The organism is Terriglobus roseus (assembly GCF_900102185.1).
In the GTDB taxonomy this organism is placed as follows: Bacteria; Acidobacteriota; Terriglobia; order Terriglobales; family Acidobacteriaceae; genus Terriglobus; species Terriglobus roseus_A.
In genome coordinates, this window is record NZ_LT629690.1 from 3,740,240 (window position 1) to 3,855,582 (window position 115,343).

Below are 115,343 nucleotides of genomic sequence, written 5' to 3' on the forward strand. Positions count from 1 at the left end.
CTGTAGATACGATTAGAAATGCCACCCGGCGGCCCTCGCTCGGAATTTCCGGTCCACCGCTTCCCTGAGTTGGCCCCGTTCGTTCGACATGAGAGTTCGGAAACGCTTGATTCTCTGTTCAGTGCCTGGCAACATCTGGCGATTGGCCTAAAGTAGCGGTGATAGGACCACTCTCGCCGCTAAAACTGCGCATATACCCTGTAAAAATCCCTGATCAAACGTTCCAAACCAGAGAGAGGTTTGGCTGGGACTCCCCACCACCACTCAGTCTTGGTTTGTTTATCTTTCCGGAGAAAGTCGTGGATCTGGCCCGAAATGATGCTGAAGTTTTGACAAGTTTGGTTAACATCAAGCTGCCGATGAGACGGCTTCCGGTTCGATTCTCTACCCAGTAATTTCTCTCTTGTCCCTGCTTACAGCTTTCAAAGTTTGCGATAGATACCCCATCCCGACATACGCCAACGCAAGCAGGACTGGAAGGCCCGAGATTTTTTCTCCATCAGATTAGGTGAATCTGTAATACCAAAATGGAAAACCAGCCCGCAGACTGATGCTTTCGAAAAGCATTCCAGTGCCTAGGCAAAAGCTTGTGAAGACCAGCATTCCGCACAAACGATAGATGCGTGCTCCATGCTCCAGTGCGAAAAGTGCAGGAGGAATCACATGAAAGACAACGATCATGAGGCTGGGAACTCATCCTGCAACAGCTGAAGGATCCTGCCTATCAGGTACACCAGAAGCAACGTCTATAGAGAGAATCGGTTCTGATAGCTCCGCATAACGGCTCAGAGGTTCAGGTGGATTCTACGTAACCTTAGAGCGTTCCTCACTACGATTAGAGGCCGTTTGTTGCGCAGCGGACTAGTACTCTCATAAGCCGGCTTTTCGTCACCTCTCAGTATCTTCACCTGCGCTGCAACTCTCCACTAGGCGAGTGGTATATCGCGAACAGCGGAACAGTCCCTGAAGCATTTGATTGAGCAGCTGCCTGTGGATGGCCAGATCAATCAGAATTTCCCTCGACTGGCTAGATAGTGACGAACGAATGCAATCGTCGTGCTTCCTTAACCGGCTGGTGATGTCGAGTACTTCCAAGTCAGGGGTACGAACGGGAGTTTCAATCGAATTCGCTAGCCAGGGCACCGAACCTCGTCCCGTAATTTCCACTTGACATTCAAGTGAATAAGACGCTTTACTTGAATTCCAAGTGAAGAAGACGCCCATTCCGATATTGCAAGGCACACTAGATCTGATGATTCTCCGCACTTTGGCTACGATGGGGCCTCAGCACGCGTACGGAATCGCCAGCCGGATTGAACAAGTTTCAGGGGACCAGTTAAACCTGAACCAAGGCACCATTTATCCGGCCCTTATCCGATTGGAACAGCACGGATGGACACAAGCTTCCTGGGGAACGACGGAGAACAACCGCGAAGCAAAGTACTACGCCATCACGAAAGCAGGATTGAAAGGGCTTAAAGAAGAGACGAATCGCTGGCGTCAGATGTCGAGTGTGGTCGAAAAGCTGTTGGCCGAGGAGCAATAATCGTGTCGCGTTTAAGACGAAACTTTGCGAAGTTAAACAGTCTCTTCCGCAACAACCGCGTAGAAGAAGAGCTTGCACGTGAAGTGACGTCCCATCTCACACTGCTCTCAGACGATTTCGAACGCCGCGGTATGTCGCCTGAAGAAGCTCAATTGGCCGCGAAGCGAGCCTACGGCGGTGTCGAGCAGGCAAAGCAGGCGCATCGCGACGAACGATCCCTGCTTTGGATCGAGCACGCGATACAGGATCTGCGTTATGCGCTGCGTATGCTGGGAAGATCGCCGGGCTTTGCGGCTGTAGCGATTCTTACACTGGCGCTTGGCATCGGTGCCAACTCCGCGATCTTCAGTGTCATTAATGCGGTGTTGCTACGGGCTTTGCCGGGTGAAGACTCGCAGCGCCTGGTGGTGCTTAGTTGGAATTCACATCAAGAGCCGAAGCTGAATGGACACAGCAAATATGGGGATTGCGACGACGATAACCACACTAGGGATTGCGCATTTTCCGTGCCGTTTTATAAGGCCCTCCGTAGCCACACGACAACATTCTCCGGCTTGGCTGCGTTTGCGGGTCCTTTTGAGGTCGGCTTCAGTGGCAATGGGGCTGCAAATATTGCGCGCGGCGAATATGTCTCTGGCGATTACTTCTCGACCGTCGGCGTGAAGACAGTTGAAGGGCGGCCATTGAGTCCTGCAGATGATGCTCCTTCCGCCTCGCCGGCAATTGTGCTGGACTACGGCTACTGGCAGCGCGCGTTTGGCGCCGATCCTTCTGCCGTGGGCCGCACTATCCGTCTCAACAACGTGGATGTCGCCATCGTGGGCGTTGCCGAGCGGAGCTTCACCAGCCTGACGCCAGGCAAGAGCCAGGACTTCTTTATGCCCTTATCACTCGCAATGCGCGTACAAGGCGAGCAGTGGCGGACACAGGATCGACTATCTGATCCTGCAAGTTGGTGGGTGGTTCTGGTTGGCCGGCTGAAGCCGGGTGTTTCTCTCGAACAGGCACAGGCTGAGACAACCACGCTCTTTCACATCGAGGTACTGCACTCGGCCAAGCCGATCTTCAGTGCGGGTGATACGCCCTCTCTTCGACTCTTGCCAGCGCGTGAGGCTTTGAACGGAGCGAGCAGCGAAATTGCCCCCATGCTCGAACTCATCATGGCTGCGGTGGGCTTTATCCTACTCATCGCCTGCGCCAACGTGGCCGGCTTAATTCTGGCTCGCTCTGCCAACCGCCAAAAGGAATTGGCTATGCGACAGGCACTGGGCGCCGGGCGCGCGCGGATTGTGCGTCAGCTTCTTACCGAGGGCCTGGTGTTGGCAATCACTGGCGGCGGGCTCGGCATCCTGGTTGCTGTCTGGGGCGTACATGCACTCACCAGCTTGATCTCGAGCGGCCTCAATAGTCCCTTTCCGTTTGTCATCGCTCTCGACTGGCGTGTGCTTGCGTTCACCAGCTGCGCTGCCCTCGCCACAGGCGTCGTGTGTGGTCTTGTCCCCAGCTTCCTCAGCGTACGCGCTGACCTTACTCCATCGATCAGGGAGACTGCACCGTCCACCTCCGGTGGCGCATCTCAAGGCGGCTGGCGTTTCCGGTCAGGCGACGCATTGGTTGTCGCGCAGGTGGCACTCTCGGTAGTGGTCTTGGTCGGCGCGGGATTGCTGGTGCGTACCCTACATAAGCTGCAAACGCTCGACCCCGGTTTCGATACGCAAAACGTTCTGCTCTTTGGTATCAACCCGAGCCTGGCAGGATACAAAGACCGCCAAACGGTCGATCTCTACCGACAGTTGCAGGAGAGGTTCGAAGCAGTGCCCGGAGTGATGTCGGCCAGTTATTCCGAGGACGCACTCTTGAGTGGAAGCTGGTCGGCCAGCGACGTGCATCTCGATGGTGCGCCTCCCAAGACGAATGCCAACACCGCCACACTACGAGTCGGGCCGGATTTCTTCCGGACGATGCAGATCCCCATAATTGCCGGCCGCTTATTTACGCCAGCTGACTTTGCGTCGGCAGAGGCGACGAACGGAGTGATTAAGGCGGCGAAACAGGTTGTCGCATCTGATAGTCCCAAGGCCGCGAACCCAACCGGCGAACCGCAGACGGCTCCCGAGCCTATTCTCATCAACCAAGCGTTTGCCAGGAAGTATTTCCCCAATCAGAATTCTATAGGCCTGCATGTAGGCAATAGACAAGGTGATGAGCCGTCAACTGGTCCGCAGCCGGGCTATCTCATCGTCGGCATAGTCGGAAACACTAAATACTCTCGTTTGCGGAGAGAGATCATGCCCACCATGTTTCTGCCTTTGGTGGGCAACAGTGCTCACTTCGAGTTGCGTACCTCCGGCGACCCCGTGGCATTGGTAAAACAGGTGCGCGCCATCGTCGCACAGGCCGATAACAACCTGCCCCTCTTCGATGTGCGCACCCAGTCACAACAGATCGAGCAAGCTCTCTATCAGGAGCGCCTCATGTCGCGCCTGTCGAGCTTTTTTGCATTCCTGGCTTTGATATTGGCGTGCATTGGTCTGTATGGATTGCTCTCTTACGAAGTAGCGCGACGCACCCGCGAGATGGGAATACGCATGGCTCTTGGCGCGCAAAGAGGCGCATTGATGCGGCTGGTGGTGCGGCGCGGACTTCTTCTGGCGATGGCCGGCGCAGTCATTGGCACGGGCGCGGCTCTGGCAGTGACACGCCTCATGTCCGCGATCCTTTATGACGTGCGCCCTTATGACCCCGCGACCCTTGCGGGGGTGTGCATTCTGCTTGTGATGGTGGCGCTAGTTGCGTGCTTGGTTCCTGCTCGGCGCGCCATGTCCATCGACCCCATGGTCGCGCTGCGCAATGAGTGATAGTTCAGGAGACATTGAAGGGTTTGCAGATTCTGTAGGATGCACACCGCAACTCAAATGGTTCAGGAAACAGACACCAAAATCACGATGTCAGCGTGGAAACACGGCATGCAGATATCGACTGCCCACGTGGCGAACGCCGGGGCGGCAAGGTGCAGCGGGAGTCTCTCCCATCCTTAGAGCAGCAAAGCGGAACGGATAGGACGAAGCGCAGTGGAGGTCTGCACAAGCGCAAGCGCGGAAGACTGGGGATACCCCTTGCGAAGCGCTAGGGCTGAGCCCACAGCAAAGTTGGCTTCCGCATCGGTGCGCAAACTCGCACATGAACTTCAGGAAGGGCGATCCTCAAGACGATTGCATCTCGACGACCGTTCGGGCGCTTCCACCTGCGCCTAGGATTCTTCGAAAAGGCATCGAAGAATCGCATGTAATGCGCGAATCCATCCGACTTGTACGGACAATCCACAAAGTCGATTCCAAGGAAACCAACGGAGTAAACACATCCCCTGTGGCTAAAATGATTTGATGGCGGGGTCGAAGACGCGACATTACGGTTCCGGAACCTTCGATAAAGGACTGGATGTCCTTGAAAGCTTGGAACGCGCTCCGGAGCCGCTGCGGATTCATGACATCGCGCAGCTAACTAGCCTTGACCGGGCTGCTGTTTTCCGCCTCTTGTGTACGCTCGAGGACCGCGGATATATCGAGCGTCTGGCGGACAAACGTTACCGAGCAAAGAATCGCAAGCGGATGCCACGCGTTAGTTACATCGCGCCGCTCACAGGAAATCCCTTTCGTGAAGAAGTCACCAGGAGCCTGCAGCGTGCGGCCGCCAACAGTGGCTTGCAGTTGGAACTTGTCGATACTGGTGACATCGAACTTCCACGCGATCAGATCGACGCCGTACTGCGCTCCGGTGCAGAAGCGGTAATCCTTTTCCAACGTCGTGGCTCACTCGCGCACTTACTCGCCGATCGTTTTCTTCAAGAGCAAATCCCGCTCATCAGTGTAGAAACACCTATAGCGGGTGCTCTCTATTTTGGAGGCAATAACTATCGCGCAGGTCTGCTCGCCGGTGAAGCTTTGGGCACATTTGCACGCAGACAATGGCAGGGGAACTTCGACAAGCTGGTCCTCCTCGAGTCTTCACTTTCTGCAGCGGCGACAATGGCACGTCTTACCGGAACAGTCGAGGGACTAAACACCACGCTCAACATTGATGCGTCTACGCGCGTGATTCATGTGGATGGTCTTGCCTCCGTTGAGACCAGCAGAGCTGCATGCCTGCGCGTATTAAAGTCGCTGCCGCGCAGGAGCAAGGTACTCATCTCGTGTTTCAACGACCTTAGCGCCATGGGAGCGGTGCAAGCGGCGCGAGCGTTAGGAATTGCAGATCAGGTTGCCATCGTCGGTCAGAACGGTACAGCCGAAGCACGAGCTGAACTGGCACTTACCTCGAGCCCGCTCATCGCAACCGTGGCTTATTTCCCCGAACGCTACGGTGAAGAACTTCTCAAATTAGCAGCTACAGTTATTGCCCACCAGAAAACTCCGCTGGCAGTCTACGTCGACCACATCCTTTTGAATCGCACCAATCTCAGGCGTTACTATCCTCGTGCTTCTGCTTCCTCATTGAAGTAGTTGGCCGTCTTTGCAGGCCGACACAATATTCAATATGTGAACAATGATGCACAAAATGCAGCCACAGTGACGACTTGTTCTTGACAGTGGATTAATGCAACAAGCATTAATGGGTTCCGCCAACATATACACACATATGTTCACTATGTGAATAGGCGAGGTGACCATGAATCCCAGGCATTTCCGCTCCTCCCAAGTCCTGCTTGCACTGCCACTCGTAGCGCCTTTCATATTGCCTTGCTCGTTACTCGGACAGGGCTCTCAGGGCCAGGTCAATGGCCGGGTTGCTGATCCCACGGGCGCATCCGTTGCTGGGGCAACTGTACAGCTGATGAACGTTGCTACGGCTCAAGTGAAAGAGACAACCACCAACGCCGAGGGTTACTACAGCTTTCCCGCTCTGCTACCGAGTGAATACAGGCTCAGTGTCAGTATGGCCGGCTTCAAGACCATCGAATCACGAATCACTTTGGACGTGAATCAGACACTCAAGGATGATGTGTCGCTCCAGATCGGCGAGACGACCAGCAAGGTCGAAGTGCAGGCAACAGCTCCTCTGGTTCAAAGTGAGACGTCATCGACTGGCCAAATCATCACAGGGCAGCAGGTGTTGCAGATGCCCTTGAATGGTCGCAATGTATTCGCTCTGAGCCTGTTAGTACCCGGCGCATCAGAGAATCCAGGGGCGCAAAGCACCTTCAGCATCAACGGTGCACGCGGCAATCAGACCTCTGTATTGCTCGACGGTGTGGACGCCCGCCTCTTTCAAAACGGCCGTCCTGCCATTACTCCGTCGGTTGATGCAGTGCAGGAATTCAAGATTCAACAGAATGCCAACTCTGCCGCATACGGCGATGGTCTTGCCATCATCAACACGGCAATCCGATCAGGCAGCAATAGCATTCATGGTGATGTGTGGGAGTTTCTTCGCAACAATATCCTTGATGCCAAGCCGTATTTCAGCAAGACGACACCCGTACTGAAACGCAATCAGTTTGGCTTTACTCTCGGCGGCCCTCTCTGGAAAGATCACACGTTCGCATTTGGAAGCTATGAGGGACTCCGTGTTCGTCAAGCACAAACGCTCTATGCGCTCATTCCCACACCTGCTCAGCTGGCCGGGAACTTCTCAGGAAGCGCACAGATCTACGACCCGTTTATTCTCACCGCTGGTGCTCGCACCCCCTACGCGAACAATCAAATTCCAGCGAACGAAATCTCAAAGATAGGCAAAGCGGCGGCTTCACTCTATCCCGCGCCCAATCTGACCGGCGTTGCTGGCTATAACTACGTGGCATCCAGTTCCCTACCTGATGATGCCAACCAGTTCAACATCCGCGTCGATCATCAGATCAGCAAATCTGACAACATCTTCGGACGCTTCAGCAACACATCAGAAAATGCACAGAGCTACAACTTTCCTCTGCCCTACAGCGGCACCGTCAACAGTTACAAGGGCAAACAGGCCATTCTGCATGAAACGCATATCTTCAACCCGAATCTACTCAACGAAGCAGCATTCGGCTGGACTTATGGCCTCTTCTCATTGCAACTCATTCTTGCGGACCATGACGTTGCCACCCAGGATTTTGGCTTAACCAATCTCAAGATCCCCACATTTGAACAAGGCGCACCAATCCTGAGTGTGCAGGGCTATTCCTCCATGGGATCGCCTATCAACGTGCCCACTGGTGGTTACGAGAATAACTATCAGTTCAATGACGATCTGACTTGGATACGTGGTGCGCACACGATGCGTTTCGGTTTTGAGGCGCGTCAGTATCGACCTGCGCAGTACGACCCTGCAACGCCGAACGGCAATCTCTCCTTCGACGGGCGCTTCACAGGTAGTGATGCAACGCATACGGGGAATCCAGTTGCCGACCTCATCCTTGGTATTCCCTATACCGCGACGGTGACACAACTTGTCACCTCAAACGGCCTGGTGGTGCTTCGATGGAATCAGTATCAAACATATGTTCAGGACGACTGGAAGATAGCCCGAAACCTTACCCTGAACCTCGGTCTTCGCTATGAGTACAACCAGCCGTTCCGGGAAGTACACAACCAGGCAAATGTCTGGGACCGTGGCTGCAACTGTTTCCTCACTCCCGGTAATGGCATTGATGGGCTGATCAAGCCAGATCGCAACAACTTCGCACCACGTCTGGGTTTTGCCTATAGCATCACGCCGCGTACTGTCATCCGTGGTGGCTCAGGCATCTACTACGGATTCATTCGCGGATCGGAGCTCTCATCGGGTTATGGATTGAATCCGCCTTTCCTCGCGAGCACAACGGTCAACTCTGCTTCCTCAACTCCGACCCTCACGGGAGGCATCTTCGGACCGGCATCACCCGCGGTCACCCCAACTTCCAACATCTTCTCGGTCGACCACAATCTTCCTGACAACTACACGTATCAGTACAACCTCACGGTCCAACGCCAGTTAACTGACACGTTCGCGGTTCAAGCCGCTTATGTCGGCTCGTCCGCACACAAGCTCACTGGACGTGACCTAATCAATCAGGCTCGCGTCGACGCGAATCCTGCGAACCCAACGTCCATCGCTTCACGCAGACCATTCGCCGGCGCGGCAGACATCAGCATCACACGCGCAATCGATCAAGCGAACTACAATGCGCTACAGGTCACAGCAGAGAAACGAATGTCTCACGGCATCTCCGCACTGGCAGCGTACACCTATTCGAAAGCGATGGGCATTGCAGAGGCGGGCGACCAGTCCGCCATCGGCAATGAGTATGTGCCACGCCACCGCTACTACGGTCCGACGGTTTACAGCCAGCCGCACCGACTGACCATCAGTCCCACAGTCGAACTTCCCATTGGCCGCAATCGCGCCTTCCTGAATAGCGCTCCAGTCATCGTGGACAAGCTGATCAGTGGTTGGAGTGGTAACGGCATCCTCACCTTTTTCAAGGGTGAATTCATTTCACCCACCTCGAACATCAGCGCAAACGTCGGCCGAGTTGATCGTAACTTCCCCAACTGCATCGGGAATCCAAATCTCTCTGGAAGCCAACGCACCATCACTCGCTGGTTCGATACATCCAAGATTGTCTCGCAGCCGTTCGGAACATTCGGTAACTGCGCCACCGGAGTCATTCAAGTGCCAGGCGAAAACAATGTCGATCTTTCTGCTGTGAAGAACACCGTCTTCCATGATCGCTATCGGGTGGAGTTTCGTGCAGAGTTTTTCAACGCCTTCAATCACCCCAGCTTCGGAAATCCAAATACGACTGTCGGATCACCATCGTTTGGTGTAATCACCAGCACACGAACAAACAACCGTCAGATTCAGTTCGGTCTGAAGGCATACTGGTAGGCCCATGAAAAATCCAACTCGACGTGACATCTTCCGCTACGTCGCTGCTTCGACCGTGGTCAGTGCAGCAGGTCGCTCCATCGAGGCTCAGCACGGAGCCGACTTGGCGTCTCTACGCGACGTACCGTGGCCGCAAGAGCCGAATCTTGAGAACACAGCGTTTGATCGCGTGACGCTCGAGATGAGTCTCAAACCATTTCGACAGACCGATCAGGCATATGTCGAAGCGGTCTGCCAGGATCTTTTCCATCAGTGGCTGCCATTGATACGGCGAGTGAATGCGGTCGCAGTCATGCTGTGGTCTGCCGATGGCAGCGAGATCCTCGACTACCGCGGGCGCAGTACAGACGAGTTTGAGTGGGCCAAGTGGATTGGCATCGGCAACCGTCCCGAGGCTGCACCGGGAGATGATCCTGACCGCAAGGGTTTGCACTCGGTGCCGCATCTCTACATCGATAATCCACCCGTCATGACATATGGCGTACTCGGACGCATCGTTGCCACGCTCAAACGTATCGGAACCGCTGTCACTGGCAAACCAGTCACGGTGGGAGCCACCTTTGATCCAGGACCCGAGTTCGCGAAGTCATCCTTCAAATACACGCGCCATCCTGAAATCGCGAATGACAACACAATGGGGCACAGCACATTCGTGACCTGCGTAACACATCTTCACGCTGATAAGGTTTCGTACGCTGCCTTTCCAAATGGCATCACGGAAGGCATGAGCCTAGGCACCTTTCTTGGCGGCCAGGCTCAGCATTTCCTCTCAGATCTTGGCTTCGACTATCTCTGGCTTTCCAACGGCTTCGGTTTTTCAGTAAGCCCTTGGGCGGTAAAGGGACCGCTCTTTGATGGCACGAAGTTCGATGTGCATGCAGCACCCGCGCTGCGGGATGCCATCCTCGGCTTCTGGAAAGACTTCCGTAAGCAATGCCCAAAGTTCCCTCTGGAAACGCGAGGCACGAATCTCCTGCTCGGCAGCGACCTCGCCACGAATGCTTGCCCGCTACAGCAGATTTACGATGGCGGCTTCAACATGGTCGCACCTCCCAATTCACCATGGGCCGCCATCGACGGCGATTTCGGACTTGAACTCGTGGGTTATCTCTCTCGCATTGCAGAGCTACCGCCGGATGGCCGCTTCCCTTTCCGCTTCTATGTCCACGATCCCTGGTGGCTCAATAGTCCTTGGTTTGATCGCTACGGACGGGAGCCACACGATATCAATCTTCCACTTGCAGTGGCACGCATCAATGGCAATGCAGACATCACACGTCCAGCATTCTTCGAGATGCTTACCGTAGACAACAGCTACGGGCGCATGCCGGAACAAGCTGCGAATGAAGTGACGCCTCATGTGCTTGGTGCAGTCGATGACTTCTCCGACGCTCCGGGATTACTCACATGGATCTGTCCCTTCCGTGAATATCACGACATGGTTTTCGGCGAGGCGCCCAATCCTCAACTCCCGTTCTTTGCCGATTGGTATCTTCGCGGTGCCGTGAATACAGGGCTTCCTCTCAACTCTGTCGTCTCCACGACAAATTACCTGTCGACGCTTCGCCAAAACCACGCGTTCTTCGATGAAACCGTCTTGCTGACTCTTGTTCCAACTGCAGGCTCACTCTTGGAGGAAGCCTTACTGGATCGCGCACGCCGTGGTCTTCCGGTGCTCTTCTACGGCCCTGTAACACATGCCAGTAAGACGATGCTCGATTACCTCGGGCTCGCCCTGTCCGATGGAATTGATGGCGAGTTGGCGCTGCAGAGCAGCCTCCATCTGGATGATGTGCAACATGGCGCGCAGGCCATGCGTTTCCAACATCGCAGCCTTACGAATGCTGGCAACATCAATACGGTCGCTCAGTCAGGCACAACGGTGCTTGCAACCGTCAGCGCAAACGGGAAGGAACGGGCCTACGCTGTACAACATGGCAACAGTGCCTGGATTCGCGGCACCTTCTGTTCGCGCATTCCTGAGAACGCCTCGGCCCGCATTCCTATACCGGATGATCCTGCCACATCATTCCAAGCGGAGGCGCTTGCCCGCGCAGTGCTTGCGAAGCTTGGTGTCTCTATTGTGGTGAGCAAGACTTCTCCAGAAACGCGGTTGCCCGTCATCTTTGGCGCACGCTGCCGCAACGGCTACTTCTTCTCTGGCTATGCGCCTTCCACAACATCAAGCGTACGTCTCCGTCTCTCTATGGGCGCTCCACTGTTTGTCGGTCGCGAAGCATGGCTTGAAGACGGACATGCTGTCTACACATTGCCACGTGCTTGGCATCATGAGGCGCGTGTCTTCGTTCAAACACAGCAGGCGGGGGAAGTTTCATGCGTCGAGTACTACGCAGGCATGACTGGTTTCCGACGCAGGACTCTAATCAAAGGGCTCAAAGATGCGACCGTAACCTTCCTTCCTGAAGATGATGGCCGTGTCATCTTTCAGGCCAACGACATGCGACTCCATGTGGAACAAAACTCCGTCCCCGTAACCCGCAGCGAGAACGGGCGCAGGCTTACAGTCCATGGGATCACCGGCTCCCTCTTCATTTCCTGGTAACCCGCTAAGACGCATAACAACAAAGGAGCTTGAACATGAATCCCCAGTTTGCAGAGACTAAGAGCCCCGAAACAGCAGCGGCTGCCAAGGTACGTAAGAAGCACACACGCGCGCGCATTGGTGTTTTCAATGTTGGTTTTCATCGCTACTGGCCACAATTTCCCGGGTTGCGCGAAGAGCTTGCTGGCTATCGTGACGAGTTCGAAGAGCGACTCCGCAAGATGGATGTTGAAGTGATCTCAGGCGGCCTTGTAGACACGGTAGAAAGCGGCCGTGTTGCGGGAGACCTTTTTGCATCCCAGAATGTGGACCTGATCGTATGCTTCGTGACCACCTATGTACAGAGCGCGTTCGTGGTTCCCGTCGCACAACGCGGCAAGGCACACATGCTCTTGGTGGGGCTTCAGCCTACGGCCGGCATGGACGTGAAAAAGGTAACTACGCATGTGCAGCTGGCGCACGATAACTGCACATCGCTGCCAGAGATCATGTATGCGTTGCGACGTTGCGGGCTGCGCGCGGATAGTGTCTTCGGCACCTTGCACGATGACCCTCGCTCCGAACGCATGATTGAAGACTGGGTCTACGCGGCAAAAGCTGTGCACACCTTGAAGAATGCACGTATTGGTCTATTAGGTCACCCGTTTGAAGGCATGCTTGATATGAACGTCGATCCAACCTCTTTCACGGTTGCGTTCGGCATGCACGTCGACATGATTGAAATGGGCGATCTTGCGAAGCGTGTGGACGAAGCCACCGAAGCCGAAATCGAAGGCATGACGGAACGTATCCGGGCATTCTTCACTTTCCCAGAACCCGGTTCTGATTCAGCAATCGCTGGCAGAGTGACACCAGAAGCCATGCGTGACTCCGCGCGTGTCGCGGTTGGTCTTGAGAAGCTCGTGGCCGACTACAAACTCGACGGCCTCTCTCACTACTATCGCGGCCTGCCTAATAATCAGGACGAGTTCCTCATCGCGAACATCATTGTTGGCGCCTCACTACTAACCGCCCAAGGTATTCCGGTAGCGGGTGAAGGTGATCTGAAGAACTGCACAGCGATGCTCATCATGGATCGCCTGGAGGCAGGCGGATCGTTCTGTGAATTGCATCCCGCAGATTTTCGTGAGGACTTCGTCTTCATCGGCCATGATGGCCCTGGCCACATCGGCATCAGCGACGAACAGCCAGCACTGCGTGGTCTCAGCCTGTACCACGGTAAATTCGGCCACGGCGTCTCAGTGGAGTTCAAGGTGAAGAATGGGCCCATCACAATTACCGGTCTTACCGTACGAGAAGATGGTCGCTTTGCATTCATCGTCGCGGAAGGAGCATCGCTCCCTGGGGGCATCCCAGAAACCGGCAATACCAATACGCGTGGAAAGTTCGCTCCGGACATGCCAACTTTCGTGGAGAATTGGACGGACGCTGGTGTAACCCATCACTTCGCACTTGGCATCGGAAATCAGATCGACAGACTTAAAAAGATTGCACGCATCCTCGACTTGGAGATTCAGATCGTCGCGCAATGATGAAACGGAAACGATTCCCGTGGTTCACCGTCGGCATGCTATTCATGGCGACAGCGCTCAGCTTTCTGGATCGACAGGTGCTGTCGATACTTGCGCCTAGTATCCTTGCGAACTTCGGGATAACCAACACTACGTATTCGCATATCGTGTTTGCGTTTCAATTGAGCTACACGGTCATGGCAGCGTTCGGCGGCTACATGATAGACCGTCTGGGAGTGAAGCTTGGTCTCACGCTTTCTCTCGGTATTTGGTCGGCAGCCTCGGCAGCGCATGCATTCGTTCGAAACGGCGCTCAACTTGCAATTGCACGCTTTGCACTTGGTTTCGGTGAGGGGGCATGCTTTCCTGCAGCGACGCGCGGAGCCGTGGAATACTCCGCTCCGGAAGACCGATCCTTTGCAACTGGGATCGCCATCGGTGGATCAGCACTTGGAGCGGTTCTTACACCACCACTGACTGTGCTGCTGGCCGTCCGTTACGGCTGGCGTGGAGCCTTCCTTATTTCCGGCCTGCTCGGTATTTTGTGGTGTGCAGTCTGGATCATCTTCGTTAAACCCGCTCCACGGAGTACACACAGCAGCACAGCATCGAGTTACAGCGAACTGTTAAAGCAACCCGGTCTTCTGTGGTTCCTGCTCGCACGCTTTGTCTTCGATCCGGTCTTCTACTTCTACATGTTTTGGATCCCTCAGTTCCTTTCCAAGGAACGTGGGTTGCCATTGCAAACCATAGGCAACCTCTTCTGGATTCCATTCCTCATGTTGAGCGTTAGTCAGATTTTCAGTGGAAGATTGACAGACGTTCTTTCCAAAACAATGGGTTCTGTAACAGCAAAGCGCCGGATGTTGTTGATTGCGGCAGCAATGACACCCGTGTCGTGGTGTGCCGGATTGGTAGGCAGCATCCCTGCAGCCATCGGGTGCATGAGCCTCCTGTTGTTTGCACATGGCATCTGGATCACCAACTACCTTTCGCTTGTGACAGACTTACTTCCCGCTGAAAACAATGCATCCATTGTTGGTCTGACCGGTATGGTGGGTGGCATATCGGGCATGATCTCGACCCTCATTATCGGCCCTACTGTAGACCGCTTTTCGTTTGCGCCTGTCTTCGCGGTCTCGGGTGTCGTATACCCGTGCGCGTACGTCTGCGTAACGCTCGCCATCCGCTCGGCCGACCGCGCGAAATCGCTTTCCTTAACAGGAGTACCGATACATGCCGATCAATCGTCGTAGCTTCGAGATATGGGCAGCTTTCAGCTTCCTCCTCTTATTGTTCAATACAGCATTCGCGCAAGAACCCACCTTCCCATCAGAGGAAGGCATGCGCGCGGCTTTTCAGTTGCGCGCACGCTACGCCATGACGCCTAACATCACGTACCTGCTAGCAAGTGGTGTGGACCTGAAGCTTGATCTCTATCAGCGCATCGATACAGATAAACCCATGCCAACCCTCATTTTCATCCATGGCGGTGGATGGATTGGACTCAACAAGGAGTACTCTATCGGCGCCTTCATGCCTTGGGTGATGATGGGCTGGAACGTTGTGAATGTCGAATATCGCATGGCGCATGTTGCACTCGCGCCCGCCGCCGTCGAAGACTGCCTTTGTGCACTTCGCTGGGTTGCACAACATGCGAAGGACAAACACTTCGATCTATCGAGACTGGTCATTGCTGGAGAATCGGCAGGCGGTCACCTCGCACTTACCACGGGCCTTATCCAGGAATCAGCAGGGCTTGATCGCGAGTGCCCAGGCATGCCGCTCCCACGTGTAGCTGCCGTCGTTAGCTGGTTTGGCGTAGGCGACATGGAAAAGTTGCTACATCAAGATAACTTGCCGCCGGGCCGCGATGACGCGATTACATGGTTCGGCAGTATGCCCAACCGCGAAGCGATGGCGCGCCTCGTCTCGCCCATTCACTATGTTCGAAAAGACGGTCCGGCTGTCTTCCTTATCGCTGGGAACGAAGATCCCATCCTCGACTTTCACCAGAGTGTTGACATGGATGCTGCATTGAAAAGAGTCGGTGAACCATCTGAGCTGATGATCATCAATCACGGCCTTCATGGCCACTTCACACCGGAGCAACAGATCACTATCTACTCGAAACTTCGCGCATTTCTGAAATCGAATCACGTTGAGCCTTAACCGCACGCTTTCCATCCCATTTCACTATCCGCAAGGGATATGGGCCAGCTGACTCCAGGATCAGCCGCTGTGCGATCTAATCAGGCGCAAAGACAGAACCGTGTATCGATGTACCAGTTACGGGGCGAGTTCCATCCCCGTTGCGGCGCTTAGCGCATGAACGGACATCCAGCTCTGCGAGTATGCATTCAGCGCATCGCTGGTGGAAGAGCGAGCATCGCGCAGTGCATCCAGATAATCGATCAGTGCTAAACCTCCGTGTTCAAATGCATAACGGGCGACAGATAGGACGTCGGCAGACTCATCGAGGTAGTGGTCACTGAAGCGATTCGAAATATTCAGTGCGTGAAGATAGCCAATCCAGGCCTGGTTCACATCAGAGGCGATCTGGTTGCGCGTCGCCTGTTCCGTCAAGCGAGCCGCCTGGGCCTGATAGCGGGCGGTGTCTTTGTTTCCCTGATTGCGATCGAAGATCCGCAATGGGATATTGACATTGAAGCCGGCAGAGTTGTCTGTACCGTTGCGATCGTATTCGGCTTCGACCGTGGGATCGGTAGTTCCGTTTGCTACAGCCAGCTTCACGGACGCATCAGCAGCCTGCACCCCTGCTTCCGCGGCTCGGAGATCCGGACGCTGCTGGAGTGCTGTTGCGGTCAGAGTTTCACGCGACTGAGAAATGGGAATCGGGACAATCGGACCGGTCACATCGAAATCCGGTGAAGACGTACCGATGCCCATCAAATTCTGCAAATGGTCCGAGGCTTGTTCCAACGTAATCTCGGTAGTCTGTTCATCTAGTTCAAAGGAACCCAACTGCATATCGAGACGTTCGTAGTCGAGCTTTCCGAGATCACCTGCTAAAAAACGATCGTGTCCGAGCTGCACTTCGTGACGGAAATCCGCAAGCTGTGCACGCGATATTTCCAGTGCAGCTTTCGCAATCAGCATTGTGGTGAACGCCTGGCGAACAGCGAGCTCTGTCTGTCGTACCGTGTCCTGAAGCTGCGCTTCTGTTTGCGCAGTAGTTGCACGAGCATTCTCAACTCGGTATTCACGTTTGTTTCCGCGCTCGAATAACCGTGACACCTGCACCGCATAAAAATACGGGTTGTTCCCCGTGGATGGGACGGTGACATTCGACGCCGAAACTCCAAGGTATGGATTGGCCCTTACGGCTGCTTGGATCTCCTGTGCACGCACGCCTCGAAGGTTCTGTTCCGCAGCTGCCAATGTGGGATTGTGCAGTCGCGCGGCATCCAATACCTGTCGCAGGGTCATCGCTCCCGGCTTTGCCGCAGGCAGCTTCCGCGGATCGGCCCCCGATGGTGCTGCTGCGGCATAGCTTGCCGGCGTTTGGGCCACTTCCAGTGGTGACTGTGAGGGATGTGAGGCATCGGTACCGACGCTTTGACCCAATACGGTTCCAGCGTTAGTTCCCCCCGTTGCACCTCCCGTGGTGTTGCCTGCTCCGGAAGCACCGCCAACCTGTGCGGTGCAGAAAGGAGTCAGGAGTAATGTACCTGCCAATGCGATTTCTTGGATTGCATAACGATTTCTCAATGTGCGAACTCCTCATCAGTCGTCGGCAGCCGGTCTTCCTTTCGGGCGAGCCACACATACAACGTGGGCAATAGGAAGACGTTGATGATCAGCGCGCCGACGAGCCCGCCGACAATTACGATTGCGAACGGGCGTTGCGAATCTGAACCGATGCCATGCGACAGCGCTGCTGGCAATAAACCCAGCGTAGCCACCAGCATCGTCATGAGAATGGGACGAAGCCGCAGTACAGCTCCCTCGATCGCCGCTTTCTCTGGCGAACTACCGTTCGAGCGTAGCTGGTTCATGTACTCGAGCATGATGATGCCGGTCTGCACCGAAACACCGAACAACGCAAGGAAACCGACACCCGAGGAAACTGAGAAGTGCGTACCAGTGATAAGCAGAGCCAACAGACCACCAATGGGGGCCATTGAAAGGTTGACGAGAATCAAAGAAGCCCACTTAGCAGAATTGAACATCGTGTAAAGGATGATGAAGATGAGCAGGAGCGTGATCGGCAGCACGATAAGCAGGCGGCGCGACGAGCGTTTCTGGCTTTCGTATTCGCCCGCCCAGTCGAGCTTGTAGCCAGGTGGCATCGTGACCTGAGCGTTCACTTTACGAATCGCCTCTTCCACTGTCGATCCGAGGTCGCGATCGCGAACAGAGTACTTAATCGCTACATAGCGAAGCCCATTCTCGCGATAGATCTCTTCTGCACCATCGGTCGTCTGCAGCTTCGTGACCTGCGCCAAAGAGACGCGTTCTCCGGAAGGTGAAACGAGACGAATATCGTTGATCGCTTCTGGTGTCGAACGATAGGGACCCGCATATCGTGTCGTCACGTCGTAACGAGCTTCTCCATCCAGCACCGTTGTGACTGCGCTGCCACCTACGGCAGTTTCGATAGCATCCTGGATATCCGAGACATTGAGTCCGAAACGCGCAGCAGCATCACGATCAACCACAAAATTCAGATTGGGTTGGCCTATGACACGGAATAGTCCTAGATCGTGAATGCCGCGTACCGTTCCCATCACGCGCAGGATCTCGTTTGCTTTGGCCTCGAGATCCTTCAGATCGGTACCGTAGAGTTTGACCGCAAGCTCTCCCTTCACGCCGCTTACAGCTTCTTCCACGTTGTCTGAAATAGGCTGCGAAAAGTTCCAAATCACGCCCGGCAACTCATCAAGCTGCCGATTCATGGCCGTGATGAGTTCATCCTTATCCTGGTGAAAGACAGGCCGCCACTGCTCCTTGGGCTTCAGATCAACGTAATACTCCGTGTTAAAGAAACCGGTTGTATCGGTACCATCATCCGGACGTCCGATCTGGCTCACGACCTGCAAGACTTCAGGAAACGATGCCAGCTTGATTCGAGTGCGATTCGCAACGGCAAGACTCTCCGATGGGCCTGTCGACGGCGCCAGTGTGCCACGAACCCATATAGCACCTTCATCAAGGTGCGGAAGAAACTCCGATCCAATGACCCCGCTCGCCACGAGGCCGAGCGATGTGAGCAACGCAGCAGCAGCGACGCTGAATGTGATCGCACGATGTTCGATCGCCCACTGTACAGCCCAACGATATCGCCCCGTCAGCCAGACAAGAACGGGATTCTCCCACTCGGAAGTACCTTTACGGAAGAAGAAGCTGGCGAGCATGGGAGCCACCAGCATGGAGAAAATCAAAGCGCCGAGCAGAGCAAATGCGACCGTCCAACTCATCGGTTTGAACAGACGTCCTTCTACCGACTGCAGAGTAAAGATCGGGAGATAGGTCGTGATGATAATGCCGATGGCATAAAACACCGGCCTCTGCACTTCATGTGCTGCCAGACGGATCTGCTCACGCACCGTGAGATCTTCGCGACGCGCGTGGCTGAGATGTCGGACGATGTTCTCGATCATTACCACAGCGCCATCAACAACCATGCCGAAGTCGAGCGCACCAAGCGATAGAAGATTTGCGGGGATTTGGCGTAGATCAAGACAAATCGACGCAAACAGTAGCGAGAATGGGATCGTGAGGGCAACGATCAACGCGCCACGCAGATTCCCGAGGAATAGAAACAGGATGATGACGACGAGGACGATGCCTTCCGTGAGGTTGTGCAGAACTGTGTGCGTTGTAAGATGCAACAGATTCGATCGATCGAGGAACGGAACAAGTTGTACCCCCTTGGGAAGTACACGCGAATTCAGCTCGTCTACCTTTGCGTGGATGCCCTCCAACGTGACGTCGGAGTTCGCGCCCTTTTGCAGTAAGGCAAGACCTTCCACGGCGTCGGGATTATCGGCTAGTTTCCCGTCTCCTCGTCGTATCGTCTGACCGATCTGACCAAGGCGAATCTTCGGGCCTTGCGAAACCGTTGCAATGTCACGGATACGGAGGGCGGTTCCGTTCTGCGCCTTGATGGAAGTGTTCCCGATGTCGTCGACGGTGCGATAGAGCCCAACCTCCCGTACGTTAATTTGTTGCGATCCCTGTTCGATGAAGCTGCCGCCGGCATTCGTGTTGTTCGCAGCAAGTGCCTGTTTCACCTGAGCGATGTTCAACCCGTACGATACGAGTTTCTCTGGGTCCACAACCACGTGGTACTCACGCGTTGGGCCGCCGAAGCTCGATACATCCACGACTCCTGGAACGGTGCGAAGATTTTTCTCGAGCGTCCAATCCTCGAGGCTTTTCAACGCCATGGTGTCATAGCTGGGGTTGGTACTCTGCAATGTGTACCAGTAGATCTGGCCTACAGGACTCCAGTCTGTTCCTATCTGTGGCTGCAGGTTGTTTGGGAGCGTCACCTGCGTCAACCGTTCAACGACCTTCTCTCGATTCCAGTCGTTGACACTGTCGTCATCGAAGATCATGGTGACACTGGAGAGTCCAGCAAGTGATGTGGACCGCAAATGTGTCATATGCGGAATGCCGGCAAACCCTATCTCCAGAGGAACTGTTACCTGTTGCTCCACCTCTTCGGCTGCACGACCAGGCCATTGCGTGATGACCGTGACATAGTTGTTTGCGACATCGGGATACGCTTCAACCGGCAGGTTGTGGAATGAAATGATGCCCCAACCAAATAAGAGAATGGCAACGGTCGCAACGATGAAGGGGTTATCCAGCGCGAAATCGACGAGTTTCCGAATCATTACTGCGCCGCCGTGTTCTGCAACTCAAGAGCATTCGAAACGACGTGCGCTCCGGCTCCGAGGCCGGAAGCCACCTCCACCGACCCATTCGAAAGTGTCTGCGATACACGCACCGAAGTACGGTGATAGGTATTGTTCGCATTGGTCGGCACGAAGACGTAGTCCCGATCGTGCAGGTGGAGGATGGCGGCTCCGGGGATGATGACTGCAGGATGCGCTTTCTGCCCGTGAAAGGTCGCCGTCGCGAACATACCAATGCGCAACAGGTTGTTCGGATTGTTCACCTGGATGCGGACCTTCGCTGTGCGGATGGAAGGATCGAGAATGGCCCCAATGTCCGAAACCGTGCCTGCGTGCGACTTCTCCGGAAAAGCATTCAGGCGAATGTCGGCTAGTTCGCCTAGATGCACAGTCGAAAGGTCATTCTCGTAAACGTCGCAAATGACCCATACATAAGATAGATCGGCGATCGTGAGTGAGCCTGCAATACCCGCGAGGTTGATACCAGCGGCACCGGCGGTGGTGGTGTTTTGTGCCACGACGATGCCCGCGATAGGAGCGTAAACCTTGACGGTGTCGCCCGGATGGTCCTTGTCCACGCCAAGTATGCGGAGCTGCTGTTCTGCCGCACGCTGTGCAGCGCGAGCATCATCATCCGCGTTCTGAGCAACGTCAAGTTGGCTCTTGGCAATCGCTCCCTTATCGAAGAGCAGCTTGTCACGAGTCAGCGTTGTGTTTGTCAGATCCGCATTCGACAACGCGGTTTGATAGCTCTGGAAAGCTTGCGTCACATCGGGTGACTGTACTTCCATCACAAGCTGGCCCTTACGGACGGTATCGCCCAGACCTACGTGCAACGCGACGACCCTGCCGTTTGCGATGGAGAGCACCGGTACCTCACGCGAGACGTCAGGCTGAACGGTGCCAGTAACGTTAAGGGTGTCGTACACCGACTGCTGCTGGGCTGCGACTAGCGGAAAACGCGCTGCATCCGCGACCTGCACAGTATCGTCAGTACCGGCACTGACCACTTGAGGTGTGTTCGGCGGATCTTCCGCCGCCTCAGAAGTATTGGCTTTGTGGCAGCCATTCAGGGCGCAGAAGAGGCCTGCAATCGCGAGAGCAGTGCTGAGGCGCCGAGCCTGCTCTGTGAGCGTGAAGTTCATCTTCGTAGACGTGTTTCCTTGGTTGGACACAGCTTCAGGATGCCAGCTAAAGCGTGGTGATCGAAGCGAATACGGACGTATCTTCCGATATGAGGAGCTATCTTTTGATCACTTGCAGATGCACCGCTCCTGAGACTGAGCGATGATCTATAGCTGTGCAAACATGGCTCACTCTCCGGTCCCATCCATGGGCAACCACCGCCGTTGCGGTTGGGTTGATCTGCGTCATTGGACCTTTGGATTTCGTACTGCCGCACGGCATTCCCTTGCTCCTTGCCTATCTCCTACCGATTGCGTTGATAGGTACAGTGAGCTCGCGAGTCGGCATTCTGTTGGCGGCGTCCGTTTGCACAGCAGTATCGGAAGCTACCGATGCATACGTCTGGAACGTGCGCGAGGGCATCGCGCGTGATTTGGTCACTCTCATCGCATTCGCGGCGGTTGGGCTTTATGTAAGAGAATTTGTAACCAAACAGGAAACAGAGCGGCTGCACGTTCAAGCACTCAGCGATGAGAATGCTGCACGTATCGAGGCTGAAGAGCAGCTAACTCTTCTTATCGGTAACTCAGCCCTTTCTATCCTCACGATGAGCGACGATGGCTCCGTTTTGCAGGCAAACATTGCAGCCCAACGTATGTTCTCGGGCAAGGATGAAGATACGCAAATTGTAGGGCTCAAGATTGACACACTTCTCCCATCCTTAGGTCGCGTGATGGCACGTTCCGCGGAAGGACGAAACATGAGGACGATGATGCAGGCGCAGGGAGTTCGATTTGATGGCGAACCCTTCCTGAGCGAAGTATGGTTCTCAAATTACTCCACAAGCCTCGGCAGACGAACAGCAGCCATGGTCGTGGATATCTCTGAAGAATTTCGCAACCGAGAGGAGTCTGTCACCGAACAGCTACTCAACAACTCACGCCTCGCAGTTGGCGCGATGGCGCATGAAATGCGCAACGTAGTGGGTGCGATCCAGTTGGTGATGCAATCGCTCGCGTCGGACTCGCCCGTGTTTGTCCAGAGTACGAATATGGTTGCGATGAGAGAGCTTGTCTCAACCCTTGAAACTATGGCTTCAAGTCAACTTTCCTACGTCAAACGAAATGCCGCACAAATCTCGCTAAATCAATTCCTATCCGAACTGTATGTTGTCGCACGCGCCATCCTTTCGGAATACGACATCGAGTTGCTTTGGGACGTTCCTCAAAATCATCCTTCTGTGTGGGCTGATACCGAAGGTCTTATGCAAGTCTTCTTGAACTTGCTACGCAATTCTCGCTCAGCGCTCTTACATACGACGAATGCGCGCGTTCGTATTCAAAGCCGCGTTGTAGAAGATCGTGTAGAGATCACTTGTTCGGACAATGGTCCTGGTGTAGCAGATCCCGCAAAACTCTTTCGCCCATTCCAATCGTCACGACCCGTGACAGGTCTCGGGCTATATCTGTCACGGGCCATTCTAAACAGCTTCCGCGGAGAACTACGCTTCGTTCCGAAAGAAGAAGGGGCCGAATTCGTTGTGGAACTTGAGGTGGTGCAGGCATGAACCCCATTTCGCGAGTCGTCAGAATCGTGCTCATCGATGATCATGTCCTTTTTCGTGAAGGCCTGCGTAGCGTTCTGGAAGGCAACGATGCTTTCAGCATAGTCGGAACTGCGTCTACGCTGCCCGATGCATTGGAGCTTTGCGCGAAAGGACCTAGCTTCGATCTGGCACTTATCGATTATCAGTTGCACACAGATGACAACACCGCGAACGGTCTTGAGGTTCTTCGAACACTTCGCGCTAGCCGCCCCGAAGCCAACGCCATAGTGCTGACTGGCGGGCTACCGACAGATACTTTGCTCGAGATTCTGAAGCAACATCGAGCAGGTGTCTTCCTCAAGACAGAGCCCGTCTCGGAACTCCTGATAGCAATCGAGAAGACCTTACGTGGTGAAGTTGCTATCTCCGCGAAAGCAGCAGAAGCGTTGTTGCAAGCAACAGAACTGGGCAACACCGCCGCTGCACCCGCGTCCTTCAGTGAGCGCGATCTCCTTGTTTTGCGGCTAATCACGGAGGGTCTCGCGAACAAAGAGATCGCCATACATCTGAACACCTCTGAGAGCAACGTTAAGGCGATCCTCCAACGTCTTTTTGAGAAGACGGGTGTTCGATCCCGCTCCCAGCTCGTTCGCTATGTCTTCGAATTCAATTTGGAGCTTTCTTGAGACCGAAAAGGTCAGTAAGGGAGCACATACGGCGCTGCCGGCGTCGCCAACGCATTCGATCGAATCTCCTGCTGGCGATCTTCTTTGGAATTCCCTTGTTTCTGTTGGTCGTAACGATACTCTTTCGCTTCCTTGAGAGACCTCGATAGTATGTTGAGCCAGCCACAGCTGTAGCTACATGGAGCTGCCTGCATCCCAGGGTTGAACGGAATTGGAGACTCCCCGCCTGCAACAAGGCGATATGTCTTTGCCGGGCACGTTCGCGTTAGGCACAAAAAGATGCAAGCGAATTTGAAATCAGAACTTAGTCCTGCAAGGCACACCAACAGAGCCGAAGGGAGATTAAGGAGTTAATGCAGCCGATATGGACGGCTTCTTTTAGATCTTCTCGGGTCAATTCTGCGGGACCTCGCCATCGACGGTGGCTGGCAAAACCTCCATATGCGCAAACGGTAGGCGTAACGTCGCCCTACTACTTCTGATCTCCACCGATCGCGATCACCATATACTTCGCGGGCGTGTCCCCCACGTTGCGAACCGTATGCATCGTCCCATAGGCCACGTAGATCACGCTGCCAGGCTCGGCCTTCTCCGAAACGCCATCATGTTCAAAGAGCAGCGTTCCTTCGCGCACCAGGATGAATTCTGAGTGCTGAATGGTATGCGGTGGATTCGGCTTGGCTCCGACCGGCTGCGTGGACTCATGGATCGAGACCGGCTCTCCGGTGGCCAATGCTGCATGCAGAATGTCACGGCTCTGCCCACCGTTCGCCATCGTGCGCACGCTGCCCTGTTCCGGCGTAAACACCCGCGCCTTCGCCAGCTCTCCCGTACCCATCGTAGGCGCTGCAGAACTTTGCCCAAGACCCATACCGCACCCCATCAGCAAACAAGCCACTGCAAGATATTTCATGGCGCCCATCGTACGCCGTTCGCTGAACGTTAAAGAAGAAGAACGTTAACCTTTATCGCCAGCACTGAACCAAACTATGTGGCCGAACCATAGCCGGTCATTGAGGAGTCACCCGTCCCGGTCAAACCGAGACCAGACGGGAGCGGTTCAGGTGCGACGCGTTTGCCTTCGATCATTGCGATAGCCGAAAGGCGTATACCGTGTCGCCCGTTACCGTCAGGATGTACTGCCGGCCATCCAGCAGATAGGTCTCTGGAGCGTTGGACACGTTGCCGATGCGGGCGTGCCACAGCGGTTTTGGCGTGCTGGTGTCATAGGCCACCAGATTGCCGGAGCCGTCACCGGAAAACAGCAGATGTCCTGCCGTGGTGAGCAGTCCCGTGGGAGAGCCGTCCTCCGGGAAGACATAGTTGTACACGGTCTTGCCGGTGCGATAGTCAATGCCGACAATCGAGCTAGGGTAAGAGCCCACGGGGACTTCTTCCTTGCCTCCCAACCCCATGATCTGCTTCGGATCGGTCTGTGTGAGGTAGTACATCGCGTATCCCTGATGCAGACCGACGTAGAACAGACCTGTCTGCGGGGAAAAGCTGGGCGGCTGCCAGTTGACCGAGCCACCGTTGGTGGGTGAGACCAGCGAACCGGCCACCGTCGAGTCCTGATCTGGATCTCGAATCGGATTGCCGTTCGCGTTCACCCCGGTCGCCCAATTCGCCGCCGGTGAATACTTCGTGGTCAGCAGATGCTGCCCGGTCACGCGGTCCAGGACGAAGAAGTAACCGTTGCGGGTCGCTTCCATTACCAGCTTGCGAGGCTTGCCTTCGAACGTACCATCGACAAAAACCGGGGCCTGCACGGAATCCCAATCGTGGGTGTCGTCGGGCGAGGTCTGGTAGTACCAGGCCATTTTGCCTGTTTCGACATCGAGCGCGACGATCGAGCAGGTGAACAGATTGGTGTCTTTCGCGTCCTTACCGCGCGGAGCAACCGAATAGGCAGGGATCGGATTCCCGGTGCCGAAGATGTAAAGCTTGGTTGCCGGATCGTAGGAGCCGGAGAGCCAGGGCATAGCACCGCCGTGCTGGGCCGCGTCCATGCTGCCCCAGGTATCCCATCCCGGATCACCTTTTTTCATTGGCACCAGGAAGGTCTTCCATTGCAGTTCACCCGTTTCGGCGTTGAACGACTGGAGGAAGCCCGGCTGATCGAGGTTACTGCTGGTGCCAACGAGGACGTGATTGCCCACCACCACTGGCGCAGTGGTTGAGAAGTACTGCTGAGTATAGGGTGCAATCTCCTTGTGCCACCGCTCCTTACCCGTCTTCGCGTCCAGCGCCACAAGGTAGTCCTCAGGCACCTCGAAGTACAGCGTATCGCCGTACATGGCCATGCCGCGATTGCCAATGTGATCGCCGCCGCGCGTTGTCCAACAGTAATGCCACAGGACCGTGCCATCGCGAGCATCCATGGCCCAGGCATTGTCAGGCGACGAGATGTAGAGCACGCCATTCACCTGGAGGATGGAACCGGTGATGCGAGGAGAGCCACTGCTGGAACCCGGGACCGGGACCGGTGTCTCAGTGACGCCACCCACAATGGTCGGCGCGACAAATCCCGGCGGCCCGAAGCCTCGCCGTGCCCCTGCTCCACCGCCCGGTCCGGCGGTAAGAGCTACGCTCTTCCAAGCCAGCGTCAGATCCTTGACGTTGGTGCGGTTTACCTGGTCAAGAACGCTATAGCGCCGCTGTGAGTAATCGCCCGCATAGGTCGGCCATGAAGTGGTTGCCGGCTGCGCCAACTGCTGTGTCAAAGTGGCCGGGTCCAGCCCCACGCCAGCCGCTGCTGTTGTTTGGCCCTGCAGCGCCATCGGCAACAGGAAAGACAACCCGGCCATGAGCCGCATCATTGTGTTCGTCACAGCGGAGCTCCTATTTCAATGTTGTCAGGTACGCCGTCAGGTTGCGGAGATCACTGTTTTTCCAGGTCCGCAGCATGTCTACGTGCGTCTGCAGAGGATCGTGAACCACCACCTGCGGTGCGCCGTTGATGATCTCGAAGCTCATGTGTGTGCCGTCCTTCTGAGTTAGCGAGACGTTGAATGCATCCAGGTGATCCAGGCGGCCCTCAACTGTCCGTCCACCAGAGGTCACGGTCACAGTCTTCCCACCTCTACCGCGACCCGCGCGACCGGAGACGATTGCGTTCTGCAAATCTTTCGGCGAGTACTTGCCGCCGATGCCAGCAAAATCTCCGGTGACGGAGTGGCATGTGCTGCATTTGCCGGCACCGTCGAAGTAGGCCTTACCCATCTGAGTATTGCCCACCACGATGTCCAGCGTTGAAGGCGCACCCCTGTTGCCTAGCGGCTGGCTGTGCAACCACCCAGCGATGGCGACAATGTCATCATTAGCCAGGTTGAACTTGGGCATGCCCTCAGCCTGCCGGCTACCGTGTACGACGGGTTCGATGAGCTCGCCATTCTGATCGTCCAGCACCACCTTGTTGCGGATCAGGTTTGGGCCCACCGATCCCCCACGCGCATCGTCGCCGTGGCAGAAGCTGCAGTTGGCGCTGAACACTTCTTTGCCGTGCGCTATTACAGCGGGAGCTACCGGTGGCCGAGGGGCGTTGTAGGGCTCGGTTTGCAGGCGGCCTTGCGGGCCCGCCGGGCTGGCACCGGCATGGCCCTCTGCTGCCGGCTGCTGAGCTTTCAGGATGGATGGCAAGGATGCCAGTACTATCACCATCCACCACCACTGCGATTTTTGCTTCATTAAAGGCTACCCTCGACTACTACGATCCGACGCGGCTGTTCCCGAAGTGCTCGCGCGCTGCGAGCCTGTTTCTGGCTATGCTAATGCGGCCTTCGCATACGCAAGGCACTTCACAATTTCTTTCTCGCTGTTTGATCCTTCGGGCGGCTGGTACTCCAGCTCGATCGTGGCCGGAAACTTATACTTATCCTTCTTCATCAGTGCCAGCACTTCCTTGATGGGAGTGTCGCCCTGTCCCCATGGCATGTTCGCGCCGCCATTTTCTTTGAACTTGCGATCCTTGAGGTGCACGCTGGTGATGCGCTCATGATTCTTCTGCACGAAGGCAACAGCATCGTGATTGCCAGCGGCGGTATAGTGGCCGATGTCGAGATTGATGCAGTTGTAAGGTGACTGCGACATTGCCTCATCCCAGGTCGTTGGTGTCGCTTGCAGATGGGCATGATACCCAACCCTCGTTTTGTGCTTGAGCGCAAACTTGCCTATGCGCGCGGTCAGGGCAGAATCGCCATCCGGCATCTCCATCGTCAACTGATTCGCGCCAAGAACCTTCACTACCTCGAACGTCCAGTCATATAGCTCATCCGGCATCGCGTTGGTCAGGCTCATTTTGAAACCGTAGATCCAAATGCCTGCGTCGTTGTACAACTTGCGAACTTCTTCGAACTTGGCAGGCGGCGTTGCAAGACGCCACTTGTTGAGTGCTTCCTGATAGGCGAGTTGTTCCGGGCTTGGAGCACGAGGAGCCCGCGGCTCACCGGCAGGGGGGACGGAGGCAGGACGTCCGGCACCCGCAGCAGGGGCAGCGACGGGCCGCGGCCGGGCAGGCGCCTTCGGAGCACCCAGGAACTCTGCCAACGGCTCGTCATGGCTCTCGGTCGCACTGATGCCGTCCCTGACCATGTAACTCACCAGGGATCGGGCGTCGTCCGGCATGTTGTGGTAGCTGTACGCCGTGATGATTCCGACCTGGACGCCGCTGAATACGGAATTAGGTTTGCCCTGGGCAAAGAGCGACCTCGGGTATGACGCTGCAGCCGCGGCGAATGGGAGAGTGGTTGCTGCCAGCTTGCCGAACTGCCGTCGCGTATACGTCATGGTATGGCTCCGATTCTTTTTCAGTTCTGCGAACACTCGTTGGGTGAGGTCGAAGACGTAAATGACATGTCAGACTGCGATCCACGTTAGATCCCCACTGTCACGAAGCGCAATCACTATCATCAGCTCGCGCGAACAGCCGCAAAAAGCCTGAGTGTGGCCAGCCGGGAATTGTCCTTGTGAATCGCTGCGAATTTTAGTATGAGGGCCCAACTCTTAGCAAAGGCGGCTCTGTTCACTGGTGCAATGCCCAGACACGCAGCGCTCTTCCCCACATGACATCACTCAGGCCCTCCGCGCTCATGCCGGGCGGGGTGACTCCTTAGAAGTAGTGAACAAGTCTAACGTCTTCACCTGAGTGAGATGAGCAAGTCTGATTCGTACAGTAATAGTGGTTAGCAATAACACTTGCCATCGATGCGATCCAATCACGAGCCCTGGGCTCATCGCCATCCGCGCTTCTCGCATTCATGGCAGCCGAATCATCCCCCGTGAAACCATAATTCGCCCACGATTTGGGTTGGGTGTGGGCTATCGTCTGTTCTGACGACGCCTGACAAAACAAGCTCAGTGCCCCCCCGTACTAAGAAGTGAAATCTCCTTGACATCGCGTCTGCATTCGCTAGTCTTGGTGATCTCAGCGAGAGCGTATTACTTTGCGTTGCCAAAACTCATAGGACCGTTTCTGCAGGAGATCTCCCATGCTGAACTCCACAGCCCTTGAAGTAGCGATTGGGTTGGCGCTGGTCTTCCTTCTCCTCAGTCTGTTCTGCACCACGATCAATGAGTCCATTGCGGCTGTTCTCGGTTGGAGAGCCAAGACCCTGGAGAAGGGTATCCAAAGTCTGTTCAGTGGCGGCCAGATCACCGTGCTGGATGCGAACAACGTTGCAACGCTGCGCAGCCTGTCCGATGTTGTGTACAACCACGGCCTTGTGCAAGGCCTGTACAAGGGAAGCCCTTCCCAGACGTTTACCCCAGCTTCGCTGATTCATCCGCGCTCACTCCCCTCATACATCCCGTCGCGGGTTTTTGCGAGTACGCTTTACGACATCCTGTTCAACGGACCTGCTCAAGCGTTACGAGATACTTCGCCAGCGGCAAGCCTCAGGAACATGCTCGACTCTCTCAACCAATTGCCTGACAGCAAGGCTAAGGAGGCGCTATTACTGTTGGTGCGAGAGGCTGGAGGCGATGTTGATGCCACACGAAAGGCGATTGAGGGCTGGTTCAACGATGGCATGGATCGTGTTTCCGGCTGGTATAAACGCCGCACACAACTGGTGCTCTTCTCGCTTGGTATTTCCATCGCGATACTGCTGAATATCAACACCATCGCAGTGGCCAAGACGTTCTGGGCGAGTCCGGCCGCGCGCGCCTATGCCATCAAAGCTGCCGAAAGCTACACACCGCCTCCGCAAGAAGCTACCTCGCCAGGATCCACAACGAGCACCGCGGCCTCAAGCGTGAAGAAACTACCAGTAACAGCCTCGGAACAGATCGCTGCGCTTGGCGACCTTGCATTACCGCTCGGTTGGAACAACGGTTGGTATCCATGGCCAAAGAATTCCAACGGTACCGAGTTCACGGGAAGCCAGTTAATTCTGAACTTCGCCATGACAATCCTGGGGTGGACTCTTACTGGATTTGCTGTGACACTTGGCGCTCCCTTCTGGTTCGATCTGTTGAACCAGTTCATGGTTGTTCGTTCTACTGTTAAGCCATCTGAAAAGAGCGGCAACGAAGGATCGAAGGATCCGCAGCCCTCTTAAACACTCAACCTCCACCTCACCGCGCTTCACGCCGGACAAGACATGAAGACCTACCCCTACTCCTTTCACATTGCGCTGGATGGTAACGGCATCAACGGTCTTGAAGGCATGGCGGGGATGTGCCTTTTCCACTTCGATCCAGCAGACAACAGCTACGCCTACAAGGTGAAGTATTACGACGGCGCATCCGCCGGCCACGCTTGCATGGTCAGCCCGGATGGCAAGCATGGTTATCTGGGCAATGCCGGCCAGCACTTGCTGTTCTATGACGCGGCAACGATCGAGGAGCAACAGCGCATCTCTACGCTGCGGTATGAAGCGAACGATTCCACGATTCGAGGCAGCACGCACGTTGTATGGCTGAACGACAAAGAAGTGTTGACCGCAGTAGGCAATTACTTCTATCGCTTTTCCGTGGACAGCCTGGACAAGGGCGAGCGGTTGATGCCACACAACGTGAAGCTGCCACATGGGATGAAGGTAAGTGCGTCCGGCCGATACTTAGCCTACGGCTCCATGGATAACCCAGCCTTTGGGGCCAAGGGCGAAGCGCGGGAAATTGGCATACTCGACTTAGTCACGGGTGAGGTCACGCATCTGCCCATGCCGACGACGTGTTGGCATATCGTCGCGCATCCCAAGAAGGATCTCTTCTACGCAGTATCGTTTCGTGTGCTGCCGCAGGACAACGTGAACTATCACGAGTGGGCAATGGCGTTTTTGAAGGAGTATGCCTACGAGATTGATCCAGCCGAAAAGCGGATTTCACGTCATTGGTCGACAAGTCGGGAGACACCAGCACACATTAATTCCGACATCACGATCTCCGATACAGAACTCATGTTTTGCAATGGCGGCAGTCAGACGATCGTCTGTGTAGACCTGGAGACATTCTCAAAGTATCGCGTGATTGATGAGCGTCCCAGCTTTCTTACGCAGATGAAAAACCCTCGTCAGGTCGGCACGCAGATTTACGACGTGCTCGCACGTGGCGGGCTCTTCAGCAGTTCGAAACACCTGCTGGATGCCATGCGGGTGAGCCGGTTTACTTTTTTGGATTCGATCTATGCGTGTCAGTTGTCGAAGGATCAATCACTGCTTTTCACGGCGAATCGTGGATTGAATCACATCACCGTCTACAACTATCCCGAAGCCACCATTCGACTGAGAGTGCAGATGCCCGATCTGCATGAGTTTATGCCATCGCTTACGACGATTGCCGATCCGCGGCTGGGCTTTCATCACAGCTATCTGATCAGCCCGCAGATGTGACCTGCGGCGTTGCGTTCGCGAGCGTCTCCGCGGCCATGGCGAGCTTGCGAAAGTTACCGGGAATGAGGGACGTCACAAAGCTCTCGGCAGCGGCGGCGACGGTCGATTCAAGAATAGAAGGCACACCCGGAAGTCCCTTTGCATTTAAGCTGAACTCGCCCGCGAAAGTAATACGCGTACCACGCCCGCCAAGGGCCGGTTCAAACGTTGTCAGGCCTGTGCAGCGCGTGCGATCTGGCGCGAAGTGCAGCTCGATTTGCCATGCACATTCATGATTCTTTTCGTGCCACATTGCGCGGTCTGTCCAGGCCAACATATCGGACTTGATGACTGTAGAAAGCACAGCGGGAAACTTAGCCTTTGCCTGCCACAGGTTGACGAGAAAGATGTCGCCATCAGGCTGCGTCGTTCGTTCCTGAACAGCGACGCTCTCAATTTCATCAAGATGAGGCACGAGTTCGCCGAGCCGGTCACGAATGGCTAACCATGCGTCTTCCACTGGGATCTTCACAATTTGAATGGACTTGAATGTTTTCACGGTGCTTCCTTCATGAGTGCTGCGCGTGCGTCGTAGACTTCGCGGCCGAGCGAGAGCGTTTGCCGCAGCGGAATGGAAACATGTTTGCCAGCTACCAGTGAGGCGATGGCAGTGGCAAGTGCAGCACGCGCGGGTCCTGGCGCATAGCCCAGTTCATCTGCCGCCTTCGCATGGCTGTACCAGTAGAACTGCCCAACCATTTTCGCTTGTTCGCGTGTTGTGGTTGGGCGCGTGCCAGAAAACTGCGCCCACATCTCATGCGCGGTCGCGGCCAGAAAGCTGATGGTGTGGTTTGCGTAGAACTGAGGACCGGAGACACCGCAGAGTTCACCGACGGTGCGATGAATCAGCGACCACTCCATGTTTTCGGAACCAAGCAGGTAGCACTCACCACGTCTTCCCTTCTCAGCAGCGAGAATATGCCCCCGAGCGACGTCGGTCGCGGATACGATGTTGCACCCACCGGGAAAGGTAGTGCGAAAAGGATCGGAGAGATAGGCGATGATGATGCCGTTGCTTGGACTAAGTTTTGTGTCGTGCGGACCTACCGTCATGCATGGGTTGACGACCACAAGATCAAGGTCAAGGTCTGCAGCGAGTTTTAGTGCCGTACGTTCCTGGTGCAGCTTACTGAGGCAATATGCTGGCGACGATGTTTCATCGGGCGCATCCGTCTCTGACCGTACTGCGGTGTAACTGGAAGAGCCGAACACCACCGACGAAGACGTAAGTACTACGCGCTTCACGCTCGCGGTGCGTGCTGCAATCAATACGTTAGATACGCCATCAACGGCAGTCTTCTCCAGGTCATCATCGGTGATGCCCCAGTACGAAAACACGGAAGCCACATGGAAAACGACATCGCAACCGGCGACAGCAGGAAGCAGTGTCTCCGGTTGCAGTACATCGCCGTAAACGATGGCGAGAGATAGATCCTTGATCGCACTCAGGTCGCTGCTGGTGCGCACGAAGGCGCGCACCTCATATCCATCCTTGAGCAAAGCACGACAAAGGTTTGCGCCGATGAGACCATTTGCGCCTGTGACAAGAGCGATCATTCAACTCTCCGGATTCTGTGTGCGATTCGGTGCGACGTCTCGCTGAATAGCCCTGGCTAAATCTCTCAAGAAATCGACTGCGCCATCCGTAACAGATTGCAGTTGAGCTTTGTCGATCAATGAAGATACCGGGCTGGCTGCAGCATCTGGCGTATTGGACGACGGCGCGAAGTGTGAGAAACCGTCCGCATCCACATAGATGGGTGGAGGAGGCGTCGTACGCAGCGAGAGCTTCGATGTAAGACGGTCGACCGCAACGCGTGCACTATCGGTAAGCTCGCTGAGTGAGTTGGAGAGCTTCGCGGAAGCAGGCTTAGGCTGTGTGTCGGCAGCAGTCCAGGGCTGGCCAACGCGGTATTCTCGTTGCTCAAATTGCGCGGTGAAGTTTGCGATTGTCTTCGTGAAGAAGTTCTTATACGCATCCGCCACGAGGTAGTTCTTGAGCGCGGGATTCAGGTCAAGTTGCATCATCTGCCAGAACACCGGAAGAGAAAACTCCTGCCGCCCAACGATGGTGATTTCCACTTCATTCGCAGGTGTCCGCTTGAAGATAACGATGCCATCATCGAACCTTGCGGAGTTATTTTCACTCTTGATGGTGCGCCACCAGATTTTCTGCTCGTTCTCCGTGTATCGCGCAAACTCAAGTTTGGAAACATCGATCGGTTGGCCTCCGCTCGGCGCCGTGTAATTGGGCTGCGGCAGATAGATGTTGCGCTCCGCCTGATGCGTCACACGACCAGCCTTATCGCGAAAAACGGGAACACACGAGCCACCGATGTAATCGTTCATCATGCGAATGGAACGGGTAATATCCACCTTTGCCACAAAGTCATCGAATGGGATTGGGATTTCACGCGAGACATGGAACAGGATGGAATGATCGAGGGTGTGAAGCCGCATTCCATTGGCATCCGGCGGGAACTGCAGCACCAGTTGTTCCAGCGGTTCCATGTAGTCCTGCGACGCTTCATAGTCTGCCGCCGTTAAATCCTGCAAAGAGATGTTGAGCGGACGCTCCATCCACTTCAACTTGTCCTTCGCAAACATCACCTTCGATGCATCATTGAGTTGGTTTGCGCTTCCCAGTGTGTAATTCAGACTTAGAAAGGCGGCGAACGAGAGTGGGTCTGCATCCAGGCTGCCGAACTGCGCGGCAAGTGTGCTGTTGATCCTGTCCGTCATCGCGTCCTTAAATGGAAAGAGCAGCCGATCCACACTCTGCAGCCAGGCAATGGCAGTGCGCTGCACTTCGAGCGATCCATTTCGTTTGGCCACAGCATCGGCCACCATGGGATGAACATTCTTTACTGCGGGAAACGGCGTCAGATCTCCAATGACCGAATACTGAGACGGTAGACCCTGTTCACGTAGTAGTTTCGCCACAATGGGAGACGTGTATGGATCGACGCCAAACTTATTTGCGAGCGTCCAGTCCGCCAAGGTTGCGCTGCTGCTTGCGATGATCGTTGAGACAGCGAGCGGCATTGCGCATCGCGAACCTGCGCTGCCATGGTTCGCCAGGTACGCATCCACAATAGCGAAATGAACAGGCGTGTGTTGCAGCAACTCACTGCACACATCTTCCGGGCGCAGACGGTGATAGTACTGCAACTCAGTGTCCTGCAACGGCAAAACGCCAATCAGGTTTTGCGCTGTGCCAGCAAAGCTGAACTCATCATCGGTCTTTGCCTTCGCGAAGCTGATGCGAAAATCCGCATTCTTCCACGAAGCATTGAGGGACGAACCGCTGAGGATGCTGGTTGCAGGAAACCCCGCATCGCAAAGATCTTCGCTAAGGTCTGAGAAATCGTATGCATTCTGTTGCGTGGTTTCGAAGCGATAGCCCGCGAGGTCTGCCACGATAAGTGGGTCGCGATTTTCCAACCAAAACCCTGAGCTGTTCTGAGCTGTGCCAATCGTTACATTGGTGTATCCAGCGTTGTGCAGCCAATCAACCAGATGCTCTACCAATGCAGGGTCGGTGATGCAGGTGGCAGGCTTGAAATAGAAGTTCAGGTCGGGCTTGATGAAGATAGTTAACTGGGCGGCCGAAGTACTTGTCTGCTCGCACCGCAGGTTTAGTACCTGCAACAAGCCCGCCTGCGAAACAGCTTCGTCGAAACAGGCGAATTTGTCCTGCGGATCAGTAACGAGAGCTACGACGACGCCTTGTGTGGAGTCGTTCATCGCTCTTGCCTCGCAGAAGCGTTCTTGTATCGAAACCCGCGATGAATCAAAGCTACGATGATGCTTGAAACGGCAGCAAGGACAGTCACCGCTAAGACTGCCTGTCGAACTGTTAGCAGCTTAGCCAGAATGAAGCTGCAGATAATGCCGCAGCCACCGAGCATAAGCAGGCCAACAAACAGGACCAACGCCAGTCGCGCATTAGCCCGGTCATAGCACCGACAGGCGTCTTCAAGGCCCAGGTGATCAAGCTGGATTTTGAGCTGTCCCTGCGCGAGTTGAGTGAACGTCGTCAGCAGCGTTGCAGAAAAATCCTGAAACCGCAGGAGAGTTCCCAGACCAATCCCGTAGTCCTGATGAGCGTTGGCATCCTGCGGCAATTCTGCCGGCTGGTTTTGACGAAGCAATGGCATTGCAATCGGAATCAAATCAAAAGCAGGATCGAGATTCTTGCCAACACTGTCTGCCGTTGCCAATACCTTAAAGGCGAGGTAGAAACCGCGTGGCAGGATAAGTCGGTATTTTCCAGTGATTGCCAAAATATCTGCGAGCAGACGGGGTACGACAACAGCATGCGTGGTTCGATGGCTCGCAAGAAAACGCCTCATGTCCTCACGCAGTGCGGCAGCATCAATGCTTCCGGTCGAATCCGAAAGAGCAAGGACGGAGGCCGTCGCTGATTCCGCATTCTGCTGCAACAAGCTGTACAGCAGCGTGTTCACGCACGCACGTTCCGGGGGACCAAGCTCTCCTACCAGGCCAAGGTCATAGAACCCGATCGCGCCATCCTTCGAGACGATGACATTGTCCGCATGTGGATCGCCGTGAAAGAACCCGAAACAGAAGATCTGCCGCAGTAACGTTCTCGCAAAGGCCTGCGCGGTCGACTTGTTGAAGGGCGTATAGCCCTGGAGATCCGCTAATTTCGTCCCCGGCTCATACGTTGTTGTAAGAACGTGACGCGCAGAGTGGGAACGGATGACGCGTGGAACACGAATACCGGAGTCATGTTCGAATTGCCAGGCAAACCGGTCAAGGTTGTTTGCCTCCAGTTCATAGTCCAACTCAGACTGAACGTCGTTCATAAAGTCTGAGACAAGTCGAGCCGCGGAATCGCCGTCGCCGCCAGTCTTCATGCGAAGAATTAGCTGTTGGATGATCGCGGTATCGCAGTGCAGCAGTTCTTCAAGGCCTTTTCCCTGCACTTTTACTGCGACTTCCGTGCCATCCTTCAACCACGCACGATGCACCTGTCCGATAGAGCCTGAGGCGATGGGTATGCTCTCGATACGCTCAAAGAGCATAGAGATCGTGCCCTTGAGTTCCTCCTCGATGACAGCTTGGGCCACTGCAAAGGAAAATGGCGTGGTTTCATCCTGCAGCTTGGCCAGTTCGTCGCGGAACGGCTTACTTAGAATTTCATCGCGCGTGGAAAGTAACTGGCCGAACTTAATGAAGGCGGGCCCAAGTTCACAGAGCGCGTCACGCACAGTTTTTGGTGAAACGCGTGGCGTGAATCTGCCACGGGCAAGATTCTCAAACATCTCAGAGAGGCCATACCGCACCAGGATTGCGAGCACGTCGCGGTAGCGTCCACGGCTGCGCGCATCAAGTATTCCGGTGATAGGTTCTGCCACGGCCAATGTAGAGCCTCTTGCAGGGGGAAAATGTGCTGTGGGGGCCAAGATTATCATCAATTTCGGGCCATAAAAGTAAATTGTGAAATCTGTTGTTGTCATGCGATGAGTGCGCATATACTCCGGGCAGAATCAATACGCACTGAAAAGGCGGATTCTATGTCTAAGGGCGGCACCCCCACAATTCCTAACGATTACACGTATTCCATTGGCGGCACTGGAACTACACTGTCTGTCGATTACGGGTTGGATAACATCCATGTGAAAGAGTTGCCCGCGGTTGAAGTGGGCGTGACCTCGTTTCCAGAGGTTACGGGCAACGCTAACATCGCGATTAAAGAGTTGCCTCCCATCGTCTCCACCGTGACGACACTGTCCACTGTGAGTACGACTTCAAGTGTGGCAATTACAGAAATCCCGCCCATCACGACGAATCTGAATATCGCCGTCACGGAGATACCGGAACAGCGCATTCACTACCCGGCTCACTATCAGCTTGGGTTCAGTCTTCTGGGCATGGAGATCTGGGGCCTCTCGCTCTGCGGCGAAGCGCAGGTCATCAACGAAAAGTACGTTCCGCGTAGAACCGAGATTTGCCGTTAGAGCAGGAGTTCCAATGGCCGAGTCAGTGATTCAGTACGCCAATGTTGACCCAAAGGGGGTTGTCTTTTACGGCCCTCCGAAGATGCTGCGTGGCACGTTACCGTTGGTCAATCCGACCGATCAGAAATTGAAGATGCAGTCGCTGGCTGTCACCACCGATACATTGCGTGGACCTGCATCTCTGCCGTTGCAAACCATCGCCGTAGGTGTACGGCTGATGCCTGGGGAACAGGCCGCTGTGCGCAGTACGATTCAATTGGATCCGCAGACTGCTCCGGGAACGTACTCTTTCAGCGTCGATGTTGCCGGAACATCCGTTCCAGTGACCGCGCATGTGACGGAAGTCGTCGACTTCCGCATTGAGCCAGCATCGGTGACACTGCTCGCGGGATCGGAAAACTCGTTCGAACGAACCTTCGTCATTGAGAATGCAGGCAATGTTCCACTGCCGCTCGGCGAACGGTGTGAAGCTCCATTGACCGATTCGATCGATCTGAAGACATCCATGTTGCACGGGCTTAGCAACGCGGGCGATGCGGAAGTGAAAGAAAAAGTGAATGCATGGCTGAAGGACTGGGGCGAGCGCATGCCCGGCATGCTTGTTGTCCTTCGCGACCCGATCGTACTGAGCCCCGGTAACAAAATGACTGCAACGGCGACCTTCCAGCTCCCAGATACTTTGCAGCCATTCCGCTGCTATACGGCGAACCTGCAGCTTTACAACGCATTTCTTACCGTGACGGTCTACACGACGCGCAACGTGAACACATCCAGTAAGAAGAAACGGGGGAATGAAGATGGCGTGTAGCGAATCCAGTGTCTCCAATCCAATGACTCAGGCCAGCCAGCAGGGCATGCAGTGGTTTACGGATTACACGAAAATGAACCTCCAGATGGCGCAAACTGCGACGCAGATGCTGACACCGGTGATGTCTGCCTGGATGAGTTGGTATCAGTCGCTGCTGCCGTCGCAGTTGAGCGATCTCACCAAGTCAACGAGTGACACGCTGATGTCCATGGCGAAATCAGCCATGTGCGACATTCCTTCCACGACTTGTCCCCCGAAGTGCGCTTGCGATATCGACTGGTCAGCCTACCCTGGCGAAATCCGTAAATCGACAGTGAAGATCAGGAACACCTCAAAAGACAGCATTGAATACACTTTTGTTGGTAAGCCCTTCTCACATTGCGGTAAGGCACTTGATCTGATTCCTGAGATCAACACCCAGTCCGTCACTGCTGCTCCAGGCGAGACGGTGAGTGTTGTGATCGGCGTTACGGTGGGCGAACAGTTCCAGAGCGGTGTTGCTTACGAGTCAGAAGTTCTGGTGCGCGGCAAGTATGAGCGCTGCATCAAGATCAAGTTGAGCGTAGCCTGCGGCTGCGACGATGCATGCAGCTTCGACCAGGGTGACATCCCATACCGCGTGCGCCCAGACAACTGGTACAAGCACTTCCAGTGCAGTGAACCGTGCTTTGAAGCGATCCAGCCGGGGCGCACTACAACTGGCGTCAATGGGACAGACGTTGCCGGAGTGAAGTCTTGACGAATAACTCTCAAACGCTTGCAGACGCTTTGAAAACTCTTGAAGGCCAGGTCGTTGAGTCGTACGTTGACGGTTGGAAGAGCTATTGGAAGCTTGTGACAGATGTCGCGCGCGATCCATCATCGTTTCAGACTGCACAAAAGGAATATCTGAACCATGTGGTTCAGACAGTGCCAGGGAATGTCTCGAAGACCCTTCAGGCTGGTGTGCGGGTGTATGGAGCTCTTATTCAATCCGGCGGCCAGTTGGCTGGCGAACTCTACACGCGCACCGCACAAGACTTGACCAAGGCCGCAACTGCAGCTGCGACAACCGCAGAGACGGTAGCTGCGCGCGTCGTGGAACCAGCACCGGTTGCGCCTTCGGAGTTTACCTTTGAGGGGTACGCGGAAGAAACACTCAGCAAGAGATTTCTTGTGTCGAACAGGTCTCCACATCCCGTCGACGTTGCTCTTGAGATCTCCAGCTTTACCCCGGATACTGAAGGTGCTTTGGTTCAAGTCAATGTGACACCGCAAACGTTTTCTCTTGCAGCCAATGAAGAGAACGTGGTGTCGTGCGCTGTGACGATCCCTCCCTCTCTTACGCCGATGAAGGACCACCGCGCTGTGCTTTCCGCTCCAGGCTTACCTTCTCTGAGCATTGGTTTGCATGTTCGCAGCATGGGTGAGCGGGACGTTGTGATTGAGGATGCGCCCACGGCTTGATCCGCCTTGCATTAGAAGAGGCAGAGAGCGAGAGATGTCGCAACAAACGATCCGACTCCAATCCCTGCGATAAGATCCGAAGGATAGTGCTGGCCGCTTGCGACGCGAGCCCAGCACAGCAACAACAATCCGAACACAAGCTCTGGGATAGCTCGATGATGTTGCCAGCAAAGCAACACACCGACCACGGATAAGGTCATGCAATGACCGCTAGGGAAAGAGTATTGATCCAGGCAGCGCCCACGATACGGAACGTTCTTGGCGAAGTGAAATGGCCGTTCGCGAGCAAGGCGTGGCTTGGTGGAACCGTACAACAGATGCGCTACGACAACCCCACTCAAAAGCGCGAATAACAGCTTCCACTCATGCAGAAAAATGACCCACAGCGCCAGCGGTGCATAAATCCAGCCATTGCACATCTGATTGGTGACATCTGCAAGTAGGCGAAACGGCCTGGGTTCTGATAGCCGTACCAGCTTCACGACCCACGGTATTTCCCTGTGATTCATGCGCAGGAATAACGCATCAATCCGAGCACGAGACGAGGATGTAAGCGGGGCTAGGGCGTTTGTGGAAGACATTGTCTTTCACCTGGCACTTGCAGAGATCAGAGGCGTGTTGCCGCGATGCTACACCCGTCTCAATTCGCGAAACAAGCATAAAGCGCAAGAAATCGAAAATTAGGTGTTTCCTGCGGATCGCAGCTTCAGTATGGAACACCAGGTTGAAACGATCTGCAAGCAGATGTGGACTACGGTCCACCACGAGCCACTCTCGATCCTTATCGCATTAGAAATGCGATAAGGATCAATGGAAGTCGTGGGATCGAATATCGACAGGGTCAGCCGAGAAGGCCTCCAGAGATTTCGCCTTGATATGGATCACACTGTCTTGATTCTGTAATTGTCCATATACCTTAAGGAATTTTGCGCGAGTGACAAGAACACGATAACGATCGTAAAGATCCGGATGGATGACAATATTCGCGATACCGGCCTCATCTTCCATAGACAGGAAGATAAAGCCCAGTGCAGTACCTGGACGTTGGCGAGCGATGATGGCTCCCGCGATGGCAACAAAAGTCCCATCCTCTACAGAGCGAAGCTCCGTGCTGTTCAGTAGTCCTTCATGACGAAGTTGTGCGCGCCAGTAGGCCATGGGATGTGCGCTCGTGGTGAGACCTGTGCCGGCGTAGTCGCTTACCAGACGATCTCCCGTAGTCATACGCTTTAGAGGCGATACATACTGCTCTTTCTGCACATCCACAGCACGCAGCAGAGGCCCCACAGCACGTGCAGCCTGTTCTACTTGCCAGATTGCATCGCGTCTATGCTCTACATCGCTGAATGAATTCAATGCCCCGATACGAGCCAGCTGGGTGAGATCGCCACGTGTAAGGCAAGGCACTCTGAGACTGAGGTCATTCACACTGCGAAAGTGACCGTGGGCCTTCCGCTCGTCTACGAGTGATGTTGCGGAACTTCTCTTCAAGCCTCGAACATAATTCAATCCCAGCTGCAATGAGAGCGAACCATCGTGTTCAGCTTGTACTGTGCACGCCACCTCGGATGTTTGCGCATCGATGTATCGCACCTTGAGTCCGTGTCGCTGCGCATCTTTGACGAGCACGGCCGCCGAATAAAATCCCATTGGCTGATTGTTGAGCATGGCACAAGTGAACGCAGCGAGATACTTTACCTTGAAATAGGCCGAAGCATACGCGATGAGTGCAAAGCTGGCGGCGTGCGATTCAGGAAATCCATACAGTGCAAAGGACTGAATGCTCTGCACGATCACATCCTGCGTGGCGGGGGCAATCTTGTTAGTCTGCATGCCCGCACGAAGCTTTACCATCAGCTCTTCCATACGCTTCCAGGAACGGCGCATGCCTACGGCCTTGCGCAATTCCTCAGCTTCAGCCCCGCTGAAGTTACCTACGACCATCGCAATCTTCAGCAGTTGCTCTTGAAAGAGAGGCACGCCTAAGGTGCGTTTAAGTACTGGCTCTAATTCATCGAGCGGATACGTCACTTTCTCTTTACCCTGCCTGCGGCGCATGTAAGGGTGCATCATCTTACCAACGATAGGTCCTGGACGGATGATGGCGACCTGCACAACGAGGTCGTAGAACTCTTTTGGATTATTGCGTGGCAGCGAAGCCATTTGTGCACGACTCTCCACCTGAAACATCCCTACGGTGTCTGCACGGCTAAGAGTTTCATACACTTCCTTGTCTTCCGGCATGTGGGCTAGATCCACTTCATCGCCGTAGTGCTGCGGAATCAAGGTAATGCAGTCTTTCATGACTGCCATCATGCCTAAACCAAGCAGATCGATTTTGATTAAGCCTAAATCTGCGCAGTCTTCTTTATCCCATTGCACGACGCTGCGGCCACGCATTGACGCCCGTTCGAGTGGAACGACTTTATTCAGTTGCCCCTGGCAGACGATCATGCCGCCAGAGTGCTGCCCCAGATGGCGAGGCAAATCCTGCAAGCGCTCACACAATTCGACATACTTTGCGATTCTCCAATGCGATGGATCAAAGCCTGCATGCCGAAAATTATCTTTTAGCGTTTCGTCCTTCTTGCGCCACTCCCAATGGCCGATAAGACCAGAGAGTCTGCCTAGAGTTTCTTCATCAAAGCCAAGCGCTTTGCCAACTTCCCTCGCCGCTGATTTTCCGCGATAACTGATCACATTCGCGGCCATGGCTGCACCCAATTCTCCATAGCGCGTATAGATGTACTGGATCGCCTGCTCGCGCTTATCACCGGAGGGTAGATCCAGGTCGATGTCAGGCCATTCATTGCGGTTTTCGTTTAGGAAGCGTTCGAAGAGGAGGTCCATACCGATAGGGTCGATGGCTGTGATTTGAAGCGCATAGCAAACAACAGAATTTGCTGCGCTTCCCCTCCCCTGCACGAGGATGTCGCTTGACCTGCAGTATTGGACGATGTCCCACACGATGAGAAAGTAGCCAGCAAAGCCGAGCTTTTCAATAAGTGTAAGTTCTCGCTCCGCCTGCGTTTGGGCACGCTTATATAACTCAGAATTGCGTTTGGCTCCGTAGCGAAGCGCCATACCTTCCGCGACGCGCTTGCGAAGGTAGATCTCCATTGGCTCGCCTGTATTGGTGGTGTAGCAGGGGAACTCATATCCCAGATCGTTCAGCTCAAATTTCAAGCGCTGCGAGATGAGCAATGTATTGTCCAGCGCTTCCGGCAGATCACGAAACAAATGATGCATTGTTCTTGCGTTACGAACAAAACGCTGTGAGTTGCATTGCAACAGGCGGCCTGCATCATCCAGTGAAACGTGATTCTGAATGGATGTGAATACATCCAGCACTTCACGATCATATGGAGTCGCGTAGCGAACTCCGTTGGTGGCCACAATGGGTAGTTTGAGAGACTCAGCGATACGCAGCGCGGCCTGGTTACGAGCCTCTTGCGCTCTGATGCCATGGCGCTGCAATTCTACGTAGACATTGTGTGGTCCGTAGACGTCTACTAACTGTTCTACGCACCGTCTGCCTTCTGATTCGCCACCACGTGTAAGGGCGGCAGCAAGTACACCTTCGTCTCCTCCGGTCATGCAGATGAGGCCAGCTCGGAACTCTTTCAAATCGTCTAAAAGCGCTACCCCTTCACATTTGGTGGTTTCACGCATTTTGAAGCGCGTGATCATTTGGCAGAGATTTTGATACCCAACACGGGATGTACAGAGCAGGGGCACCCTTGCAGGTCGAGCAGGATATTGATCCGGGAGGCCTAATGGAGGAACAAGCTTCATCCCGAAATCTGCGACTGAGATCTCCGCGCCAACATGAGCACGCACATCGTTTTCTTTTGCTGACGTATGAAAACGAGCGGAGCCGTAGAAGCCGTTGCGATCAAGCAACGCAATCGCAGCCATGTCTTCCTGAAATGCAGCTTTGATGAGGTCTTCCGGCTGGGAAGCTCCTTCAAGAAAGCTAAACGCGCTGGACGCATGCAGCTCCACATACTCACCAACGTCAGTCATAGAACGCATCCAGCATCCATTGCTTGTGAAGCAAATCGTGCAGTAGAACGCATACCAGAGCATGATCGCCGGCAATCGCTCGTACATCCCACTCTTCACGAGCCCATACTTGCTGCGACCACCATTCTCCACTGCAACGCCACGGACCGAATGCATCTGTGATGGTGTACCGTTGTCCTCGCCACGCGAACCAACTTGGCCTGCCCTCTTCATCAAGCCGTATGCGAAGGACAGCCGGTGGTCTTATACGCCGCAGCATGGTGGATAGAGCATTAGGATCTGCATTGGACTGTTTTGCACACGCGATGAAGCGATCCATAACGAAGCTATCGGCATGGTGCGTATCCGACAGACGCGGACTACCTACCGCTCCTTCACCCACCAGGGCCTCAATCTGAGCCAGAGTCAGATCCAACCGCGTTGGCTCTGGTAGTTGTGGGCTAAAGAGTCCCTCTTGTGCTGCGCCTCGCTTACCCGCCTGCGCATGAATGCACATCCCAACAACAGAAGCAGATGGAGCATGCGCCTGTAGATCAAGATGGAGCAGCTTCAATAGCGACGATCTATCAATAAGCGGAATTGCAGGCTTTACCGTGCGGCAATGCTCAATACCGCCTTCGAGTGTCAGTCGTATCGTGACAGATGCCAGCGCAAGTGCTCGTGCCGACGCACGAGCAATCAACTGATCAAGCAGAGGGCCGATGACAAAGAGAAGAGAGTCCAGACTCTCTTCGGCATAGTCAAACTCGATATTTTCTTTCAAGAGAAAAAGTGGCTCTTCCGGCACGAACGTATGCGGATGCTCTCCGCGTGCCATTAATTGAAGGCGGTATCCGGCTTGCCCCATACGCGCCACAAGATCATGCTGTGGCAGGCTGGCGAATTCACCCACAGTGTGCAGACCCCACATGTTTAACGCGTCAGCTTGTTCGATGGTCAGTGGAAGGGAGCTCAGCGGAAGCCGTGCAAGTGTGTCCCGCTCCTGACCAGCAGGAATCACATGTGGAACACGATGAGCATATGGAGCCGCGCAAACCGCAGTATGAATATTTTGACTAACTGCGATTCGGACGTGCAGTCCAAGAGATTTGATGGCCTCTGAGATACTCATTGCGGACTTTGTGGAATCTCCAAAGATCAACGTTGTACCTGTCATGTCCAACACAAACACGAAACTGTTTTGAGAGGGCCACACCTGTATACGGGGAGTGAAACTTCCTGCAGTTTCCAGGATTGCCGATGTTGCAGATTTCTCTTCTGCCGCTGAGCGACGCAGGATCGTGAGCTCCGTAAATGCTTCCAACTCTGTTGGAGTCATGCCTACGGCTATACCCATGCGACGCGCCTTGTGTGACATGCTTACGGCCATCTGCAAGGGTGGTTTACCGGCCAAGATTACTACCGGGTTTTCTGCAAGTTCAGGCCGTAGCCGTATACGTGCCTGTGCGGCTAACTCCGGCACATACGCGCAAACGTACTGCTGCACTAGACTGCCCACTCCATTACTCCTTTCCAGGGCCTGTGTAGATCACGTTGTAGCTGTTTGCGCATCGGCACGGCGTTTGGCTGCGTCGCAAAACGCTGCCGCTCCACACTGGCTTTCCGTAGGAGTTGCGTCATGACTCCTCCTTCAGCGGCGACATTCTCCAAATCCATTTGCACAACCAATTCCGCACTGGAACGGGCACAAGGATGCTTTGTGAGCACCAGTAAGGTTGTGCGGGAACGCTCACATGCAGCGCGATAGCGAAACCAGGTGGCCATAGGAATTCGCCACACCGCCTCTACAGGAACATCGCCCAGATCCAGCACGATGATTCCAAATCCTCCTGACTGTAGAAGAAGATCGGTAGCCCGCAATGCACGCTCAATGGCGGCATAGGAATGTTTCTCGCGACGGATGTGCTGCGACAGCTGTACAGCAGAAGGCATGCCTACGCGCGGTATAGCAATACGGCTTTGCTCTAGTTTGCGACGATGCGGCTTGGGTTCGTAACAACAAGGAGCTGCCAAGGCCCTTGCCTTCTGTTCTTCACGCTGCGCGTGGTGGTCCTGCAGACCTCCATGCGCCTGCATCACTTTGCGTGCCGCATCCGGAACGCTTTGCAATTGCCGATGAAATTTTTCTTTTTTGAGCAGTGTTTCGGAAGTACTTTGCAAGAGTCGCGGGGATTTACTGCGCTGCATAGGCGCACTGTAATCGCGCGATAGCTGCGCATCGCATCGCACCCAGAGCAAGTGAGATAGATCCACGCCGTTCAGCGATGCCCCTGCAGGATCGAGTGTGTCTGACACATCGATCCATGCGGCCACTCTTGCACCGCGAATGGCCGCCGCAACAAACGCGATAGCAGCCGTAGTACGTCCTGAGCCGTTGTTGCCTATAAATTCTGCGATCGCTCCAACAGGGAGACCACCTTCGAGGAATTCATCAATATCTGCGATTCCGCTGGATGCCTGCTCTCTTGTCAACTTAGGGCGAGGTGTCAGCGCGGAGGGAATTCTTCGCTCGAGGCTGGTCTCAATTTGAGAACGAATTTGGGTGACGCGAGCAGAGGCATTCATTCGCCTTATCTTCGCCTATGACATGTAGGGCGAGTCAACCATGTGTGCCCTAAAAGTTGTGCAAAATATGGTCCAACCAGCACACAAGAAACGACTTAAAATCGTGCGACTTGAGTTGGCCGATGTATGACCGCTTGCCCAGGACTAGGGTGGGCACACCGGTTCAATCTTGACCCGAACCGATTGGTTCACGGTGTGCGCCACTCGCCGCTTCTTGTTTTCACACCGAGCCATGCTAGTAGAGAAAGACTGCAAGAGGCTAAGGATGCGTACGCACACTTATGCTGTTCCTTCCCTGCTGTTCAAATAACCTTTTCACCGCGGCCGATGGTCAGTTATGAGCTTATGAAAACTGCCCTTTACTGGTGGGCATTTCCTTAGGAGAGATACCGTTCACTGGAGCTGAGCGGCCTCCTGGCGGTAGAGGTACCGGTCCATGCAATAGAGGATCGTTTGTGGCACGCATCCACTCATCCATCTGCTTCCGCATATGTTGCAGTGTTTCTGTATGGGCTGGGTCGCGGGCTAGATCGTTACGTTCTGCTGGATCGAACACCAGATCGTACAGCTCCTCTGAGTGCAATAGCTGTTGCTTTTGCCAGCCTTCGCGCAACCAGTAGGATTTTGCAGCGCCGTCGTCACAGTTCGGTAGAACATAGGTGGTTCGTCCGTCGTAGCGACGTTGATACTTGTAGCGCGCTGTGCGGACACATCGTTTCGGCTCGTATGCAGCGTGATACGTGACTTCGGCAAAGATCGCGTCGTTGACTTCTTCCTTCTCTCCGCGCACGACAGGAAGAAACGATTTTCCGGCCAGCCATGCCGGTTTGCTCATGCCCAAGTAGTCACAGATGGTTGGGAATACATCGATGTGCGATAGCAAGGCATCGCAAACGCCTGCTTTGGAAAATTCTCCTGGCCCGCTCATCATGAATGACACGCCAATTCCTGCGTCACCGAGGTTTGCTTTCATCGTCGGAAATGCAATGCCATGGTCCGTGGTGCTGATGATGAGAGTGTTTTCACGCAGACCATTGGCTTCCAGCGCGTCAAGGATGCGGCCCACAGCCTTGTCCATATCTCGAGCGCTCTGATGAAAACCAGCCATGTCGATGCGGGTGGATGGATTATCCGGCAGAGGAGAAGGTGGAAGGATGTAGTCCGCGTTGTCAGTCGGCGCTGGGTAATCACGGTGTGTCTCAAAGAAGCCGCAGTCCAAAAAGAACGGCTGTTTGGGAGCTTTATTCAGAAACTCAACCGTGTGGTCGGCAACATCCGCAGCGAGGCGATGTGTTCCTGGCAATATCTCGTCAAAGCCAATCACCTTAGGATCGACAGCGATATGTTGCAGGCCCGCAAGAACGGTGTAGTACCCCTTCTGTTCGCGAAGGGTATGCAGGATGTGTTGTTTATAGTCATGCAACTTCCATCCCAGATGAGCAAGGCCGTTCATGCCCGCGGCGTGCGGACTCTGGCCAGTCAACAAGGCTGAGCGACTCGCTGAGCATGAAGGTGCTGCGCAGTGCATCTTCCGAAACAGAATGCCTCGACTGGCAATTCGCATCAGGTTCGGTGTAGGAACATTGTGTCCATAGGGCCGCAGATAACGGCCTGAATCATGCGAATGCAAATACACAATATTGGGCAGGGATGCCGCTTGCCCCAGCGCAGCCACAGGACGAATCGCTGTGGCTGCAGATGCAGTTGCGGCTGCTTTCAGGAAGTTGCGACGGGTGCTGGGTTGATTGAACATCTCATCCTCACTTGGTTTCTTCCCTGCTTGATTAGAACGATAGTTTTACTGCGAGTTGGAGAATGCGTGCTGCTTGCGTGCTTGAAATAATGCCTGCGGTTGGCGATCCGATGGTTGCGGCGGGGTTGTTAAAGTTAGGCCGATTCAAGGTGTTGAATGCTTCTCCACGTAGATCAAGGTCATATCGGTCACCAAACAGCACATGGCGTTCGATTGTCATGTCCACGTTGAAATAACCAGGGCCCGTAAGGATGCCCGTACCAGAGTTGCCGAAGGTGTATTGCGCTGGCGCAGCGAAGGCAGTGGTGTCAAACCAGCGGTTGATTGTGCGACCAGAAGACAACGTGCCATTGCCAATGCGGTTCGGTCTTTGCGTTCCACCGCCGGATGAGTTTGAAACGTTACTGCTGTAGAAGACAGTAAACGGCGATCCCGAGTGCAGTGTCCATACGCTGCTAACGCTCCAGGGTCCGACAATATGTGAGATCAAGCCATGATTGAGATAGCGACGCTTTGGTCCGAACGGCAGTTCATACACTTCATTCACAACCAGGTTGTGTCGCAGGTCATCAGCAGAGCGACCGTAATTGCAACGCAAGCAACTGTTGTCCTGAATATCGTTATTACCTCCGCCGTTGGGATTGCCGAAGTCTGACAGGTATTTGGAATAGGTATACGAGACACCGAAATTCAAACCGCCTGATGTGCGCTTTTCAGCGTGTACTTGAAGACTGTTATAGTTGCCGTCCGCAACGCCTCCACGATATGCCACATTCACCAGGTTCGGGTTGATGGTGTAGTACGGGCGACGCGGCCCCTGGTCACCTGCACCAGGCCTCGATTGGTTCAGGTTAAGGCTATTCACTAATAGATGATGGCTAATCGTGCCAACGTAACTCACGTCCAGAATGACGTCCTTACGCAATTCGCGTTGCACACCAAGACTGAACTGGGTAACGCTGGTCTGCCGTGTATTGGGATCCCATACTGTCGGGCTGCCCGTGGAGATGGCGGCGATGTTATTGGGATCGGGTGCAACAGGAGTTGGAAGGCCATTCCTTAACAGCGCTGTCGGCGCTGAATTCACAGAGGTAGTGATGGCCTGCGCAAAGTAGTACGGCAGGTTCTTATACAACTGCGCACCACCTACAAGCGTGTCCACGTACGAAATGCCGAACCCTGCTCTCAGAACGGTCTTACGCGATTCGTCCAGTGTGTATGCCAGACCGAGGCGAGGCGAGATGGTCTTCAAATCAAAGTTGCGAAGACGACGTCCGTTTCCATTCAAGCCTGCTACCTTGAGCAGTCCAGTCTTCACATCAAGATTCGCCCAGTGGTCATGCACCTCATAAGGAGGCGCACTTATCTCCCAACGAACACCATAATCAAGCGTCAGACGATCTGTGGCACGCCATGTGTCTTGCGCATACGGCGCAAGCTGAAAGGTTCGCATGCCAAAGCTACCGGTAAGGATGTTGCGACTTGCACTATCAGTAGCTCCCAACGCGAGATCGGCCAATGCGTAGTACTGCAACTGCGTGGCCGACACCGTAGCTGCGTTGTTTGCGCGCGTGTACTGACCGTTGAAGTCAAACGTGCCACGTACTGGAAAGGCAGAGAAACCGTTGAAGCGGTGACGAAGAAACAGTAGCCCCGCCTTGATTGTGTGGTTGCCTACAGTGTGCGTCAGGTTGCCATCGTATTGGAAGGTAGTGATGTGGCTGATCTCAGGATAGGTTGAACTGTCGCCCAACGTAGCAAAGCCGCTGATGGTGAATGCAGGCAGGCCGCCGGATTGCGCGTTGTAATTGATGCCGGGAATGCCGAGGTTTGTTGCTGCAGGAACATTGAGGTTTACCGGCGCAACGTTGGCATTCCACCGCACCACTGCCGCGTGCAGGTCAAGCAATGTGTTTGCAGAGAAGACGTGGGAGTAACCGAGCGTTCCTGCCTGCGCGAACGCATCTGTCTGGTATCCATTGCTACCTGTTGAGATATATTGGCCTACCTGAATATTTGCTGCAGGGTTGGGATACATCGTGCCGGGCACGGTCTGCGATGCGCGGTCATACGCGTACTTGAAGAAGAGCCGATCTGAACTGAACAAGTTCTGATCGATACGAACATCGAACTGGTTATCTCGCAACAACAAGCTTGGCGTGATGGTGTAGTTATTGGTTGCGTTGCCGTTGGTAGGCAATGGAATGAGACTGGCCAGTTTGACAGCTGAAGGATCGAGATCAGCAGAGAGATTGTTGCCCACGTAAGGTGTACGTGTGGTTACTCCGCCCACCGTGGTTGTGGTGTAGGGGTTATAAATCGTGGCGGGAGCGCCACTGAAATTTCCCGTCTTCACCATGTTCACCATGGCCTGCGTTGGAATGGTTGTGGTTTGCGTTACGGGCGTGTGCTGGCGGATGCCCTGGTAGTCCGCGAAGAAGAACGTGTGATCGCGAAAGATCGGTCCGCCCAGATTGCCACCGAAAACATTGCGGTTGTACTTGGGTCGTGCAAGACCAGCCTGCTTTGCAAAGTATGTGTTCGCATTCAGCAGATCGTTGCGCAGAAACTCCCACGCAGCACCGTGAAATTGATTCGCGCCACTTTTCGTACTAACCAATGTAACCGCGCCTGCGGACTCGCCAAACTCTGCCGTATAGCTGCTGGTCAACACGCGATACTCCTGAATGGAGTCGACGATCGGCACGATCACAAGAGTGTTGAGCCACTGGTTGCGGTTATAGATTCCGTCAATCAGGTATGAGTTGGTAGCAGCGGTTGTACCGTTCACGCTGAAGTTTGCGCCACCACGGATGGAGTACGCACTACCACCCTCACCAAGATTGCTTGCAGTGCCCTGGTGCGCTCCCGGAGTCAGCAACACAAGGTCCGTGAAGTTGCGAGTGGCAAGTGGCAGGTTCACAACCTGCTTGCTATCGACAAGCGATGAGACCGTGCCACTTTGTGATTGCAGCAGCGAGGCCTGCGCCGTTACTTCAACCGTTTCCGCTGCACTGCCCACAGTTAGATCCAGATCCAATGTGAGCGAACTTGCCGTAGTGAGCGTAATGCCGGAGCGGTCCAGCTTCTGAAACCCTTGTGCTTCTACCGTTACGGTATAGGCACCAATCGGCAACGATGATCCGACGTAGTCACCGCTGGCATTCGAGTGCAAGGTTCGTGAGAACTGCGTTGAAGTGTTCGTCAACGTAACCGTTGCATTGGGGACAACGGCCCCTGACTTATCTCGAACAGTGCCGAGGATGTTGCCTGTCTGCTGTGCGTATGCCGCAGCACTTACGAGCAAGAGAGAAGGAACTACAAACAGCTTTTTCATGGATGGCCTCAAAAGTGAATCGTCGTTGCTTAAACGCGTACGTGCTGTGGTGATGGCAGTTTTTGCCATGTGCGGATCTGTGCCTTCATGGCCGCACATCGTGCTGCGTTCTCAGGGAGTGCCGCAACGTTATGCAACTCCTGCGGATCGGTCTTGAGGTTGTAAAGTTCGGGGATGTCATTCTCCCAAAGCGTGTACTTCCAGTCGCCTTCGCGAATCATGGTCTTCGGCTGCTTCCCGCCAAGAGCGTATTCGGCATACACAGGGCCAAATGCGTGGGCCTTTCCATCCAATAGCGGACGCATACTGCGCCCATCATTTGGCTGCAACAGTGGCACGCCTGCAAGATCAGTAAACGTGCTGCACAGGTTCACCTGGCTTATTGGCTCTGCCACCGTATTTGCCTTCTGCCCGGGGACACGCAAAAGCAGCGGGATGCCGCAGGAGCCTTCATAGAACTCAAACTTCGCCCAGAGCCCCAACTCACCCAGCATGTCGCCGTGGTCAGATGTGTAGCAGACGATGGTGTCGTTCTCCAGATTCAGGCTTCGCAGCGTGGCCATCACCTGCCCCAGTGCGTCATCCATTTGGGCAAGATTTGCGTAGTAGAAAGCCAACCGCTTCTTCGCCTCCACGGGGTCGTGCAACTCCGGCGTGGGAGCATCGAAGCCGATTGTCTTTTGTACTTCCTGGGGCAACGTTGCGAGGTTTGCCTTCCCCCAACTCGGAGGTAACTCCATGTCCTGCCAATGGAACATATCCGCAAAACGCTTAGCAGGCATAAACGGATCGTGTGGCTTGAGGAATGAGGACACCAGGAAGAATGGTTGGTCCGCATTGCCAAACCGCTTCAGGAAGCGGTTGGACTCCCGGGCCACAAACGACTCAAAGTGGTCCTCCTCGGGCATCAACGAAATTTCACCAACAGCAACCGATCCCTTCCGCGAGTCAAGCGTGCGATGCCCTTTCCAGGGGTCACCGTCTTCGCGCCACAGGTCGTCGATCTCCGGCAGCCCTGAGCCTGAGTTTGGCCGTCCAAGCTCGTCCGCATACAACTGCGTCTTTGGTCCCAAATGCTGGAACCAATCGTTGAAGCCCAGATGGTAGTCAAAGCCATGGGTTTGCGCGTCCACCCAATGCATTTTCCCGACAAGCCCGGTCATGTAACCAGCCGCGGCAAAATGGTGCGCTATGGTCTTGTGTTCAGGCGCATACGGGGTCATATTGTTCTGCGCTTCGTTGTGATGGCTGTAGAGCCCGGTCATCAGAGACGCTCGCGATGGCGTGCAGACAGGGTTGGTGCAGTAGGCCTGGGTAAAGCGGCTACCCGTCGCAGCAAGAACATCCAGGTTGGGGGTATGCGCTACGCGATCGCCGCTACAACCCATAACCCGGCGGTTGTGCTGATCGGACATCAACAACAACACATTGGGCCGTCGCTTCTTGAGAGGAGACGCGCCCGATCCACGAGTGACAGCCGCTACAGCGGCAAGCGATCCGGCATGGGTCAGGAATTTTCTTCGGTTCAATGCAATATCTCCACTGGTCTTACGAACCCCCGAAGCATTCGCCCTCTGTGTCCACGCTGCAAAGGTGAAAACACGGTGTATTCGCACTAAATCGCGAAAATAGAGCTATTTATCGAGGTTATGAAGGGGTGCTTTACACCGTGTAAAGTACGGATTGCGTTTGGCATCTGCGGCAACGTACGATGTTCGACCAACGGATCAATCGCACATTACGGCGATTCTCGTCACCACGACACACTTTTTCAGGAGAGGGGTTTAGCGCAGGCAACAACAGGTGGCCGCAAAGGGATGGGCCAAACAACTGTCGTAGATGGGCAGCAAAGTGCTCATGTGCTTTGCAGCATAGCAAACAAACTTATCTGGCTTCAAACACATGGCTGAAGAAAAACGCGTTGTAGAGTCCGCCGCAAGCATTCTCCCCACCCAACGCCCCCGGCTTGCGGAGGCGAATCACCTTCGCAATGAGTCGCACATAGACTCGCCAGAGTGGCAGGCTGTCCTCCGCATCATCAACAGTCACGGATTCGCCAAATCAGCGTTGCTTTCAAATTTTCTTCGTTATGTGTGCGAGAAGAAACTGCAGGGGCGAATCACCGAAATTACAGAACAGCAGATCGGCACCCATGCCTTTGGGCGTCCTGCAGCGTACAACCCTGGCGACGACAACATTGTGCGCAACTATGCACGCATTCTTCGTTTGCGACTGGATGACTTTTACGCCGAAGAAGGTCGCGATGAAGCCCTGCGCATTGTCATTCCTCGTGGTAGCTACATACCCCATTTCGAACCGCAGACTCTTCCTGTTCAGAACAGCCGGCTCCCGACCGTAGCCCTGTCGGAGATTCCGCCGGCTTTGCCGAACATAACGGCACACATTTCCGAAGATCAACCAACCGGCCGAGCCCCGTTGTGGCGAGACAGGAAAGCCTGGGCCGTAGTCGCTGTTGCCGTGCTTCTACTGATTGCAGCTGGATATGCTGGCAGGCGGGCATGGGTCGCGTTCCACCCGGATGCCTACACAGAGTTTTGGAATGAGGTGCTCACGCCGGGCCGCTCCAATATGGTCGTATTGGCCGACAGTGGCTTAGGAGTACTGCAAGACATCACCGGGGCTCGGATCGGACTCCATGAATATGCCTTCGGGGATACATCCGCTATAGCCACTGCATTCGCGAAGCGTTTCCCCGACGTGCCCTTTGGGATTGATCGCTTCAAAAACTTAACCAGTACAGCCGATATCCATAGTCTGCTTGATATCGCTGAGCAGCCCCAGTTTGCTTCAACCCGACCGCGTGTGCGCTCTGCACAGGATGTGCATATGGACGATCTCTCCGATGCGAATGCCATCATCGTCGGTGGCCCGCGGGCAAATCCCTGGGGCGATCTTTATGAACCAACCTCTGATTTTCGTCTCGAAATCCCTGGCGAGTTTCATGGTTCCCAATTAGACGCACGTGTCGTCATCAACAAGACTCCTAAGACCGGAGAAGCCAGTAAATATTCCAGCGGATTCCATGCGGAGGGAGGCTATGTAAACCACAGCATCCTGTCATTCCTCCCTAGTCTGGACGGCCATGGTCATGTCCTAATCTTTCGCGGAGGCAACATGGGCGCGACACAGGCGACCGCTGACTTCGCTACAGACCGGCTTTCCATGGAACCGATTCTCAAACAGGCACGCAATCGCGATGGCTCACTGCGCCCTTTTGAAGTGCTGTTCGAGACTCGCGTCATTGGAGCCAGCTCCCCAAAGGCAGAAGTTTTGCTGGTTCACTACAGATGATCTAAAGGCAAGTTGGCAGATTAGTGCAGCACAACGTGAGGCATGGAACGCTTTGAACTGTCGTTCCTGGGACTTGAGTCGCGTGAGTGGACGAATGCGGCACAACTATGAGGCGGCCTCCATTTGCTCCGTTCTCTCTTTGCTTCTGGCGTCCCGCTCGCGTGTCTCACGCATATCACTATCGAGGAAGTAATTGAGGAAGGTTCTAATTACGGCGATCGCACCAAGCTTGCCAATCTCTTCCCAGCTAGGCGCGATAGAAGTCTCAAGAATGTCCGCTGCAAGCTGAATCGAAAGGCCGGCGATTAGCCATCGTGAAAACTGTAGCCAGACCTCGCGCTTTTGATGATTAGACGAAGACGAAGTAAGCATCACGCGTAGTCCGTTGATCAAGACTTGTATTATTCCGATCAATAGAAATAGCGTTGCGACACTATTAATAAATAAGATCGCAAATTTGGTGATGCCTGCCACGGTCTCTTCCATGCTTTGTGCCTCATAGATCTGCGCTTTATATGTCCCATCCGTTGCGGACGCCTCACTCGTTATGCATCCTCTTTCGCCATTGAATGTATGGAATAGCAACAATCATTCCGACGATGAGATGGAATAGCACCACCAGCAAGACCGGACCTTTGCGATCGGGGAAGTTTAGCGACGCTATCGCAACCGCCAATCCGGGATGCCGACTGCTCGTCGCAAGGGCCAATACACTACGGTCGTTAGGGTCCGGTCCGCCCAACAAATGCCCCACCCCGAGACCAACTAAGGCAAAGAGAAAAACTGTTATCAGTACGCCATTGCCTATCATTTTCCACATAGGTCCCAGGCTGGTGAACAGGATTGGCAGAACTGCGATTACCAATAAGATCATCGCGATACGAGATACGGTGCTGGCAGATCGATCAGCGAGATCCGGCGCAAGACGATGAAGAAGAATGCCAAGAACGAGCGGAAGCAAAATCTTAATGAATACCACAGAGATGATTTTGCTGAACGCCAGGTTTGCCTCGAAACCGAAAACCAGGGCAAGTACTTTGATCCACCCAGGGATCAGAACAATCGAACACAATGCGGCTGCCACCAGAAGCGAAATCGCATAGGGATTGGTGCCTCCGACTTTAACTTCTTTCTTAGGGAAAAATGGAGGAACCGGCGAGATTGCGATAGCGACAATCGCAGTTGCAACAACGACATTGAGATGAAACAGTTTGTCCGCTGCGACGGCTAGCAAGACCATGATGACGTTTAAAGAAACGATCGATTTGACTAAGAGGACAGGCTTTCGGAATAGCCAGATTGCATCTTCAAAACTTGAATCCAGGCCGAGGGCCAATACTGTCAGAAAGATGCTAACCGCGATTGCTATTGGAATTAGCTCGGCAATCTTCATTTGTTCCAACTCCTGGGAAGTGTGCTTCTGTCGTGGCCCAATGCATGTGAATTTGCCTCAGCTGAATGGGCCGATGTGGAACGTCATGCTTATGATCGCCGTGCTTCCTAAGATCAGTAGAAGTGTCGCGATAATCAGAGTGAACGATACTGGGAACCCACTCTCTCCATGAATAAGCTCTGCTGAAGTAAGGCTGTCTCGTTCTTTGCGAAGCTGCAGCATAAATTGAGAGTGGTACACGATACCCACGATCAGCATTCCGACGCCGAGAAACACGAGGCTGAGGCCGAAATTACGTGGTGCTTTGTCATGTGAGAAGACCAGGTCATTCTTTAACTTTCCAAAAAACTGATAGATCGTGAAACCAAAACCAATCAGAGACAGTGAGGTACGCACGACAGACATCAACGTGCGATCGGCACTCATTCGTGTTCGTTGAAACGAAAGCCCCGTTCGTCGCGCTGCCAATTCCGTGTTGATCTTGGAATGGTCGTCGTGAGATGTGATCTGGTCTGCCATCGCGGTTTCGGTCTCCTGTCTCTGAAGTTTGGAACGGCATCGATAGCCACGGCCATATCGCTTCCAACGGGTGACGCATATACGCGACACACTTCAATACACGCGCTTATCCAATAGGCGTTTCAAGATGGCTTACTAGGTGGGATCTAAGCCGCAGATTCTTGAGGGCCCCGTTCGGTTCGTATTGTCTTCTGGCATCCGTAACCATTGAGGCAGCTTCGCTTCTGTTGCTGCTGCTCGACATTCTCGGCGGGTTTCCACATCGACGAATTTCGTTGCAAGCTTCTTCGCTACCCAAATTACAAACACATCATCTACTTGTCCCAGTATCGGGATGAACGAGGGGAACACTTGAATTGGCGAGCAAAGGTACATTACAGGGACGGATAGCAATGCCTTTGCTGGCCAGGGAGTGTTGGGATGGCGCATCAGTCGATACACAAAAATCACGTCGTGAAGCAGACCTAAGGTCATCCCCAATGACTTGTTGGCTACGGCAGCCAGCTTAAGGCGCATTGAACTACTGTCGCGATTGAGAATCTGCTCAAGGTCTGAGGAGTTGTATCTTACCGAGTCCGATGTCGGGACACATCGTTCCTCAATCACATAATCCATGGCCAGTTCCGAAACGTACGGAAGAGGCAGAGGGCTGACGGCTTCATCTGGCACTGAAAAGATTGAGTTCAACGAAATCCCTCACGAGGGTAATTAGTTGCGTGTACTCGCTAGATTGCCTCGACTAAGGTGTGCGGCCATTTGGTCGGCGAATTTAAAGCGTGTTGATTCCAGATAGGTCGATTGTCAGAAGACACATTCTTCCCGGGTGCAACGAACACACCCGGGAAGAATGACCAATGAGTTACCAGTTGACCGCAGGCATGCTAACGCCACTCTTGCCCAGTTGCTCTCGAACATGAGCAACTTTCTCGTATTGCGTGATCGTAATTGGGCCCGTGTACACTTCGCTCTGTATCTTGCGCGGCGGATACTTCACGTAGGTTTGCATCAACTTCTCGATGGCTTCGTTGATGGCAACAAGCGTCCAGGTACGCTCCGTGTAGTTATTCATAAAGATGTCGTAACGTTCCTGGGGGTCCTGCCACAGATCGAAGATCTGCGGCACGGTTGCAACGTAACTCTCGGCTCCCTTCCAGCCAAGGTTGCTGTCCACAGCGAGTCCACCGGTGGGCATTCCGTTATCGCCCCTCAGGTTAAACACTGCTTTGTAGTTGGCAACGCGTGCGGCTCCGGGACTCAGCTCATTCTCGGTGAAGTAGAACCATGCGATGCGGTCCGACTTGCCTTTACCGAAAAGAACCGGCGACATGTCATGGCTGTCGAAGATGATGGGTTTGCCTTCGCGATCATTCTCGGGGAGTTTCACGCCAGCGAGAGAAGCACATGTAGCCATGAAGTCGAGGCTGCCCAGGATGTCATGATTTTTGCTTCCAGCCTTGATTCCGGGTCCAGTGATGATTGCGGGAACACGAGCTCCGCCTTCGCGAACAGTGCCCTTAGTTCCACGGAACGGTGTGTAACCTGCATCCGGATAGACGTCCTGCCACGCACCATTGTCGGTCGTCCAGAAGATGTAAGTGTTGTCCTGGATTCCGAGGGCGCGTACCTTGTCCATGATGCGTCCGATGCGTGAATCCAGTTCCACGATTGAGTCAGCGAACTTGCTCTTGGATGCTGACTTTCCGATGTAGTCAGGATGTGGCAGGTTCGGCTGATGCACCTTCATGAAATTAACGCTCATGTAGAACGGTGTGTCGCCCTTGCCGTTGGCATCAAGATATTCAAGGGCTGCCTTTTCGACATAGCCATCGAAGAACGGAATTCCAACAACTCCTTTTTCAGGAGTGTCGACATATTGCCCGTTGACCTTGAAGTCTTCCTTCGCCTTCTCACCTGCTTTGCCTGACAGAGCGCCCTTGGTGACCTTTGCGAACATATCGCGCAACTTCTCAGGCATGTCCGGGAACCAGGTGGGGTCTGCGTAGGTATATGCGTTCAGGTGATACAGACCGCAATACCGCATCTCGTCAAAGCCCTGCGCGTTCGGTAAGGCGTAGTCGTCTTCACCGAGATGCCACTTGCCGGTAAAGAAGGTCTTATAACCGGCAGTCTTTAGAACAGATGCGACCGTCCATTCTGCGGCAGGCAGTCCTCCACCTTGCCCCTGAAACGCGACGGTTGTCATACCGCTGCGGTTTGGGATACGTCCGGTATTGATGGCTGCTCGGCCAGGTGTGCAGCTGGGTTGGCCATAGAAGGAATAGAAGGTCATGCCTTCGTCTGCAAGGCGATCGAAGTTGGGCGTAGCCATTCCCCTTCCTTCGCCGCCACAGTACGCGCCCAGGTCTCCCCACCCGGTATCATCCGTGATCAGAAAAATAATGTTGGGTTTCTTCTTCGAGTTAGGCATTGATTTCTCTCCTGTGATGATCGAGTCACTTGGGCACGACACCCTATGTCCCCACGGAACGAGGATTGTTCGTGAACGCATCTAACACACATCGCTGGGCCCTATTCGGGGCAGCTGTGATCGGAGATTAGTTTGGATTTCCAGCCGGGTGGAACTGTCAAAAGCAGACAGCGTGGCCTGTCAGAAACGACAGAACGACCTGTCAGAAAACACAGATTGAGGTTTGTGCCGATCTTCTGCGCAATGGGATCATGAGCTTAAAGTCTCTATCCACGGAGGCATAAAAGCTTGAGATTGCATCCACATCCTAGACAGCCATTGTGGCTAGTACAGAGGTTGCAGGCGATGATGCGCCGCTTGCCGGAGTATTACCAGATGAAACGAAATGACATTTCGCCATTGAGGTTGTTCTTGTAAGTTTGGGCGGCTATGGCACAACAATCTCACGTAATTACTAGCAATTTCTCGCATCGTGACATGAAGAAAAAGCCAAGCCCTTAAGCCCAAAATGAAACGCCAGGCACCGGCATATTTACCTTACGCATGCGCGTTGACACCACTTCGCATTGAGAACTAAAAGGCTCGTGGACTTTACCTATCCCCCACGTGAAAGCCTCCTGACCATGTGCCAGAAGGCTTAGGAGATTCTATGTTTTCAAAACGAGGTTGGTTGTCGCTCAGTATTTGCTGGATCTTCCTGCTGCTTATAAGCGCGTCGATAAGCAATGCACAAATAAGTTATACGACGACATGGGTTGGAAACACGTATTCGACAACTCCTACTTACGTTGGGAACGCGATGCGTTCCATGTGGGTTGCGCCAGAGGGCGTGATCTATACCGCGTCCATGTGGGATGAAAGCCAAGGCAGCATCAACGTCTATCAAAATGGGCAGAAGACAAACACCATTGGCGCGCACGGAGAAGCGCAAGGCGGTGCCATTAGCGGCGATGCCACACATCTTTTCTCCGCATTGCAGTTCAATACAAGTCTGGGCGGCAGCGGTTATATCGGGCGCTACAACCGCAGCACTGGCGCGCGCGATCTGACGTGGTCCGCGAGTACCGACTTAACGGAACGGCGTGCAGATGTCATTACTGGAATCGCAGACACAGGCACGCTTGTTTACGTCAGCGATCATCCTGACAACCTTGTACGTTGCTACACAACCGCAGGCGTATGGCAATCAGACTGGAGCCTTACAGACCCTGGAGCGATCGCGATCGATGGATCGGGCAACATATGGGTCGCACAGATGAACGAGGGCACTGTTCAGGAATTTTCAGCGTCGGGAACTGCGCTGAGCACAATCAACGTGGGGTCCAGTGCACGTCCCTCAGCTTTGTATTATGACGCGGCCAACAACCAATTGATGGTTGGCGATCAGGGCCCCAACATGAACATTCAGATTTATGGAAACCTCTCGACCACACCGGCTCTTGTGGGATCTTTCGGTGTGCAAGGTGGGTACCTGGATTCCACGACAGGAAACAAAGGTCAGACTGGAAGCAAGCGTTTCACGCGCATCGTTGGCATTGGAAAGGACAACACTGGCAATCTATACGTGCTCAATAACCCCTGGGGTGGAACCTGGGATCTGGGAAGAAACGGTAAGACAGATATTCATGCCTACAACAGCTCCGGTGTGCTGCAGTACACCCTGCAAGGTTTGAACTTTGAAGGCAACGGTGCCTTCGATCCCGGTACAGATGGCGCTTACCTATACAGCGGCCAGGATGTTTTCTCCGGCACAGGAGCAGCTGGCTACGCAGGCAACAGCGTTGATACGATCGACTATCCAACAGATCCGCGCGTCGACATCACCAATAACAGCCGTGGCTTCGATTTTGGCCTTATGACCAGTGTCGACGGTCATCGCATCCTTGCAGCGGCCGGGCAAAACCCGGACATCTTCCTGTTCTCATATTTCCCCACGAACCAATACGCGTCGGTACCTTTTGGGACTTTGCCAGGCCAGACCAGCCCGGTGGGTTATACAAACTATTTCAATACGACTGCTCGCGTCCGGAATGGGTTCTGCCTTGATACGAACGGAGACATATGGGTTGGATTGGATAAGACGAATGCGATCACACATTATCCGCTGACGGGTTTCGACTCAAATGGCGTGCCAATTTATGGAACACCGACAACGACACCGATTCCATCAACTATCGCCCCGCTGGGCGGCATTGAGTACATCCCGTCCACAGACACGATGGTACTGATGAGTGCGAACTCTACTGACTGGACATCGCTTGGGAGCCGCGTTGAGGTGTACCACGGCTGGTTGGCAGGTAACACCACCACGCCTAATCCGGTCATCAACCTGAAGACTGGCCAAAACCCCAAGGGCCGGGCGGCGGCCGGAAACTATCTCTTCATTTCGTACGTCCACACTGTGCCTGACATTGATGCCTATAACCTGACGACGGGCGCCAACGATCTCACGATGACCAGCGCAGATCCGAATGTGGCAGTAGGCAATGATGTTGACTCGATGTATGGCATTCGAGCCTACAAAACAAACAATGGCCAATACCTGGTCAGCAAGGATAATTACAACAACAACTCCATTGTGATTCACAGAATGACTGTGGTGCCGACGCCGGACTTCAGTATTGCAGCGACGCCGAATTCGCAGACTGTGGCTCAGGGTGGCAGCACAACCTATACAACGACTGTTAGCGATCTGAGCGGGTTCAACGATACGGTCAATCTGAGCGTAAGCGGTTTGCCCACTGGAGCTACGGCGAGCTTTAATCCTGCGTCGATCAACACCTCAGGAAGCTCGACGCTGGCAATAACGACCGCATCAACTACGCCCGCGGGAACATACACACTCACTATCACAGGAGCTACCAGTACTCTGTCTCACACAACCACCGTGATGCTGGTTGTTTCAGGGCCCCCCGACTTCAGTGTTTCGGCAAGCCCAAGTTCGCAGACAGTAACCCCGGGAAATAGCGCCACGTACACTGCGTCGGTTGGGGCTATTAGTGGCTACTCTGGAACAGTCAATCTGACTGTAAGTGGATTGCCTACCGGAGCAATGGCCAGCTTCAGTCCGTCGTCAGTTTCCAGCTCCGGAAATTCGGCACTTACGGTCTCAACTGCAACGACCACTCCGACAGGATCGTACACACTGACCATCACCGGCACGAGTGGCAGCCTGTCGCATTCGGCCACGGTGACGCTGGTAGTACCGACGCCGGACTACAGCATTGCAGCAACGCCAGCTTCACAGACGGTGGCGCAAGGAAATAGCGCCAGCTACACAACAACGATTGGTGCAGTGAACGGCTTCACCGGTGCTGTCAATCTGACCGTAAGCGGATTACCGACTGGAGCGACGTCAAACTTTAACCCTGCGTCCATCACGACTTCAGGAAGTTCGACGCTCACAATCGCCACAGCCAGCACAACACCAATTGGAACCTACACACTGACAATCACTGGTGCGAGTGGCAGCCTGTCGCATTCAGCTACTGTGACTTTGATCGTCAACGCAACCACAGGTGGTCTGCCAACGGGTTGGGCGGATCAGGACGTAGGCAGTGTGAGCCTTGCGGGAAGCGCCAGCTATAGCAACGGCACATTCACAGTGAACGGCTCCGGGACCAGCATCAGCGGCACTTCAGACCAGTTCAACTATGCCTACCAGACAGCAGGCACGAACTACACGATTACTGCCCGCGTTGCCAGCATGACGAACACCAACAGTGGCGCGCAGGCAGGCGTGATGATTCGGGAGACTCTCGCATCTGGTGCGGCAATGGTGAACATGAATCTCACACCGTCAAACGGCGTCACGTGGGTCTACCGCACCACCACCAACGGCAGTGCAGGCGGCAGCAGAACCAGCGGTCTTGTGGCTCCCTATTGGGTTCGCCTTGTTCGCAATGGCAGTACCTTCACGGGATACTACTCGGCTGACGGCGTGACCTGGACACAGCAAGGCACCGTCACGGTAACGATGGCGAGCAGTGCTTACATTGGGCTTGTAGTCAGCAGCCGTACGAACTCCCAACTGGGCACGGCAACCTTCGACAACGTGTCCATTACTACTCCGTAGTTCACACTGGCCGTCCTCGGGACTCCGACCAACAGATAGGGATCCCGAGGACGGCTAAGCTTTTGTATCGCATGATGAAACGCCTGATGAGGGCCCTATGGCGATGCTTTCAACAGAAACTCGTCGAATTGGTGCCGTTTCGTCCATATTGATCAGGAAATTGCGCGTGATTGTGCGGCGAAAAGCGAATCGTGACATGTCGAAAATGAAACGCGCAGGAGATAGAGTTTCGCGATTCGCCCATCGCGACTCAGTACTCCTATAGTTCCTTGTATGTACCGTCCTTTCGCAGCGTTTCTGAGTTTAGGTAGCTTCGTTCTAACGTTGTGTGGACATGTTTCTGCACAGACACAGACGGAACCAGAGAAAAGCGCGCAGCCTCATGGGATTTCGATTCCTTATGAGTCGAAGCAGGACGGTTTGTTGACGATTGTTCTGGAAGACGAAAAGGGCAATCGCATCAAGAATCTTTCTCCAGACATTCCTGTACATACCGGGCACAACCTCATCACATGGGACGGAAGTTCGCTGGACGGTGTCGCTCATGCCGGGCGGTACCATGTGCGTGGTTTATTCCATCAGCGAATTGTGCCGCATCTGCAGTACTCCATCTACTCTCCGGGGACGCCTCCTTGGCCTAAGGCCGATGGCACTGGCGCGTGGCTTGCAGACCATACTGCACCGGCATCCGCTCTGTTTCTTCCCGAAGGAAGTGAGTGGCCCACACACTCAAAGTCGCCGCAGATTTTGTTAGGCGCGCAGGCTGCTGAAGCCGGTCATGCACTCATGTGGACCGATCTTGATGGACACAAGCTGGACGGCATCAAGATACGCGGATGGAACGGGGGTATTGCACTTGCGCGTGATGATGGATCGCAGAGGAATCCAGATCACATTGCGTACACGGTGTATGTCGTCAATCCAAGCCGGGATTTTGGGAAGACAGATCCGGGTGGTTTGCAGATCTTCATCCTTACGAAAGCTGGGCTCACGCCACTGGAGAAGATTGTTGGCGGAATTCAGATGCACGATGCGTTCCGTGAACTTGTGGGGCTCGGCGTGCAGAATGGCCTTTTGCTGCTTGCCAATCCCGCAGCCAATGAGATTGTCGCGTTCGATGTCAGACACGGCGCACAGCCATCGTTTGCGAAGATAGCTCTTCCTAAGTTGGGGTCCTTAGCGTTTGAGCAGGATGGTCATTTGCTGGTGACCACGGATGGGGCCATCACGCGATTCGCAGTGCAAAATGATTGGCATACGCTTCGCCTCACCGATCCGCAGAAAGTGATTTCTGCATCCGTGCTCGAGTCACCGAAGCAGATCGTTGAAAAAGATCATGAGATCTACGTCACTGACTGGGGACATAGCCATCAGGTGAAGGTGTTCTCTGCTGTAACGGGCAAGCTGGCTCGGGTGATTGGGCGTCCGGGTGGGCCTCAGATTGGAACGTATGATGAGCAGCGCATGGCGCACCCTATGGGTATGACGATCGATTCCAAAGGAGTGCTATGGGTTGCGGAAGAGGACTATCTTCCAAAACGCATCAGCCGTTGGGATGCCAAGACAGGACAATTCATCAACGCGTGGTATGGGCCTACCCAATATGGTGGCGGGGGCTTGGCTGATCCGCATGATCTCTATCGCGCTTACTATCCCTCAATCGGCAACCCTGGCAGCATGGGCCTGCTTGAGTTTCGTATCGATCCTGCAACCGGAAAAGAACGACTCGCAGCCGTGCGCTATCGCTTTCCTGATCCGCTGCACGACAGCATCAGCTACAGCGGCTACGAAGCCAAACCTATCTTCTTTCCCAATGACATGATTCCGGTGGGTTCGCACGGGGGCATTACTCCCGCACAAACCTTCTATTACAAAGGCCACCAGTACTTCACCGATTCTTACAACACGTATTGGTACAACCAGACAACTGTCACCAATCTCTGGGTTCTTGAAAACGGTGTCTGCCGCCCTATCGCCAGCGTGGGTTGGGTCGGGCCGGTTGGTAATCCGCATCATTGGACAACGCTCGATCAACCCAACATCCGCAACAAAATGCCAGCAGGTGATCCGAACCAGACGTTCTTCGTGTGGACAGACCGCAATCATGATCATGCTGTGCAAGCCGATGAAGTCGAATTCTCCCGCCCCTCTACGCACGGTGGAGCGGGAGTAGTCTTTCAACCGGATCTCTCCGTCATCAGTGGTGGTCCGTATCATCTGCCAACAGCATCGGTCGATGCAGCGGGTGTGCCTTCGTTTGATCTTTCGGAGCTTGCACTTCTCTCGAAGACACCGGCGAACGGCGATGTGGCACTTAGTCCTGACGGATGGTTCGTCGCGGATATGAGCGGCTATAAAGATGGTCAGTTGCGCTGGCGCATACCAACACGTCCTTCTTCCCTGCCTCCTTCTGGTGCCGGAGATATTCAAGATCCCAAACGCATGTTGGGCTATCCTGTTCGTCCTTCGGCAGGACAAGCCGGGTACCTGGTCGCACGCTATTCCTACATGGGTGAGATTTACATCTACACCGTCGATGGTCTGCTGGTAGCCACGCTCGGTGGCGATACGCGCAGCTCCCCCTTCTGGCCTTATCCCAGCCAAACCCGCAACATGGAGATCACGAATCTCAGCTTTGAAGCTGAGCAGTTCTGGCCCTTTATGTTTGGGAAAGATGACGGCAACGTTTACCTTTCCGTTGGAAAGTGGCACACATCCATCGTTCGCCTGGACGGACTTGCATCCATTGAGCGTGTGGACCTTGGCTATCTCACGGTGAATCAGCAAGAGATTACCGATGCTGCGCCCTTGCGTGAAGAATCCGTCTTGCGCGAAAAGCTAAAAGCTGAGGTGAAGGTTCACCATGTTGAGGCATCAACGAAAGCTTCTGCAGAAAGATGGCCTGCGAAGGACTGGGCAGCAATCGACAAGAATGCATCCTTTCAGCTCGGCACTGATGGTAAGAATCTGATCGTTGCTTATCGCACTAACTATGCAGATCTGCTGCGCAACTCTGCCTCAGAATTCCCATTCGCCTTTACACAAGGTGGTGGGCTTGATCTGATGGTGCGCGCCTCCGGTCCAAGCGATGATCGTCACGCCACAAGCGGTGATGCGCGTCTCTTCGTGACACGTCGCAACGGCAAGTTGCTCGCAGTTCTTTATCACCAGAAATCCAGCAAGCAGGGCCATCGAGTCAGCTTCGCTTCGCCCGTAAGTGAAGTTGTCTTTGACGATGTGCAAGACGTGAGTGATCAAGTCACTCTGACTGCTGATGGAGGCTTCTACCAAGTTGCCGTTCCGTTGTCTCTCCTTGGTCTTGACCCGACTTCTGGCAGACAATACCGCGGGGATGTAGGCTTTGTGCTCAGCGATGGAACGCGCGCGCAGGCCCGTGTCTATTGGCACAATAAGGTGGACGCCATGACAGCCGATATTCCAAGCGAAGCGAATCTCAATCCAGGTCAATGGGGGCTGTTTCGATTTTGATAACCGATCCAACACCGACCATCGACATACGTTGCCTCGCCGCTACCGGTGACATCTGTGGCGAAGGTTGTGTGTGGCATCCACAACAAAATGCTGTTTTCTGGACTGACATTAATCGTGGTTTGCTGCATCGACTGGAAATCGAAACCGGTGGTGTAGAAACCTGGCGTTTCGATCAGCCAGTCACTGCAGTCGTCCTTACCAATCGCGCTGAATTTCTCGTTATCATTCTCGGCGGCAGAATTGTTCTTTGGGACACTCGCACGCATCGAGAAGCAGATATCCTTTTTCGCTTGCCTGATTGGCCCGATGTCCGTTGCAATGATGCGCGTGTTGATCCTGCTGGTGTTCTCTGGTTCGGAACCATGCAAAACAATGTGAGAAGCGACGGCACAACGATGGAAGTCACAGAGTGGAAGGGTGCACTTTATTCGCTCGCATCCAGTGGCGAAATAACGCAATGGCGCTTGGGATTTGGCATTAGCAATACACTTGCATGGTCACCTAATGGCAAGACGATGTATTTTGCCGACACACTTGCGAACACAATCTACCACGGCCATTTTGATTCGGCACACAGTAGCCTTGATGGTTGCGACGTTTTCTTTCGCGATTTTGACCGTGGACTTCCAGATGGCTCCACGATGGATTCCGAAGGATATCTTTGGAACTGTCGCTACGGCGGATCGTGCATTGTTCGCATAGGCCCAAACGGCAGTGTTGCGAAGATCATCGAAACGCAGGTATCGAATCCCACGACATGCACTTTTGACGGCAAAGGGACGTTGGTTTTCACCACCGCCAGTAACGCAACGTCGCAAATCGAGCCCGTAAAGTCCCTCTTCGCGTTTGAAAGCGGCGTGCGAGGTTTACCCGTCACGCCGTTTGCTCTATAGGCGCACAGCAAGCTGTGCCAGCAACCCACCGTCCGCGCGATAAGATGCTCCAGTAATAAATGAAGCCTTCTCGCCCAACAGAAACGTGATCAGGTTTGCAATCTCATCGGCATGGGCTACGCGGCCCAACGGATGATCGTCGCCCCACTGTTGCAGCGTCTGTTCCAATCCATCGACTCCGCTAAAGCGCTCTGCTGAGGAACGGACCATCGGCGTATCGACGGTCCCAGGCAATACTGCATTCACCCGAATGTTCTCCTTCGCATGGTCAACAGCCATTGCACGCGTAAGGGCTTCAAGAGTTCCTTTGCTGGCCGCATAAGCTGCTACGCCTTCCTGACAAGCCAACGCCTGAACAGAGGACACCAGCACAATTGCGCCACCGTTACGCATCGCAGGAATCGCCGCCCGACAAGCCAGAAAAGCCCCGCGCGCGTTGATCGCCTGCACCAGGTCATACTCCTCTACCGTTGTGCTGACGACGGAGCCATATTGCTGGATGCCAGTGCTATATACCAGCCAGTCAAGAGGCCTGCTTTCCGTTGCACGCCGCACGGCCTCGCTCACCTGCACCTCATCGCGTACATCGCATGGGATGTACTGCGCTCCACTGCTTTCCGATGGCGTGCGCACATCCGCAATGGCAACCTCTGCTCCAAGAGCCATCAGGGCCTTAGCCGTGGCCCATCCGATGCCCGAAGCTCCACCGAAGATCAATGCGTTTTTGCTCTGTAAATCCATCTCTGCTTAGCCTTCCGTAATCCATCGTTCAGCCATCATGAAGGCCCCGCGCAATTCTGCTAGACCACGCAAACGTCCCACTGCCGGATATCCCGGAGCCGCTCCACGCTCTCGGTCGTTCAGCAGTTCCTGCCCATGATCCGCGCGGTAAGGTAGGCTGCGGCTATCTCCACATGAGTTGCGCCGGTGCTTCTCTCGAACCACTTCGATGATGATGCTGATCAGGTCAGCATCACCTTCAAGGTGTGGCGCTTCGAAAAATGATTCGATATCCGAATTCGCTCGCGACTCTCGTTCCGTGGAACGCAAATGAAGGAACCCTATGCGTGGTGCGAACTCCGTCACCATCTCCCGCAGCTTGTTATCAGCCCGCACGCCAAGCGCGCCCGTGCAGAACGTCAGTGAGTTTGCGTCTCCTGCATATTGCTCAAGAATCCAACGAAGGTCTTCAGCAGTGCTTACGATTCTGGGCAGACCCAGCAAAGGCCGTGGTGGATCGTCTGGATGAATGCACAACCGCACACCACATTCCTCCGCTACTGGAGCAACAGTGCGCAAGAACTCTCCTAGTGAGGAGCGAAGTTCATCCGCGGTGATCCCTTCATAGCTGCGGAGCATTTCAGCCGTCTCTTCGAGAGTGAGCTTCTTATGGCCGCCGGGTAGACCATCGAGGATCGTCGCGCGCAACTCGTCCGCTTGTTCGAGAGAAAGAGCCTTGCAATAACGGAAGGCTTCCCGGCTCAGATCTTCACCCCATTCTTTATCAGCACCGGTGCGCTTCAACATATACAAATCAAATGCGGCAAATGCCACCGCATCGAACCGCGTAGTGTAACCTCCACCCGGTGCAGACTCATGCAAATGTGTTCTCGTCCAGCTGAACAGCGGCATCCAGTTGTAGGCAATGGTACGGATACCGCATTTGGCGAGATGGCGGATGGATTGAATGAAGTTCTCCATATCCTTCTGCCAGCCGGGTGCACGCATTTTTATGCGCTCCGTCACACCCAAACTTTCAACAACCGTCCATTCCATTCCGGAGAATCGAACCATCTCTTGCCGCTTCCGAATCGTTTCAATCGGCCATACTTCGCCGACCGGAATCTCATGCAGAGCGTTCACAATGCCCGTTGCTCCGGCTTCGCGTGCATCTCGCAATGTGACACGATCCTCTGGACCAAACCAACGCCACGTCTGCTCTAGTACCATCTTTACCTTTCTGACAGAGCAGCCTCCGTTCCATGACCGGCTAGCGCATACTTTGCCTACTACACGTGCTTTGCGATAAGTTTCCAGTGCTGAGTTTCAAGAGCTTTGAGGAGTTCCCTCCATCAGCCTCAAGATGCTATGGCGCACAGAACACTACGGAAAACAGAAGTTCGTCTACGAGATGATCGTTTTACATTGTGAAACATCTACATTGCTACTAAAAAGCACACCTGTCGCGGAGTTCCCCCATGAAATTGCCCTCGAAACCTTCACGGACGACTGAAGCAAATCCGAAACGTGGATACACGATTCAGGCTGTCGTGCGGGCCGCTTCCATCCTCAATGCGTTTCAATCCACATCGGAGGTGCTGGATCTACGCGTGGTGGCTTCGCGGGTTGGCCTGCATAAAGCAACGACCTTTCGTTTGCTTGAAACGTTGGTGGAAACACATCTTCTGGAAAGAGCTGGCAAGCAGGGCTACCGTTGCTGTGTGCAGCTTGCACGTAATAAGCGCTACCGCATTGGTTATGGCTCTCAGACCAGCCTGCTGCCCTTCACCGCAGCGGTGAGCGACGGTCTCGTTGTCGCCGCTAACAACGCCAATATTGATCTTCTGGTGTTGAACAACGCCCTCAGCCCCCGTGTCGCGTTGCAGAATGCGGATACTTTCGTATCGGAAAAAGTCGACCTCGTCATTGACTCGCAAATCAATGTCGGCATTGCAGCGCAAATTGCAGTGAAATTTGCGGCGGCCCGCATTCCGTTCATCGCCATCGACATCCCACATCCAGGCGCCATCTACTTTGGAGCGGACAACTATAAGGCTGGCCGCATGGCGGGCCGTCATCTGGCGAAATGGGCTACAAAGAACTGGAAGAATGGCCCGGAACAGATCATTCTTCTCGGTGTTGATGCCGCGGGACCTCTATTGAATGCACGACTCTCTGGCGTTCTCGATGGCATACATGAAGTGAGCCCCACTGCGCATCGCATCCCAACACATCACTACGACACGAAGGGTGGCCAATTCGAAGCGACACTGGACGTTGTTCGGCGCCATATCCGCCGTCGAGCACCGGAACGCGCTCTTATTGGTGCCGTGAATGACTCCACTGCTCTGGCAGCGTTGCAGGCATTTCGAGAAGCGGGAATCGAACGCAATTGTGCCATTGCAGGCCAGGATGGAAGTCTTGCGGCACGTGAAGAGTTGCGGAGACGGTCAAGTCGTCTCATCTGTTCGGTGGCATACTTTCCAGAAACCTATGGCGAGCAACTCATCCGATTAGCGCTTGATGTGCTTAAACACAAACCCGTCGCCCCCGCCGTTTTTGTGCAACATGAGTTACTTACGCCGCAGAATGTCGACAAGATTTACCCAAACGATACGTGGATGAAATCATCGCCCGAGTCGATCTAAGCGTGGACACCCTCATGTCTGGACCGCGTTAATCTGTCTCGCATCATGCAACGCATATCGAAAAGACGTCACGCCGAAATGCGTCGAGCGATCTTTTAATAAAAGCCATATGGGCATAGAAAATACTTGCTTCTTAAGGCTCTCTGGGCTCTGTTTTGCCTCGAGTCTCTATTTCACATTGCGATACGTAAGCAAAGGATCTCTTTAGCGCGGCGACATCGTTGACATGCTTTTCTGTGAACAACTACAAAGCTGCTCGATTCAGACAACGCAGAAGTGTACGTGTGCGCGTGGCAGTTGTCATAGCTGAATTTCCTGGGAGGCTGATTCGTATGAGTCGACACGATAAGAAAGAAGAACGAGATTTTATGAGAAGGTTACGCATCGGCTCGGCAGCAAATGTAGCGCTGTCATTTCCTTTGTACCGTCGCGGTACAGCGCTTGCGTTGTTAGCGTTCGCGGTCAGCGCGTCGGCACAAACTGGACAAGGTGCTGTCGGTGGTTCCGTGACCGACAACCTGGGGGCACTTGTCCCCGGAGCGAAGGTGGAGGTTGTCAGCCAGTCCACAGGTGTGAAGCAGACAACCACCACAAACAGCAATGGGTTGTTTCGCATTCAGTCGTTGAATCCGGGGCTTTATACCGTCACTGTTGAGAAGGATGGCTTTCAGCGTGTATCGGAGCAGTCCGTCAATGTATCAGCCGTCGGCACCACACCGCTCGATATCAAGCTGGCTGTCGGAACAGCAACCGATGTCGTTACGGTGACGTCGGATTCCGACTTGCTAAACAAATCGGAATCGAATGTAACCACCACAGTCGATCACGCCATTGTTGAGAATCTTCCCTATCCAGAACGCAGCTCACTCGAGGCTGCCCTGCTGGTCCCCGGCGTTGTCGGCGATCCCCTTCAACCGGGTGGCATCTCGACGGAAAACCCCAATGCCTATACAAGCTATGTCACGCCGGGCGCTGGCATCGTTGTAGGTGGAGCGCCTCCGGGAACCAGCTCCATCGTGGTTGACGGTTCCGACGTGACGCAGCCCAGCCTCGCACGTACCGGCGTTAATCTCTCTGGTCGCATGGTGCAGGAAACAACCGTTATTACGACTGGGCTTTCTGCCAAATATGGCAGAACGGGCGGCGGTGTCATCGTCCAGAGCAGTGCCGCGGGGACCAATGCGTATCACGGCGCAATTACCTACAGCCACACCGATCCTTATTTCAATGCATTCCCTGATGGCAACACAGCTCCAAGCGCGCTGCATGAGAACTACTACGGCTTCTATGTTGGCGGCCCGATATACATTCCAAAGATCTATCCGTTCAAAGACAAGACATTCTTCTATGTCGGTGTGGAACCAGCTCGCATGCAGAACTCTTTCGGTTTCCGCGGCATCTTCCCCACACCCGATGAACTGGCAGGCCATCTCAATAACTCTCTCACGCTGCTCAATCAAAGTGTTCTGAAGAGTTCCGGCTATGCGGCGGCGCTTGCAGCTCCGCGCATTGGTGCCATCAACTACCAATCCACCATCAACGCGAATGGTTTCCCAAATGGTCCCTATGACGCCTCTCAGATAAGGGCCATTCCAAACAATGACGTTTCCGCACAACTGGCACAGAACCCTTTTGCCAGGTATGTTCTGTCACAGTTTCCAACGCCGTCCAATCCTGGCCCCTATATCAAATTCGATAACTCCCAGGCGACTTCTCAAAACGACGGTACCAACGCGACTTACAAGCGTGGCGTCATCAACACGGATAACCGCTACTCCATCCGCATTGATCAGCACTTTAAAAATGATCAGTTCTTTGTTCGCTACACCGTGGTTCCAGTCGGAGCACAGCGCTTCTTTGCTGTTGCCGCGAGCAATCCGCTCACGATCGTTCCCACTGACTCTGCAGCCACGCACGATCTCGCGTTTGGCTATACCCGCGCACTCACAAGCAATGTGGTCAACAGCTTTCACTACTCCTTCATGCGCGTGAATCAGCAGAGACTCGCACCACCGAGCACACGCAGCAAAGACTATGCTGCATCCTATGGCCTTACGCCAGCCTCTTTCGGTTATGGCTTTCCGAGCCTGGGAAACCTAAACGCAAATGGTGTTGGTTACACCATGCAGATGGGTCTTTCGAACGCTGCGATTCAGGTGGATCAGAATTTCATTGCGGGCGACGATATCACCTGGGTACATGGGCTTCATCAGTTCCAGTTCGGCGGAGAAGTTCGCTGGCTGCAGTCCAACCAATACGACCTTGGTGGTGCCACCGGCGGCCGTTACAATTTCCTGGCTAACCAGACAAACAATGGTTCTACCGGTGGCGCTCCACTTGCCACCTTTATTCTGGGCACGATCTCTGCATTCTCGAACACGCCCGTTGAAATACCGGGCTACTATCGCTGGCGTTACTATGCGGGCTACTTCCAGGATGACTGGCGCATACTGCCTAACCTGACGATCAATGCAGGCCTTCGCTATGAAATTGAAACGCCCAGAATGGAGAAGTTCAACAACCAGGCCTATGTTCGTCTGAATATGCCGGGCACTTTGAATAACCTTACGACTTCAACAGCGCTCTGCTTCTCTGGATCTTGTGGCAACCCCAAGACGCTTTGGCCCACCAATTACGCAGGCTTTGAGCCGCGTGTTGGCTTCGCTTACGCTCCCACACCAAAGACAACGGTTCGCGCGGGTTATACGCTGCAGCGCCTCCCGTTGACTGGCTATGAGAATGTTCCCGATCCCAACTTCAATGTTGCCTCGCAATCAGTGGGCGGCCAGACCGGCGGAACGGTAGCCAACTCAACGGTCAACTACATCACCAATCCGGTTGGTCCTCTTACCTCCGCTTATACGGCGCTCAATGGAAATCGTGGCCCCATCCTGTACACAACAGGTTTGACGCCTGTTTACATCAACCAAACCAACAAGGTTCCTTATACGCAGATGTGGTCACTCACACTGCAGTATCAACCCTTCTCGCGCACTGTTCTACAGGCCACCTACAACGGTTCCAAGGGAACGCATCTCGCAGGTGCATTCGGCGGCGGTGGTTACTCCAGCGCGCTGAATGTCCCTTCCCTTTCAACAATAACCAACGCTATTCAGACACACCAGAACCTCGGTGCTACTGCACCCAACCCGTGGGGCATTACTCAGAACGGTGCACTGGTCTCCGAAACCGGACTGCAGTTGCTCAACCCGTATCAGAACTTCTTCAGCCAATCGATCAACGAGCTTTATCCGCGTGGTGGAACGATGGAGTACAACGGTCTTTACCTGAGCGTGAACCAGCGCCTGGGACACGGACTGTCTGTGCTCGCCAACTACACATGGTCGAAGACGCTGGATAACATCCCTGATACCAACACCGGTGCGAATGGTGGTGGCTTCGGTTATGTTCTTCCGCAAAACCCCAATAACCCTTACGCCGAGTGGTCAGTGGCCAGCTTCGATCAGGCTAGCCGACTCAAGATTGGCTATACCTACGATCTGCCGATTGGCACAGGACAAAGTATCGATCTGCACAATGGCTTCCTGAACAACCTGATTGGACATATCTCAACCGCAGGAATTGCGACCTACGCGGATGGCCTTCCCAACGCCATTTCACTTGGCACGGTGGGTAACTTCGTCTCTGTGACACCGAGCGGAGTAAACGGTTGCAACGCGACTGGGGCGAATAAATTCTGTACTGCAAGTGCGTTGCCCGCCGGGTATTACCTCCGTCCCAACATCGTCCCTGGTGTTCCCTTACTTAACAAGAACTGGAAGAAGAACGCGCTGAATTCGAGCTTCACTCCTTACCTCAACCCAGCCGCGTTCGGCTGCACAGTGAACGGCTCGGGCATTGCAACAAGCTGCCAGGCTCCTGGATCGCTGAATGCACCGGAACTTGGTAACGCGCCTCGCACACTTGCCGGTGCACGGTCTCCTCGCGAAGCATTGTTCGATATGCGCTTCAGCAAGGGGTTCCAGCTCGGCGGACGCTATAACCTGCGAATCAATAGCACATTTATCAATGCGTTCAACCACCCGGTATATTACGGCGTTAACCGCGCATTGCTGAGCTCAACGACAGCGTCCAATGTTACGGGTACTCTGACCCATACCCCGACGGCAAGCTTTGGGCAGTTCAATCAATCACAAACCGCTGGCATGTCTCGCGTCATCCTCGTAGGTGGAGAGTTCACCTTCTAAAACAAAACAACAACGAAGATATGTTTCTGGCCAGCGATTCCACAGCAAAACGGATCGCTGGCCAAAACATTTTTGAGGAGATGACCGAGCGTGAGGAAGATGTTGGAAGTTGTTACCTGGGGAAGCACACGATTTGTTCTGTCGCTGTTACTTGTCGCTTGTCTTGCCGGGACAAGAATTGAGGCTCAGACCTCATCCGCAGCGATTCCGCTCTGGTCTGGAGCGGCTCCGCTGTCGAAAGGATCGACGGACGCAGACTCGCCCTCGGTGGATGTCTATCTACCCGCCACCAACCCCACACAGACGGGTGTCCTCGTTATCCCAGGAGGCGCGTATGGATATCTCGCAGCGCCGGAAGGAAAGCCAGTTGCCGTCTGGTTGCAGGAGCATGGCGTTGCGGCTTTTGTCCTGCACTATCGAGTCTCGCCGTACCACTATCCCGCCGAGATGCTCGATGGCTTGCGCGCCATGCGCCTGATTCGCTCGAGGGCAGTTGAGTTTCACATCACTGCTGACAGGATTGGCGTGTGGGGATTTTCTGCCGGCGGACACCTTGCTTCGTATCTGATGACACAGTGGCAACAGCAGTTAGTGCCTGCAACGGACAGTGTGGATGCAATTGATGCGCGGCCTGATTTCGGGATTCTTGCATATCCTGTAATCTCCATGAGCCCTGTGGTCACCCATCATGGCTCACATGAGAATCTGTTGGGACCAAACGCAACGCCGGAACAAGAAGCACAACTCTCCAGCGAACTTCACGTTGGAGAAAACTCCCCGCCCGCCTTTTTATTTGCAACGACCGATGACGGCGTTGTTCCAGTGCAGAACAGTATGGCTCTCTGTACGGCCTACGTTCAAAAGCATCTCCCAATCGAGATGCACCTGTTCGAACACGGACCTCACGGTGTTGTCCTCGCACAGAATCTTCCTGGGGCGTCCGCGTGGCCGAATCTCCTGATCACATGGATGGCGCGACACGGATGGATGGAGAAATAGGCCCTCTTAACCCAGTGGCGAAGCTCGTCGTCATTTTCTATCTTCAAACTACAAACCAGGTAAGCCTGTGTCGGGGCTCTGGTTATGTCGGATGAATGCCTCCGCCATGCGACAACCATGCTCCAAGCCCCGGATACGGTGCATCTCCTCGTGCATACGGTACCAGGTCGTTTCGGGAAGCTGACTTGTATGCGCAAAGCAGGCTTGGCGTTTGCGGCTTTCCGTGGACGTGATGTCGACGTAGTGCGTTGGATAAAAATTCTGCGTCTGCATACCCGCCTCAACCTCGTAGTAGAAGAGATCAACCGATTTGCCACTCTTCAACCAATAGTCAAAGACAAGCTGAGAAGCAGCACGATGATCGCGATGCCGATCGATTGGCCATTGCGTAAAGAGAACAGAAGGACGTTCCGCTTGCAGGATCTTGAATATACGGTCGTACTGCTCACTATTCAATTCGGTAGCTCCATCGAGCTGGCCAGCAAAGATGGGACGGGCTTTGAGAATCTCGCATGCCTTCAGGCTCTCAGCCGTGCGAATCGCAGCGGCTTCAGTCGCGCTTTTCCCCTGGATACCGGCTTCACCGCGCGTCAGGTAAAGAATGACGACTTCGTGTCCCTGCTCGGTGTAGCGCGCAATCGTCCCCCCACAGCCTGATTCAGGATCATCGGGATGCCCTCCTGCTACCAGTACCTTCAACCGTTGAAACGCGGGCGAATTCTTCTCAGCCGCAAACATCGGAAGAATCGAGGATCCTGCACCGATAGAACCGACAATGCCTTTCGAAAGCATCGACCTTCTTGTCATGTTCGACATTACGCTTTCGGTCCTCTGCAGTTATGTTTCCCAAACATCCATGGCGTCAGGGAACTCAGGCGATGGACATTTCCGGGATGCAAGTCATCATATCCACTTTGGCCTCCAAACCGGCATTTGCCCGGACTCTTCCGGAATTTTCCTGATATAGCAGCTTCAGTAAATCGTGCCCAAAACACTTCTATGGCCATTGCAAAGGAGATTGATGTATCTTCTTTGCAGCATCCACAGGAGCGCAAGTGGCAGAGGAAAAATCAGAGGTTTTACAAGGGACGCTGGATCTGATGATCCTGAAGACATTGCAGGCACTAGGCCCTTTGCACGGCTTCGGGATTGCCCGGCGCATTGAACAGCTGAGCGAAGATGTTCTGACGCTCAATGAAGGCACGGTCTATACGTCGCTCCTGCGTCTGCAGCAAAAGCGATGGATTTCAAGCGAGTGGGGCGTTTCAGAAAATAATCGCCGCGCGCGTTTTTACAGCGTCACCAAGCGGGGACTCAAACAGCTTGCGATTGAGACCGAAAACTGGGAGCGCATTGCAGGTGTGATTGGTCGCGTTCTGGCTCTTGAGGCCAAGGTTTAGTTATGTCTGACAGCGCACTTACTTTCCTGGCAAAGCTCAAGGCATTCTTCGCGCAGGTGCGTGAAGACTCTCTCTTCGACGAAGAGATGAGCACGCATTTGGAGATGCTTGCTGAGAAGTACGAGCGTGAGGGTATGTGCGCAAAAGATGCGAGGCGTGCGGCGCGGCGGCAATTTGGCAACATCGCCTTGTTGAAACAGCGACAGCGGGAATCGAGGACAACAATGTTCTTTGCGAATGTAAGTCGAGATCTGCGCTATGGCGTACGACAACTGATCAAGACACCAGTATTCACGATTGTTTGTGTGTTGACGCTCGCGCTGGGTGTGGGGGCAAACACGGCCGTCTTCAGCGTGATGCACGCGGTTTTGGAAAAGATGTTGCCGGTGCGGGACGCTTCTCAGGTGTTCTATGTCCACACCACGAACTTTCCCGATGGAGCCTGGCAGACGGGTGATTCCGACACATCATTTTCTTACGCGTTTTACCAGGCGCTGCATGGACTGAACGGCTTGCAGGAGGTGATTACATTTATCCCGATGTCCAATAGCGGCAAGGCCCCTATCCGCGTGGGTACGGTTCCGGAAGAGGCTGCGGGCGACATGGTCAGCGGAAACTACTTTCATGGTTTGGGAGTGGGAACGGAACTGGGCCGTGGGTTCGTAGCGAACGACGAAACGGACCATACACAGGTCACTGTAATCAGTGAAAGTTTCTGGTCGTCGCACTATCAACGCAGCGCGGACGTAATCGGGAAGACGCTTTATATCAAGTCGATTCCGTTCACGATTGTGGGCGTCGCGAAGAAGGGATTTGAAGGAACAGAGGGCGCGCTGTCACTGGATTTCTGGATCCCTTTGCAGAGCAGGCCAGAATTTAACGCGTGGGGTTCCTCTGCAGAAAACGGAATGTATCTGACAGAACCGCGCCTGTGGACGATGCGGTTGATGGTGCGTACAGCGCCAGGAGTGAGTCGCGAACAGGCACTCGCACAGATGCAGACACTCTTCGAGCACGCGGCCTACATCGGTCTTCCTGAGAAGAAGAGCGGCGCACCGACCTATCTTCTTTCACTGCGAGAGGCGAAGCAGTTCGACAATAATGACGGTTCGTTTGCCAAGGCATTGAAAGTGTTGATGGCAATGGTGGGAATGGTGCTGCTCATCGCCATGAGCAACGTGGTGATGTTGTTGATGGCTCGCAACGCAAACCGGCAACGCGAATTCGGTGTGCGGTTTGCATTGGGTGCCGGGCGCAGAGAGATTGCTCGGCAGCTACTTACAGAAAGTATTCTGCTGGTGGCGCTAGGCGGTGTAGTGGCATGGGGCTTTGCGCTGGTGGCGACACGTGCGTTGGGGACGTGGGCACGGATCGAATCAAATCTACAACCAGACCTCAAGGTGCTCGGACTGACGTTAGGTGTGTTGGTTTTACTTGCAATTGTCTTTGGCTTAGCGCCGCTGCGTGCGGCCATGTCCAACGCTTCACAGAGTTCGCTACGCAGTGCCGCCACGTCATCACAAATCAGTTCACAGAAGATGCGTACTGGCAATGCAATCATCATGACGCAGGTTGCCATGTGCGTAGTGCTGCTTGTGGGCGCTGGATTGCTGCTAAAGACACTACGAAACTTGCTAAATACGCCCATGGGGCAGAAGCCAGAAGGGCTCGTAGTGTTTGGTGTTCGTCCTCAACATATTCACACCAAGGAAGAGGGCATTACTTTCTTTACTACATTGCAGCAACGACTGCGGACCATTCCGGGAGTGGTAAGTGTCTCCATGGCCTCGAATCGACCGGGATCGGGATGGTCCAGCAATCAGGGTGGCCTGCTGCTGGATGGACACAATGCGAATGGGCTGGAGCCTGCTCAGGTGACGTATCGGCAGAACACAGTGGCAGCAGATTACTTCCACACCATGGGCGTGCCAATACTAGATGGACGCGATTTTTCCGATGCCGATACGGCAAGTGCGCCCAGCGTGGCCATTGTGAACGAGAGCTTTGCGAAGAAGTACGTTGGTTCACCGCATGTAGTAGGACATGTACTTAGCAGCCCGCGTGGCCACACTTCACAACAGATCGTTGGTCTGGTGAAGGATCATAAGTACACGGGCATCACGGAAACGGCGCGACCGATGATGTGGACAGTCTTCACACAAGAGAGAGCCACAAACCAACTCCATGTCGAAATGCGCGTTCCTGGTGATCCGATGGCGATCCTTCCGGAAGTTCGCAAAGTAGCCGCGCAGATGGATCCGGATATGCCGCTGCTGGAGCCGATGACGCAGGTCGCCGTGTTCGAGAAATCGATCTCAGGGCCGATTCTCTTTGCACGGCTTGCTGGTTGCTTTGGCGTACTGGCTGTAGTGCTGATTGCGACGGGGCTATATGGGACACTGGCCTATCGAATGAATCGACGCAGCGCAGAGATCGGTGTGCGGATTGCGTTGGGCGCGCAACGATCTCAGGTGGTGTGGATGGTCCTGCGAGGGAGCCTCTTGCTTTGCGCTGGCGGTGTTGCGATTGGTATTCCGCTAGCAATCATTGCTGGCCGCGGTCTTGAGAGTTCTCTTTACGGAATGAAGGCGCTTGATGTGACGAGTTATCTGTTCGCAATTCTTGGAGTCGTTCTGGTGGCTCTGTTAGCCAGTGTGGTGCCCGCAGGCCGGGCAGCAAGCGTGGATCCGCTACGCGCATTGCGAACAGAATAGAGTGCAGTCTTCATCAACTAATCGACACAGCAAAGAAAGAAGCGGCAGCCATCACGCTGCCGCTTCTTTCTAGTTATCTATCGCATACGATCAAGCCATAAGAGGATCAGTCCTAGTGGGTGCGCCAGTTTCAACACGTCCTGCGAACTGCGCGAAGGATTTGCTACCTGTTCCTTGAACAGTTAAGTCATACCACTGGTAGCTCTTCTCAAGCGGTATGAGAACCATTTGCGTTGATCCCGCCGCAACCAACTTCTGTATGGCTGGCACCCCATAGCTGTTGTCTTTGATTTCAAACTGCTTTGGGGCTGAGCCTACGTTACGAAGATGCAGTTCCAGAGCGCCCGTCGGGTTTCCATTGCGCATCTGCAGTTTCGCCGTAACCTGCGGTGCTACATCTTGTGGATTGCCTGTAAAACGGCGATAGAATCCGTTTGCGGCAACCACTTCAATCTCGTACTGCCCACCGATGAAGTCATCGAGCGCGAACGTCGGCTTCAACGTATCGCCAGCCTTCACGGTGTAAGTTGCGGCTCGCATTCCCGGCTTAGCACTGAGGTTGCGAAGATACACATTGAACGGTGCACCGGCCGCGCGATCCTTGAAGACTTCTTTGGCCGAAGTCAGCTGCAGTTCAAAATGCTTGCCATCGGCAGCAACCGCACCATGCGCATAGAGCTCGTATGGCAGCGCGCAGGATGGCCGCGTTCCAGGCTCCTGATGCGATGTAGCAGACGCTTTGCTTGGGCGCGTGTTGATCGCGCCTATCTCTTCCGCAGAGAGTTCCTTGTAGCCTGTAGGTAACGCCTTGTTACGCGCTTTGACGATCAATTCAATGAACTGATCGCGCTGCAGGAAATTCAAGCCTGCTTCGTCTTCCCGGTGCGGTCGGAAACACGATGTGAGATCACCAGCAACGGTACGACGCCAATCGCTGATGTTGTCTTCACGCACATTCTTTCCAAACTTAGCCTGAATAAATTTCTCAAGAAACTGCAGCGTCGACGTGTGATCGCACAGCTGAGAATTAACCCAACCACCTCGGGTCCACGGCGAAGCAACGATGGTAGGAATACGAAAGCCCATACCGATAGGGCCGCTGCGCGCTTCGTGACTTGGCACACCTTGTGCAATCTCATCAGCCTTATAGGTGTACTCCAGCGCGACATCAATCCCCGCGGATGCAGCGCCTGTCTCGGGCCTCTTAGGATCGGGTGCTACGTAGGACGGCGAGTGATCGAAGTAGCCATCGTTCTCGTCGTACGTAAGGATGAAGATGGTCTTCTTCCAGACTTCAGGGTTCTTGGTGAGAATGTCCATAATCTCCGACACCCACCACGCTCCGTACCACGGCGACGAAGGATGATCGGAGAAGTGTTCCGGCCCAGCTAACCACGACACCGTGGGCAACTTACCTGCTTCCACATCGGCGCGGAACTGATGAAGGATATCGCCCTTGGGGACATTGATCGTTTCTTCGCGACTATCACCATTGAACCGAAGCGCCTCCAGCGAGCGGTAACTCGGATCGCCAGTGTTGGTCACAAACGCTGCATCGTGCAATGCACGCTCTCTTGCGGATAGTTGCTTGTAGCGCGCCTCACCGGCGTTAGCCGCCGCCTTCTGCAAATGGGCAACATGTCCCTGGGCCAGACCAAGCTGAGCGTGCAGTTCATCGCCCATCTCAGGGTTCGATAATTCTGAGAGCTGCTCCTCCAGACGCGCTACCTGCTTTTGCGCTGATTCCAATTGCGTCTTCAACAATTCAGGAGCATAGCGATAGGCATGTACGTTATACGCCGCAAAACACTCCAACACGTTGCAACCATAGTTCGATAACCAGGACCGCTCCTCTGGAGTAAGACCACTCGTCATGGACAGGTCATTCTGATAGAAGCGCCACGAAATGCCCGCCTCCGTCAGTCGCTCGGGATACGTCTTCCATCCCAACGGATCGCGGAAGAGCTGGTCGTTGCGCATATACACACGCGAATCGGCAGACTTCTTATCGCGTACAGTGCCCGTCCAGAACATGGAACGATTTGGCGTTGTAGAGCTCATCACCGCGCAATAGCTTTGATCGCACACGGTAAACGCGTCAGCCAGTGCGTAATAAAACGGCAGATCTTCACGCGTGTAATGCCCCATGGTGATGGGTATCTGCTGGTAATCCTTGTTGCCAGACTTCTTCGCATCGAGCCAGTTGTCATAATGGCCGTCGTTCCACGCATCCACCTGCGAATTGCGCGAATGCGGAACGGAACCCATCCACGTGATGCGCGTGTCCTTCAAATCAAGCCGCCATGGAGCAAACGATTTCCCCGTTGCCTTCGACGTCTGCACGAAGACAGAGTTGCCATTCGGCTGGCGGATGGCGCGTGGATCATTGAATCCGCGTACGCCTTGCAGGCTGCCAAGCGAGTGATCGAAGGAGCGATTCTCCTGCATCAGGATGACGATGTGTTCCGCATCGGCAAAGGTGCTGCCCGGTGCCGGTTCAATGGCAAAGGCACGCTGAATGGATTCGGGTACAAAGCCGGAGATACCTGTAGCTCCAGAAAGCAGAGCGGCAAACTTCAAAAAATCACGACGCGATGTGGACATGGGCAGTATTAAACCAAAGCCACAATTTCATTGTCGTGAACTTTAGCGACGTCATCTTGCTCCGTATGGAAAACCAATAGGAAAGGCCGGAGCAAAATGCCCCGGCCTTTTCTATAACCCCGGCTTCTTAGTCGCGACGGCGACCGCCGCCGAAGAGCTGCAGCAAGATCATGAAGATGTTAATCGCATCCAGATAAATGCCTAACGCAAGCTGCGTCGCAGTGAGTCCATCACCACCGGCGCGGATACGAGCAAAGTCTGCCACCGTAAGCGCCGTGAAGATAGCCAACGCCATCCACGAGTACGTTGTGGGCGACAAGAAATGGAAGAACATGCTGACGATGCCAACCAGGATCAAGATCAGAAGACCAGCGCCAGCAATGCCGCTGAGTCTGCGGTAATCAATGCTAAACAGGTACGAAACACATGCGAGAGCTGTCATACCCAAGCCAGTCGTCATAGCGGCCTGGAAGACAACATAGGGCCCAATCATGCGCACATACATGTGGATGATCGGTGCAATCTCCCAGCCCATGAAGAACGCCAGTCCAAGGAACAGCCCTAGAGCCAATCCGGGGCTCTGGCGCTTCACGCCGTTGATGGCAAAGACAAGCGCCAACACTGCGATGAAGCCGGGCAACATGCTCCATGAGGGCGCAGTCGCCACGCCAATGGCAGTAATGAAAAATCCAAGCGCAGTGATCCCCAACACCTTCGCCAGCAGCGGCGCGGTGCCTTCGCGCGGAACGTCAATTACGGTGGGATATCCGTTGGTCCGATTCACGTACATCGTCTGAACTCTCTCCGGTACGGCGTCAGGTCACTCGCCGCCCCTTACCTTCTACAGATTAGACGCATTAGGCATGGCGAAGCTTCGAAACTGTCACGAACGCCGCCCTGGCTGGTGTTTCGCTTCTTCTACAGCTTCCGCAGAAAGCGGATTTTCCGGCCACTTGTGCCGTGGGTATCGGCGCATAAGTTCGCGTCGCACTTCAGGATACAGCCGCTGCCAGAACCCGCGGAGATCAGCCGTCGTCTGCACCGCACGCTGATTTGGCCCCAGCAGATGCATTACTACTGGCGTCCGCTCCGGGCCGACGCGCGGACCATCGTCCATGCCGAAGAAGTCCTGCATACGTGATGCGACCCACGGTGGTTTGCCCGTTTCGTAATGCACTTTCACCTGCCGGCCAGCCTTCAGTTTCAGCGTTGCAGGAGCCAACTCACGAAGACGTTGCGAGTCCAGCCTTGATTCGATCATCGGCAACAGATTCTCTGTGGCACGGCGTAGCTCTTCAAATGAAAACCGATTCAGACCAACGCAGAGTTCTTCCAGTTCCTGCTGCACATTCGGCGTGGCAAGCCCCGCAAACGCGGCTCGCGCTTGCAGATTCTCCACTGCTTCCGCATCCAGAAAGCGGCCAACACCCGCGGCCATAGCTTGTTCTGCCAGCAGCTTCGCGGCACTTTCTGCATCTGGCCGCGCATCCCGCCACTCCTGCAACAGTAGACCGTCGTAACGCAATGACGTGACCGCTTCCACTCGCTCTGCATTGCGATTCCACATCAGCGTTTCTTCTTCTTTGACACGATCCGGGAACAGATCAATCAACCAATCCGGTTCAATGCGCGAAGCCATACGTACCAGCGGCAGTGGGCGATCGCTGCGATCCTCCGCATCCATAACGATGGCAAACTCATAAGGCAAAGCGTCGCCCTGCACTTCTGCGGAGCCGCCAGCGCCCAGCAACATCTCTTTGCCGTGGCGTTTCCTCGCTACACGATCTGGAAACCCTTGCAACACAGAAAGCAGCAGCGGCTCATCCGATGAACTGTGTCTCGCACCGGCAGCAACACCGGCAATACGACGAAGCTGCTGTTCCGTCTGTCGCACCTTTGGATCGGGCTGCGCGACTTGCGCATCCATTGCGGCCAGCAAATCGTTGCGTTCAACATTTCCGCCAACACTCAACAGCGCTGCAGCAGCGGCGGCCTCAGCTGTCGCGCCGCGATCTTGCGCCGCCACCATCATGCGTGCCAACCGCACCGGAAGCGGATAGCGCGCAAGTTGTCGTGCCATCTCATCCTGTGCGCCGAGTCGATCCAGCAGCCCCTCCGCTTGCGAGAGAGCGGCTGCGTCTGGCGGCGTGAGCCATGCAATATCCTCGGCACGCAGTGCTGGCTGCATGGCGCGCAGAGTCAGCGCCAGCTCGGATAACTCGCTGCGTAGGATCTCAGGCACATCATGCTCTGCTCGTTGCGAGAAATCCATCTCGGAATACAGCCGCAACACTTGCCCGGGTGCAGTTCTTCCTGCTCGACCAGCACGCTGTTTTGCACTCGCCTTGCTAATGCGCTTGATCTCCAGCGTTGGTAGCCCCGTCCACGGAGAATGCGATGCAATGCGCGCAAGACCACTATCAATCACCGCTGTAACGCCTTCCACTGTGACCGAGCTTTCCGCAACATTCGTAGACAGAATCAGCTTTTGCTGCGTTGATGGACCCACCGCACGATCCTGTTCCGCGGGAGAAAGATCACCATGCAAGGGCAACGTCAATAAGTCATAGCTCTGCGCAAGACCTTCACACTCTCGCATAGCCCGACGAATCTCTGCAGCACCGGGAAGGAATACAAGTATGTGACCGCTATGCCCTTCACGCATCAGCCGCTGTACTGCCATACGGACCTGAGTATGCAGAGGCTCTGAGGCCTGAGGCATGTATGCAATCGTCACTGGGAACATGCGCCCCGGCGCATCCATCACAGGGCATCCACCAAGAAACTCCGCGACGGGCTCAGCGTCCAGCGTTGCCGACATCACCACAATCTTCAGATCACTTCGCGATGTTTGCTGTACACGCCTTAGCAACGCCAGCGCAAGATCACCATCAAGATGGCGCTCATGAAACTCATCCAGCACCACAGCACCAACACCCCGCAACGCAGGATCAGCGATCAGGCGTCGAAGAAAAATACCTTCCGTAACAAAGCGAAGTCGTGTCTTTCCGCTGACCTTCTCATCAAAACGAACCTGATAGCCGACAGTCCCACCGACGTCTTCTCCCATCTCTTGGGCGACACGCCGAGCTGCCATACGTGCTGGAAGACGACGCGGCTCAAGAACAATTACATCGCCTGGAACCACGTCCAGCAGTGCAGGAGGCACGCGAGTCGTCTTACCCGCACCCGGCTCCGCCTGCAACACCAGTGCATGTGATGAACGAATCGCCGCGACAATCTCTAGTAACAGATCATCGACCGGTAGATGTAATTTACAGGTAGATGGTGCAGCGCACATTGCTAACGACGCTTGCCCTTCTTCTTACGACTAGCCGCAATCAGATCTTTGTTCTTGCGTCGCCTAGGCTTCACACCATCAATCGTTGCAAACTTTGCAAAGGGAGATTCCTGTGACAACTGCGACTTACCCGGAGCACGAGATTTGCCTCCCTTCTTCGCTGGACGTAAGCCTTCTGTTCTTGATGTTGTTTGCTTCTCCTTGCGCGATGCAGTCTTGCCTGCACGCTTGCTGACAAATGGCCGTGTGCCTTCGGGCGCACTCTCTTCTTCCGGAATGATCGCGAACTGTAACCTGCGATTGCCGCGATCGATACGATCCAGTAGAACCCTCACTTGCATTCCAGGACGAATCGTCTTGCCACTCTTAGAGCCGCGTATCTCGCGTGCATTCTCGCGGTACGTGTAGTGGTCATCCGTAAGGGAGTGAATTGGAACAAGCCCCTCCACATACAGATCGTGCAGCTCCACATACGCGCCATACTTTGTTACCGAGAGCACCATCGCAGCGAAGTCTTCGCCTACGCGGTCACTCATGAACTCAATCTTCTTCCACTCAATCAGTTCGCGTTCTGCATCTGCGGCGCGGCGCTCAGTCTCGCTGCACTCCTGAGCAATGGCCGCAATCTCTTCGCGCGGATACGGTTCGTCATAACCTTCTGCATGAATCAACTCATGAGAGTGAGCTGCGGCGAATCGTTGTGCGGACGATGATGCCGTCTCCTCAGGTCCACCAAAAGGCGAAGCACCTTCCGCAAGCAACGTCTTCACCACGCGATGCACAATCAGGTCAGGGTAACGACGAATCGGCGAAGTGAAGTGTGTATAGGCCGGCGCAGCAAGTGCGAAGTGGCCTTCATTCTTCTCGGAGTACTTCGCTTGCTTCAGAGAACGCAACATCAAATAGCTGAGAATGCGCTCTTCGGGTCTGCCCTGTATCTTCGCGGCGAGTCGCTGATACATCTGCGGTTCTACATCAATCTGAGCAGACACTTCATGCCCTTGCGGTTTTCGACCATCGCGACCACGCTCGCGTTGACGCCGCTGATCACGGCGGTCCGCTTTCATTGTCACGGTCTTAACCGGCAATGCACCAACGCCAAGTGATACACCAAATGCGGCCGCTGCATCTTCAAACTCCACAATGCGTTTGGGGTCTGGCATCTCGTGAATGCGATACATTGCTGGCACGCCGCTGGCTTCCATCCAGCGCGCAACACATTCATTCGCGCACAACATGAACTCTTCAATGATGCGATTGGACCACGCACGCTCTGCCTTGCGGACACCACGCATCGCGCCGTTCTCGTCGAAATCGATCACCGGCTCTGGTAGATCAAAATCAATCGATCCGCGCTTCACCCGCTTGCCATTTAACTTCTGTGCAAGCTCCAACATGAGCTCAAACTGTGAAACAAAATCGACATACTCAGTGCGCAGTTCCGCATCCCCATCGAGAATCTTCTGCACCTTCGTATACGTCATGCGACGTGCGGAACGGATGAGACCTTCGCATACCTCATACCCCAACACATTGCCATCGCCATCAAGCGTCGCGATGCATGACAACACCATGCGGTCTTCATCTGGCCGCAACGAGCATTCGCCATTCGACAACTCCTGCGGCAACATAGGCACAGCTCGATCCGGGAAGTACACGCTGTTGCCACGCAAACGCGCTTCCAGATCCAGGTCCGTTCCATCGAGCACATACTCCGCGACATCCGCGATGTGTACCTGTAACTCCCAGGTGCCATCGTCACGCTTGCGCACAAGCACAGCATCGTCAAAGTCTTTCGCGGTTTCACCGTCAATCGTGACGATTGGCTCATCGCGAAAATCCCTACGTGCGCGAAGTTCGTCGTCATCCAGCGCCGCGACATTGCGCTGCGCTGCGTCCTGCGCCTCTACCAGCACATTCGCAGGAAACACATGAGGCAGATGATGCTTGCGGATGACAATCTCTACATCGACACCGAACGCATCCGGGTCGCCCAAGACTTCAATCACGCGGCCGCGCGCCGGCGAATATTCCGTGGGATATTGCGTAATCTCCACATCGACGGCAAGCCCGTGCAGGTTCTGCAAAGTGCCGTCCCATACATGCTCCTGCGCGCTGGCTTCCGCGCCAAGCGTGCGATGCGGCGTGATGGCAGCGGCCGGAAGATCGCGATCATTCTCAATCAGAACCGGCTGCGACATGCGCTCATCCAACGGGGTCACGTAGCTGCCACGGAGTCGAACGTCATCACTGCCGTGATCGAACGCACGTCCGCGAGCACCTGCCGCATGAAAGATGCCAACAATCGTGGGATTACGCCGTGTGAGCACGCGCACAATGCGTCCGCTACGGCGACCGTCACGTGAAGGAGGGGCCGGCAGGACAAGCACCTGGTCGCCCTGCATAGCTCCGTTCAATTCATGCGGTGGAATGAAAAGATCGCCGTCAGATGACGCACCATCACTGGGCCGCACAAATCCATAGCCATCGCGATGCAGTTGCAGTTTGCCCGCGATCAGATCCTTGCGACTGCCCTCACGCGCATCCATGCGTTCCCGCACGCGACGCTTCATGTCATCAGCGAAGCCGCGGCGACCGCCGCCCAAACGGCTATCGTTCTTCGCACGTTCGACGTTCGTCTCTGGCAGCGCCCAGTGCTCCTGGTCCATCTTCACCAGCGCGCCGCGAGCCGTCATGCGCGTCAGTTGCTCCAGCAACATGCGACGTTCGCGTCCCCCGCCCATACCCAGTTCGCGAACCAGTTGTTTGTAACCCGCGCGACCGCCAGCGCGTTGAATGCGCCGCAGAATCTCGCGATCTGTGTGCTGATAAGGGTGACCCGGCATCTGCCTGAAGAATACGCTGACTGGCGATTGATTGCAGAACCCACACGTTGGGCTACCTGCATAGACCTAGCAGCCACGGACAGCACGCTCTTCCGATGATTGGTCTATTTGCGAGCGAACTGTTTGGTATCGCCGGTGCGACCATTCGTCACTTGCATTGTCCCATCTGCACTGATCGTGATGACCACGTTCTTGCCGTCTGTACCGGATGTGTTAGCAATAAATGCCTCGGGGACATTGTGTTCCGGTCCTTGCTGTGGCGTTTTCCCAGGATTCGGTGAGCCTGCAGGAGGCGCCAGGTGAAGTTGATATAACGCTTCCATTCGAGGTGACTTGCGAATGGTATCGATCACCGACGTACTGGCCCCTTTATGCGCACCGTTATCCATGATGGCCACGCGAGGCGCGATGGAGTTAATGAAAACCGGGCTGCTGCTCCAGTCCACACCGTGATGCGAAACGATCAACAAATCGACTTGCCCAAGTTTGTTCACAGGGCATACCAGCGAATATTCGCGATCCGAGGTCAAATCGCCCGCATCGACAATCTTCAACCCCGCAAAGCGAATCATGGTGCCAAGCGATTGACCATTCTCCTGTGTATCCGTGGCGGGCTGTTTCACATTCGCGCAAAGCGGATTCGGAGCTTTACGCACACTGGACGCTCCAGGATCATGATCCATCACAGCACCGTTGCTACTGATGGCAACCGCGTCAAAGCCGGGAGCAGGTAACTTGTCGCCCGCCTTTACGACGAAGTGCTTGTACTTCCCGGTGGCCAACAGTTTCCGATAATTCGCTAGAAACGACGTATCATTGGGATCGCTTGAAATACGCTCACCATGATCCAGAAAGGCACCGATCGGGAAGCGCTCTGCGAGTTGCGGCACACCGCCAATATGGTCGTCGTGATAGTGCGTCAACAACACCGTATCGATGCGCGAAAGCCCCATCATCTTCGCCGCCGCAACAATGCGATCAGCATCGCGCCCATTGTTCTTATCCCAGCCTGTATCTATCAACAGAGACTGTCCTGTGGGCGCAACAAATAACGTGGCCTGCCCACCTTCCACATCCACAGCCGTGATGCGCAGAGAGTTCTTCTGCCCGAAAGCGCTAGCAACGAGCGCGAGAGCAAAACAGGAAGCAGCAATAGGACGAAAGATCTTCATGACGCAACAGCATACCGCGCCACACGTGCCGGGCGCTCGTGAAGTAGATAAGCAATGCAGAAGGGCCGCTTTCGCGGCCCTTCTGGTTAGGTTCAGGTTTGATTAGAACGTTGCCGTCAGCTGGAACTCCGTCTGACGAGGAGCGCCCTGCGAGAACGTTCCTACACCGCGGTACGTACGCTGTGCCGACTGGGTTGCGAAGTTATTCGGACCAGTGACAAAGCTCGCACCACCCGAACCGCTGTTAATAGCTCCACCCGCAGTGGTTGTGTTCTGCAGAGTTCCGGTATAGGAGCTAAAGTTGCTGAAGTTTGCAATGTTGTAGAAGGCAATCTTCGGCGTAAGGCTCAGGCCCTCGTGCAACTTGTTAAACCGGAACGGGTAGGAGAAGTTCACGTCCAGCGAACGGAACATCGGGTTGTTGTTAGCTGTTCCCGTAGGAAGCTGAGCCACAGGCTGAATAACACCCTTCAGCGTTGTGAGCTGCGACAGTGTCATCAGGCCGGAGTTAATCACCTGCTGGCCGGCCGGAGTTACCTTTCCTGCGTAGCTACCGTTGTAGTTGGTGATGAAGCTGCCAAGCGTATTCGCCTTGACGCGATGCATGTAATCACCCTGCACCGTACCAGGAGCGAGATCGCCCGTCGTTCCGTCACCCGTCAGATCGGTCGTGAAAATGTTTCCTGCGGCAAGGCTCGAATCCAGAATCAGATTCGATGGGATCGCCGAGAAGAAGTGACCGATAAGACCAATTTCCGGGCCATACTTCGGCTTGATGTTGCCACCGAAGGAAAGCTGGTGCTTACGATCAAGTGTGTTGCGGCCGATGTACTGGTTCGGGTTGTCGTAATCCCAGGCGCCGGTTCCAAAGAACTCGTCGTTGGAGGTCATGTTCGACACAACACGGGACAGGTTATAGGAGACCTGGATGTTGCTACGGTCGATACCCTTCATCGGGTGCGAAGCCGCCTGACGATATACAACCTGCAGAGCATCGTAGCCCGAACGTCCCGCGGGGCGGATAACCGTGCCGCGGCCTAGATCAGGATTTACACCCGGGAATGCTGCCGGCGTCGAACGTCCCTGGACCTTGTAGTTGTTGTAGCTCGTGTATGCGTCACCATCGAGTCCCTGGCTGGCGAAGGAGTTGATTGCAAACGAGGGATTGTTGTTGATGAGGCACTGCACGACTGCAACGGATGTGGCAGCGGTCGCCGTACCGCAGGCGCCCTTCGTGGTAGATAGAGCGGAGAGGCGGTTGATCGCCGCAAGTGCATTTGCCTGGCTGAAGGTACGCGCCGCACCTGTGTGATTCAGGTCGATGGACTGACCGATGCGCCACGTCATGTTGTGGACATAGTCAGCGCTCAGAACCGCACCCTTGAACAGTTCACGCTGTAGACCGAAGTTCCACTGTTCTGAAACCGGCTGCTTGTAGGTCGGCGCATACAGGCCCGAAGCATTCAGGGTGTTGCCAAGGTATCCGCTGTTCACGACATTCGGGTTGGCCTTAGCCACAGCCTGATAGCTCTTCTGCAGCGCAGCGAACTGCGGAGCAGACTGAGCGATCGTGCGCTGGAGGCAGAGCGTCTGCAGAGGCGTTCCGTCAGGAGACGTGGTCACGACGCTGCTGTCCGGGAAGAGAACCGACGTCGACGCACAGGCAGACGCGGGGTTGTACGACTGAACCGTCTTCAAGAGACCGGCTGCAGCGTTACCGCTGCTGTTGAATACAACGCTCTCGTAGTAGAGACCAAAACCGGCACGCAGCACCGTCTTGTGGTTGCCCGGAGCATATACCAATCCGACCTGAGGCCCTAAGTTGTTATACGGTTGGCGTACATGACTTGCGGTGTAGCTCGGATCAAAGAGGCTGAGCAACGGGGTCGTGGACGCCTTGCCTGAGCAGACGTAGTTGGCGGTAGCCGTCATATCGGCGCAAGTGGGCAACGCGAAGCTGTTGTTCTGACGGTTGGTATCCACGCTGTAGCGGAGAGCAGCAGTCACGGTGAAGCTGGGCGTAACCTTCCAGGCATCCGCAACGTAGAACCCGTAGCGCCAAGCAGGTGAACCGCCACCAGGCAGGCCAAATCCCGCAACGTTGTTGCCATAACCGTTGCCCGTGGCAATCGTCGCAGAGCTGGTGTTGTAACCATTCAGCGGATCACCCGGACAAGCGGGCGCTCCGACTACGCCGCTGCAACCAAGGCCAAGTGGATTGGTAGCATTCACCGTGCCAGAAAGCAGATTGCTCGCGGTCGGGTTCAAACGGGGAGCCAAACCATAGAAGGCAGCATAGCCGCCACCCTGCAAACGGTTCAAAGAGCCGCCGAAACGGATATTGTGGGTACCGCGTGTGTAGCTGCCGTCATAACGAAGCTGCTTATCAGACTGGAACGTTGCCTGCGGAGCGTTCGAGTTTGGTCCGAAGTAGAGCTGGTTGGTGTAGTTGTAAGCAACCGGACCATTCGCCGTGACCAGGGGGTTGTAGCCCGAAGAGGCGCTGCCATCTGTGATGAGGTTGTGAAACTTCTCATACGAGCCACGGAACGAGTGCGTGAAGCGGCCCTTCGAGAAGTCAGCACCAAAGGCCATGCCGTACGTATTATCGCGATTCGGATACGCAGCAAAGCGGGTCGTTCCGCCTGCAGTGGTCGTCGAATCTACGTTGTAGTTGCCACGAGCGAAGTAATGACCGCCGAACGGGCCTGAGTAGTCCAGGCGCACAGTCGAATACGTCTGGCGATACGGCGTCCCTACGGTGGGGTGCTGTGCGGCAAGGGTCGAAGACTGTCCTACCGGGTTAGCACCAGCGGTGTTGAAAACAGTTCCCAGGTTGGATGGCGATGCGCTGTTCTGCTGAATGCGCTCCGCATTGCCAAAGGCGAAAAGCTTGTCCTTGATGATCGGGAAGCCAATGCTGCCGCCGTACTGATTGCGCTGAAAATACGGCGCAATGTGGTTGCCATTGGCATCTGCGGTGGAGTTCGGGTTCGCATCCAGAGCTCGCTGATCCTGGAAGATGTAGAACGCTTCGCCGTGGATTGAGTTCGTGCCCGAGCGGGTCGATACGTTCACAGCACCCTGCGAGGTAACTTCACCGGCAGCGTCCTGCGTGGAGCGGTTCAGTTGGAACTCGTTGATAGCGCCCTGGGACACGTTGAAGATCGTGGTTCCCACGGTTTCGTCCGTAATGTCGGCGCCGTCGAGGAGGATACGGGTGGTACGGCCCGAAGTGCCGTTCACCGCAATGCCCGTGTAGCCCGACTTCGTTGGATCGAAGGTGTTACCGTTCTGCAGCTGTACACCCGGTTCAATCTGAGCCAGATCCAAGAAGTTACGGCCGTTTACAGGAAGGTTTGCAATCTGCTCGCGGGTGATAACGTCTGCCACGCCAGCCTGGTCGGTGTTGACCTGAACCTCGCCAGCGGTAACTTCAATGGTTTCAGAGTTCTGACCAACCTGTAGCTTGAAGCTTCCTGGGGTGGCGGTGCCGGTCAGGATGCGGGTCTTAACTTCAAGCTGCTGGAAGCCTGAAGCAACGACCGTAACGGTGTAGTCGCCAGGATTCAGCGGACCGATGCTATAGAAACCAGCCTTATCGGTGGTCAAGTTCCTGGTCGTTCCCTGATCAAGGCTCTTAATCGTGATATTGGCATCCGAAACTGCTGCACCGGATGCGTCTGTGATGGTTCCCTGGATAGCACCGCCGTTTACCGAAACGGCCTGGCCGTGAGCAGCAACGCTGACCAACGCCAGCGGTGCGACGAGCAGAAATTTCTTCATTTTTGTACTGCCTCCTGAACACGCGGGGCCGATGGGGGCAAAATCACCGCATGATGTACAGCAAAAAGGGAATCTCGCTAAAGGCACAGACAAACGGCCTGCAGCGAGATCTATTTATTCTTTGTTTGCGTTAGATTGCCCTACATTTTCCGCTGTGTCAACGCCAAGAAACGCCGCTTTTTCACTTTTGTCACTTTTCCTTTACTGTGCAGAAATATTTGATCCGGAACTCCGTCTAAAACGGCTCTTTGGGAACATGTCCAAGAAAGGCTGTGTAAAGCCTTGGAAGCGAAAAGGCGGCGAACAAAACGGTAAACTGGACTCATGGATTTGGCCGATCCATTTTTGAATCCTCGGTTGAGCGATCTTCCTGATCGCTTTGGATTCCTGCATGTGGACTTGAACAGTTTCTTTGCCTCTGTGGAGCAGGAGCTGCATCCGGAATATCGCGATCGCCCGATAGCCGTTGTCCCCACCTTTGCGGATACTACGGTTGCCATCGCAGCCAGCTATGAAGCGAAGGCTCTGGGCATCAAGACCGGCACTCGGGTCGTTGATATGAAACGCCTTTGCCCTGACATCATTCTGGTGGAGGGCGATCACTCCAACTACGCCGCGTTCTCCCACAGGATTCATGACGCTGTCGAGCGTGTTTGTCCGGTCGCACACGTGCCTTCCATCGATGAAGTGGTATGCCAGTTAATCGGCCGTGAACAAGAACCACCGCGCGCTCGTCAGATCGCCTTGGGTATCAAACAAGCCATCCGTGATGATGTAGGCCAAACACTTCGTTGCTCCATTGGCATGGCACCCAACCGTTACCTAGCAAAGATTGCCAGCGATATGCAGAAGCCCGATGGCCTTATCGGCCTATTGCCGTCGCAACTTCCCCGTGCACTTGTTCATCTGGAACTCCGCGATCTTCCCGGCGTGGGTGCGCGTACGGAGCAGATGCTTCATGGCAAAGGCATCACCACCATGGCGCAGTTGCTGGATCTAAACCGCGAGGAGATGCACAAGCTGTGGAACTCAGTCTGGGGTGATCGGCTGTACCACTGGCTACGCGGACATAATACGGGAGACGATGGCGCGCCTCTGCCCCGCGAAATGCAGAAGTCTCTGGGACACTCCCACGTGCTGGGGCCGGAGCACCGCAACTTACAGGGATCGTGGGCGATTGCACATAAGCTACTGCACAAAGCGGCCATGCGGCTGCGAATGGAAAAGATGTGTACTGCTTCGCTCACGCTGACGATCCGTTACCAACTCACGCGTGAACAGGCGGAGCAAAAGAATAAGGTCCGCCATCATCAAAGCGGCATTAAGCACGATGGCTGGGGCATGGAAGCACGCTTTCCTACCTGCCAGGACACGCTCACACTGTTGGAGATACTGCAGAAGTTGTGGCAGCAACAGCCCACTGGCCCCGAGTATCAACGTCCCTTTTTCATCGGCGTTACATTGGGTCGTTTGATTAACGAAGACGAACAACAGCCCACGCTCTTCGCAGATCCAGACAATCGCAATCAGCTCAGTCGCACTCTAGACAAGCTGAATCAGAAATACGGCCACACCACGCTGCACTTTGCAGGCATGTTGCCGGCACGCGAAAGCGCGCCCACGCGCATCGCCTTCACGCAGATCCCAGTTCAATACGGCAAAGATTACATCTAGCTCGTAATTGCAGTAGCCTCATGCTCAGACATGAAGCGCCTTCTCACATTGCTCTCTGCCATTCTTGTTTCCATGCCCTGCTTTGCGCAGGCCACGGCGAATCTTTCGTCGCAGGGCTATTATGCCGATCCAGAGATTCGCATCTTCGATCATCAGTATTGGATCTATCCAACTTCTTCCAACGTTGGCGAGCAAAGTGACGAGAGTCACTTCAACACTCAGCAGAGCGAACTGCGCAAGCAGCACGTAGTTCACAAGGCATACCTTTCGCAGACATCCCTGGATGCGTTTTCATCGCCAGACTTGGTGCATTGGACCAAGCATCCTCATGTTCTTAGCGTGACGAACGTATCGTGGGCCGCATATGCGGTGTGGGCGCCCTCTGCGATCTATCGCAACGGCAAGTACTATCTCTTCTTCGCAGCGAATGACATTCAGAAGACCGACACATTTCCCGGTGGTATTGGAGTTGCAGTAAGCAACAAGCCTGGTGGCCCGTTCAAAGATGCGCTGGGCAAGCCGCTCATTGGCGCATTCCAGAACGGTGCGCAACCCATCGACCCCATGGCTTTTCAGGATGAAGATGGCTCTGTGTATCTCTATTACGGTGGACAGGGTCACTGCAATGTAGCGAAGCTATCCGGTGATCTAACGCATGTCATTCCCATGTCCGATGGCACGCTCTACAAAGAGATCACGCCTGCTCACTACACAGAAGGTCCGTTCATGATCAAACGCAACGGCGTCTATTACTTCATGTGGTCCGAGGGCGATTGGGGCAACAGTACCTACGGCGTTGCTTACGCAAAGAGCACGAGTCCCACTGGCCCTTTCACACCTGCAAGGAAAATCCTTTACACCGATCCTGCAATTGCGAATGGGCCTGGACATCATTCCGTTGTTCGTATTCCGAACACGGACGATTGGTACATCGTCTATCATCGCCATCCTCTTGACGCCGCTGATCGCAATCAACGCGTGATGGCAATCGACCCTCTGCGCTTCGACAGGAACGGGAACATTGAATCCGTAATCATGAGCAAGGACGGTCCCGGCCCAGTTCCCATTGCCCATAAAACTGCCAACATACCTTAATCCACACTTAATAGATGTCACGATCTTGTCTCTCAGGAGGGCCAGAAGACGCAGGATCATTTTCCCAATAAAGACACTTGATCTTTTCTGAAACGCACTCCTATGATGCCCGGCACGCGCGCGCTCCCTACGCGCTGTGAGGCCAAATATGAACGTTGTACGCAAAAACCCTGTGGGCAAGGGGTTCATGAAGACGAGTCGTGGCAGGAATTGGAACCTGTCCATCGTGCGCATTGTTCTTCTTGCACTGTGCGCCGCTGCAATGTCGTTGCCGGGATGGGCGCAGGACACAACTGCCACCATTCTGGGTAATGTAACGGACCCAAGTGGCGCGTCCGTTCCCAAGGCACAAGTCACCGTCACCAACACTCAGACCAACGTCTCCGTTGTTACTGAAACCACGGAATCCGGCGCGTACACCGTTCCGAATCTGAATCCCGGCACTTACTCCATCACAATCAAGATGCAGGGGTTCCAAACGGCGAGCCTCCCAAACCTTGCCGTCTCTGCAGGCGACCGACGTCGCGCAGACGCTGGATTGGCCATTGGCGCTGCCAGTGAAACTGTTGAGATCACAACGACAGCTCCCGTTCTACAGACAGATAGCTCCACCATTGGTTCCAACGTGTCGCAACGTGCCGTACAGGATCTACCTCTTAATGGCCGCAATTACATCAACCTGGTGCAGATTACGCCTGGTGCGACAGAAGCCTCTCCCAACAGCATTAACAGCGGTACACGTCCTGATGATCGCCGTCCCAGTTCTTCCATCTCGATGAACGGGCAATCGGAAACCCTGAACGACCAGATGGTGGACGGTCTGGATAACAATGAGCGACTGATCGCCACCATCGGCGTTCGTCCCAGCATCGACTCCATTCAGGAAGTTCGCGTTGTCACCAACACATTCTCTGCAGACATTGGTCGTGCGGCCGGTGCTGTCGTCAACGTAATCACCAAGAGCGGCACGAATAGCTTTCACGGCACGCTGTATGAGTTCTTTCGCAACGATAAGCTGAATGCCTATCCTTACCAGTTCGGCGCTGCAAAGCCCGTCAATCCTGAACTCCGGCAGAATCAGTTTGGCGGTAGCCTCGGCGGTCCAATCTTCAAGAACAAAGCCTTCTTCCATGGTGATGCTGAGTTCTTCCGCCTGATTAAGGGTGGCCTACCCTCGCAACTCATCGTGCCTACGCTGTATCAGCAACAGCATCCCGGTGATTTTTCTGATGCGATTCCGGCGAGTGGCTGCGCCACAATTGCTGCCACTGTTGCCGACCCCACACAAACCCAGACCACCGGCTGCGTCTACGATCCCGATCCCACGCACGTCACAGGGCTCAATGGATATGCCGGCACGTCGATCTACCTACGCACACCTGTCCCGGGCAACAAAATCCCCACAGGCTTCATTGATCCGGCAGGGCTTTCTTACTTCAAGCTGTATCCTGCACCGAACAGTGGCTCCAATGGCTACGTAGGTGTCCGCAATCAGGAGCAGTACTCCACCGTGTACGACGTTCGCGTTGATTACCACTTCAACGACAGGAACCTGCTCTTCGCGAAGTACATCATCAATGACGTCTACACGGTATCGCCGGGCGCACTGCCCATTTCCAACGCGAACGGCTTTGCCGTGGATCCGCAGACAGGCAACGGGTTCGGCACATCACCGCAACTCGCAAGAAATGCGGCGCTAATCTACACGCACACCTTCACGCCCAACCTGCTCACCACGCTCGGCGCCGCATGGACCTACATCAACAATGCATCGTATCCACTGAACTATGGTGTCAATCCGAATTCGAAGTTCGGACAGGCAAACATCAATGTCAGTCAACTTACATCGAGTCTCGCAGTAGCCACACCCACAGGCCTGACAGGCCTCGGTGGCGGAGGTAACTTCGTTCCACTGCAGGACAAAGACAACACCTATCAGATCAATGGACAGGTGATCTACAACCGCGGCAATCACTCCTTCCGTATGGGTGCTACGCTCATTCGTCGCAAGGCAGCGAATATTCAGGACAACCAGGGTGAAGGCGGATGGACTTTCCGTACCGGCGGCCCCGGGCTATTGGAAGGCATCTTCTCGGCGGCCACGCGCAATAACAACTTGTATCCGCCGCACTACCAGACCTGGGAACCCAGTGCGTACTTTCAGGATGACTGGCATTTGGCCAGCAATCTAACGCTGAACCTTGGTTTGCGCTATGACGTGTTCACTCCCTTCACGGAGGAGAACAACCACATCTCCAACTTTGACCCGAACTGCGTTTGCATTATTCAAGCGGGTGTAAACGGGATCAGCAGAACAGCAGGTGTGCGCACCGATCTAACCAATGCGGCACCGCGCATCGGCTTTGCTTATAACCCACGCCCCAGCACCGTAGTTCGTGGCGGCTTTGGCTTAGCCTTCTTCGCCAGTAACTATGAATCGCCCACCAACCTAAAGAACACACCGAACATCTCCATCTACGGCAACTGTTCTTCATTCCAGGCAGCGGCTGGCACCAGCGGATGCAACACGGGCTTTACTCGCTTCGCGCAAGGTATGCCACTACCGAACCAAAACCCAAGCACTACCCCCAGCACCATGGTCGGCTCGATTCCAGCGGTTGTGGACAGGGGTATGGGTTCCGGTTATCTGGAGCAATTCAACCTTGTCATCCAGCAAGACTTCAAAGGCAACGTTCTTACAGTGGGTTATGTAGGAGCCCTGGGTCGTCATCTCTCCACTGGCTTCGACATCAACCGCGCACCACCGAATACATCCGGGAGCCAGACTCTGCGCCGCTGGTACTCCATAATGCCTGGCATCACCACGGTCTCTCAGACGCTTAGCTCAGGTGCATCGAGCTACCACTCGTTGCAGGCAACCTTTGAACGTCGCTTCAGCCACGGTCTGGGTTTCAGTGCAAGCAGCACATGGGCTCATCTGCTCGACAACGCACCAAACGTGAATGGGCAGAGCGGCAACGGTGTTGGCCAGGTACTGACATCGCAAAACTCTGATGACTACGGCAATGGCGATCTGGATACACGGGCCCGCATTGTGATCACCGGTAACTATGAACTGCCTTTCGGCAAGGGCACCAGCGGTTTCCGCAATATTGTGGAAGGTGGCTGGCACCTGAACGTACTCAACCTGTGGTCAACGGGTCTTCCCTTCACCATCCTCAACGCTTCCAACATCAGCAACACCAGCCCTGGCGGTTCCGCGGATCGTCCGAATGTTCTCAGCAATCCGTTCACAAACATTCAACGTCCCGCAGGGGGAAACGCAGTCAATCCTCAGTTCTTCTCTGCTGCTGCATTCGCGGCGCAGGCTTCTGGAACGATTGGCAACGAACATCGCAACCAATATCACGGTCCTCATTATCGCCACTGGGACATGTCTCTCTTTAAGGACTTCCCCGTATGGCGTGAAACCAAACTGCAGTTCCGTGCGGAAGCATTCAACATAGCGAACCAAACCAGCTTCTCCAACCCCACATCATCATTGGGCACAACGGCTACGTTTGGACAACTCACTTCTACGTTGCCTACGTATCTACCTCGCACTGTTCAGTTCGCGCTGAAGTACGAGTTCTAACAACACAACTGCAAATCAACATGGGCTTCGAGGAAATGTTCCTCGAAGCCCATCTCTTTGCAGCCCATTTCATCTCCCACTCAATCGCCGATAAGAAATCCGAAGCGTCAAATCGCTACAATGTCCGAATGCCTGACCGGACACAATGGCGCGCTGAGTTCCGTTCCATGTTGCAACTTGCATGGCCAGTAGTTCTTGCGGAACTCGGCTGGATGCTGCAAGGCATCGTTGACGTGATGATGGTGGGCCGCCTTGGCCCTGTTGCCATTGGATCTGTTGCACTGGGCAACGTGCTGTTCTATGCACCATCACTCTTTGGCCTTGGCCTGATGATGGGATTGGACACCGTTGTTTCGCATGCCTATGGACGCGGTGATTACGACGCATGCCATCGATGGCTCGCACAGGCTGTCTACATTGCATTGGTTGCTACACCTCTGTTGATGTTGGTTGCGTTTTGCGTTGGGCTTGCCCTTCCTCACTTTGGTGTCGCAGCAGAACTCATTGCCCCCACACTCACTTATCTGCATGTCTTGTTGCTCAGCACGTTGCCGCTGTTACTTTACGCAGCCGCACGACGTTATCTACAAGCAGTTGGCGAAGTGCGTGTGATCACACTGACCTTTCTTGCAGCGAACTTGCTGAACTGGGCCGGCAACGAAGTCCTCATCTACGGGCACTTCGGCATACCAGCAATGGGCGTTGCTGGATCGGCACTGTCCACGGTGTTCTCGCGCATTGTCATGGCCGCTTCGCTATTCGGATTCGCATGGCGTTATGAACGCAAGCGTGGCCACCCGTTGTTCGAACATTGGGCAAAACCGATAATGCGTGAGATACGCGAACTGCTGCGCCTTGGTCTGCCCGCAGCTGGACAGTTCGTACTGGAGGTCGGTGCATTCGGTGCAACCGCAGTGCTCGCAGGAACGTTATCGCCTGTTTCATTAGCCGCGCATGAGATTGCACTGAACTACGCGGCTCTCGCGTTCATGGTTCCTCTTGGGATCAGCTCCGCAGCCTCCATTGCTGTAGGCCATGCTGTGGGAGCAAAGGACTGGCCGAAGGCACGCCGATCCGGCATGTTTTCACTGCTTCTCGGCATCTGTTTCATGACTCTTGTGTCGCTAACATTCCTCAGTGTTCCACGCGCTCTCGTGTCCATGTACACACATGACGCCGCAGTCACGCGTACTGCCCTGCCGCTGTTTGTGGCTGCTGCTGCATTCGCCATCTTCGATGGCATACAGATTGTTTCCACCGGAGCCCTGCGCGGCTTAGGCGACACACGCACCGCATTATGGGCGCATCTGTGCAGCTATTACATTGTGGGTCTGCCACTGGGTGCGTTGCTCTGTTTCCACTTCCATCTTGGCGTGCTTGGACTTTGGATCGGACTCACCTGCGCGTTGATTACAGCGTCGATTGTCCTTCTCACTGCATGGCTTCGGCGAGCAACAAAAACGCCCGCCGAAGCGGGCGCATTGCCGTAAGTTTTCCTAACTACTTTTCCAGATCGCCCTTCGGGCAGCTCGCAGGCGCGTTGATCGGATTGCAACGTGCAACGACATTGTCTGGCAGCGCGACTACGAAATGCCCAGGCCACTTCGCGGGTTCTGATGCGAAGTAATCCGTGCTGATGATCTGTGCTCCGCTTCGAAAATCCTTATCGCGCACAGACGTGTCGTTCGTACGTGCCTGTTCCGTGTCGGCATCCGAACGAGTACGCACAAGCATTCCCTGCTTCGCCAACTCGTTCATGTGTTCTTCTGTGCCGGAGTTCTCTTCCGTGAAAGCAGCTTCCGGTGTGCCAGGTACTGCATTCGGAAAGATCACACGACCCTTCAGAGCAGGATGACCTTCAACGTAGACCGGTGTAAGCGCACGATTATCCAGCAAGAACAGGATCTTCCCGCGTGCCTGCTTCAGAGTGGGCCAGCCGTTATCCGCAATAGCCTCTGGCATAGTAGCGTGGGTGCCGCGTACCTGATCCGGTGTGATGAGTTTGTTCGCCGGCACGATGGATCGCAGTTCCGCGTCTAGTTCATCGAACACCGCAGGCGTGAACGGCTCAGGTGTCACTGCGCCTGGCAAGTCTGCATGCGGCTTTCCATATTTACCTTCAAGCAGGATGAAGATAGGAATGTGGTTGGGATGCGCATTCGACCACGTCAGCACAGTGTTGATGCACTCGCGCAGTGTGATGCAGCTGCTGTGCTGATCAATATCCTGCACATGCATCACTTTGAAGCCAGGCTTATCCATCTGCCCGTCGGTGTTATACGGCTCAGGCGGGAAGCCCATACCTTCAATCACCTTCGCAGCAGCAGGATGCGAATACAAGCCGCCCTTGCTGTCTGCATAGATGTCGATCTCGAGCTGACGCACACCGGCGTCAAGCTGTGTGGGGATTGGCTTGTGTTCATAATCCAACCCGCGCAGCGACTTCGGATTTTTCGCAGCCAGCAACGCCTTCACGCCTGGCGTCAGGCCAACGTGATAGCTGTTATGGCTGCCAATGATCTGAATCTGATTGATGCGCACAGCATCTTTCTGTGCGACGGCAGTGCCGCAGAACAGCAGCGCGAACGGAACAATAAGGGAACGAAACATGATTGAAGCTTCCTTCATGTGCAACAGGCTAGACGTTACGATAGGGCGTGGCGAAATGCGTCGACCATTCCACGCGGCTGCGGTCGAGCCACTCGATGTTACCGCTCTTCGCATCCGCACGAAAGATCATGAACGCGTTCGGATCGTAGCGCGTTGCTGCGGTGACAGTGTGCTGTGGTCCATAGGTGTGAGCGAAGTCCACCCACTTATGCCAATGCCCAGCAATCACGATCTGGATTGTGTCTTTGTATTTGCGAAGCAACGGATGTAGTCCAAAGTCCTTCACTTCAGTGGGCGCAACGAGCCACAGAGGATAGTGGATAAAGACGACCGCAGGTTTACGCGATGCCAGTTGTGCCTCAGCCCACTGCAACTGTTCTTCACCCAGCGAACCAAAACGCTTATCGCCTCCGGGTGCCCAGGTTGCACCTAGAAAATTGTTCAGCACCAAAAAGCGAAAGCCATTATGGTCAACCGAGGAATACGGATCAGACCTAAGCTTTTGCTTAATCAAGCGGTTAGACATTTCAATCGACACGCCAGGCTTTCCATGCTCGTCATAGTCATGATTGCCAAAGCCAAGATGCACTGGTGCATGAAAGCCGTCCATCAGCTTCCTTGCGATATCGATGCGCGTTTCGTTTTTGAAGTAGAAGTCGTAATCGGCTGACGGATAGTTGTGAAACACATCCCCCGGCACAAATACCTGCTCAACGGCACTGCCATCCTTAAACCGGATGCCGTTGATGGTCTCACGTGCCATCACCAGGCGGTCATTCGCCTTGAGGATACTTTCGTTGTCTTCGATGCCGTTTTCGCTACCGGGCTTGTAGAACTTATCGATTACATGGGAATCGCTAACCACGGCAAAGTGGAAGGGCTTACTTCCTTCTGCCGCAGAAGGTAACCAAGAAGGCGCAAGCGCCGCTCCCAAAGAAGCGGCGCTCATTGCGTTAAAGCTACGTCGAGACATTTTCATCAGAGACATCCTTAGAAAATGATCTTCGCCGCGAGCTGCAGTTGACGTGCTGGATATGCACTGGTGATTGTGCCGAAGCTGCTACCACCGAAGGTGCTGTTTGCTGCGGCGTAGTTGGTCTTGTTCAGCACGTTGAAGGCTTCTGCACGGAAGTCGAACTTCGATGCCTCGTTCCAGAGCGAGAATGCCTTGTGCAGACCAAGATCAGCCTGGTAGAAGCCATTCGTACGCCCAAGGTTACGTGAAGCGGTTCCCCACGGGCTTGTGGTGGGAATGGAGAACGCAGCGGAGTTAAATACACCCGTTACGGTGGTGGCTGTCTTGGTGCGCGAGCCATAGAGCGGCACGCCGACGTTGCGGTTCGGGCGATAGGTATACAGATCGGTTCCAAACAGCGACGATCCGCTGGAGAGCGAGTAGTTGATGTTGATCGGTGCACCGCTGGTCATGTTGTTGATCAGCGTGAGCTGCCATCCGCCCAACACTTCATCTACAAACTTATTCGCGTTGCTACCGAAGCGACGACCGCGACCATAAGGCAGGTCATACACCACAGAAAGCGTGTCTGCGAGCGGCTGATCGTAACCTGATGGGCCGTAGTCCATGCTCGGGTTCGCATAGTTCACACGGCTGTTGTCGCCATTCGAAGTCTCGAGGTGACCACCAGAGAGATCGAAGTCGCGGCTCCAGGTAAATGCGTTCAGCAGGTACAGACCAAGCTTCGTACGCTTCTCTACCTTGAACTGCATGGAGTTGTAGTTAGTGCTGCCACCACCCCACGCGATTTCGATATCGCCGAAGCCTTGCACTGGACGACGTGCTGCCAGGTTTCCGCAGGTGCTGCCAACGCAAGGTGTTGCCTGGTTGTAGTCCGCGAGGATCTGGAAGTGTGTACCCTTGTTGCCAACGTAGCTAAGATCCATCAGCCAACCGTTGCCCAACTGCTGCTGCACACCCAGGAAGTAGCTCTGCAGATAGCCGGTCTGGAAGTTCTTCGGGATGTAGCGTGATGTGACGTTAGCAGGATTGAAGTATGCCGCTGTCGTCAACACGTTGCTATAACCCTGCTGCGTCTGACGGAAGCATGCCGACTGCAACTGCGTATCGCTGGTGCAGAGCGCAGCAGCGGTCGGTGCTACCTGCGAGATGCTGGCGTTCACAACGTTCGGGCCGTTATACGTCAGGTTGTTTTCGCCACCAGCACGGTTCCACTGCGTGTAACCGATGCCATAACCACCGCGCATTACGGTCTTCGGCGACATCTGATACGCAAAGCCGAGACGTGGACCGAAGTTCTTCTTCGGCGTGTTTACCAGCGAGCGATCGTAGATGCTGCCGTTCTTTGCCTGTACCAGTGTCTTGGTTGCAGGATCGAAGTTCGCCAGCTTGTTGTCTCGTTCCCATTGCGGCGTGACGATTTCATAGCGCAGACCAGCGTTGACCGTAAGCTGCGGTGTGACCTTGATGTCGTCCTGCACATACATGAAGTTGTAGCGCTGACGCAGATTCACAATGGCATACGTTGTCAGCGAATACGACGAACGGTTGCCAAAGAGGAAGTCAGCCATGTTCTGTGCCTGTTGCAACTGCGACGACAGGCTGGGATTGCTGCCCGTCACCGTGGTGTTTACAGGGTTGCCGTTCTTTGAGTACTGACCAGCGTAGTTGTCCTGGCCATAGCTCGGATTGAAGTCGTTCAGTTCCGTGTGGATCTCCTGGAACTCATAACCAAACTTCACACTGTGCTTGCCCTTGACGATGGTGTAGTTCACCTTCGGATTGAAGACCATCGGGTTCTGGAACTGCGGATTCGATGACTGGTTGCCGAACTGCGAATAACCCGTGACAGACTGTGCATTCAGCGAACGCACAATGCGTGGGTCGGTCGGCAAACCGTCGGTGATACCGCTTTGTACCAGGATCGACTGCTGACCTACATTGACTGGGAACTTCTGGCCGATGTTGCGTGACCAGCCGAAACGCGCATCCAGCAACTGCGACGGTGTAACTGCCCAGGTGACGCCGCCCATAATGTTCTTGTTGCGGATGGTTACGTTGCCGTTGCTGTTACCACCCGCAATACCAGTGATGCCCGGCGGATCGTAAATGTAACCGCGGTGCTGGCTATAACGCGCGAAGATGGTCACCTTCTGGTTGAAGGTGTGATCCAGACGGAAGTCGCCCTTGTCGTCATTGATAATGCCGCGCGGAGCGATGACGAAGTTGTTGGACAGACCAGCCACATTGGTTGTGGGCAGAGCCGCGACGACGTTACGCGCAAACGTCGTCCACTGTGCCTGCGGAATCGAACCAAGGAACGTGCGACCCGTGATGGGATCCTGCAACGGAATTGCGTTGTTCGGATTGGAAGTGTCGTCGTTCAGATAGAACAGACCGTTCCGCTGATTGTTAGTAAGGATCGTGGACGCGGTCGATGCGTTGTTGAAGATCTGACGCACGCCTTCGTAGTCACCGAAGAAGAAGGTGTGATCCTTCCAGATGTAGCCGCCCAGTGTGCCACCAAACTGGTTGCGGATGAACTTGGGCTTGGTCTGTCCTGGAGCAAGGAAGGGACCAGTTGCGTTGAACATCGTGTTGCGGACGTAGTCCCATGCACGACCGTGGAACTGGTTGGTACCGCGACGAACCGCAGCATTGATCACAGCGCCAACCTGGCGGCCGAACTCTGCAGAGTAGTTATTGGTCTCGACACGGAACTCGTCTACTGCGTCTGGCGAGGGAGCGATGTTTTCGTTCGCGAAGCCCTGGTTCGACGTGCCGTAGTTGTTGTTATCCAGACCGTCCAGCAGGAAGTTGTTAAACGCGGAACGGATACCGTTCACGTTGAACGAAGCTTCACGGCTGCTGGTGGTGCCATTGTTTTCCAGTGCAGACTTACGAACACCAGTGGAGAGCAGGGTGAGATCGGCGTAAGAACGGCCGTTCAACGGCAGGTTCTCAACTTCACGCGTGCCAATGAGTTGGCTCTTCGAACTGTTCTCGGTTTCCAGCAGCGATGCGGCGGCAGTGACCTCAACCACGTCCGAAGCCGAACCAGGCTTCAGAGAGAGATCCACACGCTGACGGGCGTTGACGTTGAGCGAGAAGACACCGCTGTCAGAACGCGAGAAACCGCCGGCATCAGCCGTAACACGGTAGTCGCCGATCTTGACGCTGGGGAATTCGAACTTGCCCTCGCCATCGGCCTTACGGGTAACGGTCACGCTGGTTTCCACATTCGTCAGCGAAACGGTGGCATTCGGGATAGCCGCACCTGCACTGTCGCGGACATAACCAATCACGGCACCCGAATCAAACTGGGCCGCAGCGGGCAGAGACATTACAACAGCACTGGCCGCTAGAAGCGGAAGCATTACGATGCGATTTGGTCGCAAGTTGGAACTCCTGTATTTCCGGTTTGATCCAAGCCTCTCAGTTAGCGGTAACGGAACGGTTTCAGGAGTGTTACAAAACCATGAATGAAACCGCCCGAACTTTTACTAGGAGGGGGAAGGACCGTTTTCTGGATAGGCGACGTGTAAATATACCTGCCAGAAAGCGCCACACAGTCTAGCGCACAGAATGTAGAACTAGCATCTGTACTCCGAAATTCTTTGTTTACCGTCGAAGTACATTTGCTACAAGATGTCCCGTGTTCCACGCCACAGAAGACATCTGGCGTCCCGGTGTAGCCTTATGCTGCACATGAAGTTACGCAACGACAGGATTGACCCCGGCACCCAGCCTGCCACGGAACTCATCTTTGGTGAGTGGTACCCCGCCATGCGGTCCGAGGGGCTGCGGAGGGGGAAAACCACCACACTCCTGCTGTTGGGAGTTCCCCTCCTTGTAGGCCGGAAGAACGATGGTGGGATCTTTGCCATGCGGGATCTGTGTCCCCACCGGGGTATACCCCTGTCGGCGGGGTGGTTTGATGGGGAGACGGTCCAGTGCAAGTACCACGGGTGGCGGTTCGAGCCCTGTGGTGGACAGTGCGTCGAGATCCCGTCTCTTACCCAGATCGATACGCTGGAGCCTACCAAGATCTATGCGGGGGCTTATCCGTGCCGTGAGGTGGATGGTTACGCGTGGGTCTACCTGCCGGAAGCAGGTTCGGGGCGTATTACAGATGAGACGGTTCTGCCGCCTGTGCCCGAGGTGCCCAAGTTCTCCGGGAAGTATCGTAGTGCGCATCTGCAGGCTGACCTGCCATGCAATGTGGATCACGGCATCATTGGCCTGATGGATCCTGCGCATGGACCGTTCGTCCATCGGGCTTGGTGGTGGCGCAGTGCTGCATCCATCCATGAGAAGACCAAGCACTTCGAGCCCATTCCGGATGGATTCCGCATGGCATCGCACGCGCCCAGTAAGAACTCCGCACCATACAAGCTGCTTGGGGTTTATGGCAGCGATGTGACGACGACCATCGACTTCGTCCTGCCCAATCGCCGCTATGAGGTGATCCGTGCGGGTGAGAAGTGGTTTGCCTCACTGACTACGGTCACGCCGATCACGCCTTCCACCTGCCGTATTGATGTGATGGCGTGCTGGAACATCTTCTACAGTGTTCCGTTGGTGCCCATGATTGCCAGCTACTTCGGTGCCAAGTTCGTACAGCAGGATCAGGAGACGATGGTGGAACAGGCCGAAGGGCTGCGCTTCCGCCCTGCGATGATGCTGATCGACGACGCCGACAAGCCAGCGAAGTGGTACTTCGCCCTGAAGCAGCGGCGACTCACCGGCAAGGGCGAACATCCGCTGAGCGGGCCGGTCGATCTGCACTGGCGCAGCTAACTACTGGATTGTCACGGTCTTCACCTTCACTGGTGTGATAGGGCGGTTGTGGGCGTTGCGTGGGACTCGGGCTATGTCGTGGACTGCCTTTACCGTGGCTTCGTCGCACTGGCCGAAGATGGTGAACTTGTCGTTCAGGTTGGGTGATGGCGCGTCGGTGATGAACCAGCTTGTGTCGTTCTTGGTGGGTCCGCTGTTGGCCATGGCCAAGCGGCCTGGGCGATCGAAGGTCAGGTTCGGTGCGGTCTCGATGCTGTAGCTGAAGCCTGCGTCTTCGGCTCCGTTGGGATAGTCCTGCTGCTGCACCATGAAGTCCGGGATCACGCGGTTGATGTGAAGGCCGTTGTAATACGGCTTCTTTGTGGTGACGTGCGTTGTCGGGTTGGTCCACTCGCGTTTGCCTTCCGCTAGCTCCGTGAATGTGGCCACTGCGATTGGCGCCTGCTCTTTATAAAGCTTGCAGGTCAGGGTTCCGGCTGTGGTGTCTATGGTGGCGGTGGGGCCGGTGGGGTCTGGGGTGGGGATGTTGGAGGGTTGCGGCGGCACTGGCTGGGGCACTACCTTCTTGGGGTCCCACTCAGGAGCGACCGGAGGCATCGGCTCGCCGGGCTGCACGATGGTGAGCTTGTTGATGGCGATGGCCTTGGTGGTGCGGTTGCCCACTTCCAGCATGGCGTGGGAGATCTTCTCGGCCACGGCGACGCCTGCGTCATCGCACTGCCCGAAGATGGCTCCGCGATGTCCCTTGTCGAACTCGTCATCCGCGTGGAGCGTGATGACGTAGAAGGAGGAGTTGATCTCGCCTGCGTGCGTTGCCATGGCGAGCCGTCCCGGACGGTCGAAGGTGACTCCGGGGATCTTCTCCTCGGGGATGGAGCCGTTCGCATCGCCCTCGCCGCCGCCGTAACGGTCGCCTCCGCGGATACCGTCAGGAATACCGGCGATTGCGGTGCCGTCGTAGAACGGTGTGTTGTGGATGACCGTCAGGTTCAGATGGTCATGCCAGTCCTTCTTGCCTTCGGCCAGGTCGGTGAAGTTCTGGACGGTTTTGGGTGCCTGCTTGGCGTACAGACGGCAGGCGATGCGGCCCATCGAGGTGTCGAAGACAGCGGTTGGACCTGTGGGTTCCGGGCCGCGCGCCGCTGGTTTGTGCGCTTGCGCGTGCAGGCTGATGCTGGAAAGGCTGGCGAAGAGAACGAGGCCGAGAAACCGCATGTCTTCTGGAGTATCACAAACCTCTCGGATTGCTGAGAGCTGAGGGGTACCCCCTCCCCCTTGTTTTTCTAAAATCGTCTTTCTATTGGAGTTAACTTCGCGACTGCCTGCAAAATCGTCCTGGCAAAGGGGTTATGCGCAAAATCGTCTTAATAAAGGAGTTAACTTGCCAACCGGGCTTTCACTAGTGCCCCTGTTTCTATTTTAGAGATTTCAGGGAAATACCATGCCAACTCTATTTCCTTTGGTTTCTTAAATTTAAGTGGGCACGGGGGTTGACAGGTTTTTCATGGATGACGTTTCTGGTTTGCGTGGCATGATGGGGCAGTATCTCCAAGGAGTTCCGGATGAAGCTTCCCCTGCTGGTGCCGGTGTTGGCCTTGATCTGCAGTACAGGTATTTGTGCGGCGCAGTCCACGCCTGCGGATGAGGCCACCTTTCGCAAGTTGCAAAGCGACTGGGCAGAGGCGCGGAAGAACCAGGACGTTGCGTTTCTGGAGCGGTTCTATGCGACCGAGTTCACCGTTGGCGTGATGAACGGCAGCGAGAACACTCGCGAGCAGGACATCAGCGTGTTCCGCACCAAGATTCTGAAGCCCGCTGTTATTACGGATACCGAGATGGTGGTGCATCGCTACGGCGAAGCAGCGCTGGTGACGGGCGTGGAGCATCTGGAAGGTACGTACGCCGGGAACAGCGGCGCGTTCGACCTTCGGTTTGCAAACACATATGTGTATCGCGATGGCCGTTGGCAGATGGTGCGACACCAGGCCACGCCGATTGTGAAGCCCTAACCGACTAATCGAGCGAGTGCCTGCAAGCCGTTGGTGATGAAGCGGCCGTGGCCGGTAGCGATGGATTTCGGTTTGTAGTCCAGCAGGCGTTTTGCGGACGCGTCGGCCAATGGGCAATCCCATGTGCCGCCTTTTGGCAGTGGGAAGTACCAGGGCGGTGCGGTGACGAGGTGCAGACCGCCGACGCTCATGAGTGCATCGCCTGCGAAGAGTGTGCCGTCGCGTTCGTCGAGGAAGCAGAAGTGGCCCGGTGTGTGGCCGGGCGTGAAGATGCAGCGGAGTGAACCGAAAAGTTCACCGTCGGTAAGTGTGTGCGTGGGCCGCGTCTTTGCTCCGGGGAAGCTGCCCTTGGGCTTGTGCTGCGGCTCATCGGGACGCAGTGAAAGATCCTTGTGCAGAAACGGGGCTTCACGCTGCGAGATGGCCACGTCCACGGGTCCAAGTTGCGCGTGCAACTGATCGAGCGAGCCGATGTGGTCAAGATGTGCGTGTGTGAGCAGGATGCGGCGAATGCTGCCGCCGAGTTCTTGTGCGGACTGGATAATCTTTGCAGCCTGACCGCTGATGGTGCAGTCCACCAGCGTAAAGCCGTCGCTTTCGCGGACGAGGTAACAGTTGGAGATACCCAGGAATGTCAGTTGCGCCAGATCTTTGTGGATGCATGTGAGTTTCATGGGAGTATCAATGCTCCTCTCGTATTCGCTGCTTCTAAAACGGATGCACGGATGAGGCTGTGGTTGTTCAACGCGCAGCAGATTAACAGCTCTTTGTTGCAGGTGCGCTGCTGTCCGTAGAATCAAGACTACGGATTGATGATGGAAGAAAGTTTGCAAAATCGGATTGCCGTGGTGTTGGTGCGGGCGCGGAATCCGCTGAATATTGGCGCTGTTGCGCGCGCGATGAGCAACTTTGGATTTGCCGATCTGCGCGTGGTGAACGACTATGACGTTCCCTTTCAGGATGCGCGGTCCGCAATTGACGCTGCTCCTGTGCTGAATACGGCGCGCCAATTTGGCAGCGTTGCGGAAGCGGTTGCGGATTGCACTTTGGTTTACGGCACCACTGCTCTGGGTGAGCGCAGGCTGTTGCATCCGGTGGATATGTTGCGGGATGCGCAGACGCATGTTCGCGACGCAGTGACTACGGGTGGCCGTGCGGCTGTTTTATTTGGTTCGGAGAAGACGGGACTATCTGCTGATGAGATGAGCCATTGCCATCGGCTGTTGACGATTCCTATGAACACCAGCGGTGTCTCCATGAATCTGGGGCAGGCTGCTGCGGTGTGTCTTTATGAACTGATTCGTGAGAGCGCGACTCCGCAAAGACCTTTGCCACCGGAGGCGATGCCTGCGAATGCCGAGGAAATTGCGCGGATGGAAGCGGTGCTGGGCGAAGTGCTGGAGGAGAGCGGTTATGCGCATCGGTATCCGGCGAATATGCGTGAGGTGACGCATCGGCGGATGGTGCGGAGGATGACGCTGGACCGCGGCGATGTGGATGCGTGGATTGGTGTGCTGCGGCAGGTGTTGTGGAAGCTGCGCAAGGAATAGCGGAAGGCCGTATTCCTGAGTGTTCGGCGTGAGTTTGCTGTGTTTTTCGCAGTGTTGCGCTGATAGACTCCGTTGCATGAACCACACTTTGTATCGTTCCGCTGCCGCGCTGGCGCTCGGCTTTGCCGCTGTTGCTTCTGCGCAGCAAACCCTGACCGCTGCTGACTATGCTCGCGCGGAAAGTCGACTTGCTACCAAGACCGCGTCGCTGGTGGACCACGCTGTGACGCAGGTGACGTGGTTGAAGAATCCTTCCGCGCCGGAAGGCGGCGACCGATTCTGGTATCGCGATACGGCGAATGGCAACACGACCTTCATGCTGGTGGATGCGGCGAAGAACACGAAGGCGCCCGCGTTTGACCATGCGCTGATGGCGAATGCGCTGAATGCTGCGGGCATTCGGAATGCAAGCTCAACGAGCCTGCCGATCACCGATATCAGCTACGCCGACAGCAACAACACGATTGTTGTGGGTGTGCGTGGTGAGCGTTATCGCTGTGCGATGGCCGCGAGCTACACGTGCACCAAAGAAGCGATTCCACCTGCGCATCAGCAGGGTGCGCAGCCTGCCGTGAGCACGACCGGCACGGGCGGCAATGCAGGCATGAGCACGAATCCCGCGACGGCTGCGCCGCTGCGTCCGGGACGTGATGAAGCCGTGGTTTCGCCGGATGGCAAGAAGGCTGCGTTCATTCGCGATTGGAATCTGTGGGTGCGCGACATCTCTACGGGTGAAGAGAAGCCGCTGACCACGGATGGCGCTTACAACTACGGCTATGCAACGGATAACGCGGGATGGACGCACAGCAATCGTGCGGTGCTGGTGTGGTCGCCTGACTCGAAGAAGATTGCGACGTTTCAACAGGACCAGCGCAAGACGGGGATGATGTACCTGGTGAGCGCTGCGGTGGGCCATCCTACGCTGGATGCGTGGCCGTATCCGCTGCCGGGCGATAAAGACGTCACCATGATTGAGCGTGTGGTGATTGATGTGGATGCTGCGAAGGTCGTTCGACTGAAGATGCCTGCGGACCAGCATCGTTCGTCGTTGTGCGATGACATTAGCTGCCGTGGTGGTGGATGGGATGATGTGCAGTGGAGCGCCGATGCGAAGACACTGGCGTTTCTTTCCACGAGCCGCGATCATCGCACGGAAAACTTGCGCATGGCGGATGTGTCCACGGGCGATGTGCGCGATGTGATGAACGAAGTTGCGGCCACTTACTTTGAGAGCGGCAATGGCAAGGTGAACTGGAAGTATCTGTCGACGCGCAACGAGATTCTTTGGTTCAGCGAGCGTAACAACTGGGGAAATCTTTTCCTGTATGACGCAGGCACCGGAAAGCTGAAGCATGAAGTCACGAAGGGTGATTGGAATGTGACGCAGGTGTTGCGCGTGGATGAGAAGACGGGCGACATCTTCTTTGAGGGCGTGGGACGCGAGAAGGGTTGGGATCCGTATTACTCCGCTGTTTATCGCGGCAATCTGGATGGCAAGGGTGTGACGCTGCTGTCGCCGGAGCCGATGAATCATGCGGCAACCTTCAGCGAAGATGGCAAGTACTTCGTCGACGTGTTCAGCACGCCGCAGGTGCCGCAGACTACTGTGTTGCGCGATGCAACGGGTAAGACGATTGCCGAAGTTGCGAAGGCGGATATCACTCGGCTGAAGGCTACGGGATGGCAGGCGCCGATCAACATTACGGTGAAGGCTCGTGATGGCAAGACGGACCTGTATGGGTTGATGTTTAAGCCGTCGAACTTCGATGCAACGAAGAAGTATCCGATTGTGAACTACATCTATCCGGGGCCGCAGACGGGGTCGGTGGGATCACGCAGCTTTTCGGCGGCGCGTGGCGATAGCCCGGCGTTGGCGGAGTTGGGATTCATTGTGGTTTCCATCGACGGCATGGGAACACCGTGGCGCAGCAAGAAGTTTCATGATGCTTACTTTGGCGATATGGGCGACAACACGTTGCCGGACCAGGTGGCAGGCATGAAGGAGTTGGCTGCGAAGAACGCGTGGATCGACATTGATAAGGCCGGCATCTGGGGACACAGTGGTGGTGGATTTGCCACGGCGGATGCGATGTTCCGCTATCCGGATTTCTTCAAGGTGGGTTGGAGCGAGAGCGGCAACCACGAGAATCGGAACTATGAAGATGACTGGGCTGAGAAGTGGATTGGTCTGGATGACGCTGCGAACAAGAAGGCTTATGACGACGCAGCCAACGAAGCGCATGCAGCAAATCTGAAGGGCAAGCTGATGCTGGTGCACGGAACGATGGATGACAACGTTCCGCCGAACAACACGCTTGTGGTTGTGGACGCGTTGATGAAGGCGAACAAGGACTTTGATCTGCTGATGGTTCCGAATGCGCACCACGGCTATGCGGATCAGGCGTATTACATCATGCGTCGTCGTTGGGATTACTTTGTGAAGAACCTTGCGGGTGGCATGCCGCCGAAGGAGTATCCACTGGCAATGCCGCAGGCTCAGGCGGGACGTCGACGGTAGTCACAACTTAGATAGACAAAGAAAAACGCAGCGTCTTGATGGCGCTGCGTTTTTCTTTGTGTGTATGTCTACTGCACTACGCCGCTGTCGTCAGTGGGTTTGGTTGCGGCCTGCACCTTCCAGCCGTCGTTCGTTAAAACGAGAACGGTGGTGGCTTGATTGGTTGCAGCGAGCGCTGTTGCGAGGCCGGGGAAGGCGTTTTGTGTTTCGGGGGCTTGCGCCCAGTCCTTCACGTCGCCGAGGGTGTAGGTGTAACTAACCGTGGTGGTGGTGCCAGGCTGCGTGCCGGAGTAGGTGTTGCTGAGAATGTCTTTCACGCGGCGATGCGCGTAGCAGAAGTTGCCGTAGCCGGGATTGTTGGGATCCGGTGTCCAGTTGGAGCGACCTTTGTCGGTGAGGTCATAGCTGTTGGCGGCTGTCTTGAGGACGAGCAGCTTTGTCTTTTCTACGGGTGTGCGCGAGAGCAAGCCTTGATCGACGAGTGCGTCGAAGGGGCGAATCTTGTCT

At 54.8% G+C, this 115,343-nt stretch carries 71 protein-coding genes and 1 pseudogene (1 of these 72 cut by a window edge); 34 read left to right on the top strand and 38 right to left on the bottom strand.

Going from position 1 to position 115,343, the window contains the following annotated elements; translation table 11 throughout:
- The first annotated feature begins 1,252 nt into the window (after positions 1-1,252).
- The 8 genes from BLT38_RS15750 to BLT38_RS15785 all read left to right on the top strand — a co-directional run bounded on the left by BLT38_RS15750 (position 1,253) and on the right by BLT38_RS15785 (position 15,637).
- Complete coding sequence (locus BLT38_RS15750; protein ID WP_231966554.1) at positions 1,253-1,546, top strand: PadR family transcriptional regulator; 294 nt, start codon at positions 1,253-1,255, stop codon at positions 1,544-1,546.
- Between the two features lie 2 nt (positions 1,547-1,548).
- A complete protein-coding gene (locus tag BLT38_RS15755; protein WP_083346039.1) occupies positions 1,549-4,404 on the top strand; it encodes an ABC transporter permease in 2,856 nt (951 codons plus the stop codon).
- A 525-nt stretch (positions 4,405-4,929) separates the two neighbouring features.
- Positions 4,930-6,045, top strand: coding sequence for a substrate-binding domain-containing protein (locus BLT38_RS15760; RefSeq protein WP_083346040.1), 1,116 nt, complete (start codon positions 4,930-4,932; stop codon positions 6,043-6,045).
- 166 nt (positions 6,046-6,211) lie between these two features.
- Positions 6,212-9,391 (top strand): TonB-dependent receptor, encoded by a 3,180-nt coding sequence (locus BLT38_RS15765; RefSeq protein WP_083346041.1) that lies wholly within the window; start codon positions 6,212-6,214, stop codon positions 9,389-9,391.
- Positions 9,392-9,395: 4 nt separating this feature from the next.
- Positions 9,396-11,954, top strand: a complete 2,559-nt coding sequence (locus tag BLT38_RS15770) for a hypothetical protein (RefSeq protein WP_083346042.1) — start codon at positions 9,396-9,398, stop codon at positions 11,952-11,954.
- A gap of 35 nt (positions 11,955-11,989) precedes the next feature.
- On the top strand, positions 11,990-13,486 hold the full coding sequence (locus BLT38_RS15775; RefSeq protein ID WP_083346043.1) for an L-fucose/L-arabinose isomerase family protein: 1,497 nt from the start codon (positions 11,990-11,992) through the stop codon (positions 13,484-13,486).
- Positions 13,483-14,721, top strand: coding sequence for an MFS transporter (locus BLT38_RS15780; RefSeq protein WP_083346044.1), 1,239 nt, complete (start codon positions 13,483-13,485; stop codon positions 14,719-14,721). The genes BLT38_RS15775 and BLT38_RS15780 overlap by 4 nt, the downstream gene beginning before the upstream one ends.
- Complete coding sequence (locus tag BLT38_RS15785; RefSeq protein ID WP_083346045.1) at positions 14,702-15,637, top strand: alpha/beta hydrolase; 936 nt, start codon at positions 14,702-14,704, stop codon at positions 15,635-15,637. Before BLT38_RS15780 ends, BLT38_RS15785 begins: the two co-directional genes overlap by 20 nt.
- A 117-nt stretch (positions 15,638-15,754) precedes the next feature.
- Here BLT38_RS15785 and BLT38_RS15790 read toward each other — a convergent pair whose 3' ends face one another.
- From BLT38_RS15790 to BLT38_RS15800, 3 genes are read right to left on the bottom strand one after another with little or no spacing between them, the layout of a single operon-like run.
- Positions 15,755-17,164 carry a TolC family protein gene (locus BLT38_RS15790; protein ID WP_231966555.1) on the bottom strand — a complete coding sequence of 470 codons (1,410 nt, stop codon included), beginning with the start codon at positions 17,162-17,164 and terminating at the stop codon, positions 15,755-15,757.
- A 29-nt stretch (positions 17,165-17,193) separates the two neighbouring features.
- Positions 17,194-20,331: an efflux RND transporter permease subunit gene (locus BLT38_RS15795; protein WP_083346047.1), complete on the bottom strand. Its 3,138-nt coding sequence runs from the start codon at positions 20,329-20,331 to the stop codon at positions 17,194-17,196.
- Positions 20,331-21,497, bottom strand: coding sequence for an efflux RND transporter periplasmic adaptor subunit (locus BLT38_RS15800; protein WP_083346048.1), 1,167 nt, complete (start codon positions 21,495-21,497; stop codon positions 20,331-20,333). Before BLT38_RS15800 ends, BLT38_RS15795 begins: the two co-directional genes overlap by 1 nt.
- Before the next feature lie 308 nt (positions 21,498-21,805).
- Between BLT38_RS15800 and BLT38_RS15805 the strand changes: the two genes are divergently transcribed.
- Together BLT38_RS15805 and BLT38_RS15810 are read left to right on the top strand one after the other, a co-directional pair.
- Positions 21,806-23,044 carry an ATP-binding protein gene (locus BLT38_RS15805; protein WP_172838303.1) on the top strand — a complete coding sequence of 413 codons (1,239 nt, stop codon included), beginning with the start codon at positions 21,806-21,808 and terminating at the stop codon, positions 23,042-23,044.
- Positions 23,041-23,709 (top strand): LuxR C-terminal-related transcriptional regulator, encoded by a 669-nt coding sequence (locus BLT38_RS15810; protein WP_083346050.1) that lies wholly within the window; start codon positions 23,041-23,043, stop codon positions 23,707-23,709. The genes BLT38_RS15805 and BLT38_RS15810 overlap by 4 nt, the downstream gene beginning before the upstream one ends.
- Before the next feature lie 472 nt (positions 23,710-24,181).
- On the opposite strand, the gene BLT38_RS15815 is transcribed toward BLT38_RS15810, so the two are convergent.
- The 4 genes from BLT38_RS15815 to BLT38_RS15830 all read right to left on the bottom strand — a co-directional run bounded on the left by BLT38_RS15815 (position 24,182) and on the right by BLT38_RS15830 (position 28,494).
- The gene (locus BLT38_RS15815; protein WP_231966556.1) at positions 24,182-24,622 is read right to left on the bottom strand and encodes a cupin domain-containing protein; all 441 of its coding nucleotides are present in this window, start codon (positions 24,620-24,622) and stop codon (positions 24,182-24,184) included.
- A 172-nt stretch (positions 24,623-24,794) separates the two neighbouring features.
- Complete coding sequence (locus tag BLT38_RS15820) at positions 24,795-26,540, bottom strand: acido-empty-quinoprotein group A (protein ID WP_231966557.1); 1,746 nt, start codon at positions 26,538-26,540, stop codon at positions 24,795-24,797.
- A gap of 10 nt (positions 26,541-26,550) precedes the next feature.
- On the bottom strand, positions 26,551-27,396 hold the full coding sequence (locus BLT38_RS15825; RefSeq protein WP_083346052.1) for a c-type cytochrome: 846 nt from the start codon (positions 27,394-27,396) through the stop codon (positions 26,551-26,553).
- 75 nt (positions 27,397-27,471) lie between these two features.
- Complete coding sequence (locus BLT38_RS15830) at positions 27,472-28,494, bottom strand: sugar phosphate isomerase/epimerase family protein (RefSeq protein ID WP_083346053.1); 1,023 nt, start codon at positions 28,492-28,494, stop codon at positions 27,472-27,474.
- A gap of 701 nt (positions 28,495-29,195) precedes the next feature.
- On the opposite strand from BLT38_RS15830, the gene BLT38_RS15835 reads away from it, so the two are divergent.
- The gene (locus BLT38_RS15835) at positions 29,196-30,266 is read left to right on the top strand and encodes a hypothetical protein (protein WP_083346054.1); all 1,071 of its coding nucleotides are present in this window, start codon (positions 29,196-29,198) and stop codon (positions 30,264-30,266) included.
- A gap of 42 nt (positions 30,267-30,308) precedes the next feature.
- Entirely contained in the window at positions 30,309-31,538 is a 1,230-nt protein-coding gene (locus tag BLT38_RS15840) for a hypothetical protein (RefSeq protein ID WP_083346055.1), read from the top strand.
- Here BLT38_RS15840 and BLT38_RS15845 read toward each other — a convergent pair.
- The 4 genes from BLT38_RS15845 to BLT38_RS15860 are packed head-to-tail and all read right to left on the bottom strand — an operon-like array spanning position 31,522 to position 36,961.
- Positions 31,522-32,076: a hypothetical protein gene (locus BLT38_RS15845; RefSeq protein WP_083346056.1), complete on the bottom strand. Its 555-nt coding sequence runs from the start codon at positions 32,074-32,076 to the stop codon at positions 31,522-31,524. The two genes, BLT38_RS15840 and BLT38_RS15845, sit on opposite strands and share 17 nt — an antisense overlap.
- Positions 32,073-33,134, bottom strand: coding sequence for an NAD-dependent epimerase/dehydratase family protein (locus BLT38_RS15850; RefSeq protein ID WP_083346057.1), 1,062 nt, complete (start codon positions 33,132-33,134; stop codon positions 32,073-32,075). Before BLT38_RS15850 ends, BLT38_RS15845 begins: the two co-directional genes overlap by 4 nt.
- Positions 33,135-35,324 (bottom strand): DUF362 domain-containing protein, encoded by a 2,190-nt coding sequence (locus BLT38_RS15855; protein WP_083346058.1) that lies wholly within the window; start codon positions 35,322-35,324, stop codon positions 33,135-33,137.
- Positions 35,321-36,961 (bottom strand): ABC1 kinase family protein, encoded by a 1,641-nt coding sequence (locus tag BLT38_RS15860; protein WP_172838304.1) that lies wholly within the window; start codon positions 36,959-36,961, stop codon positions 35,321-35,323. The genes BLT38_RS15855 and BLT38_RS15860 overlap by 4 nt, the downstream gene beginning before the upstream one ends.
- Positions 36,962-37,120: 159 nt before the next feature.
- On the opposite strand from BLT38_RS15860, the gene BLT38_RS15865 reads away from it, so the two are divergent.
- Genes BLT38_RS15865 through BLT38_RS15880 form a run of 4 tightly spaced genes read left to right on the top strand, consistent with a single transcriptional unit; the run spans position 37,121 to position 39,818 of the window.
- Positions 37,121-37,564 (top strand): hypothetical protein, encoded by a 444-nt coding sequence (locus tag BLT38_RS15865; protein ID WP_083346060.1) that lies wholly within the window; start codon positions 37,121-37,123, stop codon positions 37,562-37,564.
- Positions 37,565-37,577: 13 nt separating this feature from the next.
- Entirely contained in the window at positions 37,578-38,372 is a 795-nt protein-coding gene (locus BLT38_RS15870; RefSeq protein ID WP_083346061.1) for a hypothetical protein, read from the top strand.
- Entirely contained in the window at positions 38,356-39,111 is a 756-nt protein-coding gene (locus BLT38_RS15875) for a hypothetical protein (RefSeq protein WP_083346062.1), read from the top strand. The genes BLT38_RS15870 and BLT38_RS15875 overlap by 17 nt, the downstream gene beginning before the upstream one ends.
- Complete coding sequence (locus BLT38_RS15880; RefSeq protein ID WP_083346063.1) at positions 39,108-39,818, top strand: hypothetical protein; 711 nt, start codon at positions 39,108-39,110, stop codon at positions 39,816-39,818. The genes BLT38_RS15875 and BLT38_RS15880 overlap by 4 nt, the downstream gene beginning before the upstream one ends.
- Positions 39,819-39,829: 11 nt before the next feature.
- Here BLT38_RS15880 and BLT38_RS15885 read toward each other — a convergent pair whose 3' ends face one another.
- From BLT38_RS15885 to BLT38_RS15915, 7 genes are all read right to left on the bottom strand, one after another.
- Positions 39,830-40,300 (bottom strand): phosphatase PAP2 family protein, encoded by a 471-nt coding sequence (locus BLT38_RS15885; RefSeq protein ID WP_172838305.1) that lies wholly within the window; start codon positions 40,298-40,300, stop codon positions 39,830-39,832.
- A 325-nt stretch (positions 40,301-40,625) separates the two neighbouring features.
- A complete protein-coding gene (locus BLT38_RS15890; RefSeq protein WP_083346065.1) occupies positions 40,626-43,844 on the bottom strand; it encodes a DNA polymerase III subunit alpha in 3,219 nt (1,072 codons plus the stop codon).
- A complete protein-coding gene (locus tag BLT38_RS15895; protein WP_172838306.1) occupies positions 43,837-45,342 on the bottom strand; it encodes a DNA polymerase Y family protein in 1,506 nt (501 codons plus the stop codon). Before BLT38_RS15895 ends, BLT38_RS15890 begins: the two co-directional genes overlap by 8 nt.
- The gene (locus BLT38_RS15900) at positions 45,330-46,409 is read right to left on the bottom strand and encodes a hypothetical protein (RefSeq protein ID WP_083346067.1); all 1,080 of its coding nucleotides are present in this window, start codon (positions 46,407-46,409) and stop codon (positions 45,330-45,332) included. The genes BLT38_RS15895 and BLT38_RS15900 overlap by 13 nt, the downstream gene beginning before the upstream one ends.
- 343 nt (positions 46,410-46,752) lie before the next feature.
- Complete coding sequence (locus BLT38_RS15905; RefSeq protein WP_083346068.1) at positions 46,753-48,162, bottom strand: sulfatase; 1,410 nt, start codon at positions 48,160-48,162, stop codon at positions 46,753-46,755.
- Positions 48,163-48,193: 31 nt separating this feature from the next.
- The gene (locus BLT38_RS15910; RefSeq protein WP_172838307.1) at positions 48,194-51,499 is read right to left on the bottom strand and encodes a TonB-dependent receptor; all 3,306 of its coding nucleotides are present in this window, start codon (positions 51,497-51,499) and stop codon (positions 48,194-48,196) included.
- 29 nt (positions 51,500-51,528) lie between these two features.
- The gene (locus tag BLT38_RS15915; RefSeq protein WP_083346070.1) at positions 51,529-53,028 is read right to left on the bottom strand and encodes a sulfatase; all 1,500 of its coding nucleotides are present in this window, start codon (positions 53,026-53,028) and stop codon (positions 51,529-51,531) included.
- Between the two features lie 373 nt (positions 53,029-53,401).
- Here BLT38_RS15915 and BLT38_RS15920 point away from each other — a divergent pair, with 373 nt between their 5' ends.
- A complete protein-coding gene (locus BLT38_RS15920; protein ID WP_083346071.1) occupies positions 53,402-54,811 on the top strand; it encodes a hypothetical protein in 1,410 nt (469 codons plus the stop codon).
- A 105-nt stretch (positions 54,812-54,916) separates the two neighbouring features.
- Here the strand turns inward: BLT38_RS15920 and BLT38_RS15925 are convergent, their stop codons facing one another.
- From BLT38_RS15925 to BLT38_RS15945, 5 genes are all read right to left on the bottom strand, one after another.
- On the bottom strand, positions 54,917-55,297 hold the full coding sequence (locus tag BLT38_RS15925; RefSeq protein WP_083346072.1) for a DUF1622 domain-containing protein: 381 nt from the start codon (positions 55,295-55,297) through the stop codon (positions 54,917-54,919).
- 52 nt (positions 55,298-55,349) lie between these two features.
- A complete protein-coding gene (locus tag BLT38_RS15930; RefSeq protein ID WP_083346073.1) occupies positions 55,350-56,204 on the bottom strand; it encodes a bile acid:sodium symporter in 855 nt (284 codons plus the stop codon).
- A gap of 57 nt (positions 56,205-56,261) precedes the next feature.
- On the bottom strand, positions 56,262-56,723 hold the full coding sequence (locus BLT38_RS15935; RefSeq protein ID WP_083346074.1) for a YidH family protein: 462 nt from the start codon (positions 56,721-56,723) through the stop codon (positions 56,262-56,264).
- Between the two features lie 135 nt (positions 56,724-56,858).
- Positions 56,859-57,410 (bottom strand): YkvA family protein, encoded by a 552-nt coding sequence (locus BLT38_RS15940; RefSeq protein ID WP_156785162.1) that lies wholly within the window; start codon positions 57,408-57,410, stop codon positions 56,859-56,861.
- A 172-nt stretch (positions 57,411-57,582) separates the two neighbouring features.
- On the bottom strand, positions 57,583-59,151 hold the full coding sequence (locus BLT38_RS15945; RefSeq protein ID WP_197674896.1) for an arylsulfatase: 1,569 nt from the start codon (positions 59,149-59,151) through the stop codon (positions 57,583-57,585).
- Positions 59,152-59,950: 799 nt separating this feature from the next.
- Between BLT38_RS15945 and BLT38_RS20810 the strand changes: the two genes are divergently transcribed.
- The 3 genes from BLT38_RS20810 to BLT38_RS15960 all read left to right on the top strand — a co-directional run bounded on the left by BLT38_RS20810 (position 59,951) and on the right by BLT38_RS15960 (position 67,611).
- Positions 59,951-63,226 (top strand): hypothetical protein, encoded by a 3,276-nt coding sequence (locus BLT38_RS20810; protein ID WP_197674897.1) that lies wholly within the window; start codon positions 59,951-59,953, stop codon positions 63,224-63,226.
- 273 nt (positions 63,227-63,499) lie between these two features.
- Complete coding sequence (locus BLT38_RS15955; RefSeq protein WP_083346077.1) at positions 63,500-66,715, top strand: hypothetical protein; 3,216 nt, start codon at positions 63,500-63,502, stop codon at positions 66,713-66,715.
- A complete protein-coding gene (locus tag BLT38_RS15960; RefSeq protein ID WP_083346078.1) occupies positions 66,694-67,611 on the top strand; it encodes an SMP-30/gluconolactonase/LRE family protein in 918 nt (305 codons plus the stop codon). Before BLT38_RS15955 ends, BLT38_RS15960 begins: the two co-directional genes overlap by 22 nt.
- Here the strand turns inward: BLT38_RS15960 and BLT38_RS15965 are convergent.
- Positions 67,606-68,352, bottom strand: a complete 747-nt coding sequence (locus tag BLT38_RS15965; RefSeq protein ID WP_083346079.1) for an SDR family NAD(P)-dependent oxidoreductase — start codon at positions 68,350-68,352, stop codon at positions 67,606-67,608. The two genes, BLT38_RS15960 and BLT38_RS15965, sit on opposite strands and share 6 nt — an antisense overlap.
- A 6-nt stretch (positions 68,353-68,358) precedes the next feature.
- On the bottom strand, positions 68,359-69,561 hold the full coding sequence (uxuA, locus tag BLT38_RS15970) for a mannonate dehydratase (RefSeq protein WP_083346080.1): 1,203 nt from the start codon (positions 69,559-69,561) through the stop codon (positions 68,359-68,361).
- A 248-nt stretch (positions 69,562-69,809) separates the two neighbouring features.
- On the opposite strand from uxuA, the gene BLT38_RS15975 reads away from it, so the two are divergent.
- The 3 genes from BLT38_RS15975 (at position 69,810) to BLT38_RS15985 (ending at position 76,186) form a co-directional block, all read left to right on the top strand.
- Positions 69,810-70,979: a substrate-binding domain-containing protein gene (locus BLT38_RS15975; protein ID WP_083346081.1), complete on the top strand. Its 1,170-nt coding sequence runs from the start codon at positions 69,810-69,812 to the stop codon at positions 70,977-70,979.
- 368 nt (positions 70,980-71,347) lie between these two features.
- Complete coding sequence (locus tag BLT38_RS15980) at positions 71,348-75,187, top strand: TonB-dependent receptor (protein ID WP_172838309.1); 3,840 nt, start codon at positions 71,348-71,350, stop codon at positions 75,185-75,187.
- Between the two features lie 99 nt (positions 75,188-75,286).
- Positions 75,287-76,186, top strand: a complete 900-nt coding sequence (locus BLT38_RS15985; protein ID WP_083346083.1) for an alpha/beta hydrolase — start codon at positions 75,287-75,289, stop codon at positions 76,184-76,186.
- 48 nt (positions 76,187-76,234) lie between these two features.
- Here BLT38_RS15985 and BLT38_RS15990 read toward each other — a convergent pair whose 3' ends face one another.
- Positions 76,235-76,978, bottom strand: coding sequence for a PIG-L deacetylase family protein (locus BLT38_RS15990; protein WP_197674898.1), 744 nt, complete (start codon positions 76,976-76,978; stop codon positions 76,235-76,237).
- A gap of 263 nt (positions 76,979-77,241) precedes the next feature.
- Between BLT38_RS15990 and BLT38_RS15995 the strand changes: the two genes are divergently transcribed.
- From BLT38_RS15995 to BLT38_RS16000, 3 genes and pseudogenes are all read left to right on the top strand, one after another.
- Positions 77,242-77,586: a PadR family transcriptional regulator gene (locus BLT38_RS15995; protein ID WP_083346085.1), complete on the top strand. Its 345-nt coding sequence runs from the start codon at positions 77,242-77,244 to the stop codon at positions 77,584-77,586.
- 2 nt (positions 77,587-77,588) lie between these two features.
- Positions 77,589-77,777: pseudogene (locus tag BLT38_RS21205) on the top strand (permease prefix domain 1-containing protein); the annotation flags it as partial.
- A 33-nt stretch (positions 77,778-77,810) separates the two neighbouring features.
- Positions 77,811-80,300 (top strand): ABC transporter permease, encoded by a 2,490-nt coding sequence (locus BLT38_RS16000; protein WP_419865778.1) that lies wholly within the window; start codon positions 77,811-77,813, stop codon positions 80,298-80,300.
- Between the two features lie 90 nt (positions 80,301-80,390).
- On the opposite strand, the gene BLT38_RS16005 is transcribed toward BLT38_RS16000, so the two are convergent.
- From BLT38_RS16005 to BLT38_RS16030, 6 genes are all read right to left on the bottom strand, one after another.
- Positions 80,391-82,904: a phosphocholine-specific phospholipase C gene (locus tag BLT38_RS16005; protein ID WP_083346087.1), complete on the bottom strand. Its 2,514-nt coding sequence runs from the start codon at positions 82,902-82,904 to the stop codon at positions 80,391-80,393.
- Positions 82,905-83,031: 127 nt separating this feature from the next.
- Positions 83,032-83,694 carry a Bax inhibitor-1 family protein gene (locus BLT38_RS16010; protein ID WP_083346088.1) on the bottom strand — a complete coding sequence of 221 codons (663 nt, stop codon included), beginning with the start codon at positions 83,692-83,694 and terminating at the stop codon, positions 83,032-83,034.
- Positions 83,695-83,787: 93 nt separating this feature from the next.
- Complete coding sequence (hrpB, locus tag BLT38_RS16015; RefSeq protein ID WP_083346089.1) at positions 83,788-86,205, bottom strand: ATP-dependent helicase HrpB; 2,418 nt, start codon at positions 86,203-86,205, stop codon at positions 83,788-83,790.
- Positions 86,206-86,207: 2 nt separating this feature from the next.
- Positions 86,208-89,051 (bottom strand): ribonuclease R family protein, encoded by a 2,844-nt coding sequence (locus BLT38_RS16020; protein ID WP_083346090.1) that lies wholly within the window; start codon positions 89,049-89,051, stop codon positions 86,208-86,210.
- Between the two features lie 104 nt (positions 89,052-89,155).
- Positions 89,156-90,223 (bottom strand): ComEC/Rec2 family competence protein, encoded by a 1,068-nt coding sequence (locus BLT38_RS16025; RefSeq protein WP_083346091.1) that lies wholly within the window; start codon positions 90,221-90,223, stop codon positions 89,156-89,158.
- A gap of 102 nt (positions 90,224-90,325) precedes the next feature.
- Positions 90,326-94,009 (bottom strand): TonB-dependent receptor, encoded by a 3,684-nt coding sequence (locus tag BLT38_RS16030; RefSeq protein WP_083346092.1) that lies wholly within the window; start codon positions 94,007-94,009, stop codon positions 90,326-90,328.
- Positions 94,010-94,333: 324 nt separating this feature from the next.
- Between BLT38_RS16030 and BLT38_RS16035 the strand changes: the two genes are divergently transcribed.
- The 4 genes from BLT38_RS16035 to BLT38_RS16050 all read left to right on the top strand — a co-directional run bounded on the left by BLT38_RS16035 (position 94,334) and on the right by BLT38_RS16050 (position 101,863).
- On the top strand, positions 94,334-95,683 hold the full coding sequence (locus BLT38_RS16035) for a DNA polymerase Y family protein (RefSeq protein WP_083346093.1): 1,350 nt from the start codon (positions 94,334-94,336) through the stop codon (positions 95,681-95,683).
- A 30-nt stretch (positions 95,684-95,713) separates the two neighbouring features.
- Positions 95,714-96,778, top strand: coding sequence for a glycoside hydrolase family 43 protein (locus tag BLT38_RS16040; RefSeq protein WP_083346094.1), 1,065 nt, complete (start codon positions 95,714-95,716; stop codon positions 96,776-96,778).
- Positions 96,779-96,965: 187 nt separating this feature from the next.
- A complete protein-coding gene (locus BLT38_RS16045) occupies positions 96,966-100,373 on the top strand; it encodes a TonB-dependent receptor (protein ID WP_231966558.1) in 3,408 nt (1,135 codons plus the stop codon).
- A gap of 128 nt (positions 100,374-100,501) precedes the next feature.
- Entirely contained in the window at positions 100,502-101,863 is a 1,362-nt protein-coding gene (locus tag BLT38_RS16050; protein WP_083347135.1) for an MATE family efflux transporter, read from the top strand.
- Positions 101,864-101,873: 10 nt separating this feature from the next.
- Here BLT38_RS16050 and BLT38_RS16055 read toward each other — a convergent pair whose 3' ends face one another.
- The 3 genes from BLT38_RS16055 to BLT38_RS16065 are packed head-to-tail and all read right to left on the bottom strand — an operon-like array spanning position 101,874 to position 107,357.
- A complete protein-coding gene (locus tag BLT38_RS16055; protein WP_156785165.1) occupies positions 101,874-102,983 on the bottom strand; it encodes a phosphatidylinositol-specific phospholipase C1-like protein in 1,110 nt (369 codons plus the stop codon).
- A gap of 28 nt (positions 102,984-103,011) precedes the next feature.
- Positions 103,012-103,962: a metallophosphoesterase family protein gene (locus tag BLT38_RS16060; RefSeq protein WP_231966559.1), complete on the bottom strand. Its 951-nt coding sequence runs from the start codon at positions 103,960-103,962 to the stop codon at positions 103,012-103,014.
- Between the two features lie 11 nt (positions 103,963-103,973).
- The gene (locus BLT38_RS16065; protein ID WP_231966560.1) at positions 103,974-107,357 is read right to left on the bottom strand and encodes a TonB-dependent receptor; all 3,384 of its coding nucleotides are present in this window, start codon (positions 107,355-107,357) and stop codon (positions 103,974-103,976) included.
- A 310-nt stretch (positions 107,358-107,667) separates the two neighbouring features.
- On the opposite strand from BLT38_RS16065, the gene BLT38_RS16070 reads away from it, so the two are divergent.
- Positions 107,668-108,759 carry a Rieske 2Fe-2S domain-containing protein gene (locus tag BLT38_RS16070; protein ID WP_231966561.1) on the top strand — a complete coding sequence of 364 codons (1,092 nt, stop codon included), beginning with the start codon at positions 107,668-107,670 and terminating at the stop codon, positions 108,757-108,759.
- Here BLT38_RS16070 and BLT38_RS16075 read toward each other — a convergent pair whose 3' ends face one another.
- Complete coding sequence (locus BLT38_RS16075) at positions 108,760-109,974, bottom strand: peptidylprolyl isomerase (RefSeq protein WP_083346099.1); 1,215 nt, start codon at positions 109,972-109,974, stop codon at positions 108,760-108,762.
- A gap of 347 nt (positions 109,975-110,321) precedes the next feature.
- Between BLT38_RS16075 and BLT38_RS16080 the strand changes: the two genes are divergently transcribed.
- Positions 110,322-110,768 (top strand): nuclear transport factor 2 family protein, encoded by a 447-nt coding sequence (locus tag BLT38_RS16080; RefSeq protein WP_083346100.1) that lies wholly within the window; start codon positions 110,322-110,324, stop codon positions 110,766-110,768.
- Here the strand turns inward: BLT38_RS16080 and BLT38_RS16085 are convergent.
- Positions 110,765-111,442 carry an MBL fold metallo-hydrolase gene (locus BLT38_RS16085; protein WP_083346101.1) on the bottom strand — a complete coding sequence of 226 codons (678 nt, stop codon included), beginning with the start codon at positions 111,440-111,442 and terminating at the stop codon, positions 110,765-110,767. The genes BLT38_RS16080 and BLT38_RS16085 overlap by 4 nt on opposite strands.
- A gap of 153 nt (positions 111,443-111,595) precedes the next feature.
- Between BLT38_RS16085 and BLT38_RS16090 the strand changes: the two genes are divergently transcribed.
- Positions 111,596-112,318, top strand: a complete 723-nt coding sequence (locus BLT38_RS16090) for an RNA methyltransferase (RefSeq protein WP_231966563.1) — start codon at positions 111,596-111,598, stop codon at positions 112,316-112,318.
- A gap of 76 nt (positions 112,319-112,394) precedes the next feature.
- Positions 112,395-114,836: a S9 family peptidase gene (locus tag BLT38_RS16095; RefSeq protein ID WP_083346103.1), complete on the top strand. Its 2,442-nt coding sequence runs from the start codon at positions 112,395-112,397 to the stop codon at positions 114,834-114,836.
- 68 nt (positions 114,837-114,904) lie between these two features.
- On the opposite strand, the gene BLT38_RS16100 is transcribed toward BLT38_RS16095, so the two are convergent.
- Positions 114,905-115,343: the 3' portion of a hypothetical protein gene (locus BLT38_RS16100; RefSeq protein ID WP_083346104.1), read on the bottom strand. 188 nt of this gene lie beyond the right edge of the window; 439 of the gene's 627 nt are visible here — the last part of the coding sequence; the start codon falls outside the window, past its right edge — the gene reads right to left on this strand; its stop codon occupies positions 114,905-114,907.

Coding starts and splice junctions, on each gene's coding strand:
- BLT38_RS15750 (WP_231966554.1), top strand. CDS start 1,253: ATGATTCTCCGCACTTTGGCTACGATGGGGCCTCAGCACGCGTACGGA.
- BLT38_RS15760 (WP_083346040.1), top strand. CDS start 4,930: ATGGCGGGGTCGAAGACGCGACATTACGGTTCCGGAACCTTCGATAAA.
- BLT38_RS15765 (WP_083346041.1), top strand. CDS start 6,212: ATGAATCCCAGGCATTTCCGCTCCTCCCAAGTCCTGCTTGCACTGCCA.
- BLT38_RS15770 (WP_083346042.1), top strand. CDS start 9,396: ATGAAAAATCCAACTCGACGTGACATCTTCCGCTACGTCGCTGCTTCG.
- BLT38_RS15775 (WP_083346043.1), top strand. CDS start 11,990: ATGAATCCCCAGTTTGCAGAGACTAAGAGCCCCGAAACAGCAGCGGCT.
- BLT38_RS15780 (WP_083346044.1), top strand. CDS start 13,483: ATGATGAAACGGAAACGATTCCCGTGGTTCACCGTCGGCATGCTATTC.
- BLT38_RS15785 (WP_083346045.1), top strand. CDS start 14,702: ATGCCGATCAATCGTCGTAGCTTCGAGATATGGGCAGCTTTCAGCTTC.
- BLT38_RS15795 (WP_083346047.1), bottom strand. CDS start 20,331: ATGATTCGGAAACTCGTCGATTTCGCGCTGGATAACCCCTTCATCGTT.
- BLT38_RS15800 (WP_083346048.1), bottom strand. CDS start 21,497: ATGAACTTCACGCTCACAGAGCAGGCTCGGCGCCTCAGCACTGCTCTC.
- BLT38_RS15810 (WP_083346050.1), top strand. CDS start 23,041: ATGAACCCCATTTCGCGAGTCGTCAGAATCGTGCTCATCGATGATCAT.
- BLT38_RS15815 (WP_231966556.1), bottom strand. CDS start 24,622: ATGAAATATCTTGCAGTGGCTTGTTTGCTGATGGGGTGCGGTATGGGT.
- BLT38_RS15825 (WP_083346052.1), bottom strand. CDS start 27,396: ATGAAGCAAAAATCGCAGTGGTGGTGGATGGTGATAGTACTGGCATCC.
- BLT38_RS15830 (WP_083346053.1), bottom strand. CDS start 28,494: ATGACGTATACGCGACGGCAGTTCGGCAAGCTGGCAGCAACCACTCTC.
- BLT38_RS15835 (WP_083346054.1), top strand. CDS start 29,196: ATGCTGAACTCCACAGCCCTTGAAGTAGCGATTGGGTTGGCGCTGGTC.
- BLT38_RS15840 (WP_083346055.1), top strand. CDS start 30,309: ATGAAGACCTACCCCTACTCCTTTCACATTGCGCTGGATGGTAACGGC.
- BLT38_RS15850 (WP_083346057.1), bottom strand. CDS start 33,134: ATGATCGCTCTTGTCACAGGCGCAAATGGTCTCATCGGCGCAAACCTT.
- BLT38_RS15855 (WP_083346058.1), bottom strand. CDS start 35,324: ATGAACGACTCCACACAAGGCGTCGTCGTAGCTCTCGTTACTGATCCG.
- BLT38_RS15865 (WP_083346060.1), top strand. CDS start 37,121: ATGTCTAAGGGCGGCACCCCCACAATTCCTAACGATTACACGTATTCC.
- BLT38_RS15870 (WP_083346061.1), top strand. CDS start 37,578: ATGGCCGAGTCAGTGATTCAGTACGCCAATGTTGACCCAAAGGGGGTT.
- BLT38_RS15875 (WP_083346062.1), top strand. CDS start 38,356: ATGAAGATGGCGTGTAGCGAATCCAGTGTCTCCAATCCAATGACTCAG.
- BLT38_RS15890 (WP_083346065.1), bottom strand. CDS start 43,844: ATGACTGACGTTGGTGAGTATGTGGAGCTGCATGCGTCCAGCGCGTTT.
- BLT38_RS15900 (WP_083346067.1), bottom strand. CDS start 46,409: ATGAATGCCTCTGCTCGCGTCACCCAAATTCGTTCTCAAATTGAGACC.
- BLT38_RS15905 (WP_083346068.1), bottom strand. CDS start 48,162: ATGTTCAATCAACCCAGCACCCGTCGCAACTTCCTGAAAGCAGCCGCA.
- BLT38_RS15910 (WP_172838307.1), bottom strand. CDS start 51,499: ATGAAAAAGCTGTTTGTAGTTCCTTCTCTCTTGCTCGTAAGTGCTGCG.
- BLT38_RS15920 (WP_083346071.1), top strand. CDS start 53,402: ATGGCTGAAGAAAAACGCGTTGTAGAGTCCGCCGCAAGCATTCTCCCC.
- BLT38_RS15925 (WP_083346072.1), bottom strand. CDS start 55,297: ATGGAAGAGACCGTGGCAGGCATCACCAAATTTGCGATCTTATTTATT.
- BLT38_RS15930 (WP_083346073.1), bottom strand. CDS start 56,204: ATGAAGATTGCCGAGCTAATTCCAATAGCAATCGCGGTTAGCATCTTT.
- BLT38_RS15935 (WP_083346074.1), bottom strand. CDS start 56,723: ATGGCAGACCAGATCACATCTCACGACGACCATTCCAAGATCAACACG.
- BLT38_RS15945 (WP_197674896.1), bottom strand. CDS start 59,151: ATGCCTAACTCGAAGAAGAAACCCAACATTATTTTTCTGATCACGGAT.
- BLT38_RS20810 (WP_197674897.1), top strand. CDS start 59,951: ATGCGTTCCATGTGGGTTGCGCCAGAGGGCGTGATCTATACCGCGTCC.
- BLT38_RS15955 (WP_083346077.1), top strand. CDS start 63,500: ATGTACCGTCCTTTCGCAGCGTTTCTGAGTTTAGGTAGCTTCGTTCTA.
- BLT38_RS15960 (WP_083346078.1), top strand. CDS start 66,694: ATGGGGGCTGTTTCGATTTTGATAACCGATCCAACACCGACCATCGAC.
- BLT38_RS15965 (WP_083346079.1), bottom strand. CDS start 68,352: ATGGATTTACAGAGCAAAAACGCATTGATCTTCGGTGGAGCTTCGGGC.
- uxuA (WP_083346080.1), bottom strand. CDS start 69,561: ATGGTACTAGAGCAGACGTGGCGTTGGTTTGGTCCAGAGGATCGTGTC.
- BLT38_RS15975 (WP_083346081.1), top strand. CDS start 69,810: ATGAAATTGCCCTCGAAACCTTCACGGACGACTGAAGCAAATCCGAAA.
- BLT38_RS15980 (WP_172838309.1), top strand. CDS start 71,348: ATGAGAAGGTTACGCATCGGCTCGGCAGCAAATGTAGCGCTGTCATTT.
- BLT38_RS15985 (WP_083346083.1), top strand. CDS start 75,287: ATGTTGGAAGTTGTTACCTGGGGAAGCACACGATTTGTTCTGTCGCTG.
- BLT38_RS15990 (WP_197674898.1), bottom strand. CDS start 76,978: ATGCTTTCGAAAGGCATTGTCGGTTCTATCGGTGCAGGATCCTCGATT.
- BLT38_RS16000 (WP_419865778.1), top strand. CDS start 77,811: ATGTTCTTTGCGAATGTAAGTCGAGATCTGCGCTATGGCGTACGACAA.
- BLT38_RS16005 (WP_083346087.1), bottom strand. CDS start 82,904: ATGTCCACATCGCGTCGTGATTTTTTGAAGTTTGCCGCTCTGCTTTCT.
- BLT38_RS16010 (WP_083346088.1), bottom strand. CDS start 83,694: ATGTACGTGAATCGGACCAACGGATATCCCACCGTAATTGACGTTCCG.
- hrpB (WP_083346089.1), bottom strand. CDS start 86,205: ATGTGCGCTGCACCATCTACCTGTAAATTACATCTACCGGTCGATGAT.
- BLT38_RS16020 (WP_083346090.1), bottom strand. CDS start 89,051: ATGCCGGGTCACCCTTATCAGCACACAGATCGCGAGATTCTGCGGCGC.
- BLT38_RS16025 (WP_083346091.1), bottom strand. CDS start 90,223: ATGAAGATCTTTCGTCCTATTGCTGCTTCCTGTTTTGCTCTCGCGCTC.
- BLT38_RS16030 (WP_083346092.1), bottom strand. CDS start 94,009: ATGAAGAAATTTCTGCTCGTCGCACCGCTGGCGTTGGTCAGCGTTGCT.
- BLT38_RS16035 (WP_083346093.1), top strand. CDS start 94,334: ATGGATTTGGCCGATCCATTTTTGAATCCTCGGTTGAGCGATCTTCCT.
- BLT38_RS16040 (WP_083346094.1), top strand. CDS start 95,714: ATGAAGCGCCTTCTCACATTGCTCTCTGCCATTCTTGTTTCCATGCCC.
- BLT38_RS16045 (WP_231966558.1), top strand. CDS start 96,966: ATGAAGACGAGTCGTGGCAGGAATTGGAACCTGTCCATCGTGCGCATT.
- BLT38_RS16050 (WP_083347135.1), top strand. CDS start 100,502: ATGCCTGACCGGACACAATGGCGCGCTGAGTTCCGTTCCATGTTGCAA.
- BLT38_RS16055 (WP_156785165.1), bottom strand. CDS start 102,983: ATGTTTCGTTCCCTTATTGTTCCGTTCGCGCTGCTGTTCTGCGGCACT.
- BLT38_RS16060 (WP_231966559.1), bottom strand. CDS start 103,962: ATGAAAATGTCTCGACGTAGCTTTAACGCAATGAGCGCCGCTTCTTTG.
- BLT38_RS16070 (WP_231966561.1), top strand. CDS start 107,668: ATGAAGTTACGCAACGACAGGATTGACCCCGGCACCCAGCCTGCCACG.
- BLT38_RS16075 (WP_083346099.1), bottom strand. CDS start 109,974: ATGCGGTTTCTCGGCCTCGTTCTCTTCGCCAGCCTTTCCAGCATCAGC.
- BLT38_RS16080 (WP_083346100.1), top strand. CDS start 110,322: ATGAAGCTTCCCCTGCTGGTGCCGGTGTTGGCCTTGATCTGCAGTACA.
- BLT38_RS16085 (WP_083346101.1), bottom strand. CDS start 111,442: ATGAAACTCACATGCATCCACAAAGATCTGGCGCAACTGACATTCCTG.
- BLT38_RS16095 (WP_083346103.1), top strand. CDS start 112,395: ATGAACCACACTTTGTATCGTTCCGCTGCCGCGCTGGCGCTCGGCTTT.